Source organism: Ruegeria sp. BC8 (assembly GCF_056535705.1).
In genome coordinates, this window is sequence record NZ_JBQFIV010000001.1 from 2,766,622 (window position 1) to 2,876,326 (window position 109,705).

Here is a 109,705-nt window from a genome sequence, read left to right on the forward strand (position 1 = left end):
CTCCCCTCCGAAAATGCGCGCGTGCAGCGGGTTGAACCCGATCCGATAGGCCAGCTCGGCCGGGTGAGAGACGTCCCACACGGCCAGATCCGCCTGCTGGCCCGGTGCGATCGTGCCGGCATCACTCAGCCCAAGCGCACGGGCGGCATTGCGGGTGACCCCGGCCAGCGCCTCGGCCGGGGTCATGCGAAACAGGGTGCAACCCATGTTCATCGTCAGCAGCAGCGACGTCAGCGGCGAGGACCCCGGGTTGCAATCGGTGGCCAGGGCCATCGGCACCCCGGCCTTGCGGAACAGGTCGATCGGCGGGGCCTGCGTTTCCCTCAGCGTGTAGAACGCGCCGGGCAGCAGAACGGCGGTCGTTCCGGCCTCGGCCATGGCCGCCACGCCGGCGGCGTCCACATATTCGACGTGATCGGCTGACAGGGCGCCGTAGGAGGCCGCTAGCCGGGTCCCGCCGAGGTTCGACAATTGCTCGGCATGCAGCTTGACCGGCAGCCCCAAATCACGCGCGGCGTCGAACACCCGCGCGATCTGAGTCGTATCGAACGCGATGCCCTCGCAGAACCCGTCGACCGCGTCGACCAGCCCCTCGGCATGGGCCGCACGCAGGGTCGGGATGCAGACCGTATCGATATAGGCATCCGCGCGCCCGATGAATTCGGGTGGGATCGCATGCGCGCCCAGAAAGCTGGTCCGAACCCGCAGCGGGCGCTGCTTTGCAATTTCCCGGGCCGCGCGCAACATGCGCAGCTCGGTGTCCTGATCCAGTCCATAGCCGGACTTGATTTCAATGCAGGTCACACCCTCGGCCAACAGCGCGTCTATGCGAGGCAGTGCCTCTTGGATCAGGTCCTGCATACTGGCGGCGCGTGTGGCGGTGACCGTCGACAGAATGCCCCCTCCGGCGCGCGCAATCTCCTCGTAGGTTGCGCCGTTCAGCCGCATTTCGAACTCAACCGCCCGGTTGCCCCCGAAAATCGCATGCGTGTGCGGATCGATCAGGCCCGGAGTGATCAACCGATCTGCAAAATCGACGATCGGCCAGTCGGCGTGATCCGACGGCAGATCTCGGCGCGGCCCGACCCATTGGATCCGGCCCGACGAAACAGCAATCGCGGCGTCTGCGACCAAGCCATAGGACGCAACCCCATCCGCCATGGTTGCGATCCGCCGACAACAAATCACCGAATTTCTGGTCATCGCGATTCTTTTGGACTCCCCTCGGGTTTCAATTTTTCGTATACGTGTAAAAAATTAAAGTCTACACAAAAAGAAACGCCGATGCAGATCCACGCCAAAACCGCCTTGTTAGGCTCTGACTGGGTTTCGAACCTGAGGGTCGAAACTGAGAATGGCGTCATCACGGGATTGGAGACCGGCGCGCGTCCGCAGTCGGCCGACACCTGCGTTGATGTCCTGCTGCCAGCCTTGTCGAACCTGCACAGCCACGCGTTTCAGCGCGCCATGGCCGGTATGACCGAGTTTCGCGCAGCCGGGCGGGAAAGCTTCTGGTCCTGGCGCAATCTGATGTACCGTTTTCTGGACAGGTTGACGCCCGAGCAGATGGAGGCCATCGCTGCGCTGGTGTTCCTTGAGGTGCAGGAGGCCGGATATGCCGCAGTCGGGGAATTCCACTATGTGCATCACCAGCCCGGCGGAGCGCCCTACGACCAGCTTTCCGAGCTGAGCCAGCGTATCTTCGCAGCAGCTTTGCGGACGGGAATCGGTCTGACCCATTTGCCGGTTCTCTATTCCTACGGCGGCGTCCGCCAAGAGCGCCTTTCTGGCGGCCAGCTGCGGTTCGGCAATGACGTGGACCGGTTCATGGACCTGTATCACGAGTGCCGGTCGGCTGCCGCAGATCTTGCCGCGGACACGGTGGTCGGCATCGCGCCGCACTCGTTGCGCGCCACCTCACCCAAGGACTTGGCCCTGCTGCTGGCGCAGGTTCCGGAGGGTCCGGTTCACATCCATATCGCCGAACAGGTGAAAGAGGTCGAGGACGTGCAATCCGCTTTGGGCCAACGCCCGGTCGCCTGGCTTCTGGACAATGCCCAGATCGACTCACGCTGGTGTCTGATCCATGCCACCCAGATGAACGACGCCGAAACACGCGCTCTGGCGCGTTCGGAGGCCGTGGCCGGCCTGTGTCCGATCACAGAAGCCAACCTGGGCGACGGGATCTTCAACGGAGTGCCCTACCTTGACGCTGGAGGACGGTTCGGTGTCGGGTCAGACTCCAACGTGCGGATTTCTCTGCCAGAGGAGTTGCGCAGTCTGGAATATTCCCAGCGCCTTCGCGACCGATCCCGCGCGGTTCTGGCGGCAGCCAACGGTTCCGTGGGGCATGCGTTGTACACCGGCGCGGCACAAGGCGGGGCGCAGGCTCTGGGCCGCAATGCCGGAGAGATCGCGGTCGGCAAACTGGCCGACCTGGTGGCGCTTGACCGGTCGCACCCAACGCTTTGCGCGCTGGCGGATCATCAGCTTCTGGACGGCTTGTGCTTTGCCGCACCCGATGGTCTGGTAACGGATCTGTGGTCGGCAGGCCGTCATATGGTGCGGGATGGCAGGCATATTGCGCGCGAGACGATAATCAGAGACTACAAAGCCGCGATTGCAGACCTGTTGACCGACGTCTGAACCGGCAAAGAACTGAGTTGAGATCAAGATGACCCAGACCGCTGACACGACCGGCTACAAGGAAATCAAGCAGACTGTGCTTGACCGCATCCGCTCGGGCCAGTGGCTGCCAGACATGTTGCTGCCCAACGAGCAGGACCTTGCGGTCGAGTTTTCCTGCACGCGTACAACGGTCAATCGGGCGCTGCGCGAACTGGCCGAGGAAGGATTTCTGGAACGCCGCCGCAAGGCCGGTACCCGGGTGCTGAGCGCGCCGCAGAGACAGGCCCGGTTCACAATCCCGCTGGTCCGGGAAGAGGTCGAGGCTCTGAGCGGCACCTACCGCTATGCACTTGTCTCAGCCCAAGCCGAACAGGCGCCCGACTGGCTGGCCGCGCGGCTGGCGCTGGGATCGGATCGGCGGGTGATGCATGTTCGGTGCATGCATTTTTCGGACAACACCCCGTTTCAGTTCGAGGATCGCTGGATCGTTACGGCCAGCGTTCCGGCTGTCGAACAGGCTGATTTCTCGACGCTGGGACCCAATGAATGGCTGATTCAGACGGTCCCCTTCACCAATGTCGAGCTGTCTTTTCTGGCAAGCCGCGCCGATGCCGAACTGGCCGGATTTCTGGACGTAACGGTTGGCGAGCCGGTCTTTACCGCGGAACGTATCACCTGGTTGCAAGGCAGCCCAGTTACCTTCGCCAAGATGTATTTCGCGGCCGGTTACCGGATGACCACCCGGTTCTGAGGCTGTCCGGGCCTTTACCGCGGCCCGATTCCGGTACAGGTTCGCCTTGACCGAGCAACGGCAACACGGAGAACGGGATGAGCAACCCGCTATACGATCGACTTTTCGGCATTCACGCGGGTAAGACAACGCCGTTCCTGCATCTGCCGGACGGACGCGTTCTCTCACATGCCGATTTCCTGGACATGGCGGCCCGGATCGCCAACGCTTTGACGGCCTGCGGACTGGAACCGGATGACCGCGTTGCGGTGCAGGTCGCGAAATCGCCCGAGGCGCTGGCGCTTTATGCAGCCTGCGTTCAGGCCGGGCTGATCTTTCTGCCGCTGAACACCGCCTACACGACAGACGAGCTGCGGTATTTCATCGAAAACAGCGGTGCTCGGATGGTTGTCGCGGATGCCAATTCACAAGCCGATATCGAGCCGATTGCCCAAGCGCAGAATGCAATGCTCGAAACCCTGAACGCGGACGGTTCCGGCAGCCTGATGCGGCGCGCACTTGGGATGTTGCCAGCCTTCGAACCCGCGCATAGGACCGAGGATGACCTCGCAGCTTTCCTTTACACATCGGGCACCACCGGGCGGTCCAAGGGTGCCATGCTGACGCAGGCGAACCTGCTGTCGAATGCCGAAACGCTGGTGCAGGAGTGGCGCTTCACCGCGGACGACGTGTTGCTGCACGCGCTGCCGATCTTTCACACCCACGGCCTGTTCGTGGCCACCAATGTCATGCTGTCGGCCGGTGGATCGATGATCTTTCTACCGCGCTTCGATCTTGACGACATCCTGCGCCTGATGCCCAAGGCCACCTCGATGATGGGGGTGCCGACCTTCTACACCCGGCTTCTGGACGACAACCGGTTCACCGGAGATCTGACCCGGCACATGCGGCTGTTCATTTCCGGCTCGGCGCCGCTACTGGCCGAAACCCACACGCGGTTCGAGCAACGCACCAGTCACCGCATCCTTGAACGCTATGGCATGACCGAGACCAACATGAACACCTCGAACCCCTATGACGGCGAACGTCGGGCCGGAACCGTGGGCTTTTCGCTGCCGGGGGTCGAGTTGAAGATCACCGACCCCGAAACGGGCGATCCGCTGCCGCAGGGCGAGATCGGCATGATCGAGGTGCGCGGCCCGAACGTGTTCAAGGGTTATTGGCAGATGCCCGAGAAAACCGCCGCCGAACTGCGCGAGGACGGGTTCTTCATCACCGGTGATCTGGGCCGCATCGACGCGGACGGCTATGTGCATATCGTTGGGCGCGGCAAAGACCTGATCATCTCGGGCGGCTACAACATCTATCCCAAGGAAGTCGAGCTGGTTCTGGATGACCAGCCCGGCGTGCTGGAAAGCGCGGTGATCGGCGTACCGCACCCGGATTTCGGGGAGACCGTGCTGGGCATCCTGGTGCCCGAGACCGGCGCGGCGCCGGATCTGGATGCGATCATGGAGGCGGTGAGCCAAAGCCTTGCCCGTTTCAAACATCCCCGCGGGCTGATCCTGCTGGACGAACTGCCGCGCAATACGATGGGCAAGGTGCAGAAAAACGCCCTCCGCGAGGCCTACAAGAACATGTTCGCGGGCGGCTGATCAGGGGCGCAGCGGCACGCGTCCGGCTTCGGTCAGCAGCCAGCAGTCGCGCCGCTCGAACACGGCAACCCCGGTTTGGCGGCCATAGCCCGCGCCGCTGTCCAGGTTGATGCGGTTCCCGTAATGGGTGGGGCGGTCCACCACCGTGTGGCCATGCACGATCAGCTTGGGGTGCGGGGTTTCGCAGGCGTGAAAACTCTGACGGATCCAGACCAGATCGTCCTCGGCCTGCGCGCCCAGCGGCACGCCCGGCCGGATGCCGGCGTGGACAAAGGCAATCTCGGGGGTCTGATGCATCCGCACCAGGTCGCGCAGAAAAGCCCTGTGCGCGACCGGCACTGCCGCAACGGCCGCGCGATGCACATCCTGCAGCCGGGTGCGGTCTTCGAACTCGACGCCATAGCTGCGCAGGGTTTCGGTGCCGCCCAGCCGCTCGTGCAGCCAGTGGTAGCCGACCAGAAGATGCGGATCATGGCGCGGCTCATCCTGCAGGAACCACGCGAACATCCGGTCATGGTTGCCCAGCAGCGTGACCCAGTTCCGCCCGGCGTCGCGCCCGGCAATCAGCCGGTCCAGCAGGCCCTTGCTGTCGGGGCCGCGATCGACGTAGTCGCCCAGAAACACGATCCGCGCATCGCGCCCGCCATCCTGTTCGATCAGGGACAGGGCGCGGTCGAACTCGGCCGTCTGGCCGTGCAGATCACCGATGGCGTAGGTGGGCGCGGTCGTGTCCATGTCTCCGTTCCAGGCGGGGTTGGATTTGCGGGCCTTTGCAACGACAACGCCTGCACCGGGCGGGTGCAGGCGTCAATCGCTTTCATCCGGGTCTTGCCGGATCAAACCACGTCGAACTCCAGCGGCTTGATCTGGGTGAACAGCCCGGTTTCGGCCAGCTTGGCGCGGGCTTCTGCCGGAACCGGCTCGTCAACATACAGCAGCGCGATCGCCTCGCCCCCCGCCTGGGCGCGGCCCAGGGTAAAGTTGGCGATGTTCACGCCATGCTCGCCCATGGTCTTGCCCAGGGTGCCGATGATGCCCGGCACGTCCTCGTTGGTGGTGTACAGCATGTGCGCACCGACTTCGGCATCGATGTTGATGCCCTTGATCTGGATGAAGCGCGGCTTGCCGTCGCTGAACACGGTGCCCCCGATCGAGCGTTCGCGCTTGTCGGTCACCACGGTCACCTTGATATAGCCCTCGAAGGCGCCCGACTTGTCCTGGTTGGTGGTCGAGATCTTGACGCCGCGCTCTTTGGCCACGACCGGAGCCGAGACCATATTCACCTCAGGGTTCGAGCGTTTCATGATCCCCGCCACCACCGCGCAGTTCAGCGCGGCCAGGTTCATCTTCGCCGCCACGCCGTCATACAGGATGTTGATCGCCTTGATCGGCTCGTCGGTCATCTGGCCGATGAAGCTGCCCAGATGGCCGGCCAGCTTGATCCACGGTCCCATGACCTTGGCCTCTTCGGCGGTGACGCTGGGCATGTTCAGTGCATTCTCGACCGCCCCGGTCAGCAGATAGTTCGAGATCTGCTCGGCCACCTGCAGCGCCACGTTTTCCTGCGCTTCTGTGGTCGCGGCGCCCAGATGCGGGGTGCAGACCACGTTGGGCAGGCCGAACAGCGGGTTCTCCTTGGCCGGTTCTTCGCTGAACACGTCGAACCCCGCGCCGGCGACATGGCCGGATTTGATCAGTTCGGCCAGCGCCTCTTCGTCGACCAGACCGCCGCGGGCGCAGTTGATGATGCGCACGCCCTTCTTGGTCTTGGCCAGATTCTCGCGGCTGAGGATGTTGCGGGTCTGGTCGGTCAGCGGCACGTGCAGGGTGATGAAATCGGCCCGTGCCAGCAGCTCGTCCAGCTCGACCTTTTCCACGCCCATCTTGTCGGCCTTCTCCTGGCCCAGATAGGGGTCATAGGCGATGACCTTCATCTTCAACCCCTGCGCCCGGTCGCAGACGATGCCGCCGATATTGCCGGCGCCGATCACGCCCAGCGTCTTGTTGGTCAGCTCGACCCCCATGAACTTGGACTTTTCCCACTTGCCCGCATGGGTGCTGGCATTGGCCTCGGGGATCTGGCGCGCCACGGCGAACATCATCGCGATGGCGTGCTCGGCGGTGGTGATCATGTTGCCGAAGGGCGTGTTCATCACGATCACGCCCTTTTTCGACGCCGCGTCCTTGTCGATGTTGTCGGTGCCGATGCCGGCGCGGCCGATCACCTTCAGCTTGTCGGCCTTTTCCAGGATCTTCTCGGTGACCTTGGTGGCCGAGCGGATGGCCAGGCCGTCATAGTTGCCGATGATCTCGGCCAGCTTTTCTTTATCCTTGCCCACGTCGGGCATGAAATCCACGTCGATGCCGCGGTCGCGGAAGATCTGAACCGCGGTTTCGCTGAGCTTGTCGGATACGAGTACTTTGGGGGCCATGTGCGTGGTCCTTGAATGGGATGATGGCTCCGGGCCGGACGCGGCCCGGATCTTGTCGGGGGAAGGGGTCAGGCGGCTTCGGCCTGTGCGGCGATCTCGGCCTCGAACGCCCATTTCAGCCAGGGCAGCATCGCCTGGATGTCGGACGTCTCGACCGTGCCGCCGCACCAGATGCGCAGCCCTGCCGGCGCATCGCGATACGCGCCGATGTCCAGCGCCACGTTCTCGGCCTCCAGCCGCTTGGCGACCGCCTTGGCAAAGCTGGCGCCGTCGCGAATGCGCGGATCGGTGAATTTCAGGCAGACGCTGGTGTTCGACCGGGTGGCCGGGTCCTCGGCCAGGTTGTCGATCCAGTCGATCTGGTCACAGAACTCGAAAATCGCCTGCGCATTGGCATCGGCGCGGGCGATCAGGCCCTGCAGCCCGCCGACCGAGCGCGCCCAGTCCAGCGCGAACAGGTAATCCTCGACCGCCAGCATCGACGGCGTGTTGATGGTGGCACCTTGGAAGATGCCCTCGATCAGCTTGCCGCCCTTGGTCAGGCGGAAGATCTTCGGCAGCGGCCACGCGGGGGTATAGCTTTCCAGCCGTTCGACCGCGCGGGGGCTGAGGATCAGCATGCCATGTGCGGCCTCGCCACCCAGAACCTTCTGCCAGCTGAAGGTGGTGACATCCAGCTTGTCCCAGGGCAGGTCCATCGCGAAAGCGGCGCTGGTGGCGTCGCAGATGGTCAGGCCGGCGCGGTCATCGGCGATCCAGTCGCCATTCGGAACCCGCACGCCCGAGGTGGTCCCGTTCCAGGTAAAGACCACGTCATTGTTGAAATCGATGGACGCCAGATCGACGATCTGTCCGTAATCGGCGGTTTTCACCTCGGCGTCGATCTTCAGCTGTTTGACCACGTCGGTAACCCAACCCGCGCCAAAGCTTTCCCAGGCCAGCATCTCGACCTTGCGTTCGCCCAGAAGCGACCACAGCGCCATTTCCACCGCGCCGGTATCCGAGGCCGGAACGATCCCGATGCGATAGTCGGCCGGAATGCCCAGCAGCTCGCGCGTGCCTTCGATGGCGGCCTTCAGCTTGTCCTTGCCGACGGCGGCGCGGTGCGATCGGCCCAGCGCGGCACCAGCCAGCTTGTTCAGCTCGAATGTAGGGGGTTTGGCGCAGGGGCCCGAGGAAAAACGCGGATTGGCCGGCCGCGCTGCCGGTCGTTCGATGGTCATTGGTGTTACCCTTCCAGATATACGCCCCTCGTTGGGGAGGGGTGTCCCGCGGCCAGACCTAGGGGGCCGCGGTTGGGCGGGCAAGCGGAAAAGACGCTTTGAATATCAAAAACGACACGGGCGGTGACGCCAAATCGGAACACAGGTTTCCGATCGGCGCATTTTGCACCCGCAGAAAGACCTCAGCGATCCAGCCGGACGGTTTCGCCCGTGGCCAGCGATTGCTGCGCCGCCAGACCCATGCGTACTGCCCACATGCCGTCGGTCAGGCTGACATCCGGGGCGTCGCGCTCACCGCGCACCAGCGCCAGAAAGCCCTGGTGCTGATAGAAGGTCGAGCCGTTGTGGTCGCCCGCCGCCAGCAGGCGCGGGTCGACGGGAATGTCGCGGGCGACAGGGCCCTTGGGGTCGCGCGGGCTGACGATCAGCTGCGGCACCGGCGGCGCGCCCAGATGTTCGGGCCAGAACCGGCCCGGCCCGGGGACCAGCGCCTCGATCTTGGCCTTGGGGCCGACGACCGAGATTTCCTCCTGATACTGCGCGCCCTCGGCGAACATGCACAGCTCCAGCATCGCCCGCGCGCCCGAGGCGAAATCGACGATGACATAGCCGTGGTCGAGGATGTCGGGCGTCTCGCCGTCATAGGTTTCGTCCAGATGGTTCACGGCCTGCCCGCCGCTGGCGCTGACGCGTACAGGATCAGATTGCAGGATCAGGCGCATCAGGTCGAAGAAATGACAGCATTTCTCGACGAAGGTGCCGCCCGTGTTGCGGTTGAACCGGTTCCAGTTGCCGACCTTTTCCAGGAACGGAAAGCGGTGTTCGCGGATGCTCAGCATCTTGACCCCGCCGCTGGTGTCCTGCGCCTCGGTGATCAGGGCGGCGATGGGCGGCATGTAGCGATATTCCATCGCCACCCAGATCGGACAGGGATAGCTGCGCTCGATCTCGGCCAAACGGGCCGCATCCCCGGGGTTGGTGAACAGCGGCTTTTCCACCAACAGCGGCAAGGGACGCGTTTCGGCGATCTGGGCGATCTGATCCACATGCAGATGGTTGGGGCTGGCGATGACCAGGCAGTCCAACTCCTCGACCGCCAGCAGATCCTGCACCGAAGCCACCATTCTGGCCCCCGGCGCAATCGCCAGCGCGGCGCGCGCCATCTCGGGGTCGGGCTCGAAAATGGCGGCCACTTGCGTGCCCTCCAGCAGGGCGATGTTGTGCAGATGTTCCTGCCCCATCATGCCACATCCGATCAGCCCGTAATTGATGGTCCGGGTCATGCGCGTTTCCTCGTCATTTCAGTCGTTGGACGTAAGTTGCCCGGTCCGGGTCGAACCAGGTTTTCGAAAACTCGACGGGTTCAGGCCGTTCCGACCAGCTGAACCGCTCGATATAGCCGACGGTCTCGCCCGCCGGCCGGGTGAAGTGCGCGGGGGTCCAGTCGGGCAGCCGGCCGACCGAAACCCGATCCTCGGCGCGGGTGATCCAGAACCCAAGCTGCTGCTGGTAGTAGCGATAGAGCGAGTCCGACAGCAGCCGCTGGTCGATCAGACCGGCTGATTCGTCCAGCCAGATCTCCTCGACCGCGATGATTGTGTCATTCAGATAGCGCATCCGCCGCACGCGCGACCCGCGCCGCGAAGTGCCGAAATCGGGCAGGTCGGCGGGCTTGTCCAGGTGATCGACCGACAGGATGTCGGCGCGCGGCAGGCCGCCGCCCTCGGGCAGTTCCAGCCGGAACATGGCATAGACGCTGTTCTGGGTCCCGGTCTCGCGCACATAGTTGCCCGAGCCCTGGATCCGCTCGAGCATCCCCTTTTTTTCCAGCTCGGCAAGCGATTTTCGCAGCGTCCCGACCGAGACGTTCAACTGCGCCGCCATGTCCCGCTCGGGCGGCAGACGCTCGCCGTCGATCAGCCGTCCGGCGGCGATGTCGCGGATCAGCAGCTCGGCGATCTGCACATAGATCGGCAGGGCGTTGGGGTTTCTGGTCGATGGGGACACGCGGGCGCTTCACTTGGTCGCAGAAAAAATTGATACACTATTGATCTACATCAATGTGGTTGCTACGCAAGAGAAAAGTTGAGCCCGGCAGGAGAGAGAATCAGATGACGATCGTCCCCATCACATCCCCCGATCTGGATGCGGCCGAGGTTTCGTGGTTCGCGGCGCTGTGCTCGGACGATTATCAGTTTCTCGGCGTGCCCGACGGCGATCTGCGCTCCAGCTGGGAACATTGCTCGGGCATCGTGAAAGAGGCCGAGGCGCAGGGCTTTCGCAACATCCTGTGCCCGTCCTCGTATCAGGTGGGGCAGGACACGCTGAGTTTCGTGGCCGGCTGCGCGCCGATCACCGAAAAGATCAACCTGCTGGCCGCGGTGCGCTGCGGCGAGATGCAGCCGATCATGCTGGCGCGCACCATCGCGACGCTGGATCACATGCTGAAGGGGCGGCTGACGGTCAACATCATCTCGTCGGATTTTCCCGGGGAAAAGGCCGAGAGCAGCTATCGCTACCAGCGCTCGCGCGAGGTGGTCGAAATTCTGAAACAGGCCTGGACGCAGGATGAGATCAATTACCAGGGTCAGGTCTACAATTTCTCGGGTCTGACGACCGATCCGGCCAAACCCTATCAGACCGGCGGGCCGCTGCTGTATTTCGGGGGCTATTCGCCCGATGCGCTGAAGCTGTGCGGCCAGCATTGCGACGTCTATCTGATGTGGCCCGAAACCAAGGACCAGCTGGCCGAGCGGATGAAGGCCGTGCACGCGGTGGCCGACGAATACGGCCGCACGCTGGATTATGGTCTGCGGGTGCACATGATCGTCCGCGACACCGAGGCCGAGGCCAAGGAATATGCCGACTACATTGTGTCGAAGCTGGATGACGAATACGGTCGCGCGATCCGCGAACGGGCGTTGGACGCCACCTCATTAGGTGTTTCGCATCAGGCCAGAAACCGCGAGCTGGCCGACAAATACGGCTATGTCGAGCCGGGCCTGTGGACGGGCGTCGGCCGAGCGCGGTCAGGCTGCGGCGCGGCGCTGGTGGGGTCGACCGACCAGGTGCTGTCGAAGATCGAAGAGTATCAGAAGATGGGCATCCGCGCCTTCATCTTCTCGGGCTATCCGCATATGGACGAGGCCGGCCATTTCGGCGCCCGTGTGATGCCACATCTGAAAACCTGCTCTCTTCCCGAAGCCTATGGAAGGGTCCCTGCTGACACCCCGGCGACGCCGCTGGGCAACGGAGTTCGTCGTTGATGCAACGTATCAAGCTTTCTGACACCCTGGAACTGAGCCGCCTTGTCTATGGCATGTGGCGGCTGGGCGATGACAGCGACACCTCGGCCGCACATGTGGCGGCCAAAATCCACGCCTGTCTGGATCAGGGCATCACCAGCTTCGATCAGGCCGACATCTATGGCGACTATGGCGCCGAGGCGATTCTGGGCAACGCCCTGCGCGCCAATCCGGGCCTGCGGGACCGGATGGAGATCGTCACCAAATGCGACATCGTCGCCCCCTGCGGGCGCTATGCGGATGCCAAGGTGAAATACTATGACACCTCGCGCGCGCATATCCTGAAATCGGTCGACACCTCGCTGCGGGAAATGGCGATCGACCATATCGACCTGCTGCTGATCCACCGCCCCGACCCGTTCATGGACCACCAAGAAACCGGCGCCGCGCTGGACGAGGTCGTGGCCAGCGGCAAGGTCCGCGCGGTGGGCGTGTCGAATTTCCGCCCCTGGGACTGGCAACTGCTGCAATCGGCCATGAAGACCCCGCTGGTGACCAACCAGATCGAGATTTCTCTGGGCGCGATCGCTCCGTTCACCAATGGCGATCTGGCCTTTCACCAGCAGCACGGCCACCCGGTGATGGCGTGGTCGCCGCTGGGCGGCGGAGCGCTGATGGCGGGTAATCCTCCGGTGGGCGTGGTCGCGGATGAGATCGGCGCGCAGTTCGGCGTCGACCGGGCCGCGGTGGCCGTGGCCTTCCTGCTGGCCCATCCGGCCGGCATCCTGCCGGTTCTGGGCACCAATAGCCTGGACCGCATCAAGCGCATTTCGGACGCCCTCAAAGTCAATCTGGATCGTGAAGCCTGGTTCCGCCTCTACGAGGCGGCGCTGGGGCATGAGGTACCATGATGAACGCATTTTCGAACGACATGGCGCGCACCTTCATTCCGCAAAAGGACGACACCCGCACCCTGCGGGACGCTTTCGGCCGGTTCGCCACCGGCGTTACCGTGGTGACGTGCGACAGCCCCGACGGGCCGGTCTGCATCACGGCCAACAGCTTTTCCTCGCTGTCGCTGGACCCGCCTTTGGTGATGTGGGCCGGCGACCGGAACTCGCGCCGGTTCCCCTATTTTTACAAGGCGCGTCATTTCAGTGTTCATGTTCTGTCGGCCGACCAGGCCGAGCTGTGCTTTGGCTGCTCGAAAGACGCCTTTGCCCTACGCGAAATCGACCACGACCGATGCGAAAACGGAACGCCGCTGCTGCGCGGATGCCTGGCGCGGTTCGAATGTGAACAACATGCGTATCACGATGCGGGCGATCACGTTATCGTGGTGGGCAAGGTCTTGCGGGCCAGCATGGCGGACGGAGACGCGCTGACCTTTTACGCCGGCAAGCTCGGCCAATTCGCGCACCAATAAGCGCGGGACACGGTCGCGGGCCAAACCCGCGGCCTGAACAGGGAGGATCCGCATGGGCGGATTGACGTCGGTGCTTGCGCCGATTGCATTCGTGAACGAAACCGCGCTGCGTCTGGGCCGCGCGGTTGGTGTCGTTGCGATCGCCTTCATGGTGATCGCGATCCTGATTCAGGTGTTCTTCCGATACGTTCTGGGCAACGCCCTGCCCTGGCCCGACGAGGCCGCGCGGTTCTGCATGTTGTGGATGACGGGCCTGATGGCACCCACCGCATTCCGGCGCGGCGGGTTCGTGGCCATCGACATGCTGGTCCGCTTTCTGCCGCGCGTACCCGGCCAGTTGCTGAACCTGTTTCTGCTGCTGCTCAGCCTGACGGTTCTGGTGGTCGCCGTGCGCATCGGCTGGTCCGAGGTCACGGGGTTCGGCGGGCGTTTCGCCACCGCAGCGCTGTACCTGCCCACCTCGCTGGGCTTTGATGAATGGTACCGGATCCCGCGCAGCTGGATGATGGCCTCCCTGCTGGTGGGCGTGATCCTGCTGCTGTCGGTCAACATCGAACTGATCCTGCGGTCGATCATCACCATGCTGGGCGGCGGTGACCTGCTGCCCGAGATCCCCGAAGCCGCCGTGGGGGCCGAATAGATGCTGGTCTGGTTCCTGCCCGTCTTCCTGGTGTTTCTGTTGATTGGCCTGCCGGTCTTTTTCGCATTGCTGGCCGCGCCCGGCCTGCTGCTTTGGCTGAACGGCCAGACCAACGACATCACCTTGCTGTATCGCAACGTCTACAACGGGATGGACAGCTTTCCGCTGATGGCCATCCCCTTCTTCATGCTGGCCGGAGAGCTGATGAACCGCGGCGGCATCACCATCCGGCTGGTCGAGTTCAGCCAGGCACTGATGGGCCATCTGCGCGGCGGGCTGGCGCATGTGAACGTGCTCAGCTCGATCCTCTTCGCGGGGCTGTCGGGCTCGGCGGTGGCCGATACCTCGGCACTGGGCTCGATGCTGATCCCGGCGATGGAGAAGCAGGGCTATACCCGCAAATTCGCCGCCGCGATCACCGCCGCCAGCTCGGTCATCGGGCCGATCATCCCGCCCTCGGGGATCATGATCATCTATGCCTATGTCATGGGCGAAAGCGTCGCGGCCCTGTTCCTGGCCGGCATCGTGCCGGGCGTCATGGTGGGCATCGGTCTGATGCTGATGATCAAGGTCATGGCCAACCGGTATGATTTCCCGGTGGCCAGCCGCAAATACACCTGGTCCGAGCGCGGTCAGGCCAGCCTCAAGGCGTTTTTCCCGCTGATGACTCCGGTGATCATCCTGGGCGGCATTCTGGGCGGCATTTTCACCCCGACCGAGGCCGCCGCCGTCGCCGTCGGTTATGCCTTCATCATCGGGTTTTTCGTGCTGCGCACGCTGACCTTGAGAGAGGTGCCCGACGTTCTCAGCAATGCGGGTATGACCTCGGCCGTGGTGCTGCTGCTGGTGGGGGCCGCGATGGCGTTCAAGACCGTGGTCAGCCTCAGCCATGCGCCCGAGCAACTGGCCGCGCTGATCCTCGGACTGTCCGAAAACCCGCTGATCCTGCTGTTCCTGATCAACCTGCTGCTGTTCGTCGTGGGCATGTTCCTGGATGCAGGCCCGGCGATCATCATCCTGGGGCCGATACTGGGCCCGATCTTCACCAGCCTGGGGGTCGACCCGATCCATTTCGCCATCATCATGAGCGTCAACCTGACCGTTGGCCTGGCCACGCCGCCCATGGGGCTGGTGCTGTTCGTGGCCGCCGCCGTGTCACGCGAACGGGTGGAAACCATCGCCAAGGCGATCCTGCCGTTCCTGGCCGTCGAAATCGCGGTGATCTTCCTGATCACCTATGTCCCCGCAATATCCATGACGATCCCGAGACTGACGGGATTTGCAAACTAGACTGAGTACCACAGGGAGGAAACGCATGCTCAGAACATTCTTCAAAACCGCAGCACTGGCCACGTCGCTGGTGGCGGCCTCGGCGCTGGCGGCCTCGGCGGCCGACTATACGCTGCGCGCCACCGCCAACTCGAACGAAAACGACGAGGACTATGACGGCCTGGTCGTGTTCAAGAACTTCGTCGAGAACGCCTCGAACGGCGCGATCGAGGTCGAGCTGTTCATCGGCACGCAGCTGTGCTCGAACGGGGCCGAATGCCTGCAGGGCGTGGCCGACGGCACCATCGACATCTACATCTCGACCTCGGGCGGGGCCTCGGGCATCTTCCCTTACGTGCAGGTTCTGGACCTGCCCTATCTGATGGCCGACGACCGCATCGCCGAGCGGGTCCTGTCAGGTGATTTCACCCGCAAGATGCGGGAAATGGCACTGGAAGATTCGGGCGGCGCGATCCGCCTGATGACCATTGGCAACACCGGCGGCTGGCGCAATTTCGCCAACACCAAGCGCCGCGTGACCCAGCCGTCCGACATGGACGGGCTGAAGATCCGCACCGTGGTCGCAGACCTGCCGCAGGAACTGGTCAAGGCCCTGGGCGCCTCGCCCACTCCGATCCCGTGGCCGGAACTCTTCACCAGTTTCCAGACCGGCGTGGTTGACGGCTCGAAAAACGGCATCACCGACATCATGGGCATGAAATTCCCCGATGCCGGCCTGCAATACGTCACGCTGGACGGGCACGCCTATATGGGCGCGCTTTGGTGGATGAACAACGCCAAGTTCCAGGAAATGCCCGAAGACCTGCGCCGTGTCGTCGTCGATGGGTTCTATGCGCTGCAGCAGGCCACCTTTGCCTCGCCCAAGCGCAAGTCGATCCAGGCCTACGAGGATTTCGTGGCCGGTGGCGGCGACCTGTACGTGCCGACCCCCGAGGAAAAAGAAGCGTTCAAGCAGGCCGCGACCCCGGTCTATGACTGGTTCCAGCAGAACGTCGCGCGCGGGGACGAGATCTATGGCGCTCTGACCGCAGCCGTGGCCGAGGCCGAGGCCGAGATCAACGCGGAACGCGCCGCCGACCTGGACTGATACGGTTCGGGCCGGGGTGTCGCGTCATCCCGGCCCGCCCTTACCGAAAGGGGTACATCCACCCCTTGTAGTCGTTGACCAGCACATGGGCCTTTTCGATCTGTTCGGGCGTCATCTTCTTGACCACCTCTTCCAGGCTGATCGCCGCATCGGGGTCGCCGCCGATGGCGCTGAGCGTGTACCACATGTAGGCCCGAACCAGATCGGGCTCGGGCAGTCCCAGGCCCAGCTCGTAATACCACCCCACACCCGATTGCGCGCCCGGATGCCCCTTCATCGAGGCACGCAGATACCATTCGAACGCGCGCTCATAGTCCTGCTCGACCCCAAGGCCAAGGCCGTACATCACGCCGATCAGCTCCTCGGCCTCGGCGTTGCCCGACCGGGCCGCGGGCAGAAGCTGTTCGCGCGCGGCGGCAAACTCGCCCGCCTCCATCAGATCGCGGGCCTGTTCCAGTTCGGCCCAGACGGGCGTGGCGGCAACACAAAGGGCAAGCACAAGCTGGCGCATGGGGCGGCGGGTCTCCTGTTTTGCGGGGCGGCCTGGGCGCAGGACCTGCCCGCGCCGCTGACCGATGACGACTTTCTGTTCTTTGATATGGAACAGGCCGCGATCGGTCACCAGCTATTTTATGACCCGATCCTGTCGGGCAACCGCAACATCACCTGCGCTCATTGCCACCACCCCGATTTCGGCACCTCCGACGGCCTGTCGCTGGGCATCGGCGAGGGCGGCCAGGGTCTAGGCCCCGACCGCACGCCCGGCACCGGGGCGGACCGCATCCGCAAGCGCATCCCGCGCAACGCGCCGGGCCTGTGGAACCTGGGCGCGCGCGACATCCACACGATGTTCCATGACGGGCGGCTCAGCCTGTCGGACGTCTATGGCAACGGGTTCAACTCGCCCGCGCAGGAATGGCTGCCCGAAGGGCTGAACTCGCTGCTGGCCGCACAGGCGCTGTTTCCGCTGACCGCTCAGTTCGAAATGGCTGGGAACGTGGCCGAGAACCAGGTCACCGGCGCCGTGCATGACCGGATCGACAAGGGCTGGCCGATCATCGCCAAACGGGTGCGGACCGACCCGAAATACGGCCCGGCGATGGTGGCCGCCTTTGACGACGTGGACAGCACCGAGGACATCACCATCACCCATGTCGCCAACGCCCTGGCCGCTTTCATGGCCATCGAATGGCGCAGCACCGACAGCCCGTTCGACCATTTCCTGGCCGGAGACGAGACCGCCCTGACCCCCGATCAGAAGGCCGGGATGCGGCTATTCTACGGCAAGGCGCGGTGCGCCACCTGCCATTCGGGGCCGCTGCTGTCGGATCAGAAATTCCACGCGCTGGCCCTGCCGCCATTCGGCCCCGGCCGCACCCGGCAATGGGACGCCTATGCCCGCGACGTGGGCCGCATGGGCGAAAGTGACCGGCTGGAGGACGCCTATCGGTTCCGCACGCCCATGCTGCGCAACGTGGCGCTGACGGCGCCCTACGGCCACAACGGCGCCTTTCCCGACCTCGAAGGGATCACCCGTCACCACCTGAACCCGGCAACCAGCCTGTCACGCTGGACAACCGATCAGGCCGCGCTGCCCCGGGTGCCGTGGCTGGAACAGGCCGATTTCATCGTCTGGCAGGACCGGTTCGAGATGGCGCGCCAACGCGCCAAGGTCGACATCACGCCAGTTGACCTGAGCGACGGTGAAATCGCGCAGCTGGTGGCGTTCCTGCACGCCCTGACGGGAACGAGCGTGGAGACGCCGCCCTTTGGCGTGCCCGCGGACTTCAAGCCCTGAGAAAAACCCCCGCCGGATCGGGCGGGGGTTTCGGTGTTTTTATTCGGCGGCTTCTTCGTAAGCTTCCATGGGCGGGCATGTGCAGACGAGGTTCCGGTCTCCGTACGCGTTGTCGACGCGGTTGACGGGCGACCAGTATTTGTCGACGCCCATCGATCCCGGCGGGAAGCAGGCCTGTTCGCGGGTGTAGGGCCGGTCCCACTCGCCCACCAGATCGCGAACCGTGTGGGGGGCGTTCTTCAGCGGGTTGTTCTCGGGGTCGATCCTGCCATCGATGACATCCTGCGCCTCGGCGCGGATCGACAGCATGGCGTCGCAGAAGCGGTCCAGCTCGTCCTTGGGTTCCGATTCCGTCGGCTCGACCATCAGCGTGCCGGCCACCGGCCAAGACATGGTCGGCGCGTGGAAGCCGCTGTCGATCAGCCGCTTGGCCACGTCGTCGACGGTGATGTTGCCTGCCTCGGCCAGCGGGCGGGTGTCGAGGATGCATTCATGCGCCACACGACCCGACTCGGACGTGTAGAGGATCGGATAGGCCTCCTGCAGACGCGCGGCGATGTAGTTGGCGTTCAGGATCGCCACCTTGGTCGCCTGGGTCAGACCCGCACCGCCCATCAGCAGCACATAGGCCCAGCTGACCGGCAGGATCGACGGAGACCCGAAGGGCGCCGCCGAAACCGGACCCACGGCGGTCCCGTATTCAGGGTGGCCCGGCAGGTGCTCGGCCAGATGCGCCTTGACGCCGATCGGGCCCATACCGGGGCCGCCGCCGCCATGCGGAATGCAGAAGGTCTTGTGCAGGTTCAGGTGGCTGACGTCGCCGCCGATGTCGCCGGGGCGCGACAGGCCCACCATGGCGTTCATGTTGGCCCCGTCGATATAGACCTGCCCGCCGTGGTCATGGGTGATCCGGCAGACCTCCTGCACGGTTTCCTCGAAAACGCCGTGGGTCGAGGGGTAGGTGATCATGCAGCCGGCCAGGTTATCCGAGTGTTTCTCGGCCTTCTCGCGGAAGTCGGTCAGATCGATGTTGCCCTTCGCGTCCGCCTTGACCGGTACCACCTGCCAGCCGACCATCTGCGCCGAGGCCGGGTTGGTGCCATGCGCCGAGGTCGGGATCAGGCAGACATTGCGGTGCCCTTCGCCGCGGGCGAAGTGATAGTTACGGATGGTCAGCAGGCCTGCATATTCGCCCTGCGCGCCCGAGTTGGGCTGCTGGCTGATCGCGTCATAGCCGGTGATCTGGCACAGCTTGTCGTTCAGATCGGCGATCATCTCGTGATAGCCCTGCGCCTGATCTTCCGGCACGAACGGGTGCATGTTGGCGAACTCGGGCCAGGTGACCGGGATCATCTCGATCGTGGCGTTCAGCTTCATGGTACAGCTGCCCAGCGGGATCATCGCCCGATCAAGCGCCAGGTCGCGGTCGGCCAGACGGCGCATGTAGCGGGTCATCTCGGCCTCGGCCCGGTTCTTGTGGAAGATCGGATGGGTCAGATAAGGCGTCTCGCGCAGCGCATAGTCCGGCAGGCGGTACTGCTTGTTCGAGCTGTCGTCCTTCTTGTCGATGCCGAAGGCGCCCCAGACCGCCTCGATGGTCTCGGCGCGGGTCTGTTCATCCAGGCTGATGCCGACGCGGGTCTCGCCCACCTTGCGCAGGTTGACACCACGCGCCACCGCCGCCTCCATGACGGTCTTCTGCAGCGGGCCGACCTCGACCGTGATCGTGTCGAAGAACACCTCGGGCTCGACCTTGAAGCCGTGTTCTTCCAGGCCCGCGGCCAGGCGCGAGGTCTTGCGGTGCACCGACTGCGCGATGGCCTTGATCCCGTCGGGGCCGTGGTACACGGCATACATCGAGGCGATCACCGCCAGCAGCGCCTGCGCGGTGCAAACGTTCGAATTGGCCTTCTCGCGGCGGATGTGCTGTTCGCGGGTCTGCAGCGCCAGGCGATAGGCCTTGTTGCCGCGGCTGTCGATGCTGACGCCGATGATCCGGCCCGGCATCGCGCGCTTGAGCTTGTCGGTGGTGGCCATGTAGGCGGCGTGCGGGCCGCCATAGCCCATCGGCACGCCGAAGCGCTGGGTCGAGCCCACGGCGATGTCGGCGCCCATCTCGCCCGGGGATTTCAGCAGCGCCAGCGACAGGATGTCGGCGGCCACGATGGCGATGGCGTTGTGTTCATGCAGCGCCGCGATTTCCTTGGTGAAGTCGCGCACATGGCCATAGGTGCCCGGATACTGGAAGATCGCGCCGAACACCGCGCCCGCGTCCAGCTCGTCAGGGTCGGCGACCTTGACGTCGATGCCCAAAGGCTCGGCCCGGGTTTTGATCACCGCGATGGTCTGCGGGTGGCAGTTGCGGTCCACGAAGAAGGCCGCGTTGTTGGCCTTGGACCGGCCGCCGCGTTTGGCCATCGCCATCGCCTCGGCCGCCGCGGTCGCCTCGTCCAGCAGCGAGGCGTTGGCCACGTCCAGCCCGGTCAGGTCGCTGACCATGGTCTGGAAGTTCAGCAGCGCCTCGAGCCGGCCCTGGCTGATCTCGGGCTGATAGGGCGTGTAGGCGGTGTACCAGGCCGGGTTCTCCAGGATGTTGCGCAGGATCGGCGCCGGGGTGGTGGTGCCGTAATAGCCCTGACCGATCAGCGAGGTCAGAACCTTGTTCTTCCCCGCCACTTTTTTCATGTGATAGAGCGCGTCGCGTTCCGTCATCGCCGGGCCCCAGTCCAGCGGCTCTTTCTGCCGGATCGCCGGGGGGACGGTAGCGTCGATCAGATCGTCCAGCGTCTTGAAGCCGATCACCTTGAGCATGTCGCGCATCTCGGTCGGGCTGGGACCGATATGGCGACGGTTGGCAAAGTCATAGGCTTCGTAGTCGGTCAGTTTGAAGGCCATTGCAGCGCTCCCATGGATAGGTCAGGCCCGGCGGAGACTGAGGAAGTCTCCGGCGGGGAGTAAGGGCCGTCCCGGAAACTGTCCGGTGGACAGTTTCAGGCCCGAACGGGCGGAGCCCAAATTCGGCGGCATTTGTCAAAACGATGGAGCCCCAAGCCGGGACTCTGTTTGGGTTTACCCGATGAACGCCTTGTAGCCGGCCTCATCCATCAGATCTTCCAGCTGCGCGGCATCGGTGATCTTGATCTTGTAGATCCACGCCTCGCCCTCGGGATCCTCGTTCAGCGCGCCCGGATTGTCGGCCAGCGCCTCGTTCACCTCGAGGATCTCGCCATCGACCGGGGCATAGATCTCGGAGGCCGCCTTGACGGATTCGATCACCCCGATCTCGCCGTCCTTCGCAAACTCTTCACCCACGTCCTGCTGCTCGACGAACACCACCTCGCCCAGCTGCTCGGCCGCATGCTTGGTGATGCCCAGCGTGGCGGTGTCGCCCTCGACCGTCAGCCATTCATGTTCTTCGGAATAATAGGTTGCCATGCTGTCTCTCTCCTGACTTCAACGCTTGTAATTCTGTTTGACGAAGGGCAGCGCCACGATCTGCGCCGGCTGCGCCTTGCCCCGGATGATCAGATTCACCTGTTCGCCCGGCTCGGTATGACCGACCGCGACATAGCCCATCGCAACAGGGCCGCCGACCGTTGGGCCGAACCCGCCCGAGGTGATCTGACCGATCGTGTTGCCCTGAAGATCCTGCACCTCGACCCCCTGTCGCGCCGGGGCGCGGCCATCGGGCTTGATCCCCACCAGCTTGCGCGCGGGACCTTCGGCCAGTTCGCGCTGGATACGGGCCGCGCCGGGAAAGCCGCCCTCTTCCTTGCGCCGCTTCTGGATCGCCCAGGCCAGGTTGGCCTCGATCGGCGAAGTGCTTTGGTCGATGTCATTGCCGTAGAGGCACAGACCCGCCTCCAGCCGCAGGCTGTCGCGCGCGCCCAGGCCCGCTGGTTCGCAATCCTCATGCGCCAGCAGGGCGCGGGTGACCTCGATCGCCTTGTCCTCGGGGATCGAGATCTCATAGCCGTCCTCGCCCGTGTAGCCCAGCCGCGAGATCCGGCACTCGATTCCGTCGATCGGGGCCACAGTGGTTTCCATGAACTTCAGATCGCAGGCTGCGGGGCACAGTGCGCCCACCACGTCCTCGGCTTTCGGGCCCTGAACCGCCACCAGCGCGCGGTCGAAGATCTCGGTCACCTCGACCCCGTCCAGATGCGCGCGCATGTGCGGAATGTCCTGATCGCGCAGCGCCGCGTTTACCACCACGAAGAAATGATCGCCCGCGTTCGACACGATCAGATCGTCCATGATCCCGCCGTCCGCGTTGGTGAAGAACCCATAGCGCGCCTTGCCCTCGGGCAGCGTCGCAAAAGCCTGCGGGCACAGCGCCTCGAGCTTCTCGCCCACATTCTTGCCCCGCAGGATCACCTGGCCCATGTGGCTCACGTCGAACAACGCCGCCTTCTCGCGGCAGTGCTTGTGCTCGCCCATGATTCCCAAAGGATACTGAACGGGCATCTCCCAGCCCGCAAAATCAACCAGCTTGCCTCCCAACTCAACATGAAGGTCATACAAGGGCGTGCGCTTCATTCCAGGCATGTCAGTGTTCTTTCTTTTGGCAAAAGTGGCGCGATGGACCGGATCCAAAAGCACATGGCTGGGAATACCATGCCACGGCAGCCTTTCCGGATCGAGTCAGTGGAATTCTGGCTGGTCGACATGCATTTTCCGGGACCGGCAACTTCGCGGCTGGCGGTGTTCCGTCCGACTTCAGATCGCAGGTATTCATCACGGCCTAAATCGCTCATGGACAAGGAGTATACATCTGCATGCTGCAGCTTTGTGTCGTATAGGAAACTTTTTTCCGTTACGCAACGGCTGAAATTGCAATATTCACGGTCGGCGGCCCCATACCTCAGCGATCGGCAAGTGCCGCCGCCAGGGCCTTCAACCCCGTCACCAGATCGTCTTCGGCAGTGTCCTCCGCGAAGTCATGACTGATACCGTTGATGGATGGCACGAACAGCATTCCGACCGGCATCAAGGCTGCCACGTTCGACGCATCGTGCAAGGCCCCGGATGGCATGACCCGCCAGTTGCCGGGCGCGACGGTCTGGGCTCCGTGTTCCAGCGACCGCCGGAGGGTTGGATCCATCTCAACCGGTTCGATGCCCAACATTGGCCCGAACTGCGCATCGCCCCCGATGGATTCACTCACCTCTTGGGCGGTCGTACGAATGATGCTTTCCATTCGGGCCAGACGATCCGTCTCCTGATCGCGCCACTGCATCGAGAAACGGACCCGGCCAGGAACGATTGACGAGGCATTCGGAGACAGCTCAACATGACCGATCGTCCAGACCGTCTGCGGGGTCACCACGTTGCGGAACCGCTCGTTGATCAGGCCATTGAAGATCGTCAGAGCCTGGAACGCGTCTCGGCGCAGGTGCATCGGCGTCGTGCCGGCGTGGTTCTGCTGGCCGGAAAACTCGATGACCACGTCGCGAATGCCCACGATGTCCGAGACCACACCGATGGCCTCGGCGTTGGCATCCAGAACCGGACCCTGCTCGATATGCATTTCGATGAACCCGGTGAATTGGGCGGGGTTCACAAAATCCTGCATCAGACTTTGCATCCGAGCGCGCGCGTCACCGAACCGTTTGCCCGCGTGGTCGGTCAGGTCGTCAGCCTGCGCAAGGGGCAACTTGCCGGACCAAATGGCTGATCCGGTCGTGACGCCGAACCGGCCTTCCTCATCCTGAAAGCTGACCACCGAGATCGGGCGCTGGCTGGAGCGAGCCAGCTCCAACGCCGCGATCACACCCAGCGCGCCATCCAGCCAACCGCCTTCGGGCTGGCTGTCTGAATGCGATCCCATCAATAGCGACGGCGCGGACGCCAGACCGAACAGGTTTCCGACCGGATCAAAATGCGGTTGCAGCCCGGCCTCCTGAAACCGGTCGGCCAGCCATCGCCGCGCCGCAATGTCCGCGTCTGAATACGCCGGGCGCACGACGCCTTTACCAACCCCCGCAGCTCCGAATTCCCGCAGCTTGTGCAGATCATCCAGAAACCTCTGCGCATTCACGGCCATTGCGCTGTCCTTTCTTGTCGCTTGCCGCAACTCTATCGCCGGGCCGCCCGCCCGCAAGCCCGGTTGCAGCCTGTCCCGGTTTTTTGACGGCAACCGGCCGAACACCTCTGGCCCCTGCGTGCAAGCTGCCCTAAGACTTCGGGCCAAGAGGGACCGACATGTCATACATCACATTGGTACGCCACGGGCAGGCCAACACCACCGCACGGGACGAACACAGTTATGACAAGCTCAGCGAGCTTGGGCATCAGCAGGCGCGCTGGCTTGGGGCCCATCTGCGCGAGACCAAAGCCGATTATCCACGGGTGTTTTGCGGCACCCTGACCCGGCATGTGGAAACGGCGGCAAGCATGGGTCTGCCGGAACCCTTCCGCGATGCACGTCTGAATGAAATCGAGTATTTCACCCTTGCGCAACTGTTCGAGGAACAGCACGGCGTGACGATCCCGACGGACCGCGAAGGTTTCGTTCAGCACCTGCCGCTGACCTTCAAGGCCTGGGCCAACGGCGACATTCGGAACGCGCCCGAAACCTTCGAGCAGTTCGAGACCCGCGTCTCGGAAGCTCTGCGTGAAATCCATGACGGCGACGGGCCGGCCATCGTGGTGACCTCGGGCGGGTTGATCTCGATGGTGGTGCGGCAGGCGATGGGGCTGGACATCCCGGCGATGGCGCGCGTGGCCCTTGCCATCATGAACACCTCATTGCATCGTCTGCACCCGATCGGAGCGGACCTGAGCCCGGTTCTGTTCAACGCGGTTCCGCATCTGGAAGCGCCGGACCGGCATTTCGCCCAGACCCACCTGTAACCGGATCGGAGGTCCCAGATGCAGATCTACTACGCACCCCGCACTATCTCGATCGCCGTCGTCATCGCGCTTGAGGAAGCCGGTCTGGACTATGAGGCGATCAGGCTCGACTTCGCAGCGGGCGAGCAGACGACGGCAGCCTACAAGCAGATCAATCCCAAGGGTCGCGTTCCCGCTCTGGTGGTCGATGGTGGCATTCTGACGGAAACCGGCGCTCTGCTTGAATACATCGCAACCAAGGCCCCCAAGGCCGGGCTTGTTCCGGACGATCCGGTCTTGGCCGCGCGGATGCGCGAGGTGATGTATTACCTGGCCTCGACCATGCATGTGAACCATGCGCACAAGATGCGCGGTCACCGCTGGGCGGATCAGGAGTCCAGCTGGCAGGACATGAAGGGCAAGGTGGCCCAGACGATGACCGAGTCCTGCGCTTACATCTCGTCAAACGGGCTGCGCGGTCCGTTTGTTTTGGGCGAGGCATTCTCGCTGGCCGACGCCTATCTCTACGTGGTTTGCAGCTGGTTGGAAGGTGACGGGGTCGATGTCACGGCCTTTCCCAAGATCCAGGCCTTCCGCGCGGCGATGGAGGCCCGACCCTCGGTTCAGGCGGTACGGGCCGCCGGAATGCTCTGACAAAAGGACATCGCATGACACATCTCTGGGTCCGGGCTGAACAACGCCCGAACGAGGAACGGGTGGGCCTGACGCCCGAGGGTGCGGCACAACTGATCGCCGCCGGCATTCGCGTGACGGTCGAGGAAAGCCATGTCCGGGCCATCCCGATCGACGGCTACAGCGCGGCGGGCTGCGAAATCGCGCCGGAGAACTCGTGGCCGGAGGCGCCGCTGGATGCGGTCATCTTCGGCCTCAAGGAGCTGCCCGAGGACGGTACGCCCCTGCCGCATCGCCACATCATGTTCGGCCATGCCTTCAAGGGTCAGCATTCGGGCCGCAAGCTGCTGGAGCGCTTCAAGGCCGGCGGCGGCACGCTGTATGACCTGGAATACCTGGTGGACGAGAACGGCCGGCGGGTCGCGGCCTTCGGCTATTGGGCGGGCTACGCGGGGGCAGCGGTGACGCTCAAGACCTGGGCGGCGCAGCAGCGCGGCGAGATCTGCGGCCCCGTCGGTGTCTATCCCGGCAAGGACGCGCTGAACGCCGAGCTGCTGGCCGAGTTGGAAGCAACCGGCGCCCCCCGCCCCCGCGCCATGGTCATCGGCGCGCTGGGAAGGGTCGGCACCGGCGCGTCCGACCTGTGCGAGGCCATGGGGGTCGAGGTGACCAAGTGGGACATGGCCGAAACCGCCGATGGCGGGCCGTTCCCGGAGATCCTTGCACACGACATCTTCCTCAACTGCATCTTCGCGCGCCCCGGCACCCCGGTCTTTGTCCCGCGCGAGGCGCTGAATGCCCCGCGCAAGCTGACCGCCATCGGCGACGTGGCCTGCGACCCCGACAGCGACTACAACCCGGTGCCGGTCTATGACCGCGCCACAACCTGGGAAGAACCCGCCCTGCGCGTGGCCACCGACCCGGTGCTGGACGTGATGGCCATCGACAACCTGCCCTCAATGCTGCCGGTCGAAAGCTCGGAAGACTACGCCGCGCAACTTCTGCCCTCGTTGCTGACCCTGACAGACCTGACCTCGGGCGTTTGGGCGCGGGCCGAGGACACCTTCAAATCCCATATCGAAAGGATCTGAGCCATGGCGATTCACTGGTGTGGCACCGGCCTGTCGGCCATCCCCGGCCTGCGCCGCCTGATCGAGGCCGGCCACAAGGTCACCGTCTGGAACCGGACCGTCGACAAGGCCCGCGCCGAGGTCGGCGACCTGACCGACGACATCCGGGCCTTCGACATTGATGCTCTGAGCGCGGTGCTGGAAAAGGGCGACGTGATCGTCTCGATGCTGCCGGGCGACTGGCACGTGCCGCTGGCGGAACTGGCGATCGAGAAGGGCGCGAATTTCGTCTCGTCCTCGTATATCGCGCCCGAGATGCGCGCGCTGGACGACAAGGCCCGCGAAGCCGGCGTCGCGCTGGTAAACGAGGTCGGGCTGGACCCCGGCATCGACCACCTGATGGCCCACGCGCTGGTCGATGACTACCGCGCGTCCGACGCCTTCGACCCGGAAAACCACCTCAGCTTCATTTCCTATTGCGGCGGCATCCCCAAGAACCCCAACCCGTTCCGCTACAAGTTCAGCTGGTCGCCCCTGGGCGTGCTCAAGGCGCTGCGCTCGTCCTCGCGGTCGATCCGCGACTATGCCCCGCTGGACGTGGCCCGGCCCTGGGACGCGATCAGCACCTATGTCGCGCCGCTGCCCACGCCCGAAAGCTTCGAGGTCTATCCCAACCGCGACTCGATCCCCTTCATGCAGCAGTACCATTTCGAGGAGCACTGGCCGGTCAAAGAATTCGTCCGCGGCACCCTGCGGCTGAACGGCTGGTCGGATGCGTGGTCGGAGGTGTTCCGCGAGATCGAAACGCTGGAAGGCACCGAGGGCGATGCCCGGCTAAAGGAAATGTCCGACCAATTCTGGGCCGAGAACGCGTATGAAGAGGGCGAGCCCGACCGCGTCGTGCTCTGCGTCGGCCTGAAGGCCGAGAAGGACGGCAGGCCGGTCTGGCACAAGACCTATGTGATGGACGCCTGGGGCGACGCGCGCGGCAGCGCGATGGCGCGTCTGGTGTCGATCCCGGTCTCGCTGGCGATCGAGGCGGTGCTGAACCGCGCCATCCCCGCCGGGGTCCATGCCGCGCCCAGCGATCCGAAACTGGTTCAGGGCTGGATGGCCGAGATCGACAAACTGGCACAGCACCTGCAGGTGGTCGACCACCTGGCCTGACCCAACCAAAAAGCCATTCCGGACGCACCGGAATGGCTTTTTACTGGTGTTTTCACCAACCGTTGGATTGGCGCTTGTGGTTCAGATGTAGCGCTCGATCGTTTCCTCAAGATCGCTGCGGTTGATGCCAAGCTCGGACAACTGCCGGTCATCCAGACCGCTCAGATGTTGCGCCGCGCGTACGATGTCATCCTTGACCGCCCGGATGCGCATGGCGCGGTCGAACAGAAGCAGCGCGCTGGCGGATGGGCAGGGTTGTTGAGTCGGTTGCATTGTGTCGAGCATCGGCTGTTTCCTCCCTGTTTGGCCGGTGTCCTGGTGGGGCGCGGCCCCGGTTACTGCGTCAACGCGGCGCGCTGATAGACGCTCTGATAGGCCGTTTGGGGGATGTCTGAGCGGGTGATGCCGATATCGTGCAGCTGCTGGTCGCTCAGGCGTTCGAGGTCACGGACCGTCTTCGCAAAGATCTGCTTCCGAAACCGTTCGGTCTTGGCCTCGGCGTATTTTGCAAAAAGGTCATGAAACAGGCTGTGGTTCGACTGTGTGGTTTGTGCGGTTGCCATTGGTTTGTCCTCCTGAAATCCGAACTGCATTGCAGTACTGTCATCAGATAAAAGGACGCCGCGTTAACGGTTCCGGACCAACGGATTAAGCTTTGTTAACCTTACGTCAGGGTTGGCGGGGTCACTGACCGGATGGCAGGGCCACTCGGATGGCGAAGGCGGTGGCGGGGTCGATCTGCGGGTCAGCCAGAAGCGCCCGCAGCGCAGGGGCAAGCTTATCATCCCCCCAATCGCGCGTGGCCAGGGCGATCTGCCCGGCCGTGCTTTGGTCGTGCGCAATCTCGCCGGCAAAGATATCCAGGATCTTCCCGCGGTGTTCCGGCATCGCATCGCCGCCGCCGATCAGCGCCGCGATGATCGCCTGGCGATCCTTTGGAGAAAGCGGGCTGGCGGTCAGAGCCTCCTGGATCGTATTCAGGGCTTGATCGCCGTCGATTTCGATACCGGCAAGCGCCCATTCGCGCAGGTTGAACCCTCCGGTGGCGACCGCCTTTGGATAGACCGTGCGCACCGCCTCTGCCGCGGCCGGATCAGATTGCAGGCCCAGCAGCCGGATCGTTGCCGGGGCATAGGCTACGCGATTCAGGCTCCGCAAATCGCGCAGAAGATCCGGGGTTGCAGCAGCGTCGCGCAGGCCGCGCACAGACGCATAGGGTGCCCGGTGGAGTTCAATGAGAGCGGTGTTCCGCAACAACCGGTCTCCGGAATTCAGATAGGCCGCGAAAAACGCGGCGCGCTCGGCGGATCGGGAACCGTCCAACCGCCAGCCTTGGCCTTGCGCCTGTACCTCGGCAACAAAATCGGCCCGCTGCGGCGTCATCAGAAATCCCTTGGTCCAGGACTGATCAAAGGCGCGCCCGGCCTTGTCCCGGCGGCCTGGGCCATAGATCATCAAGACTACCCGGTCAGGATCGGCGCGCAGAGCATTCCGCGTGCTGCTGTCCACCAGAAACGGTATCTGGGGGAGGTCCGCAACTTCGTCCCAACTGCCTTTCAGCAACCCGACGGGTGCATAGCGGAACGGGTCGTCGGGCGCGGGCGCGGCCAGAACGATGACCGAAGCAGACAACAACCGGTCGGCCAGAGAGTTTTCGGGAAGTGCCAGACAAACGGTGCAGGCCAGCGCCGGACGCTGCGGCCACGCCGGAACGGCCATAAGGGCCAACACCAATATCGTCTTCAACATACGCGGCATCTGGCGCCCCTGCTGTGGACCGGGCGCTGTGCAATACACGGCGCCCTCTGCCCCGGAGCATAGCGCAGAAACACCGTGCGGGCGACCAAGTCTACATCAGGTCGTTCTCGACATCTTCGGCCGAGATGCCCAGCGCGTCCAACCCGTTCTCAAGGTGATCCGACAGATGCGGCGTGCCGATGAGGTAATCGGCGCATGGCGTCGAGGCCTCGGCCTTGGCCGTAGCGATCGCCTCGCTGAGGTCGTCCGGGAAAAAGCTTTCACGTCCAATCCACATGATCGCGACCAACTCGGCTTGCTCGTCCTCGTCCATGCGATCGATAAAAGCCCGCAGCTCGCCCTCGGCGCGATCCAGCTCGCGGCCCATCATGGCGACCTGGGCGACTTTGGTTGGCGAGATTTCCAGCATTGGTTTCAACTCCTCTGTCCGCAATTGGAGTCCATCTCAACCATTGCATCACGCCTGCGTCCTTGATCTTGCGCAAACTGCAGATCGTCACTCGTGCGGGCGCGAGACGGGGTGAGATGGTACCGGTGCGGTGCGGAACGGTCGGAAGGTGGCCTTCTTGATCCACAGTTTCAGCGCCTGCCAGTGGATCAATGCAACCGCCCGCCGCGCGCCAAACGGGCGTCGCAGAAGCGAACGAAGGATCGCGCCATTGGTGAGAGGTTGCCGGACGCCCGTGAGCGTGGCAATCAAACCGCCCCCGTCGCGGCCGTAGTCGATCCAAACCCCGACCCGGTCCGGGCGCAGGTCAAACCGGAAAGTGTAGGTGCCCTCGATCTTTTGAAACGGCGAGACATGCATCACTTTGGTCGCGGAAATCCGGTCAGAGGGAGCGATCACGTCAAACCCCGGCTTGTGGCAGACATAGCTGTGCCGCGTTCCATGAGTGTTGGTGACCTCGGCCACCACGGCAAACAGTGCGCCTGCGTCATTCAGGCAAAACCAAAAACTGACCGGGTTGAATACGTGGCCCAGCACCCGGGGTTGGGTCAGCAACAGAACCTGCGCGGGTTGGGGGATTTGCATCGCCCGCAGGCTGTCGCGGAGCCACGGGGCACCTCGACCATCGCCAGGCTCCCCTCCATGATCCCGGGTCCGCCAGCCGGTGAGGTTGGGCTTATCTACCGAAAACAATGCGGGCGTTTCCGCTGTCTTTTCTGGATCAAGCAGGATGTAGTCGACCGAGTAGCGAAAGGCGTTCTCGATCGCACCTTTCCGTCCGTGAAAGGTATGGGCCGGAACGAAGTCGATTTCTGGCATGGTCGGACTGATCTTTTCTAGCGGTCAACATTCTGGATCGGCTGGGTTTTTCAGCGAACATCCATGGTCATGATACGAAAAAAACGCGCGACCGGATCAAAAATCTCGGTCAGGCGTGATCCGACTTGGGTGCGGCAGCGTAATACAGTTATGTTTACCGAGATGGACACCGTTGTTCAGGACGATGTCGCGACCGCCCCGGCGGCGCGGCCGGCTGGGCGCGGCACGAAACGAACCAAGGGATCGTCGGTGAACGGTACGAAGAACAATGGCGCGGCAAAGTGCGAGTGGGTGTCCCACGTCAAACGCATCCGGCAGTCGCAGGATCAGGCGGCATTTGCCGAGCTGTTCCAGCACTTTGCCCCTCGGGTCAAAGCGTTCCTGATCCGGTCGGGTTCGGACGCGACGTTGGCCGAGGAGTGCGCGCAGGAAGTCATGGCCACGTTGTGGCACAAGGCGCATCTGTTTGATCCGTCACGGGCTACCGTGGCGACATGGGTCTTTACGATCGCGCGGAACAAACGCATCGACGCCATTCGCAAACAGCGGCGTCCTGAACCGGAAGAACTGACATGGGGTCCCGAAGCGGAACCCGAACAGGAAGACGTAATCGCGCTGCAACAGGAAACGGCGCAACTGAAGACGGCCCTGCTGCAATTGCCCGAGGCACAGCGGGAACTGATAGAGAAGGCATACTTTGGTGACCTGAGCCATCGCGAGATCGCCTCGCAGACCGGGCTTCCGTTGGGCACCATCAAATCGAGAATACGGCTGGCGCTGGACCGCTTGCGCCACGCGATGAATTGAGATGATAGAGATGAGCAACGAGATCAAACATCACCTGACGGACGACCTGCTGATGGCCTACGCCTCGGGCACACTGCCCGAAGCGTTCGACCTGATGGTCGCGACCCACCTGTCCTTGTGCGACCATTGTCGCGCCCGCGCCGAGAGTTATGACGCGGTGGGCGGACACATGCTTGAGGACCAGGTCGAAGCCGCGCCTTTGTCCGCGGATGCCCTGTCGTCGACAATGGCCCTGATCGCGCAGGGTGCGCCGACCCCCAAGCCCGCGCGCGCGAAATGCGACGTGCTGCCGGCACCGTTGCAAGATTACGTTGGCGGCGATGTGAACAGCATCCGCTGGAAGCCGATTGGCATGGGCGTCAAGCAGGCCATTCTGCCAACCTCGCGCGACGCTACGGCGCGCCTGTTATTCATCCCGGCCGGTGCGGCGGTACCGGACCACGGCCACAAGGGCATGGAACTGACCATGGTTCTGCAAGGCGCGTTTTCCGACGAGGTGGATCATTTCGCCCGCGGCGATGTCGAGATCGCAGACGAGGACCTGGAACACACGCCCGTGGCCGACATGTCCGAGGATTGCATCTGCCTGGCGGTGACCGACGCTCCGCTGAAGTTCAACAGCCTGATCCCACGTTTGGTGCAGCCCTTCCTGCGAATCTGAACGGTCCCTCGGTTGTGCTAGGCTTGGAGCCGGGAATCACCGGGAGGATATGCAGAATGTTGAAACAAGCTCTGGCAGCCCTGTTCATTGCCGTTGTGGCCTTGCCCGCCTTGGCCCAAAGGACAGCCGAGGTGAGATTCCAGCCCGGAAACTTCGGGACGATGGTCAACGGCACCATTACGGGTGATGAATATTTCGACTACGTGCTGGGTGCAAAAGGCAGGCAGGAATTGTTTGCCGAGCTTCAGGTCAGCGATACCAACGGCAGCGGCGTAGTCTATTTCAACATCCTGCCGCCGGGCAGCGACGGGGTCGCGATCTACAACGGCTCGATCGACGGCAACACAGCCCGCATCACCCTGCCCGAGGACGGAGACTATACCATCCGCGTCTACCTGATGGGCAATGACCGCGATACCGGCAAGACCGTCGGCTACAATCTGGACCTGTCGATCCAGTAGGCCTCAGCCCTCGGACTTGCCCAGCGGCACCACGTTGGCGCGGTCCTCGGGGGCCAGTTCCTCGAAATCGAAATTGTCCAGCCGCTGCGCCCGCCTGCCGGCCTTTTCGGCGCTGATCTTGATTTCCGAGATATCCTTGGCCGCCTGCCCGAAATGCCGGTCGAGATTGGCCACCCGGTCACCCAGACGCTCCACATCCTTGTGCAGCAGGCCCAGTTCCTTGCGGATCGCGCCCGCCTGTTCGCGCATCCGCGCGTCCTTGAGGATGGCCCGCATCGTGTTCAGCGTGGCCATGCAGGTGGTCGGCGAGACGATCCAGACCCGTTTCGAGAAACTCTCCTGCACCAGTTCTGGGAACTTGGCGTGCAGCTCGGCATAGACCGCCTCGGAGGGCAGGAACATCAGCGCCCCGTCGGCGGTTTCACCGTCCAGGATGTATTTCGTCGAGATGTCGGTGATGTGCTTGCGCACCGTGCTGCGGAACATCTGCACCGCCGCCTTCAACTCCATGTCATTGCCCGCGCCCACCAGCGCCTCATAGGCCTCCAGCGGGAACTTGCTGTCGATCACGATGGGCCCCGGCGGGTTGGGCAGGCGGATCAGGCAGTCGGCGCGTCTGCCGTTCGACAGGGTCGCCTGCAGCACATAGCTGTCCGAGGGCAGCGCCTTGGACACGATGTCGTTCAACTGGATCTCGCCGAAGGCGCCGCGGGTCTGCTTGTTCGACAGGATGTCCTGCAGCGACAGCACGTCGCCCGACAGTTTGGTGATGTTGTCCTGCGCCTTGTCGATGGCGGCCAGCCGTTCCTGCAACTGGGTCAGCGAGGTCGCGGTCTGTTTCGAAGACCCATGCAGGGTTTCCTTCATCCGCTCCTGCATCTCGGCCAGCGCGCGGGCGGATTTCATGGCGTTGTCGGCCAGCCGGTCGTTCATGTGCTGCTGCACCGCCGACAGCCGCGCCTCGACTGTCTGGATCACCTGCACCTGCGCATTGGCCTGCGTGTCCGAGACATGCTGCAACCCGCCGCGCAATTGCTCCTGCCCCTGCCCCAACTGCTGCACATGCTGGCCCAGATAGGCCAGCTGCTGCGCCAGCGGCTCGGCCATCCGGGCCGAGCGGTTGGCCGCGCGCAGGGCCAGAAACAGCAGGACGAGGATCAACAGAACCACGCCCGCCCCGATCAGGGCGGCCATCACCATGGGGTCTTCCAGCGAATATCGGGTGCCTGCAATCTCGATCATCTCAACCTGTGCGTTCTTGTTTTGTTTCTTCTTTTCTACCGCCGATCGGCGGCCGGATCAACTGCGGCCGAACAACCGTTCGATATCGCTCAGCTTCAGATCAACGTAAGTCGGCCGCCCGTGGTTGCACTGGCCGGAATGGGGCGTGGCCTCCATCTCGCGCAGCAGGGCGTTCATCTCTTCGGCGCGCATCCGGCGGCCCGAGCGGACCGAGCCATGGCAGGCCACCCGGCTGAGGATCGCCTCGATCCGCGCCTGCACCGTCTGGCTTTCGCCCTGATCGGCCAGCTCGTCCAGAATGTCGAGGATCATCGCCCGCGCGCTGACCTCGCCCAGAATGGCTGGGGTCTCGCGCACCGCCACCGCGCCCCCGCCGAAGGGCTCGATGGTCAGGCCCAGGCGCGACAGGTCGTCGGCCACCGCGAGCAGGCGGGCGCAGTCGCCCTCGGACAGTTCGACGATCTCGGGGATCAGCAGCGCCTGCGCGGCCACGCCGTTCTCGGCCATCTGTGTCTTGAGTTTCTCATAGACCAGCCGTTCATGCGCGGCGTGCTGGTCCACGATCACCATGCCGTCGGCGGTCTGGGCGATGATGTAGTTTTCATGCACCTGCCCGCGCGCGGCCCCCAGGGGTAGGTGCTCGGGCGGGGTCTGGTCGGGCTGCTCGGCTTCGGCCACGGGCTCGACCACGCTGCCGCTGTAGGCATTGGCCAGATCGGCAAAGCCGGGCGCCTGCGCCTGATAGGCCATGGCCCGCGCCGCGGGCGAGGGCCGGTCCATCTGATAGACCCGCGCGGGTACCGCGGGGGCCGGCTCGGGCCGCATCGCACCCAGCGTTGCGTTGGCCACGGTGGTCGAGGCGCGGTGCCCCGCCTCGGCCAGCGCGTGCCGCAGGCTCGAGACGATCAGCCCGCGCGCCACGCCGGGATCGCGAAACCGCACCTCGGATTTCGCGGGGTGCACGTTCACGTCCACCAAGGTGGGCTCGCAGTCGATGAACAGCGCCGCCGCCGGGTGCCGGTCGCGGCTGAGGAAATCGAAATAGGCCGCGCGCAGGGCGCCGGTCAGCATCTTGTCGCGCACCGGTCGGCCGTTGACGAACAGGAACTGCGCCACTGCGGCCCCGCGCGAATAGGTCGGCAACGCGGCATATCCGTACAGCCTGATCCCCTCGCGGGTGGCGTCGATCCGCAAGGCATTCTCGGCGAACTCGCGCCCCAGAATGCGGGCCAGACGGGCGTGCAGCGCGTCGAACAGGTCTCCGTTCTCGCGGTCGGCGCGGAACACCACGCGCCCCTCGCCCCCACCCGAGACATCGCGCAGGGTGAAGGTGATGGAGGGTTCTGCCATGGCCAGCCGCTTGACCGTGTCCGAGATCGCCTGCGCCTCGGCCCGGTCGGTGCGCATGAATTTCAGCCGCGCGGGCGTGGCATAGAACAGGTCGCGCAACTCGACCACGGTACCGGCGCGCAGGGCGGCAGGCTTGACGCCCTCCATCTTGCCGCCGGCCACGCGGATCTGGGCCGCCTCGGTCCCCGGCGCGCGGCTGGTGATGGTCAGACGCCCCACCGCGCCCAGCGAGGGCAGCGCCTCGCCCCGGAACCCGAAGGTGTGGATGTTGAGCAGGTCCGACCCGTCGATCTTGGAGGTCGCGTGGCGCGACAGGGCCAGCGGCAGATCCTCGGGCGCGACACCGCATCCATCGTCGGTGACGCGAATCAAGGTCTTGCCGCCATCGGCGATGTCGATGGCGATCCGGGTCGCGCCGGCGTCGATCGCGTTCTCCACCAGTTCCTTGACGGCGGAAGCGGGGCGTTCGACCACTTCACCGGCGGCGATGCGGTTGATCGCGGCCTCGTCGAGTTGCCGGATTACCGGGCGATTTTCGCTGATATTGGGGTTTGCCTGCGCCATACCGCTAGACCTAGCACAATCGCACGCGATTCTGCCACCGGTTTACGCTGCTTTGGTATAGGGGGTCGGATCGCCCGGCCAATCGAGATGCACAACCCGAATTGGTTGCCATAAGTTTCACGATTGCCCGGACGATCCGTGGTGAGTGGTGGTCATTAACGATGTAATGGCGCGGTGTCTAACACGGTGCGTTGGACAAATCTGCTTAAGGTTCGCTTGCCCCGTTTGGTGGGCAAAGTTTGGCCGATCACCGACCGGACCGGGCGGCGGGAACACGCCGGATCAGCCCGGACCCGGCGCTGCTGCGCGCATCCGGCAGGGGCCAAACACGGCCGCGACAGCCAGAATCAGGCCGGACATGGTGGCGATCATCCCGGCCGCACTGACGGCGTCCGATCCGCCCAACCACAGTGGGCCATATCCAGCCAGGATATAGCCGGACACGGCGGACAGGATGGCGAAGACAACACTCCAGGCAATCTGGGTCTCAAGCCGGTCGGTCATCATCCGGGCGGCGGCCGGCGGGCAGATGAACATTGCGATCACGATGATCGAGCCGACGGCATCAAACGCGGCCACGGCTGCAATCGCCGCCGCAATCACCAGCGCCATTCCCAGCGCCCCGGTTCGAATTCCGATCGTCCGGGCAAAGCCTTCGTCGAAGGTCGAGATCTTGAGCGGCCGCCAGAACAGCCAGACGAACAGGCTGACACCCACCAATGTCATGGCGATCCGAGCAAGCTCGGGCGGCAGACCGGCCAGCGCAACCGGATCCAGCAGCGAGGACCAGCCAGTCGCGTCAAGCCAGATCAGGCTTTCCAGGCTGCCATAGAGTGCGTGTTCGACATCCAGATGAACGCTCGAGGTGTCGGTCTGCTCCAACAGCAGCACCCCTCCGGCAAACATGGTGGTGAACACGACGCCCATTGCGGCGCCCGGTTCGATCTGGCCCAGCCTCCGGATGGTCTCGATCAGCACAACGGCGACAACCGCCGCGCCCGCGGCGCCCAGCATCATCGGCCAGGTCGAGATCGCGCCGGTGACAAGAAAGGCCACGACGATCCCGGGCAGAACCACATGGCTGATGGCGTCGCCGATCAGTGCCTGTTTTCGGAGCACAAGGAAGTTTCCTGGCAAGGCGCAGGCGATGGCCGCGAAAGTCCCGATCAGCAGCGGCGTCAAGGACAGGGGAACAAACTCTTCACCGCTCATGGGCGAACTTCCCGTGGTCCGCCAATGCGGCGGTCGATGTCGTCGATCTGGTCCCGGGTCAGAACCGTTTCGATGTCGCGCAATCCGTCATACAGGGCGGCGGCTGCCTCGTGCGCATTGTCGGCGCGTACGATTTCCCAGCGTTTCTCGTCGCGCAGCGCCTTGGCCGCCTGCGCTCTGCCGGCTTCTGTAGCCACCCCGTCGGGCCGGGCAAGTCCGGCCTGACGCAGCAGGCGCAATGTGTAGGGCTCATAGATGTTCTGGCCTTGTGCAAGCGCCAGCAACCCCTGTCGGATGTGAACCCGCCGCTGGAACCGCAGATGCCGCACGATCGCGGCCAACACGCCGCGCACCGGAGCAAGAAACAGAGATACGACAAAGAAGCCAAAGCTGAACAGGACGATGATCGGTCCGGTCGGCAAGTTGGGCGCCGAGGCAGACACCGCCGCACCCAGATAGCCCGACAACCCACCAATGACCCCCGACAACACCACCACATGGTCGGACCGGTCCGACCAGAACCGCGCCGTGACCGCGGGTATGATCAGCAAAGCCACGATCAGGATCAATCCGACGATCTTCAGCCCGACAACCGTGACCGCCATGACAAGCCCCATCATCGCAAGGTCGATGCGATGCACGGGCAGCCCCAAGGCGGCCGCATATTCGGAATCGAACGCCACCATCATCATGGGGCGGCGGATGATCATGACGAGCAGCAGCGTTGCAGCGCCGCCGATCGCGATGATCAGAGCGTCAGACCACAGCATCCCGGCCGTCGAGCCCAGCAAGAACCCCTCAAGCCCGGCCTGTCGGCCCACCCCCATGGTCTGGATGATTGTCAGCAGAACGATACCGAAGCCGAAGAAGACCGACAGCACCGCCCCGATCGCCGCGTCCTCGGCCAGACGGGTACGGCGGATCAGCCAGTTCATGCACAACAGACCCACGGCGGCCGAAATCGCCGAGCCGCTCAGCAGTCCGATCAGGTTTCGCCCGGTTCCGCCCAGCGCCACCAATACCATGAAGGCGATGCAGACGCCCGGAAGGGTCGCGTGGCTAATTGCGTCACTAACCAGCGCCCGCTTACGCAGAAACAGGAAGGTGCCGGTCACGCCAGCCGAAAACCCAAGCAGCGTGGCCCCGATGGCAACCAAGGTGGCGTTGTACCCCAATTGCAGGGTCAGTGCGTCCCACAGCATGTGTCAGCCCGCAGCGCCCGAGATCTGGTCGATCTGGGCGGTGGCCAGCCGGCCTCCATACGCGGCTTGAAGAGTCTCGGCGGTAAAGGCCTGCTCCACCGGGCCCTCGGCGACCTTGCGGGTATTGATCAGGAACACGTGGTCGAAATAATCCGTGACCGTGGCAAGGTCATGGTGGACCACGACCACCGTCTTGCCGGCTTCCCTAAGGGACTTGAGGACCGAGATGATGGCTTTTTCGGTGGCGGCATCGACCCCGGCAAACGGTTCATCCAGCAGGTACAGATCGGCATCCTGAGCCAGTGCGCGCGCCAGGAACACCCGTTGCTGCTGACCACCCGAAAGCTGGCCGATCTGGCGGTCCGCAAACTCATGCATCCCGACCCGATGCAGACACTCCATCGCGTGGGCCATGTGTCGCATCCGGACCCGGCCCAGCAAGCCCAGTTCCCGCGACAGGCCCATCAGGACCACATCGATGACCCGCGTCGGGAAATCCCAATCGACGCTGGCGCGCTGCGGCACATAGGCGATACGGGCCCGCTGCCGGTCCAACGCCTTGCCGAACACCAGCACCTGGCCTGACAGCGGCTTGACGATACCCAGCGCCGCCTTGAGCAGCGTCGATTTGCCCGCGCCGTTCGGTCCGATGATGGCCGTCATGGCCCCAGGCTGCACCGTCATATCTACCGAGAAAATGGCCGGTTTCTGGCCGTAGGATACCGTCATCCCCCGGATCACAAGCGGGCTGTCCTGCACCGTCAGGTCCCCGTTTGATGACGATTTTCCAGCCGCAAGCTCCAACATGGTCAGAGCCCCGCCGACAGCTTGCCGGACATGCCGCGTTCGGGCACATCCGCACCCAGGCCCCGCGCGATAACCGTGATGTTGTGATCCAGCATCCCGATATAGGTGCCCTCATAGGTGCCCGGCTCGCCCATGGCGTCCGAATACAACTCACCCCCGACCGAGACGGTATGACCCTTCGCCGACGCACCCTCGATCAACGCCCGCATCGACCGATCCGAGACCGAGCTTTCAACGAAGACGGCGGTCAGGTCGCGCGCGACCAAAGTGTTGACCAATTCTCCGATCCGGTTCAGCCCCGCCTCGGACTGGGTCGAGATACCCTGGATCCCCAACACTTCGAACCCGAATTCCTCGCCGAAATAGGCAAAGGCGTCATGGGCGGTGACCAGCACCCGGTTGTCTTCGGGCACCTGGGCCAGCACCTTTTTCCCATAGGCGTCCAACTGGTCGATTTCGGCCAGAAAACGCTGGGCGTTGGCGGCGAAATAAGCGGCGGAGTCTGGCCGCACGTCGGTCAGCGCCTTTTGCACCTCGACCACGACGTCTTTCCACAAAACCGGGCTCATCCACACATGCGGATCGTATTTGTCGGCATAGTCGGCATGCGCACGCAGTTTCGACTTGTCGATGGCATCCGCCACGGCAACGACTTTGCGTTTGCGCTCCAGGTCGTGGAAGAAGTCTTCCATCTGCGCCTCAAGATACAAGCCGTGCCACAAGACCAGGTCGGCCCTTGTCGCGGCAACGATATCGCTGCGGGTCTGGCGATAGCCGTGCGGGTCGACTCCGGGCCCCATCAGCCCTTTGACTTCGACCTGATCACCGCCGACCTGCTGCACGGCGTCCGCAATCATTCCGGTCGTCGCCACGACCTTCAGCGGCGCCTCGGCCCACGCCGCCAAGGGCAGCGAGGCACCGAGAGCAAGGGCAAGAAGAAAACTGCGGCGAATCATATGTGACCTCGTTCCGAGTACCAGTTGAGAATGAATATGCGAACCATTCTCAACTAAGTCAACCGTGTTGCGAATTACTCGCAAGAAAAAGCCAGATTTGTCCAATTGGTCAAAAAAATGGCCAAAGGCGTCCGGTTTGCCTTTCCTTTGGCTGTTTCCCGTGCGATTTTGGCGCAAACCTCCCAAAGGACGTGACAATGGATACGCAGAGCTCAGAAAGCCCCGTGCGCACCGCGCATCTGCCGCAAGTGACCGAGCCCCGAAACCCCGGCATGGATCTGGACCTCGACTGGGTGCGCGCCGTGCAGGCCAACACCTCGGCCATCGAGCGCCGGGCCGCGACCCTGCCCGGGCGCCGGTCGGTCAAGAAAGAGCATCAGGCCGCCTGGCTGCTGAAGGCGATCACCATGATCGACCTGACCACCCTGTCAGGCGATGACACCGAGGGCCGCGTGCGCCGCCTGTGCGCCAAGGCACGGCAGCCGGTGTCGCCTGCCCTGCTGAAAGCGCTGGACATGCCGCCGATCACCACCGGCGCAGTCTGTGTCTATCACGACATGATCGAAACGGCGGTGGATGCGCTGACAGGCACCGGCATTCCGGTCGCGGCCGTGTCCACCGGCTTTCCGGCGGGCCTGTCGCCCTTTCACCTTCGCGTGGCCGAGATCGAGGAGAGCGTCAAGGCCGGGGCCGAGGAGATCGACATCGTGATCTCGCGCCGCCATGTGCTGAAAGGCGACTGGCAGGCGCTCTATGACGAGATGAAGGCGTTCCGCGCGGCCTGCGGCGAGGCGCATGTAAAGGCCATCCTCGCCACCGGCGAACTGGGCAGCCTGCGCAACGTGGCGCGTGCCTCGCTGATCTGCATGATGGCGGGGGCCGATTTCATCAAAACCTCGACCGGCAAGGAAAGCGTCAACGCCACCCTGCCGGTGTCGCTGGTGATGATCCGAGCGATCCGTGACTATTATGACCGCACCGGCTATCGCGTGGGCTACAAGCCCGCGGGCGGGATTTCCAAGGCCAAGGATGCTCTGGTCTACCTGTCGCTGATCAAGGACGAGCTGGGCGACCGTTGGCTGCAACCCGACCTGTTCCGGTTCGGCGCATCGTCCCTGCTGGGCGATATCGAGCGGCAGTTGGAACATTTCGTCACCGGGGCATACTCGGCCGGTTACCGGCACCCGATGGGCTGAGGACAGGAACAATGACAGTCAAAGAGATTTTCGAGACCATGGAATACGGACCCGCCCCGGAAAGTGCCGCTGAGGCCCTGGCATGGCTGGTCGATCAGGGCGACAAGTTTGGCCATTTCATCGACGGCGCCTTCACCAAGCCCGGCAAAGGGTTTGAAAGCCGCAACCCGGCCACGGGCGAGGTTCTGGCCAAGCTGACCCAGGCCACGCAGGCCGATGTAGACGCCGCCGTGGCCGCCGCCTGCAAGGCGCAGCCCAAATGGGAAAAGCTGGGCGGCCCCGCCCGCGCCCGTTACCTCTATGCCATCGCGCGGCTGATCCAGAAGCATGCCCGCCTGTTCGCGGTGCTGGAAACGCTGGACAACGGCAAGCCGATCCGGGAATCGCGCGACATCGACATTCCGCTGGTGCAGCGGCATTTCTACTATCACGCGGGTATGGCCCAGCTGATGGAAAGCGAATTGCCCGACGCACAGGCGCTGGGGGTTTGCGGCCAGATCATCCCGTGGAACTTCCCGCTGCTGATGCTGGCGTGGAAGGTGGCCCCGGCGCTGGCCATGGGCAACACGGTGGTTCTGAAGCCGGCCGAATACACCTCGCTGACGGCGCTGCTGTTTGCCGATATCTGCATGCAGGCCGGTCTGCCCAAGGGCGTGGTCAACATCGTCACCGGCGACGGCGCGGTGGGCGAGATGATCGTGAAGGCAGACGTCGACAAGATCGCCTTTACCGGCTCGACGATCGTGGGGCGCCGCATCCGCGAGGCCACCGCCGGGTCGGGCAAGGCCCTCACGCTCGAGCTGGGCGGCAAGTCGCCCTACATCGTCTTTGACGATGCCGACATCGATTCAGCCATCGAAGGTCTGGTCGATGCGATCTGGTTCAACCAAGGGCAGGTCTGCTGCGCGGGCTCGCGCCTGCTGGTGCAGGAGGGCATCGCCGAGCGGTTCTACGCCAAGCTGCGCGCCCGCATGGACACGCTGCGCATCGGCAACCCGCTGGACAAATGCATCGACGTGGGCGCCGTGGTGGACTCGGTACAGCTGCAGACAATCAAGTCGATGGTCGAGGGCAACGCGGTGGGACAGGTTTACCAGCCCGCCTGTGAGTTGCCCGCCAACGGCTGCTACTACCCGCCGACGCTGATCACCGGACTCGAGACCTCGGACCCGCTGATGCAGGAGGAGATATTCGGCCCGGTTCTGGTCTCATCGACCTTCCGCACCCCGGCCGAGGCGGTCGAACTGGCCAACAACACCCGCTACGGGCTGGCAGCCACGGTCTGGACCGAGAACGTCAACCTTGCGCTGGACATCGCGCCCAAGCTGGTCGCGGGCGTGGTCTGGGTCAATGCCACCAACCTGTTCGACGCGGCCGCGGGCTTTGGCGGCGTGCGCGAAAGCGGCTTTGGCCGGGAAGGCGGCTGGGAAGGGCTGAGCGCCTATACCAAGCCCAAGGGCAAAACCAAGCCTTTGGCAAAAATCGAACCTGTCGCGGGCGAAGGCGGCCCGGTCGATCCGGTCGACCGTACCGCCAAACTGTACATCGGCGGCAAGCAGGCCCGGCCCGATGGCGGCTATTCACGTGCGGTCTGGGGCAAGGCGGGGCTGCTGGGCCATGTGGGTCTGGCCAACCGCAAGGACGTGCGCAACGCGGTCGAGGCCGCGGCAGGCGCGGCGAGCTGGTCGAAAACAACCGGCCATCTGCGGGCGCAGATTCTGTATTACATCGGCGAGAACCTCTCGGCCCGCGCCGACGAGTTCGCGCATCGCATCGACGCAATGACCGGCCGCAAGGACGGCGCGAAAGAGGTCGATGCCGCGATCCAGCGCCTGTTCACCGCCGCGGCATGGGCCGACAAGTATGACGGCCAGGTGCATGGCGTTCCGATCCGGGGCGTGGCGATTGCAATGAAGGAACCGGTGGGTGTGATCGGCGCGCTTTGCGCTGACGAGGCGCCGCTGCTGGGTCTGGTCTCGGCCATGGCGCCGGCGATCGCGATGGGCAACCGGGTGGTTCTGGTGGCGTCCGAGCCCTATCCGCTGGCGGCCACCGATTTCTATCAGGTGCTGGACACCTCGGACGTGCCCGCAGGCGTGGTCAACATTCTGACCGGCAGTCATGAGGAACTGGCCAAACCGCTGGCCTCGCATCTCAACGTGGATGCGGTCTGGTCCTTCTCGTCATCGGACCTGTCAGCACAGATCGAGGTCGTCTCGGCCGGGAACCTGAAACGGACCTGGGTCAATAACGCGACGGCATTCGATTGGGGCATGGACCACACCCGCCGCTTCCTGCAGGCTGCGACCGAGATCAAGAACATCTGGGTGCCCTACGGCGAGTAGGGCCCCTTCCAAAGCGGGAGGCTCTACATGGACTTTGCAGGAAAGACGGTCATCGTCATCGGCGGGACCAGCGGTATCAATCGGGGCATCGCCGAGGCCTTCGCGGCCTCGGGCGCGAAACTGGCCGTGGCCAGCCGCTCGCAGGAGAAGGTGGACGACACCATCGCCGCGCTTAAGGCAGCCGGCGCGGCCGAGGCCATCGGCGCGGCCTTCGACGTGCGCGACGCCGAGGCGGTCGCCGCGGGGCTGGAACAGTTCCACGCGAAGCTCGGTGATTTCGACGTGCTGGTTTCGGGGGCGGCGGGCAACTTCCCGGCGCTGATGGCGGAAATGTCGGTCAACGCCTTCCGCACCGTGGTCGAGATCGACCTGATGGGCACCGTGCATGTTCTGAAAGGCGCCTATCCCTATCTGAAACGGCCCGGCGGCAACATCATCAACATCTCGGCCCCGCAATCCTATCTGCCCTACGAGGGCCAGGCCCATGTCTGCGCGGCCAAGGCGGGGGTCGATCAGATCACCCGCACCCTGTCGATGGAATGGGGCGTGGAAGGCATCCGGGTGAACTCGGTGGTGCCGGGTTTCATCGAGGGCACCGAGGGCGCCAAGCGTCTGGCCCCCACCCCCGACGCGGGCGAGCAGCTGCGCCGAGACGTGCCGCTGGGCCGCTGGGGCACGCCTCAGGACGTGGCCAACGCCTGTCTGTTCCTGGCCTCGGACATGGCCAGCTATGTCAGCGGTACGGTTCTGGCCGTGGACGGGGCGCTGTATCAGCGCGGCTCGGGTCAGTTCGGCCAGATGATGGGGCAGATGCTGCGCAGCATGAAAAAGGGGTGATCCGCGTCCGACAGGCTTGGCCGGCCTTGCCGAACACAGGCAGGGCCGTGGCCGCTTGGCAAACCGCCCCTACTGCAACTGCAGGATATCCGGGATGCAGAGCTTTCTTTGTGCCGGCATCTGGTCTGCACCATCCGACCGCTTCAGCCTTTTCGGACCATCCTTGACTTTGACCTTGGGCTCAGCGAGCGCTCCCCTCAGTGTCACTGGCCACGGGCTGCGCGCAAGTGGCTCGCCAATCTTTCTTGGCTGGATGTTAAGGTCCAACACCTTGTCCGTCAGGTCGACAGCGCCAAAGACAACGACCTGAACATGATCTGTTTCCAGCGTCGTCTGTTTCGTCTCGATTTTTCCGTTGGAAATGCTGATCGGCGCGCGCAGGCACACGATTGGCGCCACTTTCTGTTTTTCCTTGGTAAATACCCACGGAAGAATACCCAGCCCGGCCAGATCCAGAAGCTGGGTTTCGATCGAACCGTCGCGCATTGAAACCGTGGCATTGCCACTCATGCTGCCGACGAATTGCTTGACGGTATCCGTGCCCCCCGTAACCGAGAAATCTGCGTACACCGTGCCGCTGGCGCCTTTCTTGAAGTTCAGGTTTTGCAGAAGGTCATCCAACTGCCATCCGCCCGCCTTTCCGGTCAGGGTCAGCAGATGTGCCTCATTCGAAAGATCCATTTGCCCGCTGACGTCGAAATGACCACCTCCGTATTCAAACTTCAGAGGTCCGGCCCGTAGCTCGTTTTCGTCCAGAGTCAGTTCGCTCTGCAGGCTGCTGATGCCCTTTGCACCCTCAATGTGACGCAGGTCTATGTCGACATCTACATTCACACCCGACAGCAAAATGGCCCGCCCGATGGGTTTGAGGGTCACATCCCTCAACGGACCTGTGTCACCGTCGCCTTGCTCGGCATCTTCCTGCTCCGGCGGTGAACCACCTATCTTGCGCAGTTGGGCGGCCGCCTGAACGATGGTCCGGATTTGATCGATTTTTATCAGATCGCTCTCGATCGACCCCTGCAGCACGGGATCGCTTGTTGCGTCATCAAGATCCGCCGCGATTTTCAAGACCGACTCGGAAACCTCGACATTGGCGTTGGCATTCCAATCGGTGCCTTCACTTACCAGGTCGATTTCAAGATAGGCCCGACCGGTGTCCACCGGCTCCAGCGACAAGGCCTTCAGAAGATCTGCGCCCGACGGAACATCCACGTCGATTGCCAGATCCAGATTCTCGAACTTGAGGACATTTTCTACGGTTCCGTGCACCTCCAGGCTCCAGACCTCGGTTTCGCTTGTCTGACCATCCAGATTGGTCAAAGCAAGCTGTTCGATGTTTCCGTTCAAATGAAAGTCTCCCGAAAACCTGCCCAGCTGGTCATCGGGGCCCAGCAGTTCGGGCGAGATCAGACTGCTTGCCGGAATATCAATCAAACCCTCGGCGGATACGCCCTGCAACTGCAACGCATCCTCGACCGAACCGGTCAGAATGATAAACGGATCGGCGGGGTTTCCGATCCTCAAATTGATGTTGCCCACGCTCAGGGCACCTTCGGGCGTTCTGGCAAGCTCGGAGAATTTGATCGGCGGCGGGCCCTCACCAGAGGTGTCCAGCGTGAAACCGTTCGTCTTGATGACCATCTGCCGTTGCGGGACCTGTCCCGGGACACTGTCGATGACCATATCCACAGCAATAAGCTTGAGGTCATACCGCGAGGCAGCCGGAGCCGGCTCGGCATCCTCAGGATACAGGCGAATGCGGGTCGTCAGAGAAACATCTTCCGGATTGCCCAATTTCCCGATTTGTCCGGTGACGGAAAGGCTTTGGCCACCATCCAGCTCGGCCAGAACAGACAGGTCATCAACCCGTGCGACGCCGTCTGCCAGTTTGAATGTTGCACCAACATTGCCCGAACCCTCCAACACGCGGTTGAGTTTCAAGACATCGAGCAGTTGACCCAACTGATCGACCTCGAGGGTCGCCTTGACCTGAAGGCCGGTCTCCACAGGAATCTGTTGGGCTTCGACCGAAATCTGATCAAAGTTCAATGCCACTTGGAAAGGGTCCTGGGGCGGGAACGTGCCCTTCAAGTCAAAACTCTGACCGTTGAGCGACCCCGTTCCGACCGCCGAGGCAACATCGGTTTCGGCATCGCGCTGCAAAACCAGTTCTGGAAGCTGCAAGTCCAGTCCAATGCCGTTCAGGTCGTTCTGATAGAGTACGGTGACATCCTTGAGGTCGATCGTGCGATCCGTCAGGATACCGGCCAAAGGTTGGGTCGGGCGTTCCGAAGTCTTGTCGGTTTCGGCCCCGGTGCGCGAAAAGGACTGCCAGTTGGTCACGCCTTCTTCGTCTGTGATCAGGTTCAGACGAACCCCAGACACTGAAAGATTGCTCACCGACAGCTTGCTGTTCCACAGGTCCCGTGCAGATACTTCGAACTCGATCTGATCAATCGCTGCCAGATCCGCCTCGGCCTTGGGTGTGGCGGGCAATACCAGTCCAGCTGCTGATACCTGCAACTGACGACCAAGGCCCAAACGCACCTCATCCTCAATCAAAACCTGCTGACCCAGCTTCCTTGAGATCAGGTTCTCAACGAAACTGGTCCGCACCGACGAGAACAAAGCGGAAGACAGAAACAACCAAGCCGCGGCAAAAACCAAAAGCGCGACCGCGCAACAGATCAAGACACCTTTGACAATTATTCGCACGTTATCCCTCAGCGTCCCGATTCAGCATGTGATTACCCTAGAGCATTTATCCATCATGTTAATGGAATACATGTTTCGCGCGCCTTCTGAGGCCACGAGATTGCCGTTGCCCGGGCCAACTCACCCTTTGGATTCACACAATCATCCAATTACTGCTATACGTGAATTCTTTTGCGAATGAGGGCATGATGAATTCACTGACCAGAATAACGCGTGGGATAGGCGTCGCTTTCAAGGACGGCAGAGTGAAAGGCATACTCGCCTTCACCGTCGGAATGATCCTTTGGGCGTCCGTGTTCTACCATTTTGTCGAGGGGTGGAGTTGGTTGGACTCCGTCTATTTTTCCGTAGTGACGATCTCGACCGTGGGTTTTGGCGACTTTTCTCCTGAAACCGCTGCGGGCAAGATCTTTACGATGGCGTACATAATCGTGGGTCTGGGTATCTTCGTCACCGCCGCCACGACCGTGGCCGACACGATCCTGTCCCAGGAGGATGAGACTCCGAAAAAATAGGCTCTGGCAAGGTGAGCCACAGGGTGCTTTGCACCTCAGGATCCGCTTGCAAAGTGGGGGCTGAGTCAACCACCGCACTGCCGGGAACCCCCTAAAAGCTCAAAAAATATACATATTTGCTTTTTTGAGTGTAACATACGGAAAAACATACCAGGGGGATGGAATGGAAAAGACTCAGGACGCAAAGATTGTCGATCTTGCGATAAGGTTACTGTTTCTCGGGCTGTTCCTATACAGCGCCTTGGTCATGGTCGCCCCGCTTGCAAGCGTGGTCATCTGGGCCACAATTCTCTGCGTTGCGCTTTATCCGGCCTTCGATTGGCTTCAGTCCAAGCTGGGAGGACGGAAGAAGCTGGCAACGACGATCCTGGTTTTGCTGGGTCTGGTTCTCACATTGGGGCCGGTAGCAACGGCGGTATCTGGGGCTGCGGAACTGGGGTCCGAGTTTGCCGAGCAAGCTGACAAGGGCGAGTTGAAGATACCGCCGGCGCCGGAAGGCCTGAAGGATCTGCCTCTGGTCGGTGCCAAGCTTGCCGATGCCTGGGGCATGTTTGAACGGAACTTGGATGGTGCGCTTGCAAAATACGGCCCGCAAATCCTCGAGATCACCAAATCGCTCTTTGGCAAAGTCCTGGGGATCGGAATCGGGCTTCTCGGCCTTGCGCTGTCGGTGTTGATCATGGGCGCCCTGTTCAGCCCCGGACCGGATCTGGTGCAGGGCCTTCAGCGCTTTGCCAACCGCGTCTTTGCGCCACGCGGCGGCGAATTCGTCACTCTGGCTGGGGCCACGATCCGGAACGTCACCAAGGGAGTAATCGGGGTTGCCGCCATTCAGGCCGTCGTTGTCTGGGTCCTGTTGGCGCTGTTCGGGATATCCTCGGCCGCGACGCTGGCGTTCATCTGCCTGATACTCTCGATCATCCAGATCGGCCCCGGCCTCGTCCTTCTGCCGCTGGTCATCTATGCATGGAGTTCCATGTCCGGCGGTGCGGCGCTGATCTTCACCGTTCTGGCCATTCCCGTCAGCATAATGGACAGCTTCCTGCGGCCGGTTTTCATTTCAAAAGGCCTGGAGACCCCGATGCTCGTGATCCTCATCGGGGTGCTGGGCGGGATGATGGCCTATGGCCTGATCGGCATCTTCATGGGTCCGGTCTTGTTCGCCGTCTTCTACGAGTTATTCAAGGTCTGGATCGACGCCTCACCAACGACCGATGACACCGCCGAGGGAGCCGCAAAATGAGGAAGACGATCTGGACGACACTGGCCGTCATTCTCATCTTCCTCACCTGGTATCTGGTTGCCGACCGCAAGACGCCGTTCACCGGGAACGCACGGGTAAAGGCCGTGGCGACCCAAATCGTTCCGCAGGTCACGGGAACCGTGATCGAGGTATTGGTGGAAAACGGGCAGATCGTCTCGGCCGGCGATCTGCTGGTTCGGATCGACCCGAGACCCTACGAGATTGATCGCGACAGAGCCCAGGCCGACCTTGAGGCGGCCACTCAGGAGGTGGGTGCGTCCTCGGCCGAGGTAAGTGCGGCGCAAGCCAAGTTGGCCCGCGCGCAGAGCGATCTGGATACGATGCGCATTCAGACGGAGCGGGTCTTCGCGCTCGAGAAGAAAGGGCTGATTGCCATCTCGAAAGCCGACGACGCCCGAGGCCAGCTGGCCGAGTCCGAGGCGAACTATGAAAACGCCAAAGCAGATCTGGAGAAGGCCAAGCAAAGGCTTGGGGACGAAGGGAATGAGAATCCCAAAATCCAACGTGCCTTGGCGGCTTTGGCCGATGCCGAGCTCAATCTGGAATGGACCGAACTGCGCGCGCCGGCTACGGGCGTCATATCCAACTTGTTGATTGCACCCGGCACATACGCCCGGTCCGGCCAGGATCTGCTGACGTTTCTTGATGCGACGGACGTGTGGATCGAGGCGTATTTCACCGAGAACAATCTGGGGCGCGCCACCGTCGGGTCTCCGGTGGATGTCGTGCTGGATATGCACCCCGGTCAGATCATCCCGGGCAAAATCGAAAGCTTCAGCGCGGCGGTCTCGCTGAGTGGCGGCGACACACCCGGACAATTGGCAAGCCCGCCTAGCACCAAAGGCTTTCTGCGCGAACCTGAACGGTTTCCCGTGCGCATCATACTGCCGGGCTACGAGGCCGGAAGCGCAGAAGACGACCTGAGGTTTCAGTTGAACGGTCAGGCGGATGTCATCATGTACCTCAGCGACAACGGGATACTGAACGCGGTCGGTCGGACATACATTCGTTTGGTTTCGATCTTTTCTTATGCGTACTGAGGACAGACACGCCGTTTACAGACTTGCACTGGGTGTGACCGCCGTCTTTTCCTTGGGGCTTTTCCTTGGGTGGCCATTGGCGGTTGTTGGCGCGGTGTTCACCGCGCTCTTCCTCCAGGCACCTACCGCGTTACCGCTGGCCGCGTTTGCGAAACTGTTCATCTTCTCGATTGCGTTGATGTTCGTTTCTTTCCTGTTTTCATCGGTTTTCGCGCCCTATCCGGTCGTGTTTCTCATACTGGTGGCGATCGGGATAATCCTGTCCTTCATTTGGTCCGTGTCTGGTGCCGGTGTCCTGCCGGGCGTCATCGCCCTGATGGGGGCGCTGATGATCCCCAACCTTGTTCTGCAATCTCAGGATCTGGCGCTGGTGCTTGTATTCTGGATCCCGCTGAATCTGTTGTTTGCCGGTTTCGTATCGACGCTGTTGTTCACGCTGATTCCGGCCGCCCCCCAGAACGCCACGCAGGCCAAAGACGCATCCGCCGCTGACTTTGACAAGCATCGGCGCATCGTCAGAATGTCGCTTGTCACGGTTCCTTTCGCCCTGGCATTTTTTGTGTCTGGGGCGTCTGCCCTGCTGGTTTTGTTCTTTGTGGCACTTCTCAGCCAGCAGCTCGCTGCGATGCCTGCCGCCGGCAAAGCCGTGGCCAAGGCGATGCTGACGGCAAACCTGCTCGGCGCAGCAGCGTCCATCATCTGCTACGAAGTCAACGTCATCGCGCCGGTCATTCTCACGCCGATCCTGCTGTGCTTTTTCGCCTGTATGACGCTGGGCGCGCTCGGCAAATCCCAGATCCCGCTGGCCGCCGCCGCCGGATCGGCCCTGACGACGGTCCTGATTGTCTACGGCGGGTCGATTTCACCGTTTTCGGACGAGGCCGATGTCAAAAGCATCACTCGCGTTCTGCAAGTCGCAAGCGCGGCCCTGTTCGTCATCATAGCCTACGTGGTCGTGGATGAGTTCTGGCCGGAAAAGAAACGCGAAAACCCAGTGAATGCATGACGCAGCCGCCAACTTTGGCGCCCGAGGCAAATTGGACCGACGTCAAAGCTGCAGGGGCGGTCCCAGAAACTCGATCTGCCATTTCTCGGAGAATGCATTCAGCACCTCCCGGTCGGGAACTCCGTCTGCCATGATGTTTCCCAGCCCGTTGAAAAAGGCGACCGTGTCGAAGGATGGCAGTATCATGACCAGTTGCCGCGCTGGCCCGTCGGAAAGATTGCGAAATGCGTGCGCGGCGCCCCCGGGGATCGTTACGACGTCGCCAGTTTCTGCAACAAAACGCTTTCCATCGCACTCGTAGAGATACCGCCCGTCCAAAACGCGAAAGATCTCAGTTTGTGGGTGACGGTGCAGAGGCGGGCCAAACCCCGGTTCATTTATTGTCTCTATGACCGAGATATTATCGTCGGTGGTGTCGTGCGGTATCCGGACAAACAACTGCAGTCCGATCGCCGGGACGTGGATGGGAGGGTCGGTCAGCTTCGAATGCCAGAAATGATAGGGCATCGATGACCCCTCCTTCCTTACCCGCGAAAATAGTTCCGCTTCATGATGACATCTGTCCATCAAGTGAAACAAGCCCGCCGGCGGACGCGCATGACCGTGAATACCGTACCGGTTTTACGGAACAGGTGGCGGATACGCGGACGATCCACAGGTTGCGGACGCTTCCGGTTCAAGGGACCCGGGGCGAGCGGCGCTGAATGGCCGCTCGTCGAGAATTCTGCAAAAGGCCTGCCGACTGCCGGCCCTTCGCGTCAGTTCGTGGTCTCAAGCCCCTCGGGTTTGCCCACAACCACGAAATGCAGCCCGTCCGGGTCCAGCAGCTCGGCCGCGACGCGGTTCACCTCGTCCAGCGTAACCGCGTTCACCTTGTCGTTTCGGGTCGCGATGTAGTCGATCGGAAGATCTTCCATCTGCATGCCCACCATGATGCCCGCGATCTGGGCATTGCCGTCAAAGCGCAACGGATAAGCGCCGGTCAGATAGGTCTTGGCGTCGTCCAGCTCTTTCTGGGTTACGCCTTCGGTCGCCGCGCGCCGCCATTCGTCGCGAATTACCTCGATAGCCTGCCCGATCCGGTCATTGGCCGAGGATACCGACCCCAGATAGACCGAGGCCAGATCCTTGGGCACCAGATAGGTCCCGACGCCATAGGTCAGGCCGCGTTTTTCGCGCACTTCCTGCATCAGGCGGCTTTCAAAGCCGCCGCCGCCGAGGATGTGGTTCAGGATGTAGGCTGCAAAGAAATCCGGATCGTCGCGGTCGATACCCTTCTGGCCGAACAGCGCCACCGATTGCGGCGTGTCGAACTCGACCACCGTGACGCCACCGGGAATCGTTACCTCGGCATTCCCGGGAATCGGTTTGCCCGTTTCGGACAGGTCCGACAGCAGATTGTCCAGCAACGCACCCAACTCTTCGGGTGTGATGTCGCCCACTGCGCCCACATACAGACGGTCCTTGGCGAAGACGCCTTTGTATGCGTCGATGATGTCGTCACGGGTCAGGGCCGATACGCTGTCGATCGAGCCTTTGCCGTTGGATCCATACGGATGATCGCCATAGGCCATTTTGGCGAATGCCTCACCCGCGATGTCATTGGGGTCGGTCTGTTCCGAGCGCAGCCCGGACAGGACCTGCGCCCGAACCCGGTCGATCGCGTCCTGGTCAAAGCGCGGTTGCTGGATGGTGGTGCGCAGCAGCTCAACGGCGTCGTCCCGGTTTTCAGTCAGGAACTGGGCCGAGATCGCAACGCTGTCATCTGTGGCCCTGTATCCGATCGACGCCGCCAGGGATTCCAGCGCCCGCGCGTAGGTGCGGGAATCCATGTCGCCCGCGCCTTCTTCGAGAAGGCCGCTCATCAGATAGACCGCGCCGCGTTTTTCGGGATCGTCCAGTGACGTGCCCCCGCGGAACCGCAGTTCCAGCGCAGTGAACGGGATCGAGTGATCCTCGACCAGCCAGGCCCGGATACCGCCGGGCGAGGTGACCTCCTGAATCTTGATCTCGGCCCAGGCAGGCAGCGCGATCAGCAGGGCGATCAAGGGGGCAAGGAAACGGATCATTGGGTCACCTCGTCATCACGCATCAGCCAGCCGGTGACCGACGCTTCGGGCTGAAGCACCTCGCGCGCGGCGGCGATGATTTCTTCGCCGGTGACGGCCTGCAGGATGTCGGGCCAGGCTTGCACGTCCTCGACCGTCAGGCCGCTGGTCAGCGCCCGACCATAGCGGTTGCCGATTCCATCGACATTGTCTCGGGCATAGACCTGTGCGGCGCGCAGCTGCATCTTGATCCGGTCCAGATCCTCCGGGTTGACGCCTTCGGCGATGAAATCGGCCACCGCCTGATCCATCGCATCCTCGGCCTCCTGCAGCGACACGCCTTCAGCCGGAACAACGATCAGATCAAAGGTCGTGTCATCCAACGACACCCCACGATAAAACGCCCCGGCATATACAGCCAGTTGCTGCTCAAGCTGCAGTTTCTCGTTCAGGTAGGACGTGGTGCTGCCGCCCAGCAGTTCGGCCAGCAAGAACAACGCGGCAGCCTTTTCCTGTGCACCGGCATCACGCTCGGGCGCGAGGTAGCTGCGCTGAACATATGGTTGCGAAACCCGCGCATCCTTGAAGGTCAGACGCCGCTCGGCGGTCTGCGGCGGTTCCTGCGATCGGACCCGTTCAGGCAGGTCCGGGTTGGCGGGGATCACGCCATAATACGTCTCGGCCAAGGCTTTGACCTCGTCCGGGTCCACATCGCCGGTCACCACCAGGATCGCATTGTTGGGCGCATAATAGGTTTGGTAGAAGGACAGCGCGTCCTCCATGTCCAAGGTCTCCATCTCGTGCTTCCAGCCGATCACCGGAACGCCGTAGCGGTGGTTGAGATACTGCGCCGCGCTCATCTGTTCGCCGAACAGGGCACGGGGGTTGTTCTCGGTACGCTGGTTGCGTTCCTCCAGGATCACGTCGCGCTCGGTGGCGATGTCGCTCTCGGTCAGCCGGATGTTGCGCATCCGGTCGGCCTCCATCTTCATCATCAACTCCAGCCGGTCGGCCGCGACGCGCTGGAAATAGGCTGTGTAGTCATACGAGGTGAAAGCGTTGTCGTTGCCCCCATTGGCCGCAACGGTGGCCGAAAGCTCGCCCGCCTCCATCGTATCGGTGGCCTTGAACAGAAGATGCTCGAGGAAATGCGCCACACCTGACGACCCGATCGGCTCATCCGCCGATCCGGCCCGATACCAGACCATGTGCTGAACCACGGGCGCGCGGTGATCTTCGACAACGACGACATCCATGCCGTTGTCCAGGGTAAAAGTGGTGACGGCCTCGTGCCCGGTTTCGGCCAAAACCGGGGTTGCGGTCATCAAAGCGGCGCAAAACGCCAAGGCCCGAGCCATGGGGCATCCTCCGTTTCGTTACGGTGTTCAAACTACGGTGACGCCGAACGGGTTCAAGAGCGATGACGGAAAGTTAAGAATTATTCATCCGGCGGCGACGAGGGTGTTTCCACGCCCTGTCTGCGCAAAGCTTCGGTCTGCACCTGGGGATCGATGGAATTGCGCTTGTAGACCTGCGAATAGCGGTCCACCTTGAACAGGCGCAACCGCGTCCACCGGCTTTGACGCTTGCGGAAATCCGCATCTTCCTGCGCCAGAACCTGGCGGGTGTTGGGGGAAACGCCATAGCGGCTGGAAGCCGTCACCAGCGCCCCGTCCGACGACGGAATACCAGTGCCGGGGTTCAGCGCCCCGGGATTGCCACCCAACGCAGCCACGGCATCGGCATTCGGGTTCGGGTCGGTCAGGTTCGCGCCACCCGGCGTCGGCGCGGGCAGGAACGCATAATCTTTGGGCTGGGTCAGTGGCTTGACCGGCATGACCGAAAACTCGTCAGGCCCGGGCCCTGGCGCTTCGAGATGGCGCAGGCCGATATCGGAACATCCTGCGACCGCAGCAGCAAGTGTCAGAGCAATAATGGCGCGCGGCATCCGCATCTTGGTCTCCAGCCTGTTTCAGGCGCTTTTATCGCATAACATCCGGCGCGTCACGAGGGCTTTTTGCCTTCGAACAGCACCAACCCGAGGGCACCCGCGAAAATGAACACGTCGGCGAGGTTGAAGACGAACGGGTTGTTGATGCCACAGCAGGACATGTTCAGGAAATCCAGAACGTATCCATACAGCACCCGGTCAACCACGTTCCCCAACGCTCCGCCGATCAGCAATCCGCCGAAAACCAGCATCCGCCGCGATGCGGCCGTGCGCCAGAGCCAGACGAAAACGCCGATGCTGATGGCCAGCGAAATAGCGATGAGAAACCAGCGCGCGGCTTCGGAATTGCCCTGAAACAGGCCAAAATTGATGCCGCGGTTCTCGCCGTACCTAAAAGTCAGCAGCGGCGGCAGCACGTCGATGCCGCCGGGCCGGTCGGCCACGCGCAACACGTGGACCACCAGGTACTTGCTGAGCTGGTCGATCACAAATGCGGCCAGCCCGGCCCAGAGCAGAACCCGGACCCGCATCAGTGACGGAAGTGCCGCATGCCGGTGAACACCATGGCCAGGCCGGCTTCGTCGGCGGCGGCGATCACCTCGTCATCGCGCATCGACCCGCCCGGCTGGATCACGCAGGTCGCGCCTGCGGCAGCAGCCTCCATAAGCCCGTCTGGGAAGGGAAAGAACGCGTCCGAGGCTACGGCCGACCCGATGGTCAGCGGCTCGGGCAGGCCCAGACTTTCAGCCATACGCTCGGCCTTTTTGGCGGCGATCAGGGCGGAGTCCACTCGACTCATCTGACCGGCGCCGACGCCCACCGTGGCCTCGTTCTTGACGTAGACGATGGCGTTCGACTTGACGTGCTTGGCCACTTTCCAGGCAAACAGCAGATCGCGCATCTGCTCGGGCGTGGGGGCCAGCTTGGTTACGACCTTCAGGTCATCCATCTCGATATGCCCGTTGTCCTTGTCCTGCACCAGCAGCCCGCCGGCCACCTGGCGCACGGTCTTGCCGCCGGCGCGCACGTCGGGCAGCGCTTCGGTGGTCAGCAGGCGCAGGTTCTTTTTGGCGGCAAAGATCGCCTTGGCCTCGTCGGTGGCGCCGGGGGCGATCACGACCTCGGTGAAGATGCCGGTGATTTCGCGCGCGGTTTCCGCGTCCAGCGGCCGGTTCAGCGCCACGATCCCGCCGAAGGCCGAGGTCCGGTCGCAGTCGAACGCCGCCTTGTATGCCTCGAGCAGCGTCGCGCCCGTTGCAACGCCGCAAGGGTTGGCATGTTTGATGATGGCGCAGGCGGCGCTGTCACGCGGGTCGAACTCGGCCACCAGTTCAAAGGCGGCGTCGGTGTCGTTGATGTTGTTGTAACTCAGTTCCTTGCCCTGATGCTGCACAGCGGTGGCGACGCCGGGGCGGCCCGAGCCATCGACATAGAACGCCGCCTGCTGGTGGCTGTTCTCGCCATAGCGCAGGGGCTGTTTCAGTTCGCCGGCGAACACGCGGCGCTTGGGCGTGTCGATCTGCAGCGCGTCTGCAAGCCAGCTGGACACGGCCGCGTCATAGGCTCCGGTGCGGGCATAGGCTTTCTGCGCCAGCCACTGGCGGAAGCCCAGCGACGTCTTGCCGTAGTTTTCCTCGAGCTGATCCAGCAGGGCCGAGTAGTCTTCGACATCCACCACCACGTTGACGAAGGTGTGGTTCTTGGCCGCGGCGCGGATCATCGCGGGACCGCCGATGTCGATGTTTTCGATGCATTCGTCATAGCCCGCGCCCTTGGCCACCGTTTCCTCCAACGGGTAGAGGTTGACCACCAGCAGGTCGATCGGGCCGATGCCATGCTCCTGCATCGCCGCCACATGGGCGTCATTGTCGCGCAGCGCCAGCAGGCCACCATGCACCATCGGGTGCAGCGTCTTGACCCGGCCATCCATCATCTCGGGGAACCCCGTGACCTCGCTGACATCCTTGACCGCAAGCCCCGCATCACGCAGCGCCTTGGCGGTGCCGCCGGTCGACAGCAGCTCGACCCCGCGGTCGGCCAGGGCCTTGCCCAGATCGATCAATCCGGTCTTGTCGGAAACGGAAAGCAACGCGCGGCGCACGGGGTGAAGGTCGGTCATGGGTCCAAAGATCCTTTTGGCTCAGTCGAAATCGGGCTCGTCCCGGTGCACGTCGCGCACGGCATAGGCTGTATCCTGCGCCTTGCTCAGCGTCCACCGGATGCGCGTCGCATACTCGATTGCGCGGCCGGAGAGAACGATCTGTTTTGTCGCGCGGGGCTTCAGACGGCCTTTTTCCAGATAAACGCTTGGCTCAAGAGACAATTTTCCGGCGCCGTCATGGCGAAAAACCCAGATCTCGCCGCTTTTGAGCGCCATCGACACCGCAGACCCCCCCAGATCCAGCGCTGCGTCCACGTCCGGATGCAGGTGAAACCGGATGTCAAAACCGATCCCTGACAGCTTGGATGCGTCAACCGCCCGGTCAAACTGGCGTTTTGCCTTGTCGGTGGCCGTCAGAAGGATGTCTTCACCTGTTACCTCGCGCCCGTCAAAGCGCAGCTCAATCGTACGGGCATGGGTAAGTCCGAACACCTTGGCGTACCCATCATGGCCCGCCATCACGCGCGCGCCTTCGAACGAATCCTCGAACTCTACCGGCACCTCGCTCGGGCCATCCACCAGCGCTTCGTTCGCGGTTCCCTTGGTCGGGGCAGCCAACCGGGCGCTGGAGTATCCATCCAGGCAAAGGGTCGAGTGCGAAGGCGTGGCCCGCCCGGCCCGGCGCCACTCCAACCCGAAGCTTTCGCCCGAACCGCAGTTGACGATCAATGGCCGACGACCCGAGGTCAGCTCGAAAGCCAGCGTCGAGGCGTGCGCCATGTACGAGGCCGCCCCTTTGGCCGGGAGAGCTGCGTCGATGATCACCGTGGTGCGGGCGGCGGCCAGACGGGCATAGCCCATGGTCAGACCTTTGACGGGTTTGGGCTTGACCCCGCTTTTGGCCAGCGCCTGTTCCAACCGGCCTTCTACGCCGCGGCCACCGCCGTGGAACCGGGCCAGCCCGCCATCGGCATGACGCAGGCTGCGCAGGGTCGGGGCAATCCGTTTGATTGCTGCCGTCTGAGCAGCGGGCGTGCCGCGCCCCACTTCGCTGAGCGCAGCGGAAGTCCAGGCCAGCAGGGCAAAGACCTCGAGCAATTCCTCCGGATTCCGCGTGGGAATGCCCCCCTGCGCGTCGATCTGGGCCTCGCATTCCCGCGCCAAAGCCCGAACGGCTGGGTCCGAGATGTCTTCCATCCCCTCCAGCGCCAAACCGGCCTGGACCAAGCCGGCCAACGCCTCGAAACGGGGCAGCCCCGGTGTCGCGGCGTGCCAGCGTTTGGACAGGAACCAGGTCTGCTGTGACAGAGACCGGAAGAACAGGCGGCTGTGGGCCTCGTCCATACCGCGCAGCAGGAACAGCGCGTGGTTGATCCAGCGGATCAGGCGGCGTCCGGTCAGGTCCGGGGCCCAGCCTGGACCCTGCCCCTTGCCGTGGGTCTCGATCCAGCCCCAGACCCAGCGTTGCGCCTTTTCCCGTGCTGCGGCATCACCCACCGCGGCCAGATCGTCCAGCCAGGCAAACCCGTGCCGCTCGTCGTCGAATGCGGCGTTGGGGGCCGCGACCTCCCACAAGCCTGTGTCCGGGGCTTCGACCAGGTAACCCGCAAACAAGAGATTTCCCGCCACCAGTTGCCGCCCGCGCGCAAATGAACCGACGGTGCGCGGCTCGGGCTGACCGACAAAGCCGCTGACGGGTTTCCGGCGCTGGCTGAGGCGCGCGTAGAGACGGTTCTGAAACCGCACCCATCGGTTGGCCATGGTGTCCGAATTCGACATGACGTGTGTTGCTCTGCCCCTGCCGCTCTGCTGGCGTTTGAACCAACGATAGCCGGGCCGGTTCGTCAAGTCATCGAAAAGCGACCGGTCAGGCCGATTTGTTCAGGCAGGCGATATAAAACCCGTCCATTCCGCCCAGATCGGCCCAAAAATCGGGACGCAGGCGCAGCCCGCCTTCCTCGGTCAGCCAGTCGGGCTGAACGCCGGGCACCTGCAGCGCGGCACGGTCCACCTGCATGTCGGAATGCTGCGGCAAAGCCTCTTCGATCTGCACTTCGCCTTCGTCAGGCAGCAGCGAGCAGGTGCAATAGACCAGCCGCCCGCCGGGTTTCAACAGGGTCCAGGCATGGGCCAGCATCCGGGCCTGCAACTCGATCAGCCCACCGAATTCGGAGCCGTCCTTGGCAAAGGGCAGATCCGGGTGCCGCCGGATGGTGCCGGTCGCCGAACAGGGCGCGTCCAGCAGGACCGCGTCGTACTGGCCCTGATGGTCCAGCGCGTCGCCGGAGACCACCCGGGCCGACAGACCGGTCCGTTCGAGGTTTTCCCGCACCCGCGCCAGCCGGGCCTCGGAAATGTCCAGCGCGGTGACCTCAGCCCCCGCCGCCGCCAGTTGCAGCGTCTTGCCGCCGGGCGCGGCGCACATATCCAGAACCCGCTCGCCCGGACGGGGCGTCAGAATCCGCGCTGGCAAGGCGGCGGCGGCATCCTGCACCCACCAGTCTCCGGCCGCATAGCCCGGCAGGGCCGAGACCTGCCCCGCGTCAGCAACCCGCACCGAGCCGGTCGGCAGTTCGGTGCCCATGGGGATCGTTGCGCCGGGTTTTGGCGTCAGGTCCAGCGGCGCGCCGGCGAAATGGGCCTGCTCCATGCCCTTGACCGCATCCGCGCCCCAGGCCGCGATCAGCGGTTCGCGCAGCCAGTCCGGCAGGCGCGGCACCCGCATCTTCGGCCAGGCCTCGGGGCCTTCGGCGGCGATCTTGCGCAGAACCGCGTTGACCAGCCCCTTGAGCCGCCCGTGCTTGCGCGAGCGGCCGACGATCTCGACCATAGCGTTCACGACGCCATGCGCAGCCTCGCCCTGGCACAGTTCGACCGTTCCCAGACGCAGCGCGTTTTGGACGGTCAGCGCCGGTGTGCGCCGCAGATGCCCCTCCAGCAGGCGGTCTGCGCGTTCAAGCCCGCGCAGGGTCTCCAGCGTCAAGCGCTGCGCCCGGGCGCGGTCTTCGGGGGCCAGGCGGTCCAGCGCCCCGGCCGCGAGGCATTCGGACAGCAAGCGCCCGTCGCCCAGGATCTGATCCAGCAGATAGATGGCGCTGCGCCGCGCCGCAGTCGGGGTGTTGGTCATGAAACCGCCTTTGCAAGGTTTTCGCCCGCATTGCCATCAGCGGACGAGGGCGTATATCAAGGCCATGCACGGAAAGGAACCCGATGTCATGAGCGACGACCGCACAGACCTGCCGCCCGCCGCCCGGCGCGCCCTGGCCGAGGCCGAAGAGCGCCGGCGCAAGGCCGACGCCGAGGCCAAACCCCTGCCCAAGGAACTGGGCGGACGCGACGGCCCCGATCCCGCGCGTTATGGCGATTGGGAGAAGAAGGGCATCGCGATCGATTTCTGACCGCTCAGGCCGCCGCGCGCAGGGCCTGCAGGAAATCGCCGATCAGGGCCTGCTGCTTTTTCGACTGCGCCCGGTCCTGCGGCCAGGTCAGCCAGTATCCGTCGCGGGTTTCCAGGTCTGGACGCCCCAGCCGGATCAGACGGCCCGAGGCCAGATCCACCGAGGCCAGGGCGACCGACCCCAAAGCGACCCCCAGCCCCTGCCGCGCCGCGCCCAGGGCATGTTCCATCGAATCAAAGCTCAGACCGGCGCGTGGCAGTTCCGTATCGCCCGTTTTCTGCATCCAGTCCTGCCAGCCGGGCCGTTCGCCGCGCAGATCGATCACCGGCGCGCCCCAACTGACGCCCGGCGCCGCCATCGGGGTCAGAACCTCGGGCGCGATCAGCTCGGCGGCGCGCCCCGGCCAGCTGCCGCGCCCATAGCGGATCTGAAGCCAGGTCCGCTCGTCCTCCAGCGAGGACCGCCGGGCCACCGAATCCGTGGTCACCTGCACCTCGGGTCGCAGGGCGCGAAAGGCCCCCAGGCTGGGCAGCACCAGCGCCTGGATATGCGAGGACAGCCCGGCCACCCGCAACGCGCGCGGGGCGGTGCCGAACAGATCCTCGGTGTTACGTTCCAACGCGCGCAGACTGTCCTGCACCAGCGGCAGATAGCTTTCGCCCTCGACCGTCAGCGACACGCCGCGCGCCTCGCGCACGAACAGGGACCGACCCAGCCAGGATTCCAGATTGGCGATGCGCTGGCTGACCGCCGCCTGGGTCAGGCCGAACTCGCGCGCCGCGGCCGAGAATCCGCCCAGCCGCCCGGCCGCCTCGAACACGCGCAGCCAGTCCAGCGGGGGCAGGCCGACCTTTTTCTTGCTCATTAGATTTTCCAACTCTCAGAGGAAACAAGCCTTAATTGTCGTAATGTCATATCCCGCGTATCTCCTCAATCAAAGCCCGCGCTGAACAGGAGAGCCCCATGCTGCGCCACGCCACCCATGACCCGGCGGTCGTTTCGGTTGAGTTCGAAGACGGCACCCGCGCCCGTTTTCACGCCATCTGGCTGCGCGACAATGCGCTGGACCCGCAGACGCGCGACCCCGGCAACGGCCAGCGCCTGATCACGATCGGCGACATTCCGGCAGATATCGCGATTCAGGCAGCCGAGGTGGCGGGCGGTGACCTGCAGGTAACCTTCGCCCCCGAAGACAAGACGGTCTCCTTCCCCGCAAACTGGCTGGCCGAACATGTCTATGATCGGGACCAGACCCGCCCGATGGGCTGGCTGTCGCCCGGAATCACCACCTGGGACGGCGGGTTCGCGGCCCCGGCCGGCGACTGGACGCAGGTGCATGAAAGCCCCGCCGCCAAGCGCGACTGGCTGGCGGCGGTCGCCGAATACGGTTTTGCCAAGCTGACCGACGGCCCGACCGAGCCCGCTTCGCTGCTGAAGGTCGCCGATCTGTTCGGCTATGTGCGCGAGACCAATTATGGCCCCTATTTCGAGGTGAGGACCGAGGTGAACCCGACCAACCTGGCCTATACCGGCCTTGGCCTGCAGGCGCATACCGACAACCCCTATCGCGACCCGGTGCCCACGCTGCAGATCCTCTATTGCCTGGAAAACAGCGCCGAGGGCGGGGAGTCGATCGTGGTCGACGGCTTTCGCGCGGCCCAGCGCCTGCGCGACGAAAACCCCGAAGGCTTTGCCCTGCTGGCCGGCTATCCCGCGCGGTTCGAATACCGCGGCTCGGACGGGGTCTGCCTGCGCGCGCGCCGTCCGATGATCGAGCTGTCGCCCGATGGCGAATTGATCGGCATCCGCTTCAACAACCGGTCCTCGGCCCCGTTCGTGGATGTGCCCTTCGACCGGATGGAGGCCTATTACGCCGCCTACCGCCGTTTGGGCAAGATCATCGACGACCCGGCCATGGGCGTGGCGTTCAAGCTGGAACCGGGCGAGAGCTTCATCGTCGACAACACCCGCGTCCTGCACGCGCGTCTGGGTTATTCGGGTGCCGGGTCGCGCTGGCTGCAGGGATGCTATGCCGACAAGGACGGGCTGCTGTCGACCCTCGCCGCGATGCGGATGGCGCAACCGGAGGCGGCGGAATGAAATCCGATTTCCAGACCCTGACCCGCGACAACATCGTGGCCTTCATCGCCGATATCTTCGACCGGCGGGGGGGCGAGGAATACCTGGGCGAGCCGGTGACCATGGCCCAGCACATGCTGCAGGGCGCCACCATCGCCGAGCAGAACGGCATGGCCGAAGAGATCATCGTGGGCGCCCTGCTGCACGATATCGGGCATTTCACCTCGGAATTCGGCACCTACCACCCCGACGACACCGAGGATCGCCACCACGAGGACGCCGGCGCCGAGGTGCTGGAGCGGTTCTTTCCGTCGGTCATCACCGATTGCTGCCGCTATCACGTCGCGGCCAAGCGGTACCTGTGTGCAACCAGGCCCGAATATTTCAACCGTCTGTCGGCGGCCTCGGTCCATACGCTGGACCTGCAGGGCGGCCCGATGAGCGCCGAGGAAGTCGCCGCATTCGAGGCCAACCCGAACCTGAAGGAAATCATCCAGGTCCGGTATCTGGACGAGGCCGGCAAACGGCCCGACATGGACACCCCCGGCTTCGACCATTTCGCGCCGATGGTTCAGCGCATGGTCGACCGGCATCTGGGCGAGGGTTAAAGCCCCAGCACATCCACCATGTCATATTGGCCGGGGGCCTTGCCCTGTCCCCACAGCGCCGCCTTCAGCGCGCCTCGGGCAAAGATCGCCCGGTCGGTCGCCACGTGGCGCAGCACGATCCGTTCGCCCGGCGCCGCGAACAGCACGTCGTGTTCGCCAACGATGTCGCCACCGCGGATGGCGTGGAAGCCGATATGGCCCCCCTGCCGGGCGCCGGTGATCCCGTCGCGGCCCCGGTCGGCGACATCGGCCAGTTGCACGCCCCGCCCCTCGGCCGCGGCCTCGCCCAGCATCAGCGCCGTGCCCGAGGGCGCATCGACCTTGTGATGGTGATGCGCCTCGATCACCTCGATGTCGAAATCCTCGTCCAGCGCGGCGGCGACCTTCTTGGTCAGCTGCACCAGCAGGTTCACGCCCAGGCTCATGTTTCCGGCCCGCACGATCACCGCATGGCGCGCGGCGGGTTCCAGCGCGGCGATCTGTTCGTCGCTCATGCCGGTGGTGCCGATCACATGCACGCAGCGCGCCTGCGCCGCCAGCGCGGCGAACTCCAGCGTCGCCTCGGGCGCGGTGAAGTCGATCACCGCCTGGGCCTGTGCAAAAGCCTCGAGCGGATCGTCGGTGACGGTCACGCCCAGCGGCTGGCCGCCCATCGCGGTGCCCACGTCCTCGCCGATCCAGTCATGGCCCGTGCGCTCGACCGCACCGACCAGCCGCGCCTGTTCGCTGTCGGTGATGGTCTTGATCAGCATCTGCCCCATCCGGCCCGAAGCCCCGGTCACGACGATTCCCGGAATATGCGTCATTGCGCTGGTCCTTCTTCTGAAATTCGGCTCAAAGCCTCCTACCCGGTTCGGGGCCGCTTGGCAAAGCCCCGCTTTGCGCTTAGATCGGGGACATGGCTAAGAACAAATTCCACGACGGCCCCGGCCCCTCGCAACGGCAGCTTCGCGTCGGCGAACTGATCCGCCGCACCCTGTCCGAGGTGCTGGCGCGCGGCGACGTGCACGACCCCGACCTGAACCGCCTGTCGATCACCGTGGGCGAAGTGCGCACCTCGCCCGACCTCAAGATCGCCACCGCCTACGTGCTGCCGCTGGGCGGCAAGGGGCAGGACACCGTGATCGAGCTGCTGGCCCGCAACAAGGGCGAGCTGCGCCGCATGGTCGGCAAGAAGGTCGGCCTGAAATTCGCCCCCGACCTGCGCTTCCGGCTGGACGAAACGTTCGACCGCATGGACGACACACGCCGGATGTTCGAACAGGACGCCGTGCGCCGGGACCTGGACGAGTGATCCGCAGGACCGCCGCTTTGATCGCGTTGCTCTGGGCCGGACAGGCCGGTGCGGTGACCTGCGAGCGCGTGGCCCACGAAGACCGGCGCTATACCGTGTGCGAGGTCGACGCCACCTCCGAGGACCTGCGCCTGTTCCTGTATGACGACGCGGGCCAAGTGCTGGGCCACTTCTCGTCGGTGAACGAGGAACTGGCCGATGCGGGCCAACGCCTGAGCTTTGCGATGAATGCCGGCATGTATCACGAGGACCGCTCGCCCGTGGGCCACTATGTCGAAGACGGGCAGGAACTCATGCGCGTGATTCCCAACGCCGGACCCGGCAATTTCGGCCTGCTGCCCAACGGGGTGTTCTGCATCCGCGAAGGCCGTGCCGACGTGTTCGAGACGCTGGACTATCTAGATCGCAAGCCCGACTGCCGCTTTGCCACCCAATCCGGCCCGATGCTGGTGATCGACGGCGAATTGCATCCGCGGTTTCTAAAGGATTCGACCTCGCGCTATGTGCGCAACGGGGTGGGCACCAGCGCCGATGGCAGCCGTGCGGTATTCGTGATTTCCGAAGATTACGTCACCTTCCACGAGTTCGGCCGCCTGTTCCGCGACGTTCTGAACACGCCCAACGCGCTATTTTTCGACGGCAACATCTCGCGCATGTATGATCGGGCGGCGAACCGATCGGACGTGGGATTCTCGCTGGGGCCGATCGTCGGCGTGGTCGAGGACATCCCGGCAAATTGACAGCGCCGGACCGATCCGCTAGGTCGCGCGCCTCAGCAGAATTCTAGGTGCATCATGGGACGCAAACGCAAGGGTCGTGACATTTCCGGTTGGCTGGTGGTCGACAAGCCGGCAGGCATGACCTCGACCGCCGTGGTCAACAAGGTCCGCTGGGCGCTGGACGCCAAAAAGGCGGGCCATGCCGGCACGCTCGACCCCGAAGCCACCGGCGTTCTGGCCGTCGCTTTGGGCGAGGCCACCAAGACCGTTCCCTACATCACCGATGCGCTCAAGGCCTATACCTTTACCGTGCGGCTGGGTCAGGCCACCAATACCGACGATGCCGAGGGCGAAGTGATCGCGGAAAGCGACCTGCGCCCCACCGATGACGAGATCAAGCAGGCCCTGCTGCCCTTCGTGGGCGAGATCATGCAGGTGCCGCCCAAGTTCTCGGCGGTCAAGATCGACGGTCAGCGCGCCTACAAGCTGGCCCGCGAAGGCGAGGATGTCGAACTGGCCGCCCGGCCCCTGTGGGTCGAGGAACTGGTGCTGGTCGACCGGCCCGACCCCGACCATGTCGTGCTGGAAATGACCTGCGGCAAGGGTGGCTATGTCCGCTCGATCGCCCGCGACCTGGGTGCGGCGCTGGGCTGCCATGGCCACGTCAAGGAGCTGCGCCGGATCTGGTCCGGTCCGTTCGACGCCGAGGACGGCCTGAGCATCGAGCAGATCGACGAGATGGCGAAAACCCCGGCGCTGGATGAGCACCTGCGCCCGCTGGAAGAAGGGCTGGCCGACCTGCCCGAGCTGAAATGCACCCCCGAAGGCGCCACCCGCCTGCGCAACGGCAACCCCGGCATGGTTCTAGCCGGCGACGTGGAATACGGCGACGAGGCCTGGGCATCGTTCGACGGCAAGGCCGTGGCGGTGGGGGTCTACAAATCCGGTGAACTGCACCCCAGCCGGGTGTTCGCCGGTTAGGTCCCGTGCTAAGCGAAGGCGCATGATCACCCGGTCCCACACCAAGGGCGACGCGCCCTCGACAGCCGTCTATTCCGACTGCGAACGCTATCGCTACAGCCTGACCCGCATCTGGGATCCGGCCGGGCGCCGGGCGCTGTTCGTGATGCTGAACCCTTCGACCGCGACCGAGGTGCAGAATGACCCGACCGTCGAGCGTTGCGAGCGGCGCGCGCGGGCCTTGGGGTTCGGGGCGTTCCAGGTGACCAACATCTTTGCCTGGCGCGACACCGACCCGCGCAAGATGCGCGCAGCGGCCGATCCGGTGGGACCTGAGAACGACGCTGCCATCCTGGCCGGCGTGGACTGGGCCGATCAGGTGATCGCCGCCTGGGGCACGCATGGCGCGCATCTGGATCGCGGCCCGGCGGTCGAACGCCTGCTGCGCGGCACTGGCCAGCCGCTGTTCCACCTGGGGCTCAGCAAGGCAGGCCACCCCAAGCATCCACTCTACATCGCGTATACCCAGCAACCCGAACCGTGGAACCGGTGACAAAGGGTTAACCACAGACTCAGGTTGGCTTTGACCAACCCTTTGGCGGCATGGGATATTTCACACTCGGGGCGGCACGCTTTCGGAGGGTTCCCATGTTTCTGCTCGGATTGTTCGGCCTGGCCGCAATGGGCGGCGCAGCATACGCGATCAGCGACGTATTCTCGGGGGATGAGGACGAGGACAACGACGATGTCATCGAAGAAGATGCCGTCGAAGACATTCCCGAAGGAAATCTGCTTGAGATTGACGATTCTTTCGAAGACCCGGCCGAGGCCGAGGGTGCGTCCCACGGAACCATACTCTCGGACGTGGACGGAAACCTGGTCATCGCTGGCGGACCGGGTGTGGACAATCTGAGCGGGGCCGAGGGCAACGATCAGATCAACGGCTATGACGGCGATGACATTATCGATGGTGGCGCCGGAAATGATACGTTGTTCGGCGCTGACGGGGATGACTCAGTAAACGGAAACACTGGCGATGATATTCTGCACGGTGGCAACGGTCACGATGACCTCTCGGGGAATGCCGGTGACGACATATTGTACGGTCATCCCGGCGACGACCGGCTGGTTGGCGGCGAAGGCGATGACGATCTGTTCGGCGGTCAGGGCAACGATGACCTTGCCGGAGGTGAGGGCGAAGACGCGCTGCAAGGCGGCGACGGCGAAGACATGCTCGCCGGCGGCGCAGGGGCAGACACGCTGTTCGGCGGTGATGGCGACGACACTCTGACCGGTCGGGACGATGGCGACACGCCCGCCAGCGATTTTCTGAACGGCGGCGCGGGGGACGACACGATCCTGGCAGGTGCCGGAGATGTCGTCACCGGTGGTCAGGGAGCGGACCAAATCGCCATCGACGGAACGGCCACAGGTAAGGAAGTCAGCGTCGTGGATTTCACCCCCGGAGAAGACAAGCTGCTGATCGAATGGAACGGCCCTGACGCGCCCGAAATCGGGATCGAACAGGATGCGGACAACGCTGATCTGACGCGCGTTCTGGTCAACGGGCGCGAGCTGGCCTATCTGTTCGGCGCCCAAGATCTTGGGCCCGAGGATATCCAACTGACCCCGGGTCTGGACCCGGCCCTGACCAGCCCCTCGGGCTGAGATACGCAGAATCCCTTTGCCATTTATTCCGATTGCGCCTATACGCGCCCATCCGCATCGGAATCGGTGCGGTTTTCTCCATGGGCCTGCGCTGGACGACATCCCGGCCTGCGCCATCAACTCTAACCTTTGAAGGAGACCCCGATGTCGATCACTGCCGAAGAAAAAGCACGCGTCATGAAAGAATTCGCGACCAAGGACGGCGACACTGGTTCGCCGGAAGTCCAGGTTGCAATCCTGACCTCGCGCATCAACACCCTGACCGAGCACTTCAAGACCCACAAGAAAGACAACCACGGCCGCCGTGGTCTGTTGAAGATGGTCGCCCAGCGCCGCAAGCTGCTGGACTACCTGAAGGGCAAGGAAGAAGCGCGCTACCAGGACCTGATCAAAAAGCTGGGCATCCGCCGCTAAGCGCGGACTACACCGCTTTCAAGTTCGAGACGCCCGCCATATGGCGGGCGTTTTTTGTCAGAGGAGCGCGGTGTTCAATCCAGCGCGTTCTTGTAGACCACACCGTCTTTCATGATCAGGTCGAAGTTTTCGCCCGGATTCCCAACCAACTCAAGGTTTTCAAGCGGATTGCCGTCGACGAGGATCAGGTCGGCATAGGCACCCTCTTTGATGACCCCTAGCGGGCCGTCTTGATACGGGTGCCGGGGGCCGCTCAGTTCCAGCAACCGGGCGTTTTCAGAAGTGGCGATTTTCAACACTTCATACGGGGTGAACCATTCGCCCAATCGCACCAGATAAAGGCTTTGTTGATACGCCTTGGAGGCGTCCAGAAGCTGGTCGGTCCCAAAGGCCAGGTTTACCCCCACCTCTTTGGCCATCGGGTACAGGTTCGCAACGGCATCTGTGACCTGCTTGTATTTTGCCGCGCTGACCGGGCTGTCCCAGACCATGTCCTCTTCTTTCATGGTCTGGGGGCTTAGCCATGCCCCTTTTTCTTTCATGAGCTCAAGCGTTTCACGAGACGCGAAGAAACCATGCTCGATGCTCATGACGCCGGCTTCGACTGAGGTGCGAATCCCGCGGTCCGTCATTACATGGGCTAGTACGTAAGTATTGAAGTTCGCAGCTTCTTCGACGACCGCTTCGATCTCATCAACAGAGTATTCGCTCACATCCAGCGGATCATACTGTGAGGATACGCCACCGCCTGTGGTTATTTTGACTTGGGAGGCACCGTACTTGAGAATCTCGCGGGTCCTTTTGCGAACCTCGGGGACCCCATCGGCCACCATCGCCATCATGTTCTTTTCCCAATAACTCAACTCGGAAGTCGAGTTTCTTGGGTTCTCCAACAAACTGTGGAAATCGGCATGACCCGATGTTTGGCTCATGAACGGCCCCGAAGGCAGAATGCGGTGCCCGGGGTATTCGCCGGAATCGATCAGTCTCTTGATTGCAAATGGATTGCCGCCGGGATCGCGCACTGTTGTGAAGCCGCGCATCAGGGTTTCCTTTGCCCCTGTCATCGAACGAATGGCCACTTCCGACATATCGCCTTGATTGAAGATCAAGACGGTTGCTGGGGTATACGCATATGTCGTGTGCCAGTGTACATCGATCAGACCCGGGATCAGGGTGCGTCCACCGCCGTCGATCACCGTTGCTCCTTCGGCCGAGATCGGGTCTGTCGACACAGCCGCAATCAGGTTGCCCTCGATCAGAACATTCGCGTTTTCGATGCGCCCGTCGTTGACGCCATCAAATACATGCACATTGGTGATCAGGGTCTGAGCCGGGTCTTGCTGCGCGGAAACCGAGGTGGCGGCAAGCAGCGCCACCAAAAGATGAATACGCATGAAGTATCTCCTGTCAAACACCGCCACCTTAGCAAATAATCCGATTTGTACATGCGGAATTTCATTCAAAAACATGCATCCTGAACGTATCCTCGAAACAGCTCAAAGGCGTACAGAATGATAGCTCTGATCCTAAATGCCTACCGTCTGCTCAAGGCGATCGTCCGATCGTGGGATGATCCGCATTTTCGGGGCGGTTTGCTGCTATGTATTCTTATTCTTCTGTCCGGGACGCTGTTCTACAGCAGCGTCGAGGGCTGGCATTGGGTGGACGCGCTGTATTTCAGCGCAACCACTCTGTCGACGGTCGGGTTCGGCGATCTGTCCCCGGCGACCAAGATCGGCAAGGTCTTCACCGTGATCTACATCTTCGTCGGGGTCGGCGTGTTCATCGCAATGTTCATTCAATTTGCGAAGGCTTTGTTGCGAGATCCTGAATAGAGACTTCCGACCCGGGTCAAACCTTTGGAACTATGACTGGGTCCGGTTAAACCGAAAAAACGCCCGCCAAATGGCGGGCGTTCATTGACCGTCGCGGGCGGCTCAGATCTTGGCGCGCTCAGACTTCAGCGCCAACCACAGGCAGTAGCACATGATCAGCACCACCAGCGTGAACGGGATGCCAGTTGACACCGCCGCACCTTGCAGCGCGGCAAGGCCGCCACCCAGCAGCAGCGCGATTGCGACCAAGCCTTCCAGCGTGCACCAGAACACACGCTGCACCACCGGGGCGTCCATCTTGCCGCCTGCGGTGATCGTATCGATCACCAGAGACCCCGAGTCGGACGAGGTGACAAAGAAGACCACGATCAAAATCAGCGCGATCGGGGCCACGATGCCGTATAGCGGAAGCTCTTTCAGGAAGCCGAACAGCGCGCCTTCGGGGGCATAGCTGTCGATCACCGTGGCCTTGACGCCCTCGGCACCGCCGACGTTCAGCATGTCGATTGCCGCGCCACCAAAGGTGGACATCCACAGCGCACAGACCGCCGTGGGCGCCAGCAGCGCACAGATCACGAATTCACGCACCGTGCGCCCCTTGGAGATGCGGGCGATGAACATGCCCACGAAAGGCGACCACGCGATCCACCAGGCCCAGTAGAAGGTTGTCCAACCGTGGAAGAAGCTGGTGTCTTCGCGCCCGAACGGGTTCGACAAAGCCGGCAGCAGCCTGACGTAATCGGTCATCACGCTGAAATAGCGCGAGATCGCCGTGCCGATCCCGGTCACTGCGATCACGAACAGGAACAGGCCCACGGCCATGATCATGTTGATCTCGCTGAGCCGCTTCACGCCCGCGTCCATGCCCATCAGCACCGAGCCCAGCGCGATCATCGTGATACCGATGATCAGCAAGACGACGACGGTTGGGCTGGGTTCGATGCCGAACACCTCGTAGAGACCGGCGGCAACCTGTTGCGCGCCCAGCCCCAGCGATGTGGTCAGGCCGAACAGGGTGGCAAACACCGCCAGCGTGTCGATCGCATGGCCCCACCAGCCCCAGACACGCTCGCCCAGCAACGGGTAGAAGGCCGAGCGCAGGGTCAGCGGCAGGCCGAGATTGTAGCTGAAGATCGCGAGGCTCAGGCCCACGGCGGCATAGACCGCCCAGCCCTCCAGCCCCCAGTGGTGGATGGTACCAACAACACCAATGTATTCATTGCCCGGCACCGCGATGTCGATGCCCAAAGGACGGGCGCCGCCATCCTCGGCGAAATTGTAGTAGACCGGCTCTAACACGCCGAAAAACAGCAATCCGATGCCGATCCCGGCCGCGAACATCATCGCAATCCAGCCGGCGTAGGAGTAGTCGGGCTTGGCGTCTTTGCCGCCGATGCGCACCTTGCCCACCGGCAGAACGATCAAGGCCAGGCAGAACAGCGTGATTGCATCCACCGACAGGACGAGGAACCAGTCGAAGGTGCTAGTCAGCCACGGCCGCAGCCAACCGAAGAACGTTGCTGCGGCCTCTTGATTGGCGAGAGCGATCAGCACGAAGGCAAAGATCAGGATGCTTGAGATAAGAAAAACCGGGTTGTGAATATCCAGCCCGAATGGGCGAACATTGTCCTGCCCCAGCTCGTATTCCGTTTCGAAATCATAGATCCGCGGATCCGGATCCAGCATTTTCTTGGTCTGAGACATGTGGCCGTCCCTTTCGTTCGCGCGAATTGCAAACGCCAAGGTATTCGGCCGTCGGACGACAGTGAGTAGTCTTACCCCCTTGGCGCCTTTTCGTCGTCTGGACCGCGGGTTCCGTGGTAAGAGGCTACACTGCAATCACTTTTTCACAAAATGCATTCGCCTACGGGAATATGTCTGCGCATGGCCAGCGATGGCTTGACCGAGGTCGAGAGGACGGGGTCGCATTAGTTTCGCGGCTTTCCTACCACCGTCGCAGCCCGGAGTTTCTCTCCAGCCTCTGCCGCGCCGATTTCCGATCTGCATATCCTCGATGACGAGCGATGGTCCTGTTTGCGAGCGGGTGCACGCCAGATGCTATGCGGGCTTACGCATCGGAACGTTCGCGGTGTCGGCTGACGCAAAGGCGAACCACGGCAGATGCAGGACCGTGTGCCTTCTGCGGCCTTATCCCTTTCAATCCGACGCAATCTCATGTATGCGCGCGGTATCTGAGACGTTGTGCCCTGACCCCGGCACTCGAATGGAAGATAAATTGGGGTCGGCGGCAATGGGGCCGCCACGCAAAACGGGAGACCCGCAGGGGCGGGAGTGCTCCCATCTAGGATACGCATATGTTTGATGTAACGAAGAAATCGATGCAGTGGGGCGAGGAAACGCTCACACTGGAAACCGGCAAGGTTGCCCGTCAGGCTGACGGCAGCGTGATTGCCACGCTGGGCGAGACCAGCGTCATGGCCAACGTGACCTTTGCCCGGGAACAGAAGCCCGGTCAGGACTTTTTCCCGCTGACCGTGCACTATCAGGAAAAATACTATGCCGCCGGCAAGGTGCCGGGTGGCTTCTTCAAGCGCGAGGCCCGTCCGACCGAGAAAGAGACGCTGACCGCGCGCCTGATCGACCGTCCGATCCGTCCGCTGTTCGTTGACGGGTTCAAGAACGAAGTTCTGGTGATGTGCACGGTACTGAGCCACGATCTGGTCAACGACCCCGACATCGTGGCGATGATCGCCGCATCGGCGGCCCTGACCATCTCGGGCGCGCCCTTCCGCGGCCCGATCGCCGGTGCCCGCGTTGGTTTCGTGGATGGCGAGTACGTCCTGAACCCGACCGTGGACGACATGCAGGACCTGCGCCTGAACCCCGAACAGCGTCTGGATCTGGTTGTGGCCGGCACCAAAGACGCCGTGATGATGGTGGAGTCGGAAGCCTACGAGCTGACCGAAGCCGAGATGCTGGGCGCCGTGACCTTCGCGCACGAACAGATCCAGCCGGTGATCGACCTGATCATCTCGCTGGCCGAAGACGCCGCGAAAGAGCCCTTTGCCTTCGAAGCCCCCGACTACTCGGAGCTGTACGCTGCCGTGAAAGCTGCCGGTGAAGAGCAGATGCGTGCCGCATTCGCAATCACCGACAAGCAAGAGCGCACCGCAGCCGTCGCCGCCGCGCGCGGGGCCATCAAGGCCGCTCTGACCGAAGAGCAGCTTGAGGACTCGAACCTGGGTTCGGCGATGAAAAAGCTCGAAGCCAGCATCCTGCGCGGCGACGTGGTGAAGGGCGGCAAGCGGATCGACGGTCGTTCGACCACCGACGTGCGCCCGATCGTGGCCGAAACCGGCCTGCTGCCGCGGACCCATGGTTCGGCCCTGTTCACCCGAGGTGAAACCCAGGCGCTGGCCGTGACGACGCTGGGCACTGGTGACGACGAGCAGTTCATCGACGCGCTGCACGGCAACTTCAAATCGAACTTCCTGCTGCACTACAACTTCCCGCCCTACTCGGTCGGCGAAGTGGGCCGCGTCGGTTCGCCCGGTCGCCGCGAAATCGGCCACGGCAAACTGGCATGGCGCGCCCTGCAGGCGGTTCTGCCGGCTCCGACCGATTTCCCCTACACCATCCGCGTGGTGTCCGAGATCACCGAGTCGAACGGCTCGTCCTCGATGGCATCGGTCTGCGGCGGTTCGCTGTCGATGATGGATGCGGGCGTTCCGCTCAAGGCTCCGGTGGCCGGTGTGGCCATGGGTCTGATCCTGGAAGACGACGGCGACTATGCCGTTCTGACCGACATCCTGGGTGACGAAGACCACCTGGGCGACATGGACTTCAAGGTTGCGGGTACCGAAAACGGCATCACCTCGCTGCAGATGGACATCAAGGTCGCGGGCATCACGCCCGAGATCATGGAGAAAGCCCTGGCTCAGGCCAAGGACGGCCGTCTGCACATCCTGAACGAGATGAGCAAGGCGCTGAGCGAGACTGCCGAGTTCTCGATCCACGCACCGCGCATCGAGACCATGCAGATCCCGACCGACAAGATCCGCGAAGTGATCGGCTCGGGCGGCAAGGTGATCCGCGAGATCGTGGAAACCAGCGGCGCCAAGGTCGACATCAACGATGACGGCATCATCAAGATCGCATCGCCCGATGGTGAGTCGATCAAGAAAGCCTACGAGATGATCCACTCGATCGTGGCTGAGCCGGAAGAAGGTCAGATCTATACCGGCAAGGTCGTGAAGATCGTCGATTTCGGCGCCTTCGTGAACTTCTTCGGCAAGCGTGACGGTCTGGTCCACGTGTCTCAGATCGAAAACCGTCGCCTGAACCACCCTTCGGACGTTCTGAAGGAAGGCCAGGAAGTGAAGGTCAAACTTCTGGGCTTCGACGATCGCGGCAAGGTCCGCCTGTCGATGAAATGCGTCGATCAGGAAACCGGCGAAGAGATCGTGCCCGAGAAGAAGGAAAAGAAAGAGGAAGGCGCGGAATAATCCGCCCTGCCCCTTGCTTGATCCAAGACCCCGGTTCCGGCCGGGGTCTTTTTTGTTTCCCGGGGCCTTTCCCGGGCCGCAGCCCTGTTCTATGCACGACACCATGCGATCCTTCATCATCCATATGTCCTCCAGCACCGCGCGCCGACCCAATGCCGAGCAGCTCTGCACCGACCTGCCCAATGCCGAACTGATCGAAGCGGTCAACGGGCGCGATCCGGCTCAGATTGCTGGGGTCACACTGCACCCGGGCAACCTGCATCGCCCACGCTACCCGTTCACCCTGCGCCCGGCCGAGATCGGCGTCTTCGAAAGCCAGCGCCGGATTTGGAAGAAAATGGTGGAGGAAAACATCGACTTGGCATTGATCTGCGAAGACGATTTGCAGGTCGATCCTCAACGACTCTGGATTGCGTTGGAAATGGTAAGCGGCTTCGCTTCTTTGGATAGTTTTGTTCGTCTGCCAATAAAGCAGCGAGAAGTCCCGGCTCAAACAATATCCGAGAAAAACGGCGTTCGATTAATTCTACCCAAGGTTATTGGGTTAGGTTGTGTATGCCAAGTAATCGGACGAAATGCTGCTGCGCGCCTGCTGAATGGAACCAATGCTATCGACCGGCCGATAGATGTTTTCTTGCAAATGCATTGGGTAACTGGGCAACGAATTCACTCAGTACAGGGCACAGGAAATCAGGAAATATCTCCTTTGATGGGCGGCTCGACGATCCAGACGAAACCGCCCCTGACCGATAAGCTGACCCGCGAGTTCAAGCGTGCCGCCTATCGCGCGCAACTGCACCTGCATCCGCAGCGCCCCGACTAGTCGGGCATCGCATCGCCCAGTTCCTCGACCAGGAAATCCATCGCCCGGCGCACCCGCAGCGGCAGATGACGCCGTTCAGGATAGACGATCCAACTCGCACGGCTTGGATCCTCGAACCCCTGCAAAATTGGCTCCAGCTCAGGGGGGCGCTTCGCGCCCAGAAAAATCTCGGGCGCGTACATGACCCCCAGACCTTGCCGCGCGGCTGAAAGAATGGCGTGCGGGTTGTTGGCCTGCCACCGGCCATGCACCCGAACCTCGATCGGGTCGCCCGAGCCGGGGTCGCGGAATACCCACCTGTCATTGTTGGTGATCAGGCACTGATGATGCCGCAGGTCGGCCGGATGGGTCGGCCTTCCGTGCCGGTCGAGATAGCCGCGCGCGGCCACGCAGACCATTCGTCGGGTTGCCAGACGTCGCGCGATCAGCCCGCTTTCGGTCAGCGTGCCATAGCGGATGGCAAAGTCGAAGCCTTCCTCGGTCAGGTTCAGAAGGCGCGAATTGAAGTCGATGGTGACCGAGAGCTTGGGGTGCAGGCTTGCGAACCGCGCCAAAGCGGGCGCCACGAACTGTTCAGCAAATGGCCCCGCGGCCGAAACGCGAATGCGCCCCGCGATCTGGGCCCGATCCCCTGCCGCCGACTGGTTCGCCTCTTCCAGACCCGCCACAAGCCCGGCCACACGCGCGTGATAGTCGCGTCCGGCGTCGGTCAGGCGCACCACGCGAGTCGAACGCGCCAAAAGCTTGACGCCCAAACGATCCTCAAGCCGGGCGACCTGACGCGAGACATGGCTGGCCGAAACCCCAAGCCGCCGGGCCGCGGCGGTGAAGCCCCCCGTCTCAACCACCATCAGGAATTCTTCCAGCCCGTCCCACAGCGCCATCTCGCAGCCTCATTATTACCTGTCAGCAATAATGCTTTGCCAAATCCGGCACTAATCAACAAGCGGCAACAGCCATATATCCCGTCACACAAGACACGGGCCGGGTGAACCGGCCGAACTAGGAGAAAACACATGGCTTCGACTGCAAAGAAAATTCTGGTCGTCCTGACATCGCATGACCAGCTGGGCGACACCGGAGAAAAGACCGGGTTCTGGCTCGAGGAGCTGGCCGCTCCGTATTACGTGTTCAAGGATGCCGGGGCAGAATTGACAATGGCCTCGCCCAAAGGTGGCCAGCCGCCGCTGGACCCCAAAAGCAGCGCACCCGACAGCCAGACCGACGACACCCGCCGGTTCGAGGCCGACCCCGAAGCGATGGCGGCATTGGCCAACACGGTCAAACTGTCCGAGGTGAACGCCCACGACTATGACGCGATCTTCTATCCCGGTGGGCACGGGCCGCTGTGGGACCTTGTGTCGGATGAGAAATCGATTGATCTGATCGAGACGTTCTGGTCAGCGGGGAAACCGGTCAGCGCCGTGTGTCACGCCCCGATCGTTCTGGCGCACACCAAGGCCGCGGACGGGTCGCCGCTGGTCAAGGGTCGTACCGTCACCGGCTTCACGAATGAAGAAGAGGACGCCGTCGGCTTGACCGAAATCGTGCCGCTGCTGGTCGAGGATACGATGAAGGACCGGGGTGCGCAGTTCAGCAAGGTGGACCCGTTCCAACCGCATGCCGTGCCGGACGGCAAACTGATTACCGGGCAGAACCCGGCTTCGTCCGCTGCGGTTGCAAGGAAAGTGCTTGAGGCGCTTGAGGCCTGAGGACGTTCAATGCGGTACGGGGCGGGACATGATGTGCCCCGCCCCTTTCGATGTCAGCTCGGCGCCTTGGTCTTGCGCAGATAGGGGAAGATCGACTCGAACTCGCCGAACTTCTCCTTGGCTTCGTCATTCGAAACCGACGGCGGGATGATTACGTCTTCGCCCGGCACCCAGTTGGCCGGAGTGGCCACGCCCTTGGCGCTCATTTGCAGGCCGTCGAGCGCCCGCAGAATCTCGGCGAAATTCCGGCCCACGGTCATCGGATAGGTCATCGACAGTTTCAGCTGCTTGTCCGGCCCGATGATGAAGACCGAGCGCACCGTGGCGCTGTCCGCCGGGGTTCGGCCGTCGGGCAGATATGCCTCGGCGGGCAGCATGTCGAAGGCTTTGGACACTTCCAGCCCTTCGTCGGCGATGATCGGAAAGCCGGGGTTGGCCTTGCCATAGGCCTCGATGTCTTTCTTCCACTTCTTGTGGTCCTCGACCCCATCGACCGAAACACCGATCACCTTGGTGTTGCGCTTGGCCCATTCGTCGTTCAACTGCGCCACGGCCGAGAACTCGGTGGTGCAGACCGGAGTGAAATCCTTGGGGTGCGAGAACAGGATCGCCCAGCTGTCGCCGATCCAGTCGTGGAACTGGATGGTGCCCTGGTCCGTTTCAGCGGTGAAATTGGGGACGGTATCGTTGATGCGCAAACCCATGATGCATCTCCTTTCCTATGAAAACCCGAGTCGGTTGGTGCAAACCTAATCACTTTGCCCTCAGGTTAAACCATTGATGTGGCACAGGGGCAAAAAACGTGCGATCAATAATTTGATCAAATTTCCAGAATTGCCTTGCCCCAAGGGGGCCGCAGTGACAGAGTGCCCGGGAAAACCGACCGCGCGGTCGAATGAATGCGGATCAAGAGGACACGCCATGATCGAGAAACGCGACTTTTACATCAACGGCCAGTGGGTCGCCCCCAGCCAAGCCAGTGATTTCCATGTGATCGACCCCTCGACCGAGGAGCCCTGCACGGTGATTTCTCTGGGCGGTCAGGCCGATACCGACGCGGCCGTGGCGGCGGCCAAGGCGGCGCTGCCGGGCTGGATGGCCACGCCGGTCGAAGAGCGCATCGCGCTGGTGGAAAAGCTGATCGAGATCTACCCCACCCGTGCCGAAGACCTCGCGCAGGCGATGTCGATGGAGATGGGCGCACCGATCGACATGTCGCGCACCCAGCAGGTGGGCGCCGGGATATGGCACCTGAAGAATTTCATTCGAGCAGCCAAGAATTTCCAGTTCGAGCGCCCCCTGGGCGACCACGCCCCCAATGATCGGATCATCTACGAGGCGGTCGGCGTTGCCGCGCTGATCACCCCGTGGAACTGGCCGATGAACCAGATCACGCTCAAGGTGGGCGCGGCAGCCATCGCGGGCTGCACGATGGTTCTGAAACCGTCCGAGCAAAGCCCGCTGAACGCGATGATCTTTGCCGAGATGATGCACGAGGCGGGCTTCCCGCCGGGTGTCTTCAACCTGGTGAACGGCGACGGCGTGGGCGTGGGCTCGCAACTGTCGGGGCATCCGGACGTCGACATGGTCAGCTTCACCGGCTCGACCCGTGCGGGCACGGCGATTTCCAAGAACGCCGCCGACACGCTGAAGAAGGTACATCTGGAACTGGGCGGCAAAGGCGCCAACGTGATCTTTGCCGATGCCGATGACAAGGCGGTCAAGCGCGGCGTGCTGCATATGATGAACAACACCGGCCAGAGCTGCAACGCGCCCAGCCGGATGCTGGTGCAGCGCCCGATCTATGACCAGGCGGTGGAAACCGCGGCCGAGGTGGCGGGCAAGGTCACCGTGGGGCCGGCGATGCAGGAAGGCCGCCATATCGGCCCCGTCGTGAACGAGCTTCAATGGACCAAGATCCAGGCCCTGATCCAGAAAGGCATCGACGAGGGTGCGCGCCTGGTCGCCGGCGGTCCCGGTCGGCCCGACGGGTTCAACAAAGGCTATTTCGTGCGCCCCACCGTGTTTGCCGACGCCAACAACCAGATGACCATCGCGCGCGAGGAAATCTTTGGCCCGGTCCTGACGATGATCCCCTTCGATACCGAGGAAGAGGCCATCGAGATCGCCAATGACACGCCATATGGCCTGACCAACTATGTTCAGACACAGGACGGCGCCCGCGCCAACCGCATGGCGCGCAAACTGCGCTCGGGCATGGTCGAGATGAACGGCCAGTCGCGCGCCGCCGGTTCGCCCTTTGGCGGCATGAAACAGTCCGGCAACGGGCGTGAAGGCGGTGTCTGGGGGCTGGAGGACTTTTTGGAGGTCAAGGCCGTCAGCGGCTGGACCCCGGAATAACCCCCGCACGGGAACGCACAAAATGTGGGGCAAGGCGCGGACAGGCACCTTGCCCCGTTTGCGTCAGGCCGGACGCACCACCAGTTGTGGCTCGCCGTTCGACGTATGGCGAGCTGACCGACCGTCCCAGCCGATCTGACCGCTGACGCGCTGGCGAAAGGCCGAGAAGCTGTCAAAGGTCACCACGTCGACCGGGGTGTCGAACTGCAGCGTGATCCGCCGCTGCGCGCCGTCGCCCAGCATCGTCAGGCCGCGGATTTCCCCGGTGAAGGGCTGGCCCAGATAGGTGCCCCGCACGCGGTCTCCGACCTTCAGGTGCAGCCGGTTTCCGGCCATCGCGTGCAACGTGTTCCAGTCGCGCGCGCCGTGCTGATGGGCGATCATCTCAAGCGATTGCGCATGGCTCAGGGCCACGCCGGCGCCACGCAGTTTCTCGCGCAGGCGTTTGGCCTGCACTTTCAGCTCGCCCACGGGGGCGATGGTTCGGATCTGTGTCATGTCTTGCCTCGTTTCCAGAAACGGGCGCGAGTATTGGACGGGGCTCGCCTTGCCATCCGCGCGCCGGGAAAGGGCAACAGATGTGGTTTGAACCGGGTTTCACCAAAGCCAAAGGGCCGCGAGCGGCAGGAGACCCGAACCTGCGCGCCTTTTGGCAGGCGCGAGACCCCAAGTCAATCAGGCATCGGCCTGCGCCGCCTCGTAGGCCAGCATGGCGCGTTTGACGGGCAACCCCCAGTGATAGCCGCCCAGGCCCCCCGATTTGCGCAGCGCGCGGTGGCAGGGGATCAGCCAACTGACCGGGTTGCGGCCCACCGCCGTGCCCACTGCCCGCACCGCCTGCGGCGTGCCCACGGCCTGCGCGATCTGGGAATAGGTCGTCACCTGGCCCGAGGGGATCTGCATCAGCGCCTCCCACACCTTGATCTGCAAGGGTGAGCCGATCAGGTACAACGGCGTAGGCTCCAGCCGGTCGCTGGCCGCGCCGAAGGCCGACAGGACCCACGGGCGCAGGCGCATCGGATCCTCGACGTATTCCGCCAGGGGCCAGCGCGACAGCATGTCCTGCATCGCGGCCTCTTCGCCGCTCTCGGCGGCAAAGGCCATGCCGCAGATGCCCTTGGCCGTGCCCATCACCAGCGCCGGGCCAAAGGGGCTTTCGAACCAGCCCCAATAGATGGTCAGCCCCGCCCCCTTGCGGGCATATTCGCCGGGGCTCATCGCCTCCCATTTCAGGAACAGGTCATGCAGGCGACCGCTGCCGGACAGACCGACGCTGTGTGCGGTCTCCAGCGTGGTGAACCGCTCGCGCAGCAGCGCCTTGGCATGGCCCAGCGTCAGATATTGCTGGTAGCGTTTCGGCGACACGCCCGTCCAGCGCGAGAAAAGGCGCTGGAAATGCGCGGGGCTCATGTCCATCTGGCGGGCCAGCTCTTCCAGCGACAGCGACTCACCGCCCTGGTCGATCAGATCGATCGCGCGCCGCATCACGTTGTAGTGGTACCCGGATTCGGATGTCTGGACGTTCATGGCATTCACCTTGCTGTGGCTTGTCCCATCCTAGCCGCGCCGGGCCCGACCGTGCGACCCGAAACTTGCGCATTGGCGGTGCAGCGGGCTTTGGGCTTGTCACCCGGCACCGCGGGCGGCATTAAGGCCCGGATGGCAAAGCAGCTTGATTATCACACGATCCGCGAGATCTTTACCCGGTTCCAGCAGGCCGACTCCGAACCCAAGGGCGAGCTTGAGCATGTGAACGTGTACACGCTTGTCGTCGCCGTGGCGCTGTCGGCGCAGGCGACCGATGCGGGCGTCAACAAGGCCACCCGCGCGCTGTTCAAGATCGCGGACACGCCGCAGAAGATGCTCGACCTCGGCGAAGAGGGGTTGATCGAGCACATCAAGACCATCGGCCTGTTCCGCCAGAAGGCCAAGAACGTCATCAAGATGTCGCGCATCCTGGTCGAGGACTACGGCGGCGAGGTGCCCAATTCGCGCGCGGCGCTGCAATCTCTGCCGGGCGTCGGGCGCAAGACCGCGAACGTGGTGCTGAACATGTGGTGGCGATACCCGGCGCAGGCGGTGGACACCCATATCTTTCGCGTCGGCAACCGCACGGGTATCTGCCCCGGCAAGGATGTGGATGCCGTGGAACGCGCCATCGAAGACAATATTCCGGTGGACTTTCAGCTTCACGCCCATCACTGGCTGATCCTGCACGGCCGGTACCACTGCAAGGCGCGCAAGCCGCAATGCGGCACCTGCCTGATCCGCGACCTGTGCCAATTCGAGGACAAGACCCTATGAAAACCTATCACCTGACCGGCATCGGCAACGCCGTTGTGGACGTCATCTCTCAGGCCGACGACAGCTTTCTCGAGATGATGGGGATCGAAAAAGGGATCATGCAGCTGATCGAACGCGAACGCGGCGAGGTGCTGTATGCAGCCATGGAAAACCGGGTGCAGACGCCGGGCGGGTCGGTGGCCAACACCATCGCGGGCGCGGGTGCGCTGGGTCTGGACGCGGCCTTCATCGGGCGGGTGCATGATGATGCACTGGGCCGGTTCTATGCCGATGCGATGAACGAGGACGGCGTGGATTTCGTAAACCCGCCCGTGCCGGGGGGCGAACTGCCGACCTCGCGCTCGATGATCTTCGTCTCGCCCGATGGCGAACGGTCGATGAACACCTATCTGGGGATTTCCTCGGAACTGTCCTCGGCCGACGTGCCGGCCGAGGTGGCGGGCAACAGCCAGATCATGTTCCTCGAGGGGTATCTGTTCGACAAGGAGAAGGGCAAGACCGCCTTCCTCGAGGCTGCGCGCGACTGTCGCAACGGCGGCGGCAAGACCGGCATCGCCATCTCCGACCCGTTCTGCGTCGAGCGTCATCGCACCGATTTCCTGCTGCTGATCGAACACGAGCTGGATTTCGTGATCGGCAACGAGGCCGAGATCAAATCGCTGTTCGAGACCGACGATTTGGAAGAGGCGCTGCGGCGCACGGCTGCGATCTGCCCGCTGGTGGTCTGCACCCGCTCGGGCGACGGGGTGGCGGTTCTGCATGACGGCATTCGCATCGACGTGCCGGTCGAGAAGGTTGTGCCGGTGGACGCTACCGGCGCGGGCGACCAGTTTGCCGCCGGATTCCTGTTCGGCATGGCGACGGGCCGCGACATGGAGACCTGCGCCCGCATCGGCAACGTCTGCGCCCGAGAAGTAATCAGCCATATCGGCCCGCGGCCGGATACCAATGTGCTGGAGCTGTTGCGGGAAGAGGGGTTGGTTTGATGCGTGCGCATAGGCTCTTGGCACAGAGTCATATGCACAATGGCTCGCGAAATAGATATGGATTGGAAAGCGCTGGCATGAAATTGCAGATCAAATTGGATGTCTCCCTTTGATACCTGCCTTAGGTTGCAATCAAACAATTTTTAGGTGTAGTACTCCACGGATTTCGAGTGTCAAACAGACTAGGAGATCGACTGTGACAAAGCTCACAATGGCTATTTTTTTACTTCTGATACCCGGAGCCAGCCTTGCTGGTATGAGAGACGGCCCGTGTCAGAGTTGGGAAATGGACGAGCCCGATCCTTATTGCGAATCCTTTTTGGATTGGCTTCCGCAGTACGATGAAAACTTCGACATCAAAGATGTTGAAGGCAGATACGCGCTGGATTGCTCCAAAGACGGCGGCATCGAAGTGACCGGTCTTAGATCCAACGATATGCTAGAGCTAATTTATGAGGGTCAGCGAATTTCGGATGCCGAAGTGGTTTATGCATACTACGGAAAGAACAATCCGCCAGCTACTTTCATTGCTGGCGTAATGTTCGACGAATATAGCGCGGGGATCACACTGAATGGTGATCAACACGGCTTTTATCTGGTCGAAGATCGAGAGAAAGGTCGCCGTTTTTCTCAATGCCTGGACTAAGAGCTACCCCCAATACCATCCGAACGCCTCCATCATCCACTCGTAGAACTCGCGTGTGAAGGGCACGATCTCGGCGATCAGCCGGTCGGGGTCCTGCCAATTCCGGCGGTGAACGCGGGGGGGGCGTCTCGATGTCGTGCAGCAAATGACGTCCAAGCCCCGGTGGACGTCAACACGTTCAACCTGCCCAGCCCAGAGCGTGTCCGGTCCTCACCGGTCAGGCGGGGTCCAGTCCGTCTGGACCGACTCGCGCCGGTTGAGCCGCAGGGCAAGGCCGATGGCCACGCCGACGCCGATGGCCACGGTCAGGTCGATGAAGACGGTCAGCAGCATGGTCAGAACCAGCAGCGCCCGGTCGCTGGGTCGGGCGCGGGCGTATTCGCCCCATTTGTGCGGCTCGCTCATGTTCCAGGCGGTGATCATCAGCAGCGCGGCCAATGCCGGCATGGCCAGATAGCCCGCCGCCGGGGCCGCAACCAGCATGATCAGCAGGATCGTCAGCGCGTGGATGATGCCCGCAACCGGCGTCTTGCCGCCCGCCTTGATGTTCGTCGCCGTGCGCGCGATTGCCCCGGTGGCCGGCAGCCCTCCGAACAGGGCCGAGGCGATGTTGGCCGCGCCCTGGGCCGCCAATTCCGCGTTGGGCCTGTGCTGCCCGCCGATCGTCCGGTCGGCGACCATGGCCGACAGCAGCGATTCCACTCCGGCCAGAAAGGCGATCACGACCGCCGAAGGGAACAGCTCGACAAAGCGCGACAGCGACAGGTCGGGCAGCTGGGGCGCAGGCAGGGTCGAGGGCAGATCACCGAACCGCGAATGGATCGTGTCGACCCCCAGCCCCATCACCGCGACCAGCGCCGAAGCAACGCCCACCGCGATGATCAGCCCCGGAAAACGCGGCGCGATCCGGCGCAGGGCCACGATCAGCACCGCCGCCAGCAGGGCGATTCCCGTGGCCGGCAGATTCAACGTGTCGCGCGCGGCCCATAGCGCGGGTACTTTCTCAAGAAATTCGGCGGGCAGATTTTGAATCGACAGGCCGAAGAAATCCTTGATCTGGCTGGTGGCGATGATGACGGCGATGCCGATGGTAAAGCCGTTGACAACGGCCTCGGGCACGAATGAGATCAATCGCCCGGCCCGGAAATAACCCGCGATCAGCAGGATGAACCCTGCCATGAAGGTGGCCATGACCAACCCGTCATATCCGTGTTCGGCAATCACGCCGAACACCACCACGATGAAGGCGCCGGTCGGGCCTCCGATCTGGACCCGGCTGCCCCCCAGCGCCGAAATGACGAACCCCGCGACGATGGCCGTGACCAACCCCTGCGCCGGGTCCGCGCCCGAGGCGATGGCGATCGCCAGGCTCAGCGGCAGGGCCACCATGGCAACCGAAATCCCGGCGATCAGATCCGCCGTGAACTGAGCCATGTCATAGGTTTTGAGCGTCGTCAGAATCTTTGGCTGGCGCATGAAATTCACCATCCGCAAAAGGCCGCTACTGCTGCGCGGCCCGGGAAACGCGCCAGATTTGCGCCGATTTTTGCACCGGGTCAAGTTCGGCAAGTGTGCGCAGTCGATGCGCGCGGCCCGGAAAATGCGCCGGAATCGGCAACGCCTGCGCCCGAGAAGTGATCAGCCATATCTGCCCGCGGCCGGATACCCACGTGCCGGAGATGTTGCAGAAAGAAGGGTTGGTTTGAGGTAGAACCTACTTGCTTGGTTCATTTGCGATCACAGTGGTCAAGGTGCGTGTCGTTCGGCTTCTGGTGATTGCAATCGCACCAAGAACCAAAGCGCAGGCTATGGCTTGGGGTGCCGTGATTGCTTCGCCAAAAGCAACAAATCCGACCACGAACATTGTGGGCAATTCTATGCTTCCAACGACCGCGGTTTGAGAGGCGCCGATCAAGGGCGAGCAAATCGTGTAGATGAGCTGCGGCACAAGCGCCGTGACCAGGCCAATTCCGACAATCAAGATCCAGTCGGATTGCCCCTCCGGGAGCAGCTGTTCCACATCGGCACTCAGAATCAGCGGCAAGAGCCCAAGAACCGATCCCAGGGAAACCGAGGCTATGCGCGCAAGCGGCGCGATTCGGGACAGCCTGTAGACCAAAACACAAATACCGAAACCAAAGCCGAACGGGGCCGCCAGCGCCGCCAATAGAGTTGGTATGTGTTGTGGGGACACGGATGCGGGCGAACCAGCAGTGATTGCCGCCAGAACGATAAGGCCAGAAGCAAGCAAGGCGCGCCGCGTGGGTGCATCAGAAAAAAGCGCCCAGGCAATGACTAATGTAAAAACCGGATAAGTCATGTAGAGCACCCCCACGGTTGATGCGGGCAAGGCCTCCAACGCCGTCACGTATCCGATCCACCCAAGTCCCATCACGGCTCCTGCCGAAAGGCCCCAACAAATCTCGCGCCAAGCTTTTCGGTGCACGATGAGAACGGGCAGCAGCAGAATTGCCGCGACGATGTATCGGTAGAACGCGACGGCATAGGGCGCGACGCCCTGCTGCGTCAGCCCTCTGCTGAAATAGGGCACCAGCCCAAAGCAGATCGACGCGAGAAGAACGCCTGCAACCGCAAGCGCATAGGGAATAGCCGGTCCGGTTTGTGTTGAGGTCTTTGCCATGAACGAGGCCTAGCACAGGTTCGCGAATTTCATAGCAGGGATCCATGGACTGGGCACTTTGTCCGAAATGCGGAACCCGCTTGGCCGTGGTTTAATTCACCCCAAATACCCACGAAAAGCGTCCATCACCTGCTCGTAGACCTCGCGCTTGAAGGGTACGATCTCGGCGATCAGGCGGTCGGGGTCCTGCCATTTCCAGCGGGTGAACTCGGGGTGGTCGGTCTGAATGTCGATCTGGTCGTCGGCTCCCAGAAACCGCAGCAGGAACCATTTCTGCTGCTGCCCGCGATAGCGGCCCTTCCAGATGTGGGGCACGATGTCATGCGGCAGGTCATAGGGCAGCCAGCCGTCGGTCTCGGCCACAATTTCCACGAGGTCGGGGGTGACACCGATTTCCTCCTGCAACTCGCGCAGGGCCGCCTCGCGCGGAGATTCACCCTCGTCCACGCCACCTTGGGGCATCTGCCAGGCGTCCTCGAACCGGTCATTGCGCTGGCCGACGAAAATCTGACCCTGATCGTTCATCAGCATCAGGCCGACGCAGGGGCGATAGGGCAGTTTGGCGATCTGTTCTGGGGTCATGGGCGGGCCTCGTAATGTGGTTGGCCAAGCTGTAGCAACTGGCAAAGCGGCGGCAAAGGGGGTGACGTCAGGTTTCGCGTGACACCGGCGCGGTGCGGCGCGATTGTCAGCCCCGAATTGAGGGAGAGTTTCAAGATGACTGCGTACCCGAACCTGCTGGCCCCGCTGGATCTGGGCTTTACCACGTTGAAGAACCGGGTCCTGATGGGCTCGATGCATACCGGGCTGGAAGAAACCGGCGACTGGAACCGGGTGGCCGAGTTCTATGCCTCGCGCGCACGTGGCGGCGTGGCCCTGATGGTGACGGGCGGCATCGGGCCGAACCTCGAAGGCTCAGTTTTGCCCGGCGCTGCGATGATGGCCAGCGACAAGGACGTGGCGAACCACTCGGTCGTCACCGACCGGGTGCATCAGGCGGGCGGCAAGATCGCAATGCAGATCCTGCATGCGGGCCGTTACGCCTATGGCCCGAAATGCGTGGCGCCCAGCCCGGTGAAGTCGCCGATCTCGCCCTTCCCGCCCAACGAGCTGGACGAGGAAGGCATCGAGAAGCAGATCGGCGACATCGTCAACGCCGCCGTGCTGGCGCAGAAGGCCGGCTATGACGGGGTCGAGATCATGGGGTCCGAGGGGTATTTCCTGAACCAGTTCCTGGTGACCCACACCAACAAGCGCACCGACCGCTGGGGCGGGTCCTATGAGAACCGGATGCGCCTGCCGCTGGAAATCGTGCGCCGCACCCGCGAGGCGGTGGGCACCGATTTCATCATCATCTACCGCCTGTCGATGATCGACCTTGTGCCCAATGGCTCGACCCATGAAGAGGTGGTGCAACTGGCGCAAGCGGTCGAGAAGGCCGGGGCGACGATCATCAACACTGGCATCGGCTGGCACGAGGCTCGGATTCCCACAATCGCCACCAGCGTCCCGCGCGCGGCCTTTGCCTGGGTGACGAAGAAGCTGATGGGCAAGGTGGGGATTCCGGTCATCACCTCGAACCGGATCAACACGCCCGAAGTGGCCGAAGAAGTGCTGTCGACCGGCTGTGCCGACATGGTCTCGTTGGCGCGGCCGATGCTGGCGGATGCGGATTTCGTGGCCAAGGCGATGGCTGGTGAATCGGCCAAGATCGCGCCCTGCATCGCCTGCAACCAGGCCTGTCTGGATCACACGTTCAGCGGCAAGCTGACCTCGTGCTTGGTGAACCCGCGCGCCTGCCACGAGACCGAGCTGGTGATCGAAAAGGCCGCCACGCCCAAGCGCGTGGCCATCGTGGGCGCGGGCCCGGCGGGCCTGTCCACCGCGATGACCGCCGCCCAGCGCGGCCATGACGTGACCGTGTTCGACAAGGCCGACGAGATCGGCGGCCAGCTGAACCTGGCCAAGCAGGTGCCGGGCAAGGAAGAGTTCTGGGGTCTGGTGGACTGGTATCGCACCATGTTGGACGATCTGGGCGTAAAGCTCGAACTGGGCCGCGAGGTCGGCGCCGACGATCTGACCGGGTTCGACGAGGTGGTGATCGCCACCGGCGTCAACCCGCGCGACCCGCAGATCCCGGGCGAGGACCGCGACAATGTCGTGAACTATATCGACGTGCTGCGCGACAAGGCCCCGGTGGGCAAATCGGTTGCGGTGATCGGCGCGGGCGGCATTGGGTTCGACGTGTCGGAATACCTGCTGGAGGAGGGCCATTCGCCCACCACAGACCTGCCCTTGTGGATGAAGGAATGGGGCGTCGCCGACCCTGAACAGCACCGCTCGGGCCTGGCGCCCGAAGGCCCGCAGCCCGAGGCGCCCAAGCGGCAGGTCACGCTGCTTCAACGCAAGAAGCAGGCGCATGGCAAGGGGCTGGGCAAGACCACCGGCTGGATCCACCGCGCGACGCTGAAGATGAAGGACGTGAACTTCGTGGGCGGCGTGAACTACGAGCGCATCGACGACGAGGGGCTGCATGTCTCATTCGGAGAAGAGCGCGCGGACCCGACGGTTATCAAAGCCGAAACGATTGTCCTTTGTGCCGGACAGGTGCCCGAGCGGTCGTTGGCCGATGCACTGATCGAACGCGGGATCACCCCGCATGTGATCGGCGGCGCGGATGTGGCCGCGGAACTGGATGCCAAGCGGGCGATCAACCAGGGCACGCGGCTGGCCGCTGCACTTTAGGGAAGACCCGTTCCGTCCACTGCCCCAAGGCGAGAACACCCAGACAAAAGAAAGCCACCCGAACGATGCCCGGGTGGCTTTTTTGAGAGTTGAGCCAATTCCCCGCCTTAAACGGAAAAAGTCAGACCTGTCTCGTCCTCGAACAGTGCCAGGTATTCCTGGTAGTCCCGAAAGGCGCGGCGCAGAAGAATTTGTGACGCTGGCTTCGCGCGCCAGGGCTTCTTGCCCCCGATATAGTGCCACATCTTCGGGTTTCGGCTTGCCTGTTTCAGTTGGTCTCGAAATTCGGCAGAGGTATGCCGGAATTTCGGACTGTGCGCGTCGTACCAAATCTGCGGCCGCGTGTTCCACTGCTGAGGAAGTCTGAGCCACTGGCCCGCAAAAATCTGGTTCATCCGATCCTGCTCGGGCAGGTCGTGGATATGCGGGATCAGCTTGTCGAAATTGCCCAGCTCCTTGCCCGCGGGTGAATTCCGGATCGCTTCGCAATCCATCAGAAGGATGCCCGCGTTGAAGTAGTTCTCGCCGGGCAGAAAGCCCAACCGGATGCTGCGCAAAACGCGTGTGACCGACTTTTGGTGTTCGTGCCCCGGCCTCAGAACACTCTGCAGGGATGGGCGCAGAAAGCGGCCTTCGCCCAACGTGACCAATCCCATGTCGACACAGGCCCCGATCCCGTGGCCACTCATGTCGAGCTCCTGCAACTCGCAGACATCGCCCAGCACAAGTGTGTCGGCGTCAATGAACAGACACCGGCCCGAAAAGAATTCGGGCAGAAACAACGGCAGCAGCGTGATTTTCGGGTATTTCGTCTTGAACTCAGAAAACCGGCCGAGCGTTTCGGACTGGAACTCCCGGTAACAAACCGTGCCGTTGTCGACCGCACGATCCAGTTGGTCGACGGCTGCGATGTCTTGTGCGGTAAAATCCTGACCGAAAATGGTAACGTCAACAGGCCGGCTGGCGTTCTTGACCACGGAATAGGCCGACAGCAATGCGGGATACAGAAAGTTCCGGTCGACCCCAAAAACAACGTTCATTCAAATACCATGGCTCCGCCCCCGATCAGAATCGTGTATAGGCGACGCAAGCACATGTAATCAAACCGAAACCGTCCCGGCGCTGCGGTTGACCGGTACGGGTTACTCCACGGTGATCGTTATCACCTCGGAAACGATCGGCGTCGCGTGAGGCACATGACCCGCATCGCCCAAGACCAGTTGCAACGTGTGCGTCCCGGGGGCAAGCTCCAACGTGACTTCGGTCTGACCACCACCGAAATGCAGGTGGTTGTCATCAGCCGGCAGCCCATATGCCAGTTCGTCGGCCCCGTCCTCACCCTGACCCAATGGGGGGCGATCGATCAGCAAATGGTGATGGCCTGTGTTTTCCTTTTCGGTCCCGGCTGGCGCAACGCCCATACCGCGGAGGCCAAATACCACCGTCACCGGTGACGTTACCGTGTCGCCGTCCGACAGGTTGACGAAATAGACCTCGGCATCGGGGTTCGAAGGTGTCTCCCCTCCGGCCCAGGCCAAGGGGGCAAACAGGCAAAAAATAGTTACTAGAATGGCTTTCATGATCTCCTCCCTGGACACAAAAATGCCATTCTGACTTTAGCACGTTGCGAGAAATTACCAGAAAAGAACACGCAAACAGGGGGCGGATGCAGGCGGGAAACCACTGTTTCCGCGTTTCCGAAGCGCAAACGATCCGATTCAAAACCCTGATATTATCCCATGTCTGCCCAGTTTCCGCCCAGATTGGAGGCGATGGTCGGTCAACGAACAGACGACCTGGGGAACGAGAATGGACCGACTGACAGAAATGGAGGCCTTCGCCAACGTGGTGGACCAAGGTGGTTTCACCGACGCGGCCAAAAAGATGGGCATTTCCAAATCAGCCGTGTCGAAGCACGTGTCGAGCTTGGAGGCCCGCTTGGGCGCGCGTTTGCTGAACCGCACGACGCGCCGCGTGTCGCCGACCGAGATCGGGCTGGCCTATTACGACCGCGCACGCCGTGTGCTGAATGATGCAGGCGAAGCCGACGCGCTGGTGACGTCGATGCAATCGGCGCCTTCAGGTCTGCTGCGCATCAGTGTGGCCACTGATTTCGGGGTGAACCACCTGTCGCCCGTGCTGTCGGGTTTCCTGGCGGCCTATCCCGACATCACCGTGAACATGGTCTTGAACAATCGCTATGTCGAACTGATTTCCGAAGGGTTCGACGTGGCCGTGCGCATCGGCGAGCTGGAAGACAGCACCCTGCGCGCCCGCAAGCTGACCGAAACGGTCAAACGCATGGTTGCGGCCCCCAGCTATATCGAGAAGTTCGGGCGCCCGGCAAAGATCGATGACCTCAACGAACACAAGCTGCTGCATTACTCCAGCCAGTCCTCGGGCAACGTCTGGAAGTTGACCGCGCCCTCGGGCGAGAAGAGGCAGGTGCGCACGGCGGGTTGGCTGAGCGTGAACGACGGTCAATCCCTGTTGAATGCGGCTATCTCGGGCCTCGGAATCGCTTATCTGCCCAGCTATCTCTACGCGGACGCGCTGAAATCCGGCCAGGTGGTCGACGCGATGCCGTCGCTGCCGGACGAAGTCCAGGGTGTCTATGCGGTGTACCCGCCGGGCCGGTTCACCCAGCCAAAGGTGCGAGCGTTCATTGATTTCCTTGTCGAGTCCTTTGCCGAAAAAGGTCCGATGGATTGGTAAGACCTCCCAGTGAAGACTGACCGGCCCGCGCAAATTGCGCGGGCTTTTTTTCGTAGTCAGTTCAACAGCAGAACAGCCTCGACCCGGCGGTTCTGTTCGCGCCCTTCCGGGGTGGCGTTCGAAACGATCGGGGCGAGGTAGCCGACACCCTGCGCCTGCACGCGATCTTCGGCCACTCCATGTGCCTCGATCAATCGCGCACGGACAGCCTGGGCGCGGCGTGTGCTGACCTCGATATTGGCCTGCAGGTCGCCGGTGTCGTCGGTGTGCCCAACCAGCGCCAGCCGCGCGCCGGGGGTCTCGGCCAGGTAGCCGGCCAGCAGGCCCAGCGACTCGAACGGCCCGGCCCCCAAGGCAACCTCGCCCGTCTCAAAGCTGAGATCGCCGAGTATCACGTGACCATCCCGCACCAGGTTGGCAACCAGCCCGTCGCCGCCAATCACCGTTTCCTCGACCACCAGCGGCGGTGGGGTCTGACCCTTCGGAGTGACGCGGATCATCTGCACATACCCGTCGGGCTGGTTTCGGCTGATCAGCAAGGTCAGGGCTTCGGCTCCACGAGTGGCTGACAGAAATCGATAATCATTGATTGCGACATACATGTCGGGCGTCGGCACCACCTCGGTTCCAAAGCGGAAGTCGAACCCGCCGCAAGTGCGGGCCTCACATTCAAAAGCGATCTCGAAACCCTGCGCCTTGAGCTGATCCCGCAGCGGGTCGAGGATCTGCAGCGTCGTACTGGAACCGGCCTGCAACCGCCATGTGGTGCGCTCGATCCGGCCTTCGACCGTGCGCGCGGGAACGGCGTTGTCTGCAAACGGGCCGGTCGGCAATTGGTAGCTGTCCAACGGGCTGACGCGCTGGCTGATTTGTCGCGCACTCGCCGGCAGCGACAGGTCCTGCGCCGCCACAGGACCCGCGATCAGACAGAAAAGAAGGACAGCAAATCGGATCATCGAAACTGCGCGTGATACTCGTCATTGGGCACCATCGCCGTGGCACTGGCGACCCGGTTGGACATGTTGAAGAAGCCCGCAACGTTTGCGATGTCCCAGATGTCGCGGTCGGTGAACCCCGCATCGCGCAGGCGCTGTCGGTCCGGTTCCTCGATCTCGGCGCTGGCTGTGGTCATCTTGGCGGCGAAGTCCAGCATCGCGCGCTGACGGGCATCCAGAGGCGCCACACGGTAGTTCATCACCAGCATTTCACCCAGCTTGGGATCACCTGACAGCTGACGCACGGCGGCACCATGGGCAACCAGGCAATAGAAGCACCGGTTGATCGACGAGACCACGACCGCGATCATCTCACGTTCCAGCTTGCTGAGCCCGCTGTCCGCCAGCATCAGGTCATTGTACATGCCCGTGAACGCGTTCAGCTTGTCGATGTCAAAGGCGTTTGCCTTCAGCACGTTGGGGACCATGCCCAGCTTCTCGACGCAGATATCGAAGTATTTCTGAGTCTCGGGCGGCAGCGGATCCACCATTGGCAGGTCAAGCGCGGTGGGCATGTCTCGATCGGTCACGTCTGTCTCCTCTCAGACCAGCTGGCGATAGTGATACTCTCCGACGCGTTCCATCCCCAGAGAGTGGTAGAGCGCGTTGGCGCCGGTATTGGCCTTGGTGCAGATCACGCTAAGGGTATGCGCGCCATTGTCCAGCGCCCAAAAGGCCGCGGCGCGCATTGCCCATTGGCCCAGCCCCTGCCGGCGGTGGGCGGGTACGATCTCAAGCGCGTGCAGCATGGCGATACCATCATGTATGGCGACATAAGCGGTGCCGGCCGGTTGATCGCGGTGACGCAGCAACAGTCCGGTTTTCGGACCTGTTGCCCGTTCCATCACGGCCAGCCGGGCAGGCCCGATGCCACCTTGGGCCCAGATTTCGCGCATGATTGCCAACGGCTCCCACAGGCAGAACACCGTGACCGGCGGGACCGGCTGGTCCGTCAGCTGTGAGACCGGGCAGGCATAGATGTTGACCGGATCCAGGACCTCGTATCCGCGTTGCGCGAGGGTTTCGTCCAGGTCCGCGTCGTGGGGGCGCAGGCAGAAGATGCGCTTTTGGCCCATCGCAAGCATGGCCGCCTCGGCCGCCTCGATGTCGGTCGCTGTGACCGGGCCGGCACGGCTGGCCGCCGATACGCGTGATCCACCGCCCTGCCCTTCGCGCAGCAGAAACGGACCCAATTGCTCATACCGTGCGGCGGGCCAGGTGCCATCGACCACTGCCGCCCAGTCTACCGTCACAGGCCAAGCTCCTTGGCCAGTCGCGTCGTGACCGCATCGATACGCGACCCGTCAGTGCCCCGAACAACCACGTTGGCCCCGAAGACGCCGTTGATCTGGAACGGGTAACACCCGATCGACACGTCGCCAAATTCCTCTGCCACGGCGGCCAGGGTCGCCGCGATGTCGCCTTCTCCCCGGTTGACCCGCAAGGTCTGAGACAACAACGGTTTTCCTCCGGTCAGGGTGGGCAGCACACTGGCCACCATCGCCTGGAAGACCAATGGGACGCCGGCCATCACATGGACATTACCTAGTGTGAACCCTGGCGCGGTGGAAACCGGGTTGTCGATCAGCGTTGCCCCGTCAGGGATGCGCGCCATGCGCAGGCGCGCTTCGTTCAGCTCCAGCCCCGATTGGTCGTAGTGCGCCTGCAGCAGGGCACGGGCGTCCTCGCGCACGTCGATATGGGCCCCGAACGCGCGGGCGATGCAATCGGCGGTGATGTCGTCATGGGTCGGGCCGATGCCCCCGCTGGTGAACACATGGTCATAGGCCTGCGACAGCGCCTTGACGGCGGACTCTATGGCCTCGGCGTCATCGCTGACGATACGAACTTCTTTCAGGTCGATGCCATGCTTGGTCAGCTCCTGCGCCAGAAAGTGCATGTTCGCGTCGCGGGTGCGGCCCGACAGGATTTCATCCCCGATCACCAGCATTGCGGCGGTTGGGTTGGGCATGGCGCGCTCTCCTCTTGATCGACCTTTGAGGCAGGTATAGGCCCGGAGCCATGCGCTTTCAAACCCCTCTTGTCCCCGCCCGCCTGATCCGCCGCTACAAACGCTTTCTGGCCGATTGCAGGCTTGAGGACGGGCGCGAGGTGACGGCCCATTGCGCCAATCCGGGTTCGATGATGGGTCTGGCCGAACCGGGCGAAAAGATCTGGCTTGAGCCTAATGAAGACCCGAAGAAAAAGCTCAAATTCGGCTGGCGGCTGGTCGATCATGAAAACGGCCATTTTACCGGCGTTGATACTTCGGTCCCCAACCGGGCCTTGCGCGCTGCGCTCCAAGCCCGGGAGATCCCCGCATTGGCCGCCTATGAAACCGTGCGGCCCGAGGTCAGATACGGCCAGAACAGCCGCATCGACTTTTTGCTTTCGCAACCCGGGCTGCCCGACGCCTATGTCGAGGTCAAAAGCGTGACCCTGTCGCGCGAACCGGGGCTGGCCGAATTCCCCGACAGCGTCACCGCTCGGGGCACCAAACATCTGGGGGAGCTGGCCGAAATGGCCGCGCAAGGGCACCGGGCCATCCTGCTCTACCTGGTTCAGCGCACAGATTGCCGCAATTTCGCATTGGCCGCCGATATCGACCCGGCCTATGCGGCAGCGTTTTCGACTGCCCGGGCCAATGGGGTTGAACACGTGGTCTGTGGTACGCGCATCTCACCGGATGGCGTCTGGGTTCAGCCGCAGGCGACGATCTCCAGAGACTGAAGGCCGGTCGATTTCCGCCGCACAGCAATTCAATCGGGGACGACGGCGTCGACCTCGATTTCAACCAACCATTCGGGATTTACGAACCTGTTGATCGCCATGATCGTGTCCACGGGTCGCGCGCCCAGACAGTACAGCTTGCGGGCCTCAATCGCCTGCTTCCAATTGTCGATATCGGTCAGGATCACGCGGGTTCGGACGATGTCCTGCAAACCCGATCCGGCACGCTCCAGCGCATCCTTGATGATCTCAAAGCATTGCTTGGTCTGCAGATAGACGTCCCCGACCCCGACTGTCTTGCCTTGCGCATCGACCGGGGCAGTCCCCCCGACCGCGATGAAATTCCCCACCCGAACGGCGCGGCTGAAGCCGACGACCGCCTCCATGGGGTTTCCATTCGATATCAGTTCCCGTTTCTGCGACATTCATCCGGCTCCTCTCTTCCCGACCAAATGAGTCTGTGTACATTCATTTGGCCCCAAATCCGGGCATCGGTCGAGGCCTTTTGACGCCGGGCCGGACCACCCGCGCAAAACGCGGCAACGTCCCTTGACGTTTCGCCCCCCGCATCCAAATTCAGATCAGGGCAGGCACCCGCGACCCTGCGCCCTCTGGTACTTTCTGCACAAGCAGCGTAGAAAGGATGCTGCGCAGAATTTTTTGGAGCCCCGCACGAATGAAAGAGCATCGTGGCCGTCTGACGAAGGACGGTATCCGCATCTACGAACAGGCTGACTTTGCCGGCATGCACGCGGCAGGGGCTCTGGCGGCGCGCATCCTGGATGATATTGCCGAGCATGTCTCTCCCGGCCAGACCACTGGCGAGATCGACCGGATCATCACCCAGATGGTCGAGGACGCCGGCGCGAAATCGGCCACCATCGGTTACAAAGGCTATCAGCACGCCAGCTGCATCAGCGTGAACCACGTGGTCTGCCACGGGATTCCCGGGGACAAGAAGCTCAAGGATGGCGACATCCTGAATATCGACGTGACCGTGATCGTCGACGGCTGGTTCGGCGACACGTCGCGCATGTATGTGGCCGGAAAGCTGCCGCGCAAGGCCGAGCGGCTGATCCAGGTGACCCACGACGCCCTGTTCAAAGGCATTGAGATGGTCAAGCCGGGCAATACGTTCGGTGATATCGGCCACGCCATTCAGGCCTATGTCGAGGCGCACCGGATGAGCGTTGTGCGCGATTTCTGCGGTCACGGGCTGGGCCGGGTGTTCCACGCACCACCCAACGTGCTGCACTATGGCCGTCCGGGCACCGGTGCGGTTCTGGAAGAGGGCATGTTCTTCACCATCGAACCGATGGTGAACCTGGGCCGCCCCGAGACCAAGACGCTGGCCGATGACTGGACCGCCGTGACCCGTGACAAGTCGCTGTCGGCGCAGTTCGAACATTCAGTAGGTGTGACGGCTGATGGGGTCGAGATCTTTACCCTGTCACCGGGCGACAAGTTTCATCCCACCTATTCTTCCTGATCGGCGGCCTGATCACGCATCAGTTTCAACAACAGGGTTTCCTGCCCCCACGGCGTCACCGCGTCGTGGATGAACACCGGTGTGCGCGTCGGTTTCCGTTCGGGCCCGGTGGTCGCGTCGGTTTCCTGCGGAACAGTCCAGATCGGGGGTGTCAGGGCGCGGTCCATGCACCGACACTAGCACGCCCCGGTCAGATTCCCAAAAGCGCCGGAACCTCGGCCATATCGGTGATCACTTCGGCCCCGAGCTTGGCTAGTTTTTCGCCACCCTCATGCGGCGCATATGCCAGACAGCGCATGTTGGCCCGTATTGCGGCGGTGACACCGCTGGCACTGTCTTCGATGACCACAGGCCGTGAGGCGCCAAATTGTTTCGCCGCAGTCAGGAACATTGTCGGGTCGGGTTTCGCCTTGCCCAACACATGTGCCGAGAACATCACGCCCTGAAAACGATCCCACAGTCCGTTCTGCCCCAGCGTGATGCTCATCTTGTCCGGGCTGCCGTTTGAGGCAACACAATAGGGGACGCCGCATGAGTCCAGCGTGGTCAGCAAATCCAAAACACCCGGCATCAAGCCCACGCCCTGCTTCAGGCAATCATAGGTTTCGGCATAGACCTCATCGACCCAGTCATCCGGCAAATCCGCACCCAGCTCCCTGGCCTTGTCCCGAACACCGGCCATGGTGCCACCCACGAAAAACCCCACGCTGTCCTCAAGGGTCAGATCAAGACCATAGCGCCCGAGATTGTCGACCAGCACCTGATTGGACAAGGGTTCGCTGTCGACCAGAACACCGTCGCAGTCGAAAATGACCAGATCATGCATTCGAGGTATCGCTCCAAATCAGGGTGATATGCGTGTCGCCGTATTTGCGGCTGTCTTGCAGGGCGTACCCCTCGGGCGGTTGCATCGGGGCGTTTTCCTCCCACACGATCAGCGCATCGTCAGCAATCCACCCCTGCGACAGGGCGGCGATAGCCTTCTGCCCCATTGACTTGCCGTAAGGTGGATCCAGAAAAATCAGATCATAAGGCGCGCTGGGGTTTTCGCCCAGCCGCGTAGCATCCCGGCGGATCAGGTCAGTGCGGTCGGCACTGCGGGTCAGATCGATATTTTTGCGGATCAGACCCTGCGCCACGCGCCCGTCATCGACGAAGGTCACATGCCCGGCTCCACGCGACAGCGCCTCGAGCCCCAGCGCGCCGGTGCCGGCGAACAGGTCCAGCACCCGCAGCCCGTCGAAATCGATCAGGTGGTTCAGCACGTTGAACAGGCTTTCGCGAACCCGGTCGGTGGTGGGGCGCAGATGCGCGCCCGCATCCCCCTTGCCGACCGAGGCCAGCGCCCGGCCCCGGAAATCTCCGGCGATGATCCTCACGCCTTGAGCAGCGGTTTCAGATCCGCTGCGGGGTCGGCCACCACCGCCGGATCGGCGGTTTTTCCCGCGTCGATCAGGCGCTTGCCGACCATATAGGCGCGCGGGTCGTTCATCGCATCCACGGCCAGCAGCTGATCGCTCTGGTAATACCAGAACGAGGTGGTCGCTCCCTCGCCCGGACGGGTTACGACGTGGTCATAACCCATGTTCAGCCCGGCGATCTGCAGCTTCACGTCATACTGGTCCGACCAGAACCAGGGCGTGGCCACGTAATCCTTGCCCGCGCCCAGCATGTTCTGCGCCACCACCTCGGCCTGGTCGATGGCGTTGGGCACGCTTTCCAGACGGATTCGCCGGCCCTTGTAGGGGAACGAGGCGCAATCGCCCGCCGCCCAGATATCGGCGGCAGAGGTGCGGCCATGCACATCGGTTTTGATACCGTTTTCGATGGCAAGCCCGGCCGCTTCGGCCAGTTCGGTGGCCGGAGCGATGCCCACGCCGACCACCACGAAATCGACCTCGAGTTCGGTCCCGTCGCCCAGCACCGCGCCGGTGACCTTGCCATTCTCGCCGGTGATCCGGTCCAGCCCTACGCCTTCGCGGATGTCCACGCCATGCGCGCTGTGCAGTGCGCGGAAATAGTCGCTGGTCTCGGGGGCCGCGACACGCTGCAGGATGCGGTCAGCCATCTCGACCAGCGTCACCTGCACGCCGCGTTTGGCGCAGACCGCCGCGGCCTCGAGCCCGATATAACCACCGCCCACGATCAGCGCCCGCGCGCCTTGGGTGACGGCGGGGGCCATCGTGTCCACATCGGCCAGCGTGCGCACCACATGCACGGCCGCCAGGTCTCCGCCGATCGCGGCAGGCAGGCGGCGCGGATGCGAGCCGGTGGTCAGGGCAAGCTGGTCGTAGGATATCACCTCACCGCTTATGGTCACGGTCTTGGCCGCCGGGTCGATCGCGCCCACCTGCTGGCCCAGACGCAGGGTGATATCGTTCTCGGCATAGAAACTTTCGGGGCGCAGGTAGAGCCGTTCAAGCTCCATCTCGCCCAGCAGATAGGCCTTGGACAGCGGCGGGCGCTGATAGGGCAGCACGGGTTCCGCCCCGATCAGGGTGATCGCCCCGTCAAACCCGCCTTTGCGCAGCCCGGCCACCAGTGATGACCCCGCCTGCCCGGCTCCGATCACGACGATATGGCTCATCTGGTCCGCCCCCTGTCAATTTCCCATGGCTTGTGCCACCCGCCCACCTATATTGCGGCAAGGAGCGAGTTTGCAATTTCAATCGACAGGAGCATGAAGATGATTTCAACCGGCGACACCCTGCCCGAAGCAACCCTGATCCAGATGGGCGCTGACGGACCGGAAGAGGTGCGGGTCTCCAGCAAGGTCAAGGGCCGCAAGGTGGTGATCTTTGCCGTGCCCGGCGCGTTCACCCCCACCTGCCACTCGGCCCATGTGCCCAGCTTCATGCGCACCAAGGACCAGTTTGCGGCCAAAGGCGTGGACGAGATCATCTGCGTGTCGGTCAACGACCCCTTCGTGATGAAGGCCTGGGGCGAGGCCACGGGCGCAACTGCGGCCGGACTGACCATGCTGGCCGATCCGGCCTCGGAATTCACCAAGGCGATCGGCATGGATTTCGACGCCCCGCCCGCCGGCCTGATCGCGCGCTCCAAGCGCTACGCGATGCTGGTCGAAGATGGCAAGGTCGTGGCGCTGAACCTGGAGGAAAGCCCCGGCGCCTGCGAGATTTCGGCCGGAGAAGGCTTGCTCGAAGTCATCTGACAGGACGGCCCCGGTGCGCACCGGGGCCATGCCACGGGTCACGTTGGATGAAGGCCAATTAACTTGGCCCACACCTTCGGAATGTGCCAGTGTTCCTGCATGGGAACCGGGAGTTCATTCATGAAAAGATTTCTAGCAGTCATTACTTTGGGCGGCGCGGGGCTGTTGACCGCGTGCGGGCCTGCGCCAACACCGCAGCAACAGGCTGCGCGCCAGCACGAGATCGCCTGTCTTGGCGGCACCCTGGGCGGCGCGTTGATCGGCGGCGCCATCGGCAACCAGTTTGGCGGTGGGTCGGGCAAGGATATTCTGACCGCAGCCGGCGCCGTGGCCGGCGGGGTCGAAGGCCAGAGATTCGCATGCTGAGGAGCGCCAGGATGAAACACTCGGTTCTATTGATGACGGCCCTGATGATGGCAGCACCTGCCGCCGCAGACAGCGTGGCCGAACTGAATGAGCGCGAATTGAACGCGATCGACGCCAACAACGACGGTTTCCTGTCGCGCGACGAATTCGATGCCTTTTCGGATTACGCCTATCAGGAAATGGACGATGACAAGAATGGCACGCTCGGTCTGGACGAGGCCAAGCCGTTCATGGATATCAAGATGTTCCAGAAGATTGACCGCAATCGCGACAACTCTATCTCTCGGTCAGAGTATGACTCGCAGATGAATGACGATTTCCTGTCTGCGGACAAAGACCGGAACGGTCAGTTGGATTGAGGCCCGGCGCCCCGGCACGGCTGACCCTGAGACCAACAGGAGCGCAGGCATGAGAGTATTTTATTGGCTTGGCGCGGTCGTTCTGCTGGCAGCGTGCGACGTCCCGCAGGCGCCGGTCGTGACCGGGCCGGACGGGCAAGCGCGCATTCAGATCAATACGGCTGGTCTGACCTGCTATCAGACGCGTTGTCTGGACATCAATCCGGCGGCGCGCAGCGTACGGATGATGGGCAACCGCACCGCCGGAATCCCGCGCGACATCGACGTGAGCGACGGTACCGTGACCCCGGCCGAGTTCCGTCGTCTGGGCGAGGTAGCGATGTTGGCTGGGGGCATGGGGTCGCGGGGCGACCGCGGCTAAAGCAGGCTGTCCATCTTGCGCGCAAGCTTGGCGTCCTGAGACGACAGGCCGCCCACGTCATGAGTGGTCAGCACCACCTCGACCGTGCGGTAGACGTTGGACCATTCGGGATGATGGTTCCATTTTTCCGCAAAGATCGACACTTTGGTCATCCAGCCGAAGGCATCGACAAAATCGTCGAAGATAAAGGTCTTGGTGATCGCGTCACGATCCTTGACCATGGTCCAGCCGTTCTTGAACAGCGGATCCAGCAGCGGGCCACGGGTCTCGGTCGACAGAAGTTCGCTCATTGCTGTTCCTCCGGGTTGGCTTTTCTGAACGGGCCGTAATCCGTCAGAATTTCGATCTCTTCCCCCACCGCGCGGGCCTCGGCCTCGAGATACCGCGCGACGGCGTCCGCAAAGCCGGGATCGGCGATCCAGTGCAGGCTGTGCGTGCGCGTGGGCAGATAACCCCGCGCCAGCTTGTGTTCTCCCTGCGCGCCGGCTTCGACGCGGTCAAGACCATGCGCGATGGCAAAGTCGATCGCCCTATAGTAGCACAGTTCGAAATGCAGGCAGGGGTGATGTTCGTTGCAGCCCCAATAGCGCCCGAACAAGGTCTTGCGCCCGATGAAGTTCAGCGCCCCTGCGATCGGGTATCCGCCCCGCTCGGCCAGCACCAGCGCCACGTCATCGGCCATGGTTTCGTGAACGATGTCAAAGAATTGCCGCGTCAGATAGGGCGAGCCCCACTTGCGTGCGCCGGTGTCCTGATAGAACTCCCAGAACGCGTCCCAGTGTTCAGGCCGCAGATCGGCGCCGGTCAGGGTGCGGATCTCACCGCCAAAGGCATTGGCCTGCGCCCGTTCCTTGCGGATGTTCTTGCGCTTGCGCGAAGACAGGGCGGCGAGGAAATCGTCGAAGTCGGCATAGCCGTCGTTCAGCCAGTGAAACTGCTGCGATTCGCGCGCCAGCAGGCCCATCTGCTGCCCGGCCAGCGCCTCGTCCTGGGTGCAGAAGGTGACGTGCAGCGACGACAGGCGATTGTCGGCGGCCAGTTGCACCGCCCCCTGCACCAGCGCCGACATGGCGATCCCGTCATAGCCGGGCCGTGTCAGAAACCGCCGCCCGGTGGCCGGGGTGAAGGGCACCGCGATCTGCAATTTCGGGTAATACCGCCCGCCCGCGTTTTCATAGGCATGGGCCCAGCTGTGATCGAAAATGTACTCGCCCTGGCTATGCGACTTGGCGTACAATGGCGCGGCCCCGATCAGCAGGCCGTCCAGATAGGCGGTCAGGTATTGCGGCTGCCAGCCGGTGCCCCGTCCGACCGAGCCGCTGTCTTCCAGCGCGCGCAGGAACCGGTGCGTTGTGAACGGGTCCAGCGGGCGGGTGCCGTCGGCGGCCTCGGGGCAGGCGCAACTGTCCCATTCGGCCGCAGGGATCTGATCCAGCGCCGACAGAACCCGTATTTCGATCTGTGACTGGTCCATGTGCCCTCCTGCGTCCACTGAACTATCTGTGACGCCGGCAGCCGGGTTCAACCCGGAATGGCGGCCAGATAGTTCTCGAAGGTCACGTTGTCGGCCACCTTGCGCGCCTCGGCCTCCTGTTCGGCCGAGCGCACCGTCCAGCACAGGATCGGCACGCCTTGGGCCTTCAACTCGGCCACGCGGGGGCGGGACAGGTCCTGCACCTCGTGGCTGATGAAGCTGGCGCCAACCCGGTCGAAATCGGGGATGTCGCGCAGGTGGTCGCAGACCTCGGCCGGCAGATGCTCGACTTCGGGCCTGTAGGAACAGGTCGTCAACCCACGCGTCATCTCCGGCGCCAGTCGGGCCAGCTCGGCCACCGAGTTGGGGTTGAACGACATCAGCGCGACCGGACCGTCATAGGACTTCAGCAGCGCGACCGCGTCTTGCTCCAGCCGCCCGTCCACAGGCCCCATCGCACCGTGCTGATCCTTGAACTCGATCAGCAACGGCACGCGGCCCGCCACCAGTTGCAGTACTTCCTCAAGCGAAGGGATACCCTCGTCCCCGTGCAGCAGCGGAAGGTCCGCGGCCTCGGCCCGGGTGATCTGCTGAATGGCGCCCGGCCGCCCGGTCAGGCGCGTCAGATCATAGTCGTGAAACACCATGGCATGGCCGTCCGACGTCAACTGCAGGTCAATCTCGATCCCGTAGCCCGCAGCAATGGCGGCCCGGATGGCCGCCCGGCTGTTTTCCGGGCGGTTCTGGCGAATGTCATGCAACGCCCGATGCGCGATCGGCGCGCCCATGAACACACGAGGCAGAGACGGTGTCATTGGATCTCGAAAATCCCTTCGATCTCGACGGCCACGCCCAGCGGCAGCGATGCGGCGCTGACGGCCGAGCGCGAATGGCGGCCGGCATCGCCCAGCGCCTCGACCAGGAAGTCGGACGCGCCGTTGATCACCTGCGGCTGGTCGGTGAAATCGGCGGTCGAGTTCACGAAGCCGGTCAGCTTGATCACCCGCACCAGCTTGTCGATGTCCCCGCCGCAGGCCGCCTTGACCTGGGCCAGCAGGTTGATGGCACAGACCCGGGCCGCCGCCGCACCGGCGGCCACATCCATATCGGCGCCCAGCTTGCCGGTGATCAACGCATCGTCCTTCGAGATCTGGCCCGACACATAGACGATGTTGCCCACCCGCACGAACGGCACGTAATTGGCTGCCGGTGCGGGGGCGTCCGGCAGGGTCACGCCCAGGGATTCCAGTTTGGCTGCGATGCTCATGTGATTGTCCTCAACTTCATGTGACTCGGGCGGACGCTAACCGGGAACACCGCCCACGGAAAGCCGGAAACCGGCAATTTCGCATTTGCCCGCGATTTGGGCAGGTCTCCACTCATGCGGATGTGTTGAATGCAGGCCACTTTACCCGGGTCCGGCGCGCGGGTTAAACGCTAGGAGTTTCCTTTCGAGTGCGAAACGACTATGTGCCGTTGAATTGGTCCGTTGTGCCAACGAGAAAACGTATTGATTGAGTGTCCGGCTGGATTACATCCGGACGATCGGGAGTAACCAAGACCGTGTCCAACCGGATCCGTTTCAAGCACATCGTCGCAGTGTCGCTGTTCGCGGTTCTGTCGGCCTGCGCGTCGCAACCCCAGGACGCAGCGGCCCGCGGCGAGGTCTTCGACCCCTACGAAAACGCAAATCGCGGCATTCACAAGTTCAATCTGGGCGTCGACCGGTTCCTGTTCCGCCCGGCCTCGAAAGGCTATGTGAAAATCGTACCCGACCCGATGGTCACCAGCTTCAACAACTTCGCGGAAAACATCTCGTTGCCCGGACAGGCCGTCGACTATCTGCTGCAGGGCAATCTGAAACAGTCGGGCAACGCCCTGCTGCGGTTCGTGATCAACTCGACCGTGGGCGGGTTCGGTCTGTCCAAACCGGCGGATGAGTTGAACCTGTCGCCGGTTGATACCGATTTCGGCGAAACGCTTCATGTCTGGGGCTTCGGCGAAGGGGCTTATGTCGAACTGCCGTTCTACGGCCCCTCGACGACCCGGGATGCGGTCGGCGTTGTGGTCAACCTGTTCTCGAACCCGATCAACTTCTCGCCGACGCGACCGGCCGACAACCTGGGCGTCTATGCCGAGGTGGTACGGCGGATGGGCGATCGGGGCAGATTCTCGGACACGGTCGACTCGATTCTGTACGAAAGCGCAGACAGTTACGCTCAGGCCCGCCTGATTTATTTGCAAAACCGCCGGTTCGAACTGGCAAGGGACGATGAGGATGCCTATCTGGGTCTGTATTCCGATCCCTACGCCGATACCGGCACCGACCCGGTCAGGGACCCATACCTTGACCCTTACGAGGACCCATATGAGGACCCCTATGCTGAATAACGCCATGAACCGCCGTACCTTTGCCGCCACCGCCCTGGCCGGGCTGGCCGTGGCTGGCCTTCCACAGCAGACCCTGGCGTTGACCGAGGCCAGCGCGACACAACTGGTCAACAGCGTCGTTGCCGACATCACGCGCGTGATCGAGTCGGGCAAATCCGAAAGCGCCATGCTGCGCGATTTCGAAAAGATCTTCGTGCAATATGCCGACGTTCCGATCATGGCACGCTATGCGCTGGGCGCCGACGCCCGCAGCGCCAGCAATGCACAGATGCGCGAATTCACCAAGGCTTTCCAGGGGTATATCTCGCGCAAATACGGTCGACGCTTCCGCGAATTCATCGGGGGTGAGGTCACCGTGAAGAATGCCCGCAAGATCAAGGCCGGCTACGAGGTTCGCAGCAGCGTCAAGCTGCGCGGCGAAGCGCCGTTCGAAGTGACCTTCCTGGTGTCGGACAAATCGGGTCGCGACAAGTTCTACAACATGTTCATCGAAGGCGTGAACCTGCTGCTGACAGAGCGGACCGAGATCGGCGCCATGCTGGATGCGCGCAAGGGCAACCTGGATCAGTTGATCAATGACCTAAAAAAGACCGGCTGAACCAATCGGTCAGAGTAGTGATGACGCCGCGCAGGATCCCTGCGCGGCTTTTTTCGTGGCTCAGTTCAGGCGTTCGCCTGTCGCTTTCGCAAAATAGGACACTTTGCTCATGTCAAAGGCCAGGTTCAGCATCTGACCGGCCCTGGCACTGGTCTCGGCATGCAGGCGGGCTGTGACCTGTTTGCCGCCCAGTTCCGACACGACGTAGGTATCGGCACCGGCCGGTTCGACCATATCGACCAGGCAGGCGGCCTCTTGCACACCGGCACCAGCGCGGAACCCGGATTCAGCGATATCCTCGGGGCGCAGGCCCAGGATCACTTCTTCGGGCAGGTCCAGATCGCGCGTATCCGTCAGCACGATCGGGTCAGCACCATCCCGCGCAATGGCGACCTGCGTGCCGGTCCCGTTGCGCTGGACCCGCGCCGGGATCAGGTTCATCGCCGGCGAGCCCATGAAATCGGCCACGAACAGGTTGGCGGGGCGATTGTAGATCTCGGCCGGGGTGCCGATCTGCTGCACCACGCCGCCCTTCAGCACCACGATCTTGGTGGCCAGGGTCATCGCTTCGATCTGATCATGGGTCACATAGACGATCGAGGCATCCAGCGTCTGATGCAGCTTCTTGATCTCGGTCCGCATCTCGACCCGCAGCTTGGCGTCCAGGTTCGACAGCGGCTCGTCGAACAGGAACAGCTTGGGGTCGCGCACCAGAGCCCGGCCCATCGCCACACGCTGACGCTGACCACCCGACAGTTGGCTGGGGCGGCGGTTCAGCAACGGCTCGATCTGCAGAAGCGAGGCGACCTCTTTCAGCTTGGCGTCCTGAGTTGCCTGATCGACCCCGCGAACTTTCATGCCAAAGGTGATGTTCTTGGCCACCGACATGGTCGGGTACAGGGCGTAGGACTGGAACACCATCGCGATGTCGCGGTCTTTGGGGCTGACATGGGTCATGTCCTTGCCGCCGATCGACAGCGTCCCGCCCGAGATCGGCTCGAGCCCGGCGATGCAGTTCAGCAGGGTCGACTTGCCACAGCCCGAAGGGCCGACCAGCACCAGGAAGTCGCCCGGTTCGATCGAGATGTTGATGTCCTTCAGAATCTCGGTTGCGCCGTAATTCTTGTACAGGTTTTGGATATCGAGGATGGGAGCCATGGGTTATCCCTTCACGGAACCGGCGGTAAGGCCGCGGATGAAATACTTACCGGCAACGACATAGACGAGCAGCGTCGGCAGCCCCGCGATGATCGCGGCGGCCATGTCGACGTTGTACTCTTTGACGCCGGTGGTTGAGTTGACGATGTTGTTGAGCGCCACGGTCACGGGCTGCGTGCCCGCCTGGCTGAACGAAACGCCGAACAGGAAATCGTTCCAGATCTGGGTGAACTGCCAGATCACGGTCACCACGATGATGGGCAGCGACAGCGGCAGGAAGATCGACCAGAAGATCCGAAAGAACCCGGCACCATCCACTCGCGCCGCCTTGGTCAGCTCGGCCGGGATGGTGACGTAGTAGTTGCGGAAGAACAGCGTTGTGAAGCCAAGCCCATAGATCACGTGGACGAAGATCAGGCCCGGAATGGTTCCGGCGATCCCCATCATGCCCAGCAGACGCGCCATCGGCAGCAGGACCACTTGGAACGGGATGAAGCAACCGAACAGCATCAGAGAAAAGATGATGTTGGCCCCTTTGAAACGCCACTGCGCGACGACAAATCCGTTCAACGCCCCCAGAAGGGTCGAGATTGCCACGGCAGGGACCGCAATCAGGACCGAGTTCCAGAAATAGGGCCGCAGGCCTTCGCACTGGATACCGGTGCAGGCGCCTGACCAGGCGGTTTTCCAGGCATCCAGACTGACCTCGCGCGGCAGCGAGATCAGCGATCCCGTACGAATTTCCTCGAGGCTTTTGAGCGATGTGGTCAGCATCACGAAAAGCGGCATCAGGTAGTAGAGCGCAAAAAGACCAAGCAGGACATACAGCAACCAACGCAGGGCAATCTTGCCCGTGGCACTCTGGCTGCGGGTTCGGGTTTGGGGCATCGACAGATCAGTCATTTTTCGCCCTCAGTTCTGAGTAGAGGTAAGGAACCACGATGGCAAAGACGACCAGCATCATGATCATCGCGGACGCCGCCGCCTGGCCGATATCGCCGCGCGAAAACGCCATCGCGTACATGTATGTTGCGGGCAAATCGGTTGCGTAACCCGGACCACCGCCTGTCAGGGCAATGACAAGGTCAAAGCTCTTGATCGCAAGGTGCGCCAACACGATGAAGGCCGACAGGAAGATCGGAGCCATCGACGGAATGATGATTGCCGTATAGATCCGCCAAGTGGGGATGCCATCGACCTGCGCGGCCTTGATGATCTCACCATCCACCGAGCGCAGTCCGGCCAGGAACAGCGCCATGACAAAACCCGAGCTCTGCCAGATCGCGGCGATGACGATCGTGTAGATCGCGTAGTCCGGGTTCACCAGCCAGTCGAACTTGAAATTCGGAAAGCCCCAGCCCTGGACCATGGCCTCGATACCCAGACCCGGGTTCAGGATCCACTTCCACGCGGTGCCGGTCACGATCATCGACAGCGCCATCGGGTAGAGATAGATCGTACGGATCGCGCCTTCGACGCGGATCTTCTGATCCAGCAGAATCGCCAGCAGCAGGCCCAGAACCATCGCGATCACGATGAACAGCGCGCCAAAGACGTAAAGGTTGTTGATCGCCGTGTCCCAGCGGGGCGAGTCAAACAGGCGGTCATATTGGATGAAGCCCTTGATCTCGTATTTCGGCAGCAGTTTCGATCGGGTCAGCGACACCCAGGCGGTCCATCCGATAAATCCGTAGACAAAGATCAATACGGCGATGAACGACGGTGCCAGCACCACCTTTGGAAGGTGGTTTTCCAGCCATTCGGACATTTTTTCCTCCGGGGAAAGATGCTCTGCCCCGCAGTATAGGGGGCAGAGCGTGTTGGATCAGTAGCTGTTTGCCACCGCGTCCGCCAGTTGCTGAACCGCGTCAGCCGAGGACATATCCGAGTTGAAATGTGCGGTCACGACGTCGGTGATCGCACCAGCCTGCGCACCGCGCAGCGCCATGCCATGCGCGTAGGACGGCAGCAGCGAGCCATTGGCGGACGAAGCGCCCATGTCTTCGGCCGAGATCTTGGCGCAGATGTCGAACTTGTCCAGCGCCACGTCGGTCCGCGCCGGGATCGACCCCTTGTTCAGGTTGAACACTTCCTGGAACTTGGGCGCGACGATCAGCTTGGCCAGCAGTTCCTGACCGGCGCGCTTGTCGTCGCCGTCCACGTCGAACATGGCAAAGCTGTCGACGTTGTACAGATAGCCGTCACCGGGGGTCGAGGCGCACAGGAAGTCTTCGCCGGGGACCTTGCCCGCGGCCAGGAATTCACCCTTGGCCCAGTCACCCATGATTTGGAAGGCGGCCTCACCGTTCATGACCATGGCGGTGGCCAGGTTCCAGTCGCGGCCCGAGAAGTTCTCATCAACGAACCCGCGCAGGGTGCGCATCTGGTCAAAAATCTGAACCATCGTGTCCGAGGTCAGAGTCTCGGGGTCCAGATCGACAAAGGCCTTCTTGAAGAACTCGGGTCCGCCGATGCCCAGCGCAACTGCTTCGAAGACGGTTGCGTCTTGCCAGGCCTGACCACCATGGGCCAGCGGGATGATGCCTGCGGCCTGCAGCTTCTCGGCAGCGGCGTTGAACTCGTCCCAGGTGGTCGGCATCTCGATGTCATTGGCGGCCAGGATGTCGGCATTTGCCCAGATCCAGTCGATGCGGTGCACGTTGACCGGTGCAGCACACCAGGTGCCTTCGCACTGCATATGCGCCGCGATCGAGGCGGGCAGGACTTCGGCCCAGCCCTCGGCCTCGGCAACGTTCGAGATGTCCGCCAGAACACCCTCTTCATACCATTCCTGGATCGCCGGGCCTTTCAGCTGAACGGCGGTCGGCGCGTTGCCGGCCAGAACGCGGGCGCGCAGCGCGGTCATCGCCGCGTCTCCGCCGCCGCCTGCAACGGGCATATCCGTCCAGGTGCCGCCATTGGCCGCGAATTCTTCCTGCAGAACGGCGACCGACTTGGCCTCGCCGCCCGATGTCCACCAGTGCAGAACTTCGGCCTGCGGTTCGGCCATCACCGACGTGCCAGCCAGAACGGCCAGCGACGACGCCGTGGCGAGTGCGAAACGTTTCATGTTTGGTATCCTCCCAGATCCTTGTTTGCTGCCGCGGG

At 62.9% G+C, this 109,705-nt stretch carries 113 protein-coding genes (1 of these 113 cut by a window edge); 51 read left to right on the forward strand and 62 right to left on the reverse strand.

The genetic code is table 11. The features are described 5' to 3' along the window. A protein-coding gene (gene hutI, locus ACR3EK_RS13980; RefSeq protein WP_480633667.1) for an imidazolonepropionase crosses the window boundary here: on the reverse strand, window positions 1–1,203 show its 5' portion. Its footprint begins 6 nt before the window's first position; only the first 1,203 of its 1,209 coding nucleotides appear in the window; the start codon lies at window positions 1,201–1,203; its stop codon lies off the left edge, out of view. 81 nt (window positions 1,204–1,284) lie between these two features. Between hutI and ACR3EK_RS13985 the strand changes: the two genes are divergently transcribed. From ACR3EK_RS13985 to ACR3EK_RS13995, 3 genes are all read left to right on the forward strand, one after another. Continuing rightward, window positions 1,285–2,646, forward strand: coding sequence for a formimidoylglutamate deiminase (locus tag ACR3EK_RS13985; RefSeq protein ID WP_480633668.1), 1,362 nt, complete (start codon window positions 1,285–1,287; stop codon window positions 2,644–2,646). Window positions 2,647–2,674: 28 nt separating this feature from the next. Then, window positions 2,675–3,379: a GntR family transcriptional regulator gene (locus ACR3EK_RS13990; protein ID WP_170360690.1), complete on the forward strand. Its 705-nt coding sequence runs from the start codon at window positions 2,675–2,677 to the stop codon at window positions 3,377–3,379. Window positions 3,380–3,456: 77 nt separating this feature from the next. Then, a complete protein-coding gene (locus tag ACR3EK_RS13995) occupies window positions 3,457–4,974 on the forward strand; it encodes a malonate--CoA ligase (RefSeq protein WP_480633669.1) in 1,518 nt (505 codons plus the stop codon). Here ACR3EK_RS13995 and ACR3EK_RS14000 read toward each other — a convergent pair whose 3' ends face one another. From ACR3EK_RS14000 to ACR3EK_RS14020, 5 genes are all read right to left on the reverse strand, one after another. Next, on the reverse strand, window positions 4,975–5,709 hold the full coding sequence (locus tag ACR3EK_RS14000; protein WP_480633670.1) for a metallophosphoesterase: 735 nt from the start codon (window positions 5,707–5,709) through the stop codon (window positions 4,975–4,977). A 101-nt stretch (window positions 5,710–5,810) separates the two neighbouring features. Then, window positions 5,811–7,406: a phosphoglycerate dehydrogenase gene (gene serA / locus ACR3EK_RS14005; protein ID WP_480633671.1), complete on the reverse strand. Its 1,596-nt coding sequence runs from the start codon at window positions 7,404–7,406 to the stop codon at window positions 5,811–5,813. A 68-nt stretch (window positions 7,407–7,474) separates the two neighbouring features. Further along, window positions 7,475–8,629 (reverse strand): phosphoserine transaminase, encoded by a 1,155-nt coding sequence (locus ACR3EK_RS14010; protein WP_170360682.1) that lies wholly within the window; start codon window positions 8,627–8,629, stop codon window positions 7,475–7,477. A gap of 182 nt (window positions 8,630–8,811) precedes the next feature. Continuing rightward, window positions 8,812–9,912, reverse strand: coding sequence for a Gfo/Idh/MocA family protein (locus tag ACR3EK_RS14015; protein ID WP_480633672.1), 1,101 nt, complete (start codon window positions 9,910–9,912; stop codon window positions 8,812–8,814). 13 nt (window positions 9,913–9,925) lie between these two features. Continuing rightward, window positions 9,926–10,636 carry a GntR family transcriptional regulator gene (locus ACR3EK_RS14020; protein ID WP_480633673.1) on the reverse strand — a complete coding sequence of 237 codons (711 nt, stop codon included), beginning with the start codon at window positions 10,634–10,636 and terminating at the stop codon, window positions 9,926–9,928. Between the two features lie 104 nt (window positions 10,637–10,740). On the opposite strand from ACR3EK_RS14020, the gene ACR3EK_RS14025 reads away from it, so the two are divergent. Genes ACR3EK_RS14025 through ACR3EK_RS14050 form a run of 6 tightly spaced genes read left to right on the forward strand, consistent with a single transcriptional unit; the run spans window position 10,741 to window position 16,317 of the window. Continuing rightward, the gene (locus ACR3EK_RS14025) at window positions 10,741–11,895 is read left to right on the forward strand and encodes an LLM class flavin-dependent oxidoreductase (RefSeq protein WP_480633674.1); all 1,155 of its coding nucleotides are present in this window, start codon (window positions 10,741–10,743) and stop codon (window positions 11,893–11,895) included. Beyond that, a complete protein-coding gene (locus ACR3EK_RS14030) occupies window positions 11,895–12,785 on the forward strand; it encodes an aldo/keto reductase (protein ID WP_480633675.1) in 891 nt (296 codons plus the stop codon). The genes ACR3EK_RS14025 and ACR3EK_RS14030 overlap by 1 nt, the downstream gene beginning before the upstream one ends. Next, the gene (locus ACR3EK_RS14035) at window positions 12,785–13,300 is read left to right on the forward strand and encodes a flavin reductase family protein (protein WP_480633676.1); all 516 of its coding nucleotides are present in this window, start codon (window positions 12,785–12,787) and stop codon (window positions 13,298–13,300) included. Before ACR3EK_RS14030 ends, ACR3EK_RS14035 begins: the two co-directional genes overlap by 1 nt. Before the next feature lie 52 nt (window positions 13,301–13,352). Then, window positions 13,353–13,940, forward strand: coding sequence for a TRAP transporter small permease (locus tag ACR3EK_RS14040; protein WP_005980318.1), 588 nt, complete (start codon window positions 13,353–13,355; stop codon window positions 13,938–13,940). Continuing rightward, the gene (locus tag ACR3EK_RS14045) at window positions 13,941–15,230 is read left to right on the forward strand and encodes a TRAP transporter large permease (protein WP_480633677.1); all 1,290 of its coding nucleotides are present in this window, start codon (window positions 13,941–13,943) and stop codon (window positions 15,228–15,230) included. A gap of 25 nt (window positions 15,231–15,255) precedes the next feature. Continuing rightward, window positions 15,256–16,317 carry a TRAP transporter substrate-binding protein gene (locus ACR3EK_RS14050; protein WP_170360667.1) on the forward strand — a complete coding sequence of 354 codons (1,062 nt, stop codon included), beginning with the start codon at window positions 15,256–15,258 and terminating at the stop codon, window positions 16,315–16,317. Window positions 16,318–16,357: 40 nt separating this feature from the next. Here the strand turns inward: ACR3EK_RS14050 and ACR3EK_RS14055 are convergent, their stop codons facing one another. Then, window positions 16,358–16,828 carry a tetratricopeptide repeat protein gene (locus ACR3EK_RS14055; RefSeq protein WP_480634027.1) on the reverse strand — a complete coding sequence of 157 codons (471 nt, stop codon included), beginning with the start codon at window positions 16,826–16,828 and terminating at the stop codon, window positions 16,358–16,360. An 87-nt stretch (window positions 16,829–16,915) separates the two neighbouring features. Here ACR3EK_RS14055 and ACR3EK_RS14060 point away from each other — a divergent pair, with 87 nt between their 5' ends. Beyond that, a complete protein-coding gene (locus ACR3EK_RS14060) occupies window positions 16,916–18,115 on the forward strand; it encodes a cytochrome-c peroxidase (protein WP_480633678.1) in 1,200 nt (399 codons plus the stop codon). A gap of 39 nt (window positions 18,116–18,154) precedes the next feature. Here ACR3EK_RS14060 and gcvP read toward each other — a convergent pair whose 3' ends face one another. From gcvP to ACR3EK_RS14080, 4 genes are all read right to left on the reverse strand, one after another. Then, window positions 18,155–21,010 carry an aminomethyl-transferring glycine dehydrogenase gene (gcvP, locus tag ACR3EK_RS14065; RefSeq protein ID WP_480633679.1) on the reverse strand — a complete coding sequence of 952 codons (2,856 nt, stop codon included), beginning with the start codon at window positions 21,008–21,010 and terminating at the stop codon, window positions 18,155–18,157. A 174-nt stretch (window positions 21,011–21,184) separates the two neighbouring features. Next, a complete protein-coding gene (gcvH, locus tag ACR3EK_RS14070; protein ID WP_170360662.1) occupies window positions 21,185–21,550 on the reverse strand; it encodes a glycine cleavage system protein GcvH in 366 nt (121 codons plus the stop codon). Between the two features lie 18 nt (window positions 21,551–21,568). After that, window positions 21,569–22,663, reverse strand: coding sequence for a glycine cleavage system aminomethyltransferase GcvT (gene gcvT / locus ACR3EK_RS14075; protein WP_480633680.1), 1,095 nt, complete (start codon window positions 22,661–22,663; stop codon window positions 21,569–21,571). 316 nt (window positions 22,664–22,979) lie between these two features. Next, window positions 22,980–24,161: a hydantoinase/carbamoylase family amidase gene (locus ACR3EK_RS14080; protein ID WP_480633681.1), complete on the reverse strand. Its 1,182-nt coding sequence runs from the start codon at window positions 24,159–24,161 to the stop codon at window positions 22,980–22,982. Between the two features lie 158 nt (window positions 24,162–24,319). Here ACR3EK_RS14080 and ACR3EK_RS14085 point away from each other — a divergent pair, with 158 nt between their 5' ends. Genes ACR3EK_RS14085 through ACR3EK_RS14100 form a run of 4 tightly spaced genes read left to right on the forward strand, consistent with a single transcriptional unit; the run spans window position 24,320 to window position 27,819 of the window. Further along, window positions 24,320–24,970: a histidine phosphatase family protein gene (locus ACR3EK_RS14085; protein ID WP_480633682.1), complete on the forward strand. Its 651-nt coding sequence runs from the start codon at window positions 24,320–24,322 to the stop codon at window positions 24,968–24,970. A gap of 18 nt (window positions 24,971–24,988) precedes the next feature. Further along, window positions 24,989–25,603, forward strand: coding sequence for a glutathione S-transferase family protein (locus ACR3EK_RS14090; RefSeq protein ID WP_480633683.1), 615 nt, complete (start codon window positions 24,989–24,991; stop codon window positions 25,601–25,603). Window positions 25,604–25,617: 14 nt separating this feature from the next. Continuing rightward, window positions 25,618–26,673, forward strand: coding sequence for a saccharopine dehydrogenase (locus ACR3EK_RS14095; RefSeq protein WP_480633684.1), 1,056 nt, complete (start codon window positions 25,618–25,620; stop codon window positions 26,671–26,673). Window positions 26,674–26,676: 3 nt separating this feature from the next. Next, complete coding sequence (locus ACR3EK_RS14100; protein ID WP_480633685.1) at window positions 26,677–27,819, forward strand: saccharopine dehydrogenase family protein; 1,143 nt, start codon at window positions 26,677–26,679, stop codon at window positions 27,817–27,819. An 81-nt stretch (window positions 27,820–27,900) separates the two neighbouring features. On the opposite strand, the gene ACR3EK_RS14105 is transcribed toward ACR3EK_RS14100, so the two are convergent. The 5 genes from ACR3EK_RS14105 to ACR3EK_RS14125 all read right to left on the reverse strand — a co-directional run bounded on the left by ACR3EK_RS14105 (window position 27,901) and on the right by ACR3EK_RS14125 (window position 30,844). Next, a complete protein-coding gene (locus ACR3EK_RS14105; RefSeq protein ID WP_093964173.1) occupies window positions 27,901–28,104 on the reverse strand; it encodes a DUF1127 domain-containing protein in 204 nt (67 codons plus the stop codon). A 50-nt stretch (window positions 28,105–28,154) separates the two neighbouring features. Then, window positions 28,155–28,382 (reverse strand): DUF1127 domain-containing protein, encoded by a 228-nt coding sequence (locus ACR3EK_RS14110; protein WP_170360650.1) that lies wholly within the window; start codon window positions 28,380–28,382, stop codon window positions 28,155–28,157. A gap of 121 nt (window positions 28,383–28,503) precedes the next feature. Then, the gene (locus ACR3EK_RS14115; RefSeq protein WP_480633686.1) at window positions 28,504–29,577 is read right to left on the reverse strand and encodes a hypothetical protein; all 1,074 of its coding nucleotides are present in this window, start codon (window positions 29,575–29,577) and stop codon (window positions 28,504–28,506) included. 91 nt (window positions 29,578–29,668) lie between these two features. Beyond that, on the reverse strand, window positions 29,669–29,986 hold the full coding sequence (locus ACR3EK_RS14120; protein WP_093964170.1) for a DUF3775 domain-containing protein: 318 nt from the start codon (window positions 29,984–29,986) through the stop codon (window positions 29,669–29,671). A gap of 87 nt (window positions 29,987–30,073) precedes the next feature. Next, on the reverse strand, window positions 30,074–30,844 hold the full coding sequence (locus ACR3EK_RS14125; protein WP_170433874.1) for a DUF1365 domain-containing protein: 771 nt from the start codon (window positions 30,842–30,844) through the stop codon (window positions 30,074–30,076). Window positions 30,845–30,994: 150 nt separating this feature from the next. On the opposite strand from ACR3EK_RS14125, the gene ACR3EK_RS14130 reads away from it, so the two are divergent. The 3 genes from ACR3EK_RS14130 to ACR3EK_RS14140 are packed head-to-tail and all read left to right on the forward strand — an operon-like array spanning window position 30,995 to window position 32,773. Then, window positions 30,995–31,651: a sigma-70 family RNA polymerase sigma factor gene (locus ACR3EK_RS14130; RefSeq protein WP_170440349.1), complete on the forward strand. Its 657-nt coding sequence runs from the start codon at window positions 30,995–30,997 to the stop codon at window positions 31,649–31,651. A 10-nt stretch (window positions 31,652–31,661) separates the two neighbouring features. Then, a complete protein-coding gene (locus ACR3EK_RS14135) occupies window positions 31,662–32,312 on the forward strand; it encodes a ChrR family anti-sigma-E factor (protein ID WP_170342057.1) in 651 nt (216 codons plus the stop codon). 56 nt (window positions 32,313–32,368) lie between these two features. Then, window positions 32,369–32,773 (forward strand): hypothetical protein, encoded by a 405-nt coding sequence (locus ACR3EK_RS14140; RefSeq protein WP_170596483.1) that lies wholly within the window; start codon window positions 32,369–32,371, stop codon window positions 32,771–32,773. 3 nt (window positions 32,774–32,776) lie between these two features. On the opposite strand, the gene ACR3EK_RS14145 is transcribed toward ACR3EK_RS14140, so the two are convergent. The 6 genes from ACR3EK_RS14145 to ACR3EK_RS14170 form a co-directional block, all read right to left on the reverse strand. Continuing rightward, entirely contained in the window at window positions 32,777–34,015 is a 1,239-nt protein-coding gene (locus ACR3EK_RS14145; RefSeq protein ID WP_170370205.1) for a DNA recombination protein RmuC, read from the reverse strand. Between the two features lie 57 nt (window positions 34,016–34,072). Further along, a complete protein-coding gene (mutL, locus tag ACR3EK_RS14150; protein ID WP_480633687.1) occupies window positions 34,073–35,929 on the reverse strand; it encodes a DNA mismatch repair endonuclease MutL in 1,857 nt (618 codons plus the stop codon). A 282-nt stretch (window positions 35,930–36,211) separates the two neighbouring features. Next, on the reverse strand, window positions 36,212–37,141 hold the full coding sequence (locus tag ACR3EK_RS14155; RefSeq protein ID WP_480633688.1) for a metal ABC transporter permease: 930 nt from the start codon (window positions 37,139–37,141) through the stop codon (window positions 36,212–36,214). Further along, the gene (locus tag ACR3EK_RS14160; RefSeq protein ID WP_480633689.1) at window positions 37,138–38,343 is read right to left on the reverse strand and encodes a metal ABC transporter permease; all 1,206 of its coding nucleotides are present in this window, start codon (window positions 38,341–38,343) and stop codon (window positions 37,138–37,140) included. Before ACR3EK_RS14160 ends, ACR3EK_RS14155 begins: the two co-directional genes overlap by 4 nt. A 3-nt stretch (window positions 38,344–38,346) precedes the next feature. Then, window positions 38,347–39,150 (reverse strand): metal ABC transporter ATP-binding protein, encoded by an 804-nt coding sequence (locus tag ACR3EK_RS14165; RefSeq protein WP_170341145.1) that lies wholly within the window; start codon window positions 39,148–39,150, stop codon window positions 38,347–38,349. Window positions 39,151–39,152: 2 nt separating this feature from the next. Next, complete coding sequence (locus ACR3EK_RS14170) at window positions 39,153–40,106, reverse strand: metal ABC transporter solute-binding protein, Zn/Mn family (protein ID WP_480633690.1); 954 nt, start codon at window positions 40,104–40,106, stop codon at window positions 39,153–39,155. Between the two features lie 197 nt (window positions 40,107–40,303). Between ACR3EK_RS14170 and deoC the strand changes: the two genes are divergently transcribed. From deoC to ACR3EK_RS14185, 3 genes are read left to right on the forward strand one after another with little or no spacing between them, the layout of a single operon-like run. Then, window positions 40,304–41,302 (forward strand): deoxyribose-phosphate aldolase, encoded by a 999-nt coding sequence (gene deoC, locus ACR3EK_RS14175; protein ID WP_480633691.1) that lies wholly within the window; start codon window positions 40,304–40,306, stop codon window positions 41,300–41,302. Window positions 41,303–41,313: 11 nt separating this feature from the next. After that, a complete protein-coding gene (locus tag ACR3EK_RS14180; protein ID WP_480633692.1) occupies window positions 41,314–43,647 on the forward strand; it encodes an aldehyde dehydrogenase family protein in 2,334 nt (777 codons plus the stop codon). Window positions 43,648–43,674: 27 nt separating this feature from the next. Next, window positions 43,675–44,484 carry an SDR family oxidoreductase gene (locus tag ACR3EK_RS14185; protein ID WP_170364152.1) on the forward strand — a complete coding sequence of 270 codons (810 nt, stop codon included), beginning with the start codon at window positions 43,675–43,677 and terminating at the stop codon, window positions 44,482–44,484. A gap of 69 nt (window positions 44,485–44,553) precedes the next feature. Here ACR3EK_RS14185 and ACR3EK_RS14190 read toward each other — a convergent pair whose 3' ends face one another. Further along, window positions 44,554–47,133 carry an AsmA family protein gene (locus tag ACR3EK_RS14190; protein WP_480633693.1) on the reverse strand — a complete coding sequence of 860 codons (2,580 nt, stop codon included), beginning with the start codon at window positions 47,131–47,133 and terminating at the stop codon, window positions 44,554–44,556. Between the two features lie 314 nt (window positions 47,134–47,447). Between ACR3EK_RS14190 and ACR3EK_RS14195 the strand changes: the two genes are divergently transcribed. The 4 genes from ACR3EK_RS14195 to ACR3EK_RS14210 all read left to right on the forward strand — a co-directional run bounded on the left by ACR3EK_RS14195 (window position 47,448) and on the right by ACR3EK_RS14210 (window position 51,027). After that, a complete protein-coding gene (locus tag ACR3EK_RS14195) occupies window positions 47,448–47,717 on the forward strand; it encodes a potassium channel family protein (protein ID WP_315901678.1) in 270 nt (89 codons plus the stop codon). Window positions 47,718–47,880: 163 nt separating this feature from the next. Then, a complete protein-coding gene (locus ACR3EK_RS14200; protein ID WP_170372918.1) occupies window positions 47,881–48,960 on the forward strand; it encodes an AI-2E family transporter in 1,080 nt (359 codons plus the stop codon). Further along, entirely contained in the window at window positions 48,957–50,021 is a 1,065-nt protein-coding gene (locus ACR3EK_RS14205; RefSeq protein WP_170596475.1) for an HlyD family secretion protein, read from the forward strand. Before ACR3EK_RS14200 ends, ACR3EK_RS14205 begins: the two co-directional genes overlap by 4 nt. Next, complete coding sequence (locus ACR3EK_RS14210) at window positions 50,011–51,027, forward strand: DUF2955 domain-containing protein (RefSeq protein WP_480633694.1); 1,017 nt, start codon at window positions 50,011–50,013, stop codon at window positions 51,025–51,027. The genes ACR3EK_RS14205 and ACR3EK_RS14210 overlap by 11 nt, the downstream gene beginning before the upstream one ends. 42 nt (window positions 51,028–51,069) lie before the next feature. On the opposite strand, the gene ACR3EK_RS14215 is transcribed toward ACR3EK_RS14210, so the two are convergent. From ACR3EK_RS14215 to ACR3EK_RS14250, 8 genes are all read right to left on the reverse strand, one after another. Beyond that, on the reverse strand, window positions 51,070–51,594 hold the full coding sequence (locus ACR3EK_RS14215; protein WP_480633695.1) for a cupin domain-containing protein: 525 nt from the start codon (window positions 51,592–51,594) through the stop codon (window positions 51,070–51,072). Window positions 51,595–51,785: 191 nt separating this feature from the next. Then, window positions 51,786–53,096: a M16 family metallopeptidase gene (locus ACR3EK_RS14220; RefSeq protein ID WP_170433849.1), complete on the reverse strand. Its 1,311-nt coding sequence runs from the start codon at window positions 53,094–53,096 to the stop codon at window positions 51,786–51,788. Next, a complete protein-coding gene (locus tag ACR3EK_RS14225; protein WP_480633696.1) occupies window positions 53,093–54,433 on the reverse strand; it encodes a M16 family metallopeptidase in 1,341 nt (446 codons plus the stop codon). The genes ACR3EK_RS14220 and ACR3EK_RS14225 overlap by 4 nt, the downstream gene beginning before the upstream one ends. Before the next feature lie 80 nt (window positions 54,434–54,513). After that, window positions 54,514–55,029 carry a DUF3035 domain-containing protein gene (locus tag ACR3EK_RS14230; RefSeq protein WP_170341119.1) on the reverse strand — a complete coding sequence of 172 codons (516 nt, stop codon included), beginning with the start codon at window positions 55,027–55,029 and terminating at the stop codon, window positions 54,514–54,516. A gap of 50 nt (window positions 55,030–55,079) precedes the next feature. After that, window positions 55,080–55,556 carry a signal peptidase II gene (lspA, locus tag ACR3EK_RS14235; protein WP_170342020.1) on the reverse strand — a complete coding sequence of 159 codons (477 nt, stop codon included), beginning with the start codon at window positions 55,554–55,556 and terminating at the stop codon, window positions 55,080–55,082. After that, window positions 55,556–57,145 (reverse strand): bifunctional phosphoribosylaminoimidazolecarboxamide formyltransferase/IMP cyclohydrolase, encoded by a 1,590-nt coding sequence (purH, locus tag ACR3EK_RS14240; RefSeq protein WP_480633697.1) that lies wholly within the window; start codon window positions 57,143–57,145, stop codon window positions 55,556–55,558. The genes lspA and purH overlap by 1 nt, the downstream gene beginning before the upstream one ends. A 21-nt stretch (window positions 57,146–57,166) precedes the next feature. Continuing rightward, window positions 57,167–58,906 (reverse strand): heparinase II/III family protein, encoded by a 1,740-nt coding sequence (locus tag ACR3EK_RS14245; RefSeq protein WP_480633698.1) that lies wholly within the window; start codon window positions 58,904–58,906, stop codon window positions 57,167–57,169. A gap of 88 nt (window positions 58,907–58,994) precedes the next feature. Then, on the reverse strand, window positions 58,995–60,254 hold the full coding sequence (locus tag ACR3EK_RS14250) for an RsmB/NOP family class I SAM-dependent RNA methyltransferase (RefSeq protein ID WP_480633699.1): 1,260 nt from the start codon (window positions 60,252–60,254) through the stop codon (window positions 58,995–58,997). A gap of 88 nt (window positions 60,255–60,342) precedes the next feature. Between ACR3EK_RS14250 and ACR3EK_RS14255 the strand changes: the two genes are divergently transcribed. After that, window positions 60,343–60,525, forward strand: a complete 183-nt coding sequence (locus tag ACR3EK_RS14255) for a DUF1674 domain-containing protein (RefSeq protein ID WP_480633700.1) — start codon at window positions 60,343–60,345, stop codon at window positions 60,523–60,525. Window positions 60,526–60,529: 4 nt separating this feature from the next. On the opposite strand, the gene ACR3EK_RS14260 is transcribed toward ACR3EK_RS14255, so the two are convergent. Continuing rightward, a complete protein-coding gene (locus ACR3EK_RS14260) occupies window positions 60,530–61,390 on the reverse strand; it encodes a LysR family transcriptional regulator (RefSeq protein ID WP_480633701.1) in 861 nt (286 codons plus the stop codon). Between the two features lie 98 nt (window positions 61,391–61,488). Here ACR3EK_RS14260 and tmpA point away from each other — a divergent pair, with 98 nt between their 5' ends. Together tmpA and tmpB are read left to right on the forward strand one after the other, a co-directional pair. Continuing rightward, window positions 61,489–62,625: a 2-trimethylaminoethylphosphonate dioxygenase gene (gene tmpA, locus ACR3EK_RS14265; protein WP_480633702.1), complete on the forward strand. Its 1,137-nt coding sequence runs from the start codon at window positions 61,489–61,491 to the stop codon at window positions 62,623–62,625. Beyond that, window positions 62,622–63,212: a (R)-1-hydroxy-2-trimethylaminoethylphosphonate oxygenase gene (tmpB, locus tag ACR3EK_RS14270; protein ID WP_480633703.1), complete on the forward strand. Its 591-nt coding sequence runs from the start codon at window positions 62,622–62,624 to the stop codon at window positions 63,210–63,212. Before tmpA ends, tmpB begins: the two co-directional genes overlap by 4 nt. Here the strand turns inward: tmpB and dapB are convergent. Next, window positions 63,209–64,018 (reverse strand): 4-hydroxy-tetrahydrodipicolinate reductase, encoded by an 810-nt coding sequence (dapB, locus tag ACR3EK_RS14275; protein WP_480633704.1) that lies wholly within the window; start codon window positions 64,016–64,018, stop codon window positions 63,209–63,211. The genes tmpB and dapB overlap by 4 nt on opposite strands. Window positions 64,019–64,110: 92 nt before the next feature. Here dapB and rbfA point away from each other — a divergent pair, with 92 nt between their 5' ends. The 6 genes from rbfA (at window position 64,111) to rpsO (ending at window position 68,267) form a co-directional block, all read left to right on the forward strand. Then, the gene (gene rbfA / locus ACR3EK_RS14280; RefSeq protein WP_093964142.1) at window positions 64,111–64,506 is read left to right on the forward strand and encodes a 30S ribosome-binding factor RbfA; all 396 of its coding nucleotides are present in this window, start codon (window positions 64,111–64,113) and stop codon (window positions 64,504–64,506) included. Then, window positions 64,503–65,246 carry a phosphodiester glycosidase family protein gene (locus tag ACR3EK_RS14285; protein WP_480633705.1) on the forward strand — a complete coding sequence of 248 codons (744 nt, stop codon included), beginning with the start codon at window positions 64,503–64,505 and terminating at the stop codon, window positions 65,244–65,246. The genes rbfA and ACR3EK_RS14285 overlap by 4 nt, the downstream gene beginning before the upstream one ends. Before the next feature lie 54 nt (window positions 65,247–65,300). Then, window positions 65,301–66,206, forward strand: coding sequence for a tRNA pseudouridine(55) synthase TruB (gene truB / locus ACR3EK_RS14290; RefSeq protein ID WP_480633706.1), 906 nt, complete (start codon window positions 65,301–65,303; stop codon window positions 66,204–66,206). A 22-nt stretch (window positions 66,207–66,228) separates the two neighbouring features. Further along, window positions 66,229–66,738, forward strand: a complete 510-nt coding sequence (locus ACR3EK_RS14295; RefSeq protein ID WP_170341998.1) for a DUF1643 domain-containing protein — start codon at window positions 66,229–66,231, stop codon at window positions 66,736–66,738. A 95-nt stretch (window positions 66,739–66,833) separates the two neighbouring features. Next, the gene (locus ACR3EK_RS14300) at window positions 66,834–67,853 is read left to right on the forward strand and encodes a calcium-binding protein (protein WP_480633707.1); all 1,020 of its coding nucleotides are present in this window, start codon (window positions 66,834–66,836) and stop codon (window positions 67,851–67,853) included. A 144-nt stretch (window positions 67,854–67,997) separates the two neighbouring features. After that, a complete protein-coding gene (gene rpsO / locus ACR3EK_RS14305; RefSeq protein ID WP_005980247.1) occupies window positions 67,998–68,267 on the forward strand; it encodes a 30S ribosomal protein S15 in 270 nt (89 codons plus the stop codon). A gap of 74 nt (window positions 68,268–68,341) precedes the next feature. On the opposite strand, the gene ACR3EK_RS14310 is transcribed toward rpsO, so the two are convergent. After that, complete coding sequence (locus tag ACR3EK_RS14310) at window positions 68,342–69,664, reverse strand: metal-dependent hydrolase family protein (protein WP_480633708.1); 1,323 nt, start codon at window positions 69,662–69,664, stop codon at window positions 68,342–68,344. 117 nt (window positions 69,665–69,781) lie between these two features. On the opposite strand from ACR3EK_RS14310, the gene ACR3EK_RS14315 reads away from it, so the two are divergent. Continuing rightward, a complete protein-coding gene (locus ACR3EK_RS14315; RefSeq protein ID WP_170341097.1) occupies window positions 69,782–70,105 on the forward strand; it encodes a potassium channel family protein in 324 nt (107 codons plus the stop codon). A gap of 102 nt (window positions 70,106–70,207) precedes the next feature. Here the strand turns inward: ACR3EK_RS14315 and ACR3EK_RS14320 are convergent, their stop codons facing one another. Continuing rightward, a complete protein-coding gene (locus tag ACR3EK_RS14320) occupies window positions 70,208–71,809 on the reverse strand; it encodes a BCCT family transporter (RefSeq protein ID WP_170341096.1) in 1,602 nt (533 codons plus the stop codon). A gap of 611 nt (window positions 71,810–72,420) precedes the next feature. On the opposite strand from ACR3EK_RS14320, the gene pnp reads away from it, so the two are divergent. After that, window positions 72,421–74,571 (forward strand): polyribonucleotide nucleotidyltransferase, encoded by a 2,151-nt coding sequence (pnp, locus tag ACR3EK_RS14325; protein ID WP_480633709.1) that lies wholly within the window; start codon window positions 72,421–72,423, stop codon window positions 74,569–74,571. Window positions 74,572–74,662: 91 nt separating this feature from the next. Next, window positions 74,663–75,394 (forward strand): glycosyltransferase family 25 protein, encoded by a 732-nt coding sequence (locus ACR3EK_RS14330; protein ID WP_480633710.1) that lies wholly within the window; start codon window positions 74,663–74,665, stop codon window positions 75,392–75,394. On the opposite strand, the gene ACR3EK_RS14335 is transcribed toward ACR3EK_RS14330, so the two are convergent. Next, a complete protein-coding gene (locus tag ACR3EK_RS14335; RefSeq protein WP_480633711.1) occupies window positions 75,391–76,278 on the reverse strand; it encodes a LysR family transcriptional regulator in 888 nt (295 codons plus the stop codon). The two genes, ACR3EK_RS14330 and ACR3EK_RS14335, sit on opposite strands and share 4 nt — an antisense overlap. Window positions 76,279–76,410: 132 nt before the next feature. Here ACR3EK_RS14335 and ACR3EK_RS14340 point away from each other — a divergent pair, with 132 nt between their 5' ends. Next, the gene (locus tag ACR3EK_RS14340) at window positions 76,411–77,106 is read left to right on the forward strand and encodes a type 1 glutamine amidotransferase domain-containing protein (RefSeq protein WP_480633712.1); all 696 of its coding nucleotides are present in this window, start codon (window positions 76,411–76,413) and stop codon (window positions 77,104–77,106) included. A gap of 53 nt (window positions 77,107–77,159) precedes the next feature. On the opposite strand, the gene ACR3EK_RS14345 is transcribed toward ACR3EK_RS14340, so the two are convergent. Further along, window positions 77,160–77,810: a peroxiredoxin gene (locus tag ACR3EK_RS14345; RefSeq protein WP_480633713.1), complete on the reverse strand. Its 651-nt coding sequence runs from the start codon at window positions 77,808–77,810 to the stop codon at window positions 77,160–77,162. A 217-nt stretch (window positions 77,811–78,027) separates the two neighbouring features. Here ACR3EK_RS14345 and ACR3EK_RS14350 point away from each other — a divergent pair, with 217 nt between their 5' ends. Continuing rightward, entirely contained in the window at window positions 78,028–79,467 is a 1,440-nt protein-coding gene (locus ACR3EK_RS14350; protein WP_480633714.1) for an aldehyde dehydrogenase family protein, read from the forward strand. A gap of 63 nt (window positions 79,468–79,530) precedes the next feature. On the opposite strand, the gene ACR3EK_RS14355 is transcribed toward ACR3EK_RS14350, so the two are convergent. Together ACR3EK_RS14355 and ACR3EK_RS14360 are read right to left on the reverse strand one after the other, a co-directional pair. Beyond that, window positions 79,531–79,965, reverse strand: coding sequence for a glyoxalase superfamily protein (locus ACR3EK_RS14355; RefSeq protein WP_170341087.1), 435 nt, complete (start codon window positions 79,963–79,965; stop codon window positions 79,531–79,533). Between the two features lie 177 nt (window positions 79,966–80,142). Beyond that, entirely contained in the window at window positions 80,143–80,994 is an 852-nt protein-coding gene (locus ACR3EK_RS14360) for a bifunctional helix-turn-helix domain-containing protein/methylated-DNA--[protein]-cysteine S-methyltransferase (protein WP_480633715.1), read from the reverse strand. Between the two features lie 132 nt (window positions 80,995–81,126). Between ACR3EK_RS14360 and nth the strand changes: the two genes are divergently transcribed. The 3 genes from nth to ACR3EK_RS14375 all read left to right on the forward strand — a co-directional run bounded on the left by nth (window position 81,127) and on the right by ACR3EK_RS14375 (window position 83,403). Continuing rightward, complete coding sequence (gene nth / locus ACR3EK_RS14365) at window positions 81,127–81,771, forward strand: endonuclease III (protein WP_170406025.1); 645 nt, start codon at window positions 81,127–81,129, stop codon at window positions 81,769–81,771. Next, window positions 81,768–82,757, forward strand: a complete 990-nt coding sequence (locus ACR3EK_RS14370; RefSeq protein WP_480633716.1) for an adenosine kinase — start codon at window positions 81,768–81,770, stop codon at window positions 82,755–82,757. The genes nth and ACR3EK_RS14370 overlap by 4 nt, the downstream gene beginning before the upstream one ends. Before the next feature lie 196 nt (window positions 82,758–82,953). After that, window positions 82,954–83,403: a hypothetical protein gene (locus ACR3EK_RS14375; protein ID WP_480633717.1), complete on the forward strand. Its 450-nt coding sequence runs from the start codon at window positions 82,954–82,956 to the stop codon at window positions 83,401–83,403. Between the two features lie 3 nt (window positions 83,404–83,406). On the opposite strand, the gene ACR3EK_RS14380 is transcribed toward ACR3EK_RS14375, so the two are convergent. From ACR3EK_RS14380 to ACR3EK_RS14395, 4 genes are all read right to left on the reverse strand, one after another. Continuing rightward, window positions 83,407–83,559, reverse strand: a complete 153-nt coding sequence (locus ACR3EK_RS14380) for a hypothetical protein (RefSeq protein WP_480633718.1) — start codon at window positions 83,557–83,559, stop codon at window positions 83,407–83,409. 54 nt (window positions 83,560–83,613) lie between these two features. Continuing rightward, window positions 83,614–84,879 carry a SulP family inorganic anion transporter gene (locus ACR3EK_RS14385; protein WP_480633719.1) on the reverse strand — a complete coding sequence of 422 codons (1,266 nt, stop codon included), beginning with the start codon at window positions 84,877–84,879 and terminating at the stop codon, window positions 83,614–83,616. A gap of 238 nt (window positions 84,880–85,117) precedes the next feature. Continuing rightward, entirely contained in the window at window positions 85,118–86,044 is a 927-nt protein-coding gene (locus tag ACR3EK_RS14390) for a DMT family transporter (RefSeq protein ID WP_480633720.1), read from the reverse strand. A gap of 96 nt (window positions 86,045–86,140) precedes the next feature. Continuing rightward, a complete protein-coding gene (locus tag ACR3EK_RS14395; RefSeq protein WP_480633721.1) occupies window positions 86,141–86,626 on the reverse strand; it encodes an RNA pyrophosphohydrolase in 486 nt (161 codons plus the stop codon). Between the two features lie 135 nt (window positions 86,627–86,761). On the opposite strand from ACR3EK_RS14395, the gene ACR3EK_RS14400 reads away from it, so the two are divergent. Continuing rightward, complete coding sequence (locus tag ACR3EK_RS14400; protein ID WP_480633722.1) at window positions 86,762–88,789, forward strand: FAD-dependent oxidoreductase; 2,028 nt, start codon at window positions 86,762–86,764, stop codon at window positions 88,787–88,789. Between the two features lie 107 nt (window positions 88,790–88,896). Here ACR3EK_RS14400 and ACR3EK_RS14405 read toward each other — a convergent pair whose 3' ends face one another. Beyond that, window positions 88,897–89,829: a glycosyltransferase family 8 protein gene (locus tag ACR3EK_RS14405; protein ID WP_480633723.1), complete on the reverse strand. Its 933-nt coding sequence runs from the start codon at window positions 89,827–89,829 to the stop codon at window positions 88,897–88,899. A 102-nt stretch (window positions 89,830–89,931) separates the two neighbouring features. Next, entirely contained in the window at window positions 89,932–90,369 is a 438-nt protein-coding gene (locus ACR3EK_RS14410) for a DUF4399 domain-containing protein (protein ID WP_093964395.1), read from the reverse strand. 229 nt (window positions 90,370–90,598) lie between these two features. Here ACR3EK_RS14410 and ACR3EK_RS14415 point away from each other — a divergent pair, with 229 nt between their 5' ends. Further along, window positions 90,599–91,504 (forward strand): LysR family transcriptional regulator, encoded by a 906-nt coding sequence (locus tag ACR3EK_RS14415; protein ID WP_093964122.1) that lies wholly within the window; start codon window positions 90,599–90,601, stop codon window positions 91,502–91,504. 56 nt (window positions 91,505–91,560) lie between these two features. On the opposite strand, the gene ACR3EK_RS14420 is transcribed toward ACR3EK_RS14415, so the two are convergent. Genes ACR3EK_RS14420 through ACR3EK_RS14435 form a run of 4 tightly spaced genes read right to left on the reverse strand, consistent with a single transcriptional unit; the run spans window position 91,561 to window position 94,471 of the window. Next, complete coding sequence (locus tag ACR3EK_RS14420) at window positions 91,561–92,460, reverse strand: OmpA family protein (RefSeq protein WP_480633724.1); 900 nt, start codon at window positions 92,458–92,460, stop codon at window positions 91,561–91,563. Then, a complete protein-coding gene (locus ACR3EK_RS14425; RefSeq protein WP_170360556.1) occupies window positions 92,457–93,029 on the reverse strand; it encodes a peroxidase-related enzyme in 573 nt (190 codons plus the stop codon). The genes ACR3EK_RS14420 and ACR3EK_RS14425 overlap by 4 nt, the downstream gene beginning before the upstream one ends. Window positions 93,030–93,041: 12 nt before the next feature. After that, window positions 93,042–93,752, reverse strand: coding sequence for a GNAT family N-acetyltransferase (locus tag ACR3EK_RS14430; RefSeq protein ID WP_170525653.1), 711 nt, complete (start codon window positions 93,750–93,752; stop codon window positions 93,042–93,044). Continuing rightward, the gene (locus ACR3EK_RS14435) at window positions 93,749–94,471 is read right to left on the reverse strand and encodes a competence/damage-inducible protein A (RefSeq protein WP_170525652.1); all 723 of its coding nucleotides are present in this window, start codon (window positions 94,469–94,471) and stop codon (window positions 93,749–93,751) included. The genes ACR3EK_RS14430 and ACR3EK_RS14435 overlap by 4 nt, the downstream gene beginning before the upstream one ends. A 50-nt stretch (window positions 94,472–94,521) precedes the next feature. Here ACR3EK_RS14435 and sfsA point away from each other — a divergent pair, with 50 nt between their 5' ends. After that, window positions 94,522–95,229: a DNA/RNA nuclease SfsA gene (gene sfsA, locus ACR3EK_RS14440; RefSeq protein ID WP_480633725.1), complete on the forward strand. Its 708-nt coding sequence runs from the start codon at window positions 94,522–94,524 to the stop codon at window positions 95,227–95,229. A gap of 29 nt (window positions 95,230–95,258) precedes the next feature. Here the strand turns inward: sfsA and ACR3EK_RS14445 are convergent, their stop codons facing one another. Continuing rightward, window positions 95,259–95,654 carry a RidA family protein gene (locus tag ACR3EK_RS14445; protein WP_254429964.1) on the reverse strand — a complete coding sequence of 132 codons (396 nt, stop codon included), beginning with the start codon at window positions 95,652–95,654 and terminating at the stop codon, window positions 95,259–95,261. A 251-nt stretch (window positions 95,655–95,905) separates the two neighbouring features. Here ACR3EK_RS14445 and map point away from each other — a divergent pair, with 251 nt between their 5' ends. Then, entirely contained in the window at window positions 95,906–96,718 is an 813-nt protein-coding gene (map, locus tag ACR3EK_RS14450; RefSeq protein WP_480633726.1) for a type I methionyl aminopeptidase, read from the forward strand. Here map and ACR3EK_RS14455 read toward each other — a convergent pair. The 4 genes from ACR3EK_RS14455 to ACR3EK_RS14470 are packed head-to-tail and all read right to left on the reverse strand — an operon-like array spanning window position 96,706 to window position 99,305. Beyond that, window positions 96,706–96,885 carry a hypothetical protein gene (locus ACR3EK_RS14455; protein ID WP_480633727.1) on the reverse strand — a complete coding sequence of 60 codons (180 nt, stop codon included), beginning with the start codon at window positions 96,883–96,885 and terminating at the stop codon, window positions 96,706–96,708. The genes map and ACR3EK_RS14455 overlap by 13 nt on opposite strands. A gap of 23 nt (window positions 96,886–96,908) precedes the next feature. Continuing rightward, the gene (locus ACR3EK_RS14460) at window positions 96,909–97,544 is read right to left on the reverse strand and encodes an HAD family hydrolase (protein ID WP_480633728.1); all 636 of its coding nucleotides are present in this window, start codon (window positions 97,542–97,544) and stop codon (window positions 96,909–96,911) included. Beyond that, window positions 97,537–98,097, reverse strand: a complete 561-nt coding sequence (rsmD, locus tag ACR3EK_RS14465) for a 16S rRNA (guanine(966)-N(2))-methyltransferase RsmD (RefSeq protein ID WP_480633729.1) — start codon at window positions 98,095–98,097, stop codon at window positions 97,537–97,539. Before rsmD ends, ACR3EK_RS14460 begins: the two co-directional genes overlap by 8 nt. Continuing rightward, window positions 98,094–99,305, reverse strand: a complete 1,212-nt coding sequence (locus tag ACR3EK_RS14470) for an NAD(P)/FAD-dependent oxidoreductase (protein WP_480633730.1) — start codon at window positions 99,303–99,305, stop codon at window positions 98,094–98,096. The genes rsmD and ACR3EK_RS14470 overlap by 4 nt, the downstream gene beginning before the upstream one ends. 99 nt (window positions 99,306–99,404) lie before the next feature. Here ACR3EK_RS14470 and ACR3EK_RS14475 point away from each other — a divergent pair, with 99 nt between their 5' ends. From ACR3EK_RS14475 to ACR3EK_RS14490, 4 genes are all read left to right on the forward strand, one after another. Beyond that, window positions 99,405–99,890: a peroxiredoxin gene (locus ACR3EK_RS14475; RefSeq protein ID WP_170360950.1), complete on the forward strand. Its 486-nt coding sequence runs from the start codon at window positions 99,405–99,407 to the stop codon at window positions 99,888–99,890. Between the two features lie 120 nt (window positions 99,891–100,010). Then, a complete protein-coding gene (locus tag ACR3EK_RS14480) occupies window positions 100,011–100,256 on the forward strand; it encodes a glycine zipper 2TM domain-containing protein (RefSeq protein ID WP_093964393.1) in 246 nt (81 codons plus the stop codon). Between the two features lie 11 nt (window positions 100,257–100,267). After that, window positions 100,268–100,615 carry an EF-hand domain-containing protein gene (locus ACR3EK_RS14485; protein ID WP_170360535.1) on the forward strand — a complete coding sequence of 116 codons (348 nt, stop codon included), beginning with the start codon at window positions 100,268–100,270 and terminating at the stop codon, window positions 100,613–100,615. 49 nt (window positions 100,616–100,664) lie between these two features. Beyond that, entirely contained in the window at window positions 100,665–100,976 is a 312-nt protein-coding gene (locus ACR3EK_RS14490) for a hypothetical protein (protein WP_093964392.1), read from the forward strand. On the opposite strand, the gene ACR3EK_RS14495 is transcribed toward ACR3EK_RS14490, so the two are convergent. The 4 genes from ACR3EK_RS14495 to ACR3EK_RS14510 are packed head-to-tail and all read right to left on the reverse strand — an operon-like array spanning window position 100,973 to window position 103,717. Further along, on the reverse strand, window positions 100,973–101,266 hold the full coding sequence (locus ACR3EK_RS14495; protein WP_170341049.1) for a 4a-hydroxytetrahydrobiopterin dehydratase: 294 nt from the start codon (window positions 101,264–101,266) through the stop codon (window positions 100,973–100,975). The two genes, ACR3EK_RS14490 and ACR3EK_RS14495, sit on opposite strands and share 4 nt — an antisense overlap. Continuing rightward, window positions 101,263–102,450: a GNAT family N-acetyltransferase gene (locus ACR3EK_RS14500; protein WP_480633731.1), complete on the reverse strand. Its 1,188-nt coding sequence runs from the start codon at window positions 102,448–102,450 to the stop codon at window positions 101,263–101,265. Before ACR3EK_RS14500 ends, ACR3EK_RS14495 begins: the two co-directional genes overlap by 4 nt. Before the next feature lie 47 nt (window positions 102,451–102,497). Beyond that, window positions 102,498–103,265: a glycerophosphodiester phosphodiesterase family protein gene (locus ACR3EK_RS14505; RefSeq protein WP_480633732.1), complete on the reverse strand. Its 768-nt coding sequence runs from the start codon at window positions 103,263–103,265 to the stop codon at window positions 102,498–102,500. Then, a complete protein-coding gene (locus tag ACR3EK_RS14510; protein ID WP_005980179.1) occupies window positions 103,262–103,717 on the reverse strand; it encodes a RidA family protein in 456 nt (151 codons plus the stop codon). Before ACR3EK_RS14510 ends, ACR3EK_RS14505 begins: the two co-directional genes overlap by 4 nt. A 296-nt stretch (window positions 103,718–104,013) precedes the next feature. Here ACR3EK_RS14510 and ACR3EK_RS14515 point away from each other — a divergent pair, with 296 nt between their 5' ends. Together ACR3EK_RS14515 and ACR3EK_RS14520 are read left to right on the forward strand one after the other, a co-directional pair. After that, entirely contained in the window at window positions 104,014–104,841 is an 828-nt protein-coding gene (locus ACR3EK_RS14515) for an MlaA family lipoprotein (protein WP_480634028.1), read from the forward strand. After that, window positions 104,831–105,439: an MlaC/ttg2D family ABC transporter substrate-binding protein gene (locus ACR3EK_RS14520; protein WP_170341935.1), complete on the forward strand. Its 609-nt coding sequence runs from the start codon at window positions 104,831–104,833 to the stop codon at window positions 105,437–105,439. Before ACR3EK_RS14515 ends, ACR3EK_RS14520 begins: the two co-directional genes overlap by 11 nt. 60 nt (window positions 105,440–105,499) lie before the next feature. Here ACR3EK_RS14520 and ACR3EK_RS14525 read toward each other — a convergent pair whose 3' ends face one another. The 4 genes from ACR3EK_RS14525 to ACR3EK_RS14540 are packed head-to-tail and all read right to left on the reverse strand — an operon-like array spanning window position 105,500 to window position 109,667. Continuing rightward, window positions 105,500–106,597 carry an ABC transporter ATP-binding protein gene (locus ACR3EK_RS14525; protein ID WP_170341040.1) on the reverse strand — a complete coding sequence of 366 codons (1,098 nt, stop codon included), beginning with the start codon at window positions 106,595–106,597 and terminating at the stop codon, window positions 105,500–105,502. A gap of 3 nt (window positions 106,598–106,600) precedes the next feature. Further along, the gene (locus ACR3EK_RS14530; protein ID WP_170341932.1) at window positions 106,601–107,500 is read right to left on the reverse strand and encodes a carbohydrate ABC transporter permease; all 900 of its coding nucleotides are present in this window, start codon (window positions 107,498–107,500) and stop codon (window positions 106,601–106,603) included. Continuing rightward, on the reverse strand, window positions 107,493–108,365 hold the full coding sequence (locus ACR3EK_RS14535; RefSeq protein ID WP_170360524.1) for a carbohydrate ABC transporter permease: 873 nt from the start codon (window positions 108,363–108,365) through the stop codon (window positions 107,493–107,495). The genes ACR3EK_RS14530 and ACR3EK_RS14535 overlap by 8 nt, the downstream gene beginning before the upstream one ends. A 57-nt stretch (window positions 108,366–108,422) precedes the next feature. After that, a complete protein-coding gene (locus tag ACR3EK_RS14540; protein ID WP_170360522.1) occupies window positions 108,423–109,667 on the reverse strand; it encodes an ABC transporter substrate-binding protein in 1,245 nt (414 codons plus the stop codon). Window positions 109,668–109,705 lie beyond the last annotated feature (38 nt).

Excerpts from the sequence above, each read along its gene's own strand:
- gcvT (WP_480633680.1), bottom strand. The coding sequence starts at position 22,663 with ATGCCTGGAATGAAGCGCACGCCCTTGTATGACCTTCATGTTGAGTTG.
- ACR3EK_RS14390 (WP_480633720.1), bottom strand. The coding sequence starts at position 86,044 with ATGGCAAAGACCTCAACACAAACCGGACCGGCTATTCCCTATGCGCTT.
- ACR3EK_RS14405 (WP_480633723.1), bottom strand. The coding sequence starts at position 89,829 with ATGAACGTTGTTTTTGGGGTCGACCGGAACTTTCTGTATCCCGCATTG.
- ACR3EK_RS14145 (WP_170370205.1), bottom strand. The coding sequence starts at position 34,015 with ATGATCGAGATTGCAGGCACCCGATATTCGCTGGAAGACCCCATGGTG.
- ACR3EK_RS14095 (WP_480633684.1), top strand. The coding sequence starts at position 25,618 with ATGACACATCTCTGGGTCCGGGCTGAACAACGCCCGAACGAGGAACGG.
- ACR3EK_RS14220 (WP_170433849.1), bottom strand. The coding sequence starts at position 53,096 with ATGATCCGTTTCCTTGCCCCCTTGATCGCCCTGCTGATCGCGCTGCCT.
- ACR3EK_RS14125 (WP_170433874.1), bottom strand. The coding sequence starts at position 30,844 with ATGCCAGAAATCGACTTCGTTCCGGCCCATACCTTTCACGGACGGAAA.
- ACR3EK_RS14135 (WP_170342057.1), top strand. The coding sequence starts at position 31,662 with ATGAGCAACGAGATCAAACATCACCTGACGGACGACCTGCTGATGGCC.
- ACR3EK_RS14525 (WP_170341040.1), bottom strand. The coding sequence starts at position 106,597 with ATGGCTCCCATCCTCGATATCCAAAACCTGTACAAGAATTACGGCGCA.
- ACR3EK_RS14420 (WP_480633724.1), bottom strand. The coding sequence starts at position 92,460 with ATGATCCGATTTGCTGTCCTTCTTTTCTGTCTGATCGCGGGTCCTGTG.
- ACR3EK_RS14035 (WP_480633676.1), top strand. The coding sequence starts at position 12,785 with ATGAACGCATTTTCGAACGACATGGCGCGCACCTTCATTCCGCAAAAG.
- ACR3EK_RS13990 (WP_170360690.1), top strand. The coding sequence starts at position 2,675 with ATGACCCAGACCGCTGACACGACCGGCTACAAGGAAATCAAGCAGACT.
- tmpA (WP_480633702.1), top strand. The coding sequence starts at position 61,489 with ATGCTGCGCCACGCCACCCATGACCCGGCGGTCGTTTCGGTTGAGTTC.
- truB (WP_480633706.1), top strand. The coding sequence starts at position 65,301 with ATGGGACGCAAACGCAAGGGTCGTGACATTTCCGGTTGGCTGGTGGTC.
- rbfA (WP_093964142.1), top strand. The coding sequence starts at position 64,111 with ATGGCTAAGAACAAATTCCACGACGGCCCCGGCCCCTCGCAACGGCAG.
- ACR3EK_RS14295 (WP_170341998.1), top strand. The coding sequence starts at position 66,229 with ATGATCACCCGGTCCCACACCAAGGGCGACGCGCCCTCGACAGCCGTC.
- sfsA (WP_480633725.1), top strand. The coding sequence starts at position 94,522 with ATGCGCTTTCAAACCCCTCTTGTCCCCGCCCGCCTGATCCGCCGCTAC.
- ACR3EK_RS14255 (WP_480633700.1), top strand. The coding sequence starts at position 60,343 with ATGAGCGACGACCGCACAGACCTGCCGCCCGCCGCCCGGCGCGCCCTG.
- ACR3EK_RS14180 (WP_480633692.1), top strand. The coding sequence starts at position 41,314 with ATGACAGTCAAAGAGATTTTCGAGACCATGGAATACGGACCCGCCCCG.
- mutL (WP_480633687.1), bottom strand. The coding sequence starts at position 35,929 with ATGGCGCAGGCAAACCCCAATATCAGCGAAAATCGCCCGGTAATCCGG.
- ACR3EK_RS14160 (WP_480633689.1), bottom strand. The coding sequence starts at position 38,343 with ATGCTGTGGGACGCACTGACCCTGCAATTGGGGTACAACGCCACCTTG.
- ACR3EK_RS14485 (WP_170360535.1), top strand. The coding sequence starts at position 100,268 with ATGAAACACTCGGTTCTATTGATGACGGCCCTGATGATGGCAGCACCT.
- ACR3EK_RS14500 (WP_480633731.1), bottom strand. The coding sequence starts at position 102,450 with ATGGACCAGTCACAGATCGAAATACGGGTTCTGTCGGCGCTGGATCAG.
- ACR3EK_RS14225 (WP_480633696.1), bottom strand. The coding sequence starts at position 54,433 with ATGGCTCGGGCCTTGGCGTTTTGCGCCGCTTTGATGACCGCAACCCCG.
- ACR3EK_RS13995 (WP_480633669.1), top strand. The coding sequence starts at position 3,457 with ATGAGCAACCCGCTATACGATCGACTTTTCGGCATTCACGCGGGTAAG.
- tmpB (WP_480633703.1), top strand. The coding sequence starts at position 62,622 with ATGAAATCCGATTTCCAGACCCTGACCCGCGACAACATCGTGGCCTTC.
- ACR3EK_RS14080 (WP_480633681.1), bottom strand. The coding sequence starts at position 24,161 with ATGGCCGTGAATGCGCAGAGGTTTCTGGATGATCTGCACAAGCTGCGG.
- ACR3EK_RS14140 (WP_170596483.1), top strand. The coding sequence starts at position 32,369 with ATGTTGAAACAAGCTCTGGCAGCCCTGTTCATTGCCGTTGTGGCCTTG.
- ACR3EK_RS14310 (WP_480633708.1), bottom strand. The coding sequence starts at position 69,664 with ATGCGTATTCATCTTTTGGTGGCGCTGCTTGCCGCCACCTCGGTTTCC.
- ACR3EK_RS14470 (WP_480633730.1), bottom strand. The coding sequence starts at position 99,305 with ATGAGCCATATCGTCGTGATCGGAGCCGGGCAGGCGGGGTCATCACTG.
- ACR3EK_RS14330 (WP_480633710.1), top strand. The coding sequence starts at position 74,663 with ATGCACGACACCATGCGATCCTTCATCATCCATATGTCCTCCAGCACC.
- ACR3EK_RS14205 (WP_170596475.1), top strand. The coding sequence starts at position 48,957 with ATGAGGAAGACGATCTGGACGACACTGGCCGTCATTCTCATCTTCCTC.
- ACR3EK_RS14445 (WP_254429964.1), bottom strand. The coding sequence starts at position 95,654 with ATGTCGCAGAAACGGGAACTGATATCGAATGGAAACCCCATGGAGGCG.
- ACR3EK_RS14115 (WP_480633686.1), bottom strand. The coding sequence starts at position 29,577 with ATGCCGCGTATGTTGAAGACGATATTGGTGTTGGCCCTTATGGCCGTT.
- ACR3EK_RS14410 (WP_093964395.1), bottom strand. The coding sequence starts at position 90,369 with ATGAAAGCCATTCTAGTAACTATTTTTTGCCTGTTTGCCCCCTTGGCC.
- ACR3EK_RS14040 (WP_005980318.1), top strand. The coding sequence starts at position 13,353 with ATGGGCGGATTGACGTCGGTGCTTGCGCCGATTGCATTCGTGAACGAA.
- ACR3EK_RS14060 (WP_480633678.1), top strand. The coding sequence starts at position 16,916 with ATGGAACAGGCCGCGATCGGTCACCAGCTATTTTATGACCCGATCCTG.
- ACR3EK_RS14355 (WP_170341087.1), bottom strand. The coding sequence starts at position 79,965 with ATGACACAGATCCGAACCATCGCCCCCGTGGGCGAGCTGAAAGTGCAG.
- ACR3EK_RS14535 (WP_170360524.1), bottom strand. The coding sequence starts at position 108,365 with ATGTCCGAATGGCTGGAAAACCACCTTCCAAAGGTGGTGCTGGCACCG.
- gcvH (WP_170360662.1), bottom strand. The coding sequence starts at position 21,550 with ATGGCAACCTATTATTCCGAAGAACATGAATGGCTGACGGTCGAGGGC.
- ACR3EK_RS14480 (WP_093964393.1), top strand. The coding sequence starts at position 100,011 with ATGAAAAGATTTCTAGCAGTCATTACTTTGGGCGGCGCGGGGCTGTTG.
- ACR3EK_RS14245 (WP_480633698.1), bottom strand. The coding sequence starts at position 58,906 with ATGTCGAATTCGGACACCATGGCCAACCGATGGGTGCGGTTTCAGAAC.
- ACR3EK_RS14215 (WP_480633695.1), bottom strand. The coding sequence starts at position 51,594 with ATGGACAGATGTCATCATGAAGCGGAACTATTTTCGCGGGTAAGGAAG.
- ACR3EK_RS14300 (WP_480633707.1), top strand. The coding sequence starts at position 66,834 with ATGTTTCTGCTCGGATTGTTCGGCCTGGCCGCAATGGGCGGCGCAGCA.
- ACR3EK_RS14350 (WP_480633714.1), top strand. The coding sequence starts at position 78,028 with ATGATCGAGAAACGCGACTTTTACATCAACGGCCAGTGGGTCGCCCCC.
- ACR3EK_RS14540 (WP_170360522.1), bottom strand. The coding sequence starts at position 109,667 with ATGAAACGTTTCGCACTCGCCACGGCGTCGTCGCTGGCCGTTCTGGCT.
- ACR3EK_RS14250 (WP_480633699.1), bottom strand. The coding sequence starts at position 60,254 with ATGACCAACACCCCGACTGCGGCGCGGCGCAGCGCCATCTATCTGCTG.
- ACR3EK_RS14030 (WP_480633675.1), top strand. The coding sequence starts at position 11,895 with ATGCAACGTATCAAGCTTTCTGACACCCTGGAACTGAGCCGCCTTGTC.
- lspA (WP_170342020.1), bottom strand. The coding sequence starts at position 55,556 with ATGCGGGTCCGGGTTCTGCTCTGGGCCGGGCTGGCCGCATTTGTGATC.
- ACR3EK_RS14045 (WP_480633677.1), top strand. The coding sequence starts at position 13,941 with ATGCTGGTCTGGTTCCTGCCCGTCTTCCTGGTGTTTCTGTTGATTGGC.
- ACR3EK_RS14015 (WP_480633672.1), bottom strand. The coding sequence starts at position 9,912 with ATGACCCGGACCATCAATTACGGGCTGATCGGATGTGGCATGATGGGG.
- serA (WP_480633671.1), bottom strand. The coding sequence starts at position 7,406 with ATGGCCCCCAAAGTACTCGTATCCGACAAGCTCAGCGAAACCGCGGTT.
- ACR3EK_RS14490 (WP_093964392.1), top strand. The coding sequence starts at position 100,665 with ATGAGAGTATTTTATTGGCTTGGCGCGGTCGTTCTGCTGGCAGCGTGC.
- ACR3EK_RS14120 (WP_093964170.1), bottom strand. The coding sequence starts at position 29,986 with ATGCTGGAAATCTCGCCAACCAAAGTCGCCCAGGTCGCCATGATGGGC.
- purH (WP_480633697.1), bottom strand. The coding sequence starts at position 57,145 with ATGACCGACCTTCACCCCGTGCGCCGCGCGTTGCTTTCCGTTTCCGAC.
- deoC (WP_480633691.1), top strand. The coding sequence starts at position 40,304 with ATGGATACGCAGAGCTCAGAAAGCCCCGTGCGCACCGCGCATCTGCCG.
- ACR3EK_RS14400 (WP_480633722.1), top strand. The coding sequence starts at position 86,762 with ATGACTGCGTACCCGAACCTGCTGGCCCCGCTGGATCTGGGCTTTACC.
- ACR3EK_RS14320 (WP_170341096.1), bottom strand. The coding sequence starts at position 71,809 with ATGTCTCAGACCAAGAAAATGCTGGATCCGGATCCGCGGATCTATGAT.
- ACR3EK_RS14055 (WP_480634027.1), bottom strand. The coding sequence starts at position 16,828 with ATGCGCCAGCTTGTGCTTGCCCTTTGTGTTGCCGCCACGCCCGTCTGG.
- rpsO (WP_005980247.1), top strand. The coding sequence starts at position 67,998 with ATGTCGATCACTGCCGAAGAAAAAGCACGCGTCATGAAAGAATTCGCG.
- ACR3EK_RS14495 (WP_170341049.1), bottom strand. The coding sequence starts at position 101,266 with ATGAGCGAACTTCTGTCGACCGAGACCCGTGGCCCGCTGCTGGATCCG.
- nth (WP_170406025.1), top strand. The coding sequence starts at position 81,127 with ATGGCAAAGCAGCTTGATTATCACACGATCCGCGAGATCTTTACCCGG.
- ACR3EK_RS14130 (WP_170440349.1), top strand. The coding sequence starts at position 30,995 with ATGTTTACCGAGATGGACACCGTTGTTCAGGACGATGTCGCGACCGCC.
- ACR3EK_RS14370 (WP_480633716.1), top strand. The coding sequence starts at position 81,768 with ATGAAAACCTATCACCTGACCGGCATCGGCAACGCCGTTGTGGACGTC.
- ACR3EK_RS14105 (WP_093964173.1), bottom strand. The coding sequence starts at position 28,104 with ATGCTCGACACAATGCAACCGACTCAACAACCCTGCCCATCCGCCAGC.
- ACR3EK_RS14335 (WP_480633711.1), bottom strand. The coding sequence starts at position 76,278 with ATGGCGCTGTGGGACGGGCTGGAAGAATTCCTGATGGTGGTTGAGACG.
- ACR3EK_RS14085 (WP_480633682.1), top strand. The coding sequence starts at position 24,320 with ATGTCATACATCACATTGGTACGCCACGGGCAGGCCAACACCACCGCA.
- ACR3EK_RS14460 (WP_480633728.1), bottom strand. The coding sequence starts at position 97,544 with ATGCATGATCTGGTCATTTTCGACTGCGACGGTGTTCTGGTCGACAGC.
- ACR3EK_RS14260 (WP_480633701.1), bottom strand. The coding sequence starts at position 61,390 with ATGAGCAAGAAAAAGGTCGGCCTGCCCCCGCTGGACTGGCTGCGCGTG.
- ACR3EK_RS14050 (WP_170360667.1), top strand. The coding sequence starts at position 15,256 with ATGCTCAGAACATTCTTCAAAACCGCAGCACTGGCCACGTCGCTGGTG.
- ACR3EK_RS14315 (WP_170341097.1), top strand. The coding sequence starts at position 69,782 with ATGATAGCTCTGATCCTAAATGCCTACCGTCTGCTCAAGGCGATCGTC.
- ACR3EK_RS14360 (WP_480633715.1), bottom strand. The coding sequence starts at position 80,994 with ATGAACGTCCAGACATCCGAATCCGGGTACCACTACAACGTGATGCGG.
- ACR3EK_RS14505 (WP_480633732.1), bottom strand. The coding sequence starts at position 103,265 with ATGACACCGTCTCTGCCTCGTGTGTTCATGGGCGCGCCGATCGCGCAT.
- ACR3EK_RS14345 (WP_480633713.1), bottom strand. The coding sequence starts at position 77,810 with ATGGGTTTGCGCATCAACGATACCGTCCCCAATTTCACCGCTGAAACG.
- ACR3EK_RS14000 (WP_480633670.1), bottom strand. The coding sequence starts at position 5,709 with ATGGACACGACCGCGCCCACCTACGCCATCGGTGATCTGCACGGCCAG.
- ACR3EK_RS14110 (WP_170360650.1), bottom strand. The coding sequence starts at position 28,382 with ATGGCAACCGCACAAACCACACAGTCGAACCACAGCCTGTTTCATGAC.
- ACR3EK_RS14340 (WP_480633712.1), top strand. The coding sequence starts at position 76,411 with ATGGCTTCGACTGCAAAGAAAATTCTGGTCGTCCTGACATCGCATGAC.
- ACR3EK_RS14395 (WP_480633721.1), bottom strand. The coding sequence starts at position 86,626 with ATGACCCCAGAACAGATCGCCAAACTGCCCTATCGCCCCTGCGTCGGC.
- dapB (WP_480633704.1), bottom strand. The coding sequence starts at position 64,018 with ATGACGCATATTCCGGGAATCGTCGTGACCGGGGCTTCGGGCCGGATG.
- gcvP (WP_480633679.1), bottom strand. The coding sequence starts at position 21,010 with ATGGCCTTCAAACTGACCGACTACGAAGCCTATGACTTTGCCAACCGT.
- ACR3EK_RS14455 (WP_480633727.1), bottom strand. The coding sequence starts at position 96,885 with ATGGACCGCGCCCTGACACCCCCGATCTGGACTGTTCCGCAGGAAACC.
- ACR3EK_RS14010 (WP_170360682.1), bottom strand. The coding sequence starts at position 8,629 with ATGACCATCGAACGACCGGCAGCGCGGCCGGCCAATCCGCGTTTTTCC.
- ACR3EK_RS14170 (WP_480633690.1), bottom strand. The coding sequence starts at position 40,106 with ATGATTCGCCGCAGTTTTCTTCTTGCCCTTGCTCTCGGTGCCTCGCTG.
- ACR3EK_RS14200 (WP_170372918.1), top strand. The coding sequence starts at position 47,881 with ATGGAAAAGACTCAGGACGCAAAGATTGTCGATCTTGCGATAAGGTTA.
- ACR3EK_RS13985 (WP_480633668.1), top strand. The coding sequence starts at position 1,285 with ATGCAGATCCACGCCAAAACCGCCTTGTTAGGCTCTGACTGGGTTTCG.
- ACR3EK_RS14510 (WP_005980179.1), bottom strand. The coding sequence starts at position 103,717 with ATGAGCATCGCAGCCAAACTGGAATCCCTGGGCGTGACCCTGCCGGAC.
- ACR3EK_RS14385 (WP_480633719.1), bottom strand. The coding sequence starts at position 84,879 with ATGCGCCAGCCAAAGATTCTGACGACGCTCAAAACCTATGACATGGCT.
- ACR3EK_RS14475 (WP_170360950.1), top strand. The coding sequence starts at position 99,405 with ATGATTTCAACCGGCGACACCCTGCCCGAAGCAACCCTGATCCAGATG.
- ACR3EK_RS14210 (WP_480633694.1), top strand. The coding sequence starts at position 50,011 with ATGCGTACTGAGGACAGACACGCCGTTTACAGACTTGCACTGGGTGTG.
- ACR3EK_RS14520 (WP_170341935.1), top strand. The coding sequence starts at position 104,831 with ATGCTGAATAACGCCATGAACCGCCGTACCTTTGCCGCCACCGCCCTG.
- ACR3EK_RS14435 (WP_170525652.1), bottom strand. The coding sequence starts at position 94,471 with ATGCCCAACCCAACCGCCGCAATGCTGGTGATCGGGGATGAAATCCTG.
- ACR3EK_RS14090 (WP_480633683.1), top strand. The coding sequence starts at position 24,989 with ATGCAGATCTACTACGCACCCCGCACTATCTCGATCGCCGTCGTCATC.
- ACR3EK_RS14530 (WP_170341932.1), bottom strand. The coding sequence starts at position 107,500 with ATGACTGATCTGTCGATGCCCCAAACCCGAACCCGCAGCCAGAGTGCC.
- ACR3EK_RS14155 (WP_480633688.1), bottom strand. The coding sequence starts at position 37,141 with ATGAGCGGTGAAGAGTTTGTTCCCCTGTCCTTGACGCCGCTGCTGATC.
- ACR3EK_RS14415 (WP_093964122.1), top strand. The coding sequence starts at position 90,599 with ATGGACCGACTGACAGAAATGGAGGCCTTCGCCAACGTGGTGGACCAA.
- map (WP_480633726.1), top strand. The coding sequence starts at position 95,906 with ATGAAAGAGCATCGTGGCCGTCTGACGAAGGACGGTATCCGCATCTAC.
- pnp (WP_480633709.1), top strand. The coding sequence starts at position 72,421 with ATGTTTGATGTAACGAAGAAATCGATGCAGTGGGGCGAGGAAACGCTC.
- ACR3EK_RS14230 (WP_170341119.1), bottom strand. The coding sequence starts at position 55,029 with ATGCGGATGCCGCGCGCCATTATTGCTCTGACACTTGCTGCTGCGGTC.
- ACR3EK_RS14025 (WP_480633674.1), top strand. The coding sequence starts at position 10,741 with ATGACGATCGTCCCCATCACATCCCCCGATCTGGATGCGGCCGAGGTT.
- ACR3EK_RS14100 (WP_480633685.1), top strand. The coding sequence starts at position 26,677 with ATGGCGATTCACTGGTGTGGCACCGGCCTGTCGGCCATCCCCGGCCTG.
- ACR3EK_RS14185 (WP_170364152.1), top strand. The coding sequence starts at position 43,675 with ATGGACTTTGCAGGAAAGACGGTCATCGTCATCGGCGGGACCAGCGGT.
- ACR3EK_RS14165 (WP_170341145.1), bottom strand. The coding sequence starts at position 39,150 with ATGTTGGAGCTTGCGGCTGGAAAATCGTCATCAAACGGGGACCTGACG.